The 115343-nt window shown below is 66.6% G+C and carries 98 protein-coding genes and 1 pseudogene (1 of these 99 running past the window's edge); 59 read left to right on the top strand and 40 right to left on the bottom strand.

Annotated features, from left to right (window positions below; all coding sequences use genetic code 11):
- Both C563_RS20920 and C563_RS22070 read right to left on the bottom strand, forming a co-directional pair.
- A pseudogene (locus C563_RS20920) lies at window positions 1-269 on the bottom strand (L-talarate/galactarate dehydratase); the annotation flags it as partial.
- Between the two features lie 184 nt (window positions 270-453).
- Complete coding sequence (locus C563_RS22070; RefSeq protein ID WP_081624117.1) at window positions 454-1518, bottom strand: neutral zinc metallopeptidase; 1065 nt, start codon at window positions 1516-1518, stop codon at window positions 454-456.
- Between the two features lie 460 nt (window positions 1519-1978).
- Between C563_RS22070 and C563_RS20930 the strand changes: the two genes are divergently transcribed.
- Window positions 1979-2563: an NADPH-dependent FMN reductase gene (locus tag C563_RS20930; protein ID WP_018761173.1), complete on the top strand. Its 585-nt coding sequence runs from the start codon at window positions 1979-1981 to the stop codon at window positions 2561-2563.
- Between the two features lie 121 nt (window positions 2564-2684).
- On the opposite strand, the gene C563_RS0106225 is transcribed toward C563_RS20930, so the two are convergent.
- Window positions 2685-2885, bottom strand: coding sequence for a hypothetical protein (locus C563_RS0106225; protein ID WP_018761174.1), 201 nt, complete (start codon window positions 2883-2885; stop codon window positions 2685-2687).
- Window positions 2886-3067: 182 nt separating this feature from the next.
- The gene (locus C563_RS0106230) at window positions 3068-3469 is read right to left on the bottom strand and encodes a VOC family protein (protein WP_018761175.1); all 402 of its coding nucleotides are present in this window, start codon (window positions 3467-3469) and stop codon (window positions 3068-3070) included.
- Between the two features lie 173 nt (window positions 3470-3642).
- On the opposite strand from C563_RS0106230, the gene C563_RS0106235 reads away from it, so the two are divergent.
- The 3 genes from C563_RS0106235 (at window position 3643) to C563_RS0106245 (ending at window position 5252) form a co-directional block, all read left to right on the top strand.
- A complete protein-coding gene (locus C563_RS0106235; protein ID WP_018761176.1) occupies window positions 3643-4365 on the top strand; it encodes an HNH endonuclease family protein in 723 nt (240 codons plus the stop codon).
- 138 nt (window positions 4366-4503) lie between these two features.
- Window positions 4504-4947, top strand: coding sequence for a hypothetical protein (locus tag C563_RS0106240; protein WP_018761177.1), 444 nt, complete (start codon window positions 4504-4506; stop codon window positions 4945-4947).
- Window positions 4944-5252: a winged helix-turn-helix domain-containing protein gene (locus C563_RS0106245; RefSeq protein WP_018761178.1), complete on the top strand. Its 309-nt coding sequence runs from the start codon at window positions 4944-4946 to the stop codon at window positions 5250-5252. The genes C563_RS0106240 and C563_RS0106245 overlap by 4 nt, the downstream gene beginning before the upstream one ends.
- A gap of 168 nt (window positions 5253-5420) precedes the next feature.
- Here the strand turns inward: C563_RS0106245 and C563_RS0106250 are convergent, their stop codons facing one another.
- Window positions 5421-6806 carry an MBL fold metallo-hydrolase RNA specificity domain-containing protein gene (locus C563_RS0106250; protein WP_018761179.1) on the bottom strand — a complete coding sequence of 462 codons (1386 nt, stop codon included), beginning with the start codon at window positions 6804-6806 and terminating at the stop codon, window positions 5421-5423.
- A 177-nt stretch (window positions 6807-6983) separates the two neighbouring features.
- Complete coding sequence (locus C563_RS0106255; RefSeq protein WP_109044676.1) at window positions 6984-7700, bottom strand: FadR/GntR family transcriptional regulator; 717 nt, start codon at window positions 7698-7700, stop codon at window positions 6984-6986.
- Window positions 7701-7857: 157 nt separating this feature from the next.
- Here C563_RS0106255 and C563_RS0106260 point away from each other — a divergent pair, with 157 nt between their 5' ends.
- Window positions 7858-9264: a GntT/GntP/DsdX family permease gene (locus tag C563_RS0106260; RefSeq protein ID WP_018761181.1), complete on the top strand. Its 1407-nt coding sequence runs from the start codon at window positions 7858-7860 to the stop codon at window positions 9262-9264.
- A complete protein-coding gene (locus tag C563_RS20935; protein ID WP_043423874.1) occupies window positions 9261-9875 on the top strand; it encodes a gluconokinase in 615 nt (204 codons plus the stop codon). Before C563_RS0106260 ends, C563_RS20935 begins: the two co-directional genes overlap by 4 nt.
- 177 nt (window positions 9876-10052) lie before the next feature.
- Here the strand turns inward: C563_RS20935 and C563_RS20940 are convergent, their stop codons facing one another.
- Both C563_RS20940 and C563_RS0106275 read right to left on the bottom strand, forming a co-directional pair.
- Window positions 10053-10562 (bottom strand): hypothetical protein, encoded by a 510-nt coding sequence (locus tag C563_RS20940; protein WP_018761183.1) that lies wholly within the window; start codon window positions 10560-10562, stop codon window positions 10053-10055.
- Between the two features lie 189 nt (window positions 10563-10751).
- Window positions 10752-11267 carry a nucleoside kinase gene (locus C563_RS0106275; RefSeq protein ID WP_026264424.1) on the bottom strand — a complete coding sequence of 172 codons (516 nt, stop codon included), beginning with the start codon at window positions 11265-11267 and terminating at the stop codon, window positions 10752-10754.
- A 55-nt stretch (window positions 11268-11322) separates the two neighbouring features.
- On the opposite strand from C563_RS0106275, the gene C563_RS0106280 reads away from it, so the two are divergent.
- Together C563_RS0106280 and C563_RS0106285 are read left to right on the top strand one after the other, a co-directional pair.
- Entirely contained in the window at window positions 11323-12075 is a 753-nt protein-coding gene (locus C563_RS0106280; protein WP_018761185.1) for a lytic transglycosylase domain-containing protein, read from the top strand.
- 73 nt (window positions 12076-12148) lie between these two features.
- Window positions 12149-12685, top strand: a complete 537-nt coding sequence (locus tag C563_RS0106285) for a GNAT family N-acetyltransferase (protein WP_018761186.1) — start codon at window positions 12149-12151, stop codon at window positions 12683-12685.
- 46 nt (window positions 12686-12731) lie between these two features.
- Here the strand turns inward: C563_RS0106285 and C563_RS0106290 are convergent, their stop codons facing one another.
- The 6 genes from C563_RS0106290 to C563_RS0106315 are packed head-to-tail and all read right to left on the bottom strand — an operon-like array spanning window position 12732 to window position 19474.
- On the bottom strand, window positions 12732-14504 hold the full coding sequence (locus C563_RS0106290; RefSeq protein WP_018761187.1) for a glycoside hydrolase family 35 protein: 1773 nt from the start codon (window positions 14502-14504) through the stop codon (window positions 12732-12734).
- Window positions 14505-14514: 10 nt separating this feature from the next.
- Entirely contained in the window at window positions 14515-15249 is a 735-nt protein-coding gene (locus C563_RS0106295; RefSeq protein WP_018761188.1) for a DUF624 domain-containing protein, read from the bottom strand.
- Window positions 15246-16181 (bottom strand): carbohydrate ABC transporter permease, encoded by a 936-nt coding sequence (locus tag C563_RS0106300; RefSeq protein WP_018761189.1) that lies wholly within the window; start codon window positions 16179-16181, stop codon window positions 15246-15248. The genes C563_RS0106295 and C563_RS0106300 overlap by 4 nt, the downstream gene beginning before the upstream one ends.
- On the bottom strand, window positions 16181-17119 hold the full coding sequence (locus tag C563_RS0106305) for a carbohydrate ABC transporter permease (protein WP_018761190.1): 939 nt from the start codon (window positions 17117-17119) through the stop codon (window positions 16181-16183). The genes C563_RS0106300 and C563_RS0106305 overlap by 1 nt, the downstream gene beginning before the upstream one ends.
- Window positions 17120-17128: 9 nt before the next feature.
- The gene (locus C563_RS0106310; protein WP_018761191.1) at window positions 17129-18409 is read right to left on the bottom strand and encodes an ABC transporter substrate-binding protein; all 1281 of its coding nucleotides are present in this window, start codon (window positions 18407-18409) and stop codon (window positions 17129-17131) included.
- A gap of 51 nt (window positions 18410-18460) precedes the next feature.
- Complete coding sequence (locus tag C563_RS0106315) at window positions 18461-19474, bottom strand: hydroxyacid dehydrogenase (RefSeq protein WP_018761192.1); 1014 nt, start codon at window positions 19472-19474, stop codon at window positions 18461-18463.
- A 160-nt stretch (window positions 19475-19634) separates the two neighbouring features.
- On the opposite strand from C563_RS0106315, the gene C563_RS0106320 reads away from it, so the two are divergent.
- From C563_RS0106320 to C563_RS20945, 3 genes are all read left to right on the top strand, one after another.
- Entirely contained in the window at window positions 19635-21644 is a 2010-nt protein-coding gene (locus tag C563_RS0106320) for a heparinase II/III family protein (protein WP_155845117.1), read from the top strand.
- Complete coding sequence (locus C563_RS0106325) at window positions 21641-22786, top strand: LacI family DNA-binding transcriptional regulator (protein ID WP_026264426.1); 1146 nt, start codon at window positions 21641-21643, stop codon at window positions 22784-22786. The genes C563_RS0106320 and C563_RS0106325 overlap by 4 nt, the downstream gene beginning before the upstream one ends.
- A gap of 65 nt (window positions 22787-22851) precedes the next feature.
- Window positions 22852-24765, top strand: a complete 1914-nt coding sequence (locus tag C563_RS20945; RefSeq protein WP_018761195.1) for a DUF2264 domain-containing protein — start codon at window positions 22852-22854, stop codon at window positions 24763-24765.
- 32 nt (window positions 24766-24797) lie between these two features.
- Here the strand turns inward: C563_RS20945 and C563_RS0106335 are convergent, their stop codons facing one another.
- Window positions 24798-26264, bottom strand: a complete 1467-nt coding sequence (locus C563_RS0106335; RefSeq protein ID WP_018761196.1) for an FAD-binding oxidoreductase — start codon at window positions 26262-26264, stop codon at window positions 24798-24800.
- A gap of 236 nt (window positions 26265-26500) precedes the next feature.
- Between C563_RS0106335 and C563_RS0106340 the strand changes: the two genes are divergently transcribed.
- The 3 genes from C563_RS0106340 (at window position 26501) to C563_RS0106350 (ending at window position 29333) form a co-directional block, all read left to right on the top strand.
- The gene (locus C563_RS0106340) at window positions 26501-27280 is read left to right on the top strand and encodes an SDR family oxidoreductase (protein WP_018761197.1); all 780 of its coding nucleotides are present in this window, start codon (window positions 26501-26503) and stop codon (window positions 27278-27280) included.
- 113 nt (window positions 27281-27393) lie between these two features.
- Window positions 27394-28287 carry an SMP-30/gluconolactonase/LRE family protein gene (locus C563_RS0106345; RefSeq protein ID WP_018761198.1) on the top strand — a complete coding sequence of 298 codons (894 nt, stop codon included), beginning with the start codon at window positions 27394-27396 and terminating at the stop codon, window positions 28285-28287.
- 14 nt (window positions 28288-28301) lie between these two features.
- Complete coding sequence (locus C563_RS0106350) at window positions 28302-29333, top strand: aldo/keto reductase (RefSeq protein WP_018761199.1); 1032 nt, start codon at window positions 28302-28304, stop codon at window positions 29331-29333.
- A gap of 23 nt (window positions 29334-29356) precedes the next feature.
- Here C563_RS0106350 and C563_RS0106355 read toward each other — a convergent pair whose 3' ends face one another.
- The 4 genes from C563_RS0106355 to C563_RS20950 all read right to left on the bottom strand — a co-directional run bounded on the left by C563_RS0106355 (window position 29357) and on the right by C563_RS20950 (window position 34119).
- Window positions 29357-29599 (bottom strand): hypothetical protein, encoded by a 243-nt coding sequence (locus tag C563_RS0106355; protein WP_018761200.1) that lies wholly within the window; start codon window positions 29597-29599, stop codon window positions 29357-29359.
- Between the two features lie 9 nt (window positions 29600-29608).
- Window positions 29609-31042 carry a flotillin family protein gene (locus tag C563_RS0106360; protein ID WP_018761201.1) on the bottom strand — a complete coding sequence of 478 codons (1434 nt, stop codon included), beginning with the start codon at window positions 31040-31042 and terminating at the stop codon, window positions 29609-29611.
- Between the two features lie 237 nt (window positions 31043-31279).
- The gene (locus tag C563_RS0106365) at window positions 31280-32563 is read right to left on the bottom strand and encodes a hypothetical protein (protein ID WP_018761202.1); all 1284 of its coding nucleotides are present in this window, start codon (window positions 32561-32563) and stop codon (window positions 31280-31282) included.
- Window positions 32564-32586: 23 nt separating this feature from the next.
- Window positions 32587-34119, bottom strand: a complete 1533-nt coding sequence (locus C563_RS20950; protein ID WP_018761203.1) for a S8 family serine peptidase — start codon at window positions 34117-34119, stop codon at window positions 32587-32589.
- A 90-nt stretch (window positions 34120-34209) separates the two neighbouring features.
- On the opposite strand from C563_RS20950, the gene C563_RS0106375 reads away from it, so the two are divergent.
- Window positions 34210-35382 carry a serine hydrolase domain-containing protein gene (locus tag C563_RS0106375; protein WP_018761204.1) on the top strand — a complete coding sequence of 391 codons (1173 nt, stop codon included), beginning with the start codon at window positions 34210-34212 and terminating at the stop codon, window positions 35380-35382.
- Between the two features lie 154 nt (window positions 35383-35536).
- Window positions 35537-36361, top strand: coding sequence for a DUF1206 domain-containing protein (locus C563_RS0106380; RefSeq protein WP_018761205.1), 825 nt, complete (start codon window positions 35537-35539; stop codon window positions 36359-36361).
- 12 nt (window positions 36362-36373) lie between these two features.
- Here the strand turns inward: C563_RS0106380 and C563_RS0106385 are convergent, their stop codons facing one another.
- On the bottom strand, window positions 36374-36991 hold the full coding sequence (locus C563_RS0106385) for a hypothetical protein (RefSeq protein WP_018761206.1): 618 nt from the start codon (window positions 36989-36991) through the stop codon (window positions 36374-36376).
- Between the two features lie 312 nt (window positions 36992-37303).
- Here C563_RS0106385 and C563_RS0106390 point away from each other — a divergent pair, with 312 nt between their 5' ends.
- The 4 genes from C563_RS0106390 to C563_RS0106405 all read left to right on the top strand — a co-directional run bounded on the left by C563_RS0106390 (window position 37304) and on the right by C563_RS0106405 (window position 42814).
- Window positions 37304-38350, top strand: coding sequence for an NAD(P)-dependent alcohol dehydrogenase (locus tag C563_RS0106390; protein ID WP_026264427.1), 1047 nt, complete (start codon window positions 37304-37306; stop codon window positions 38348-38350).
- A 238-nt stretch (window positions 38351-38588) separates the two neighbouring features.
- Complete coding sequence (locus C563_RS0106395; RefSeq protein ID WP_018761208.1) at window positions 38589-39320, top strand: SGNH/GDSL hydrolase family protein; 732 nt, start codon at window positions 38589-38591, stop codon at window positions 39318-39320.
- 90 nt (window positions 39321-39410) lie between these two features.
- On the top strand, window positions 39411-40799 hold the full coding sequence (locus C563_RS0106400; protein ID WP_018761209.1) for a sigma 54-interacting transcriptional regulator: 1389 nt from the start codon (window positions 39411-39413) through the stop codon (window positions 40797-40799).
- 14 nt (window positions 40800-40813) lie between these two features.
- Entirely contained in the window at window positions 40814-42814 is a 2001-nt protein-coding gene (locus C563_RS0106405; RefSeq protein WP_018761210.1) for a vWA domain-containing protein, read from the top strand.
- 60 nt (window positions 42815-42874) lie between these two features.
- Here the strand turns inward: C563_RS0106405 and nrfD are convergent, their stop codons facing one another.
- From nrfD to fdh, 3 genes are read right to left on the bottom strand one after another with little or no spacing between them, the layout of a single operon-like run.
- Window positions 42875-43819: an NrfD/PsrC family molybdoenzyme membrane anchor subunit gene (gene nrfD / locus C563_RS0106410; protein ID WP_018761211.1), complete on the bottom strand. Its 945-nt coding sequence runs from the start codon at window positions 43817-43819 to the stop codon at window positions 42875-42877.
- Window positions 43816-44643: a 4Fe-4S dicluster domain-containing protein gene (locus C563_RS0106415; protein WP_018761212.1), complete on the bottom strand. Its 828-nt coding sequence runs from the start codon at window positions 44641-44643 to the stop codon at window positions 43816-43818. Before C563_RS0106415 ends, nrfD begins: the two co-directional genes overlap by 4 nt.
- A complete protein-coding gene (gene fdh / locus C563_RS0106420; protein WP_018761213.1) occupies window positions 44640-47882 on the bottom strand; it encodes a formate dehydrogenase in 3243 nt (1080 codons plus the stop codon). Before fdh ends, C563_RS0106415 begins: the two co-directional genes overlap by 4 nt.
- 245 nt (window positions 47883-48127) lie before the next feature.
- Here fdh and C563_RS0106425 point away from each other — a divergent pair, with 245 nt between their 5' ends.
- On the top strand, window positions 48128-48361 hold the full coding sequence (locus C563_RS0106425) for a hypothetical protein (protein WP_018761214.1): 234 nt from the start codon (window positions 48128-48130) through the stop codon (window positions 48359-48361).
- Window positions 48362-48440: 79 nt separating this feature from the next.
- Here the strand turns inward: C563_RS0106425 and C563_RS0106430 are convergent, their stop codons facing one another.
- Together C563_RS0106430 and C563_RS0106435 are read right to left on the bottom strand one after the other, a co-directional pair.
- Complete coding sequence (locus C563_RS0106430) at window positions 48441-49370, bottom strand: sugar phosphate isomerase/epimerase family protein (RefSeq protein ID WP_018761215.1); 930 nt, start codon at window positions 49368-49370, stop codon at window positions 48441-48443.
- A 129-nt stretch (window positions 49371-49499) separates the two neighbouring features.
- Window positions 49500-50792 carry a BNR-4 repeat-containing protein gene (locus C563_RS0106435; RefSeq protein WP_018761216.1) on the bottom strand — a complete coding sequence of 431 codons (1293 nt, stop codon included), beginning with the start codon at window positions 50790-50792 and terminating at the stop codon, window positions 49500-49502.
- Between the two features lie 265 nt (window positions 50793-51057).
- Here C563_RS0106435 and ribA point away from each other — a divergent pair, with 265 nt between their 5' ends.
- The 6 genes from ribA (at window position 51058) to hrpB (ending at window position 58299) form a co-directional block, all read left to right on the top strand.
- Window positions 51058-52914 carry a GTP cyclohydrolase II RibA gene (gene ribA, locus C563_RS0106445; protein WP_018761218.1) on the top strand — a complete coding sequence of 619 codons (1857 nt, stop codon included), beginning with the start codon at window positions 51058-51060 and terminating at the stop codon, window positions 52912-52914.
- Window positions 52915-52974: 60 nt separating this feature from the next.
- Window positions 52975-53913, top strand: coding sequence for a 5'-3' exonuclease (locus C563_RS0106450; protein ID WP_018761219.1), 939 nt, complete (start codon window positions 52975-52977; stop codon window positions 53911-53913).
- A gap of 210 nt (window positions 53914-54123) precedes the next feature.
- The gene (locus C563_RS0106455; RefSeq protein ID WP_026264431.1) at window positions 54124-54639 is read left to right on the top strand and encodes a flavin reductase family protein; all 516 of its coding nucleotides are present in this window, start codon (window positions 54124-54126) and stop codon (window positions 54637-54639) included.
- 130 nt (window positions 54640-54769) lie between these two features.
- Window positions 54770-55072: a hypothetical protein gene (locus tag C563_RS0106460; protein ID WP_018761221.1), complete on the top strand. Its 303-nt coding sequence runs from the start codon at window positions 54770-54772 to the stop codon at window positions 55070-55072.
- A 28-nt stretch (window positions 55073-55100) separates the two neighbouring features.
- Window positions 55101-55652 carry a hypothetical protein gene (locus C563_RS0106465; RefSeq protein ID WP_155845119.1) on the top strand — a complete coding sequence of 184 codons (552 nt, stop codon included), beginning with the start codon at window positions 55101-55103 and terminating at the stop codon, window positions 55650-55652.
- Window positions 55653-55695: 43 nt separating this feature from the next.
- Window positions 55696-58299, top strand: coding sequence for an ATP-dependent helicase HrpB (hrpB, locus tag C563_RS0106470; protein WP_018761223.1), 2604 nt, complete (start codon window positions 55696-55698; stop codon window positions 58297-58299).
- Window positions 58300-58376: 77 nt separating this feature from the next.
- On the opposite strand, the gene C563_RS0106475 is transcribed toward hrpB, so the two are convergent.
- Window positions 58377-59054: an alpha/beta hydrolase family protein gene (locus C563_RS0106475; RefSeq protein ID WP_018761224.1), complete on the bottom strand. Its 678-nt coding sequence runs from the start codon at window positions 59052-59054 to the stop codon at window positions 58377-58379.
- Between the two features lie 68 nt (window positions 59055-59122).
- On the opposite strand from C563_RS0106475, the gene ligD reads away from it, so the two are divergent.
- Window positions 59123-60160 carry a non-homologous end-joining DNA ligase gene (ligD, locus tag C563_RS0106480; protein WP_026264433.1) on the top strand — a complete coding sequence of 346 codons (1038 nt, stop codon included), beginning with the start codon at window positions 59123-59125 and terminating at the stop codon, window positions 60158-60160.
- A 107-nt stretch (window positions 60161-60267) separates the two neighbouring features.
- Here ligD and C563_RS0106485 read toward each other — a convergent pair whose 3' ends face one another.
- Window positions 60268-60888 (bottom strand): L-threonylcarbamoyladenylate synthase, encoded by a 621-nt coding sequence (locus tag C563_RS0106485; RefSeq protein ID WP_018761226.1) that lies wholly within the window; start codon window positions 60886-60888, stop codon window positions 60268-60270.
- A 174-nt stretch (window positions 60889-61062) separates the two neighbouring features.
- Between C563_RS0106485 and C563_RS0106490 the strand changes: the two genes are divergently transcribed.
- The 5 genes from C563_RS0106490 (at window position 61063) to C563_RS0106510 (ending at window position 64670) form a co-directional block, all read left to right on the top strand.
- Complete coding sequence (locus C563_RS0106490; protein WP_018761227.1) at window positions 61063-61494, top strand: VOC family protein; 432 nt, start codon at window positions 61063-61065, stop codon at window positions 61492-61494.
- A 133-nt stretch (window positions 61495-61627) separates the two neighbouring features.
- Window positions 61628-62302, top strand: coding sequence for a hypothetical protein (locus C563_RS20955; RefSeq protein WP_018761228.1), 675 nt, complete (start codon window positions 61628-61630; stop codon window positions 62300-62302).
- 256 nt (window positions 62303-62558) lie between these two features.
- Window positions 62559-63824, top strand: a complete 1266-nt coding sequence (locus tag C563_RS0106500; protein WP_018761229.1) for an inorganic phosphate transporter — start codon at window positions 62559-62561, stop codon at window positions 63822-63824.
- On the top strand, window positions 63821-64042 hold the full coding sequence (locus tag C563_RS0106505) for a hypothetical protein (RefSeq protein ID WP_018761230.1): 222 nt from the start codon (window positions 63821-63823) through the stop codon (window positions 64040-64042). Before C563_RS0106500 ends, C563_RS0106505 begins: the two co-directional genes overlap by 4 nt.
- A 61-nt stretch (window positions 64043-64103) precedes the next feature.
- A complete protein-coding gene (locus tag C563_RS0106510; RefSeq protein ID WP_018761231.1) occupies window positions 64104-64670 on the top strand; it encodes a dihydrofolate reductase family protein in 567 nt (188 codons plus the stop codon).
- 1 nt (window position 64671) lies between these two features.
- Here the strand turns inward: C563_RS0106510 and C563_RS0106515 are convergent, their stop codons facing one another.
- The gene (locus tag C563_RS0106515; protein WP_018761232.1) at window positions 64672-65136 is read right to left on the bottom strand and encodes a hotdog fold thioesterase; all 465 of its coding nucleotides are present in this window, start codon (window positions 65134-65136) and stop codon (window positions 64672-64674) included.
- A gap of 217 nt (window positions 65137-65353) precedes the next feature.
- On the opposite strand from C563_RS0106515, the gene polA reads away from it, so the two are divergent.
- From polA to rpsA, 3 genes are all read left to right on the top strand, one after another.
- Window positions 65354-67996 carry a DNA polymerase I gene (gene polA, locus C563_RS0106520; protein ID WP_043423907.1) on the top strand — a complete coding sequence of 881 codons (2643 nt, stop codon included), beginning with the start codon at window positions 65354-65356 and terminating at the stop codon, window positions 67994-67996.
- A gap of 76 nt (window positions 67997-68072) precedes the next feature.
- Complete coding sequence (locus C563_RS0106525; protein ID WP_018761234.1) at window positions 68073-69371, top strand: GNAT family N-acetyltransferase; 1299 nt, start codon at window positions 68073-68075, stop codon at window positions 69369-69371.
- 232 nt (window positions 69372-69603) lie between these two features.
- Complete coding sequence (rpsA, locus tag C563_RS0106530; protein WP_018761235.1) at window positions 69604-71079, top strand: 30S ribosomal protein S1; 1476 nt, start codon at window positions 69604-69606, stop codon at window positions 71077-71079.
- Window positions 71080-71199: 120 nt separating this feature from the next.
- Here rpsA and C563_RS0106535 read toward each other — a convergent pair whose 3' ends face one another.
- Together C563_RS0106535 and C563_RS0106540 are read right to left on the bottom strand one after the other, a co-directional pair.
- Window positions 71200-71700 (bottom strand): GNAT family N-acetyltransferase, encoded by a 501-nt coding sequence (locus C563_RS0106535; RefSeq protein ID WP_018761236.1) that lies wholly within the window; start codon window positions 71698-71700, stop codon window positions 71200-71202.
- Window positions 71684-72373: an IMPACT family protein gene (locus tag C563_RS0106540; protein ID WP_026264436.1), complete on the bottom strand. Its 690-nt coding sequence runs from the start codon at window positions 72371-72373 to the stop codon at window positions 71684-71686. The genes C563_RS0106535 and C563_RS0106540 overlap by 17 nt, the downstream gene beginning before the upstream one ends.
- A gap of 104 nt (window positions 72374-72477) precedes the next feature.
- On the opposite strand from C563_RS0106540, the gene coaE reads away from it, so the two are divergent.
- Together coaE and uvrB are read left to right on the top strand one after the other, a co-directional pair.
- Window positions 72478-73692: a dephospho-CoA kinase gene (gene coaE, locus C563_RS0106545; RefSeq protein WP_026264437.1), complete on the top strand. Its 1215-nt coding sequence runs from the start codon at window positions 72478-72480 to the stop codon at window positions 73690-73692.
- An 80-nt stretch (window positions 73693-73772) separates the two neighbouring features.
- Window positions 73773-75872, top strand: coding sequence for an excinuclease ABC subunit UvrB (uvrB, locus tag C563_RS0106550; protein WP_018761239.1), 2100 nt, complete (start codon window positions 73773-73775; stop codon window positions 75870-75872).
- A 108-nt stretch (window positions 75873-75980) separates the two neighbouring features.
- Here uvrB and C563_RS0106555 read toward each other — a convergent pair whose 3' ends face one another.
- Entirely contained in the window at window positions 75981-77300 is a 1320-nt protein-coding gene (locus C563_RS0106555; RefSeq protein ID WP_026264438.1) for an ABC transporter substrate-binding protein, read from the bottom strand.
- Window positions 77301-77594: 294 nt separating this feature from the next.
- Here C563_RS0106555 and C563_RS0106560 point away from each other — a divergent pair, with 294 nt between their 5' ends.
- Window positions 77595-78623, top strand: coding sequence for a TerC family protein (locus C563_RS0106560; RefSeq protein WP_018761241.1), 1029 nt, complete (start codon window positions 77595-77597; stop codon window positions 78621-78623).
- A gap of 97 nt (window positions 78624-78720) precedes the next feature.
- On the top strand, window positions 78721-80064 hold the full coding sequence (locus tag C563_RS0106565) for an MFS transporter (RefSeq protein ID WP_018761242.1): 1344 nt from the start codon (window positions 78721-78723) through the stop codon (window positions 80062-80064).
- Here the strand turns inward: C563_RS0106565 and C563_RS0106570 are convergent.
- The 3 genes from C563_RS0106570 to C563_RS0106580 form a co-directional block, all read right to left on the bottom strand.
- Complete coding sequence (locus C563_RS0106570) at window positions 80050-81333, bottom strand: alpha/beta fold hydrolase (RefSeq protein WP_018761243.1); 1284 nt, start codon at window positions 81331-81333, stop codon at window positions 80050-80052. The genes C563_RS0106565 and C563_RS0106570 overlap by 15 nt on opposite strands.
- A 61-nt stretch (window positions 81334-81394) precedes the next feature.
- Window positions 81395-81910, bottom strand: coding sequence for a GNAT family N-acetyltransferase (locus C563_RS0106575; protein WP_018761244.1), 516 nt, complete (start codon window positions 81908-81910; stop codon window positions 81395-81397).
- Window positions 81911-81936: 26 nt separating this feature from the next.
- Window positions 81937-84480 (bottom strand): DEAD/DEAH box helicase, encoded by a 2544-nt coding sequence (locus C563_RS0106580; RefSeq protein ID WP_018761245.1) that lies wholly within the window; start codon window positions 84478-84480, stop codon window positions 81937-81939.
- 96 nt (window positions 84481-84576) lie between these two features.
- Between C563_RS0106580 and C563_RS0106585 the strand changes: the two genes are divergently transcribed.
- From C563_RS0106585 to C563_RS0106665, 17 genes are all read left to right on the top strand, one after another.
- Window positions 84577-85356, top strand: coding sequence for a trans-aconitate 2-methyltransferase (locus C563_RS0106585; protein WP_026264441.1), 780 nt, complete (start codon window positions 84577-84579; stop codon window positions 85354-85356).
- 137 nt (window positions 85357-85493) lie between these two features.
- Window positions 85494-87281, top strand: a complete 1788-nt coding sequence (locus tag C563_RS0106590; protein WP_026264443.1) for an ABC transporter ATP-binding protein — start codon at window positions 85494-85496, stop codon at window positions 87279-87281.
- Window positions 87278-89089 (top strand): ABC transporter ATP-binding protein, encoded by a 1812-nt coding sequence (locus C563_RS0106595; RefSeq protein ID WP_018761248.1) that lies wholly within the window; start codon window positions 87278-87280, stop codon window positions 89087-89089. The genes C563_RS0106590 and C563_RS0106595 overlap by 4 nt, the downstream gene beginning before the upstream one ends.
- Entirely contained in the window at window positions 89086-89466 is a 381-nt protein-coding gene (locus tag C563_RS0106600; protein ID WP_018761249.1) for a GntR family transcriptional regulator, read from the top strand. Before C563_RS0106595 ends, C563_RS0106600 begins: the two co-directional genes overlap by 4 nt.
- Before the next feature lie 47 nt (window positions 89467-89513).
- Window positions 89514-92438, top strand: coding sequence for an excinuclease ABC subunit UvrA (uvrA, locus tag C563_RS0106605; protein ID WP_018761250.1), 2925 nt, complete (start codon window positions 89514-89516; stop codon window positions 92436-92438).
- Window positions 92439-92520: 82 nt separating this feature from the next.
- Window positions 92521-93237, top strand: a complete 717-nt coding sequence (locus C563_RS0106610) for an HAD hydrolase-like protein (RefSeq protein WP_026264444.1) — start codon at window positions 92521-92523, stop codon at window positions 93235-93237.
- Complete coding sequence (locus C563_RS0106615) at window positions 93224-93892, top strand: lysophospholipid acyltransferase family protein (protein ID WP_026264445.1); 669 nt, start codon at window positions 93224-93226, stop codon at window positions 93890-93892. Before C563_RS0106610 ends, C563_RS0106615 begins: the two co-directional genes overlap by 14 nt.
- A 44-nt stretch (window positions 93893-93936) precedes the next feature.
- A complete protein-coding gene (uvrC, locus tag C563_RS0106620; protein ID WP_018761253.1) occupies window positions 93937-95937 on the top strand; it encodes an excinuclease ABC subunit UvrC in 2001 nt (666 codons plus the stop codon).
- Between the two features lie 68 nt (window positions 95938-96005).
- Window positions 96006-96929, top strand: coding sequence for an RNase adapter RapZ (gene rapZ, locus C563_RS0106625; RefSeq protein ID WP_018761254.1), 924 nt, complete (start codon window positions 96006-96008; stop codon window positions 96927-96929).
- Complete coding sequence (locus C563_RS0106630) at window positions 96929-97945, top strand: gluconeogenesis factor YvcK family protein (protein ID WP_018761255.1); 1017 nt, start codon at window positions 96929-96931, stop codon at window positions 97943-97945. Before rapZ ends, C563_RS0106630 begins: the two co-directional genes overlap by 1 nt.
- Window positions 97946-97954: 9 nt before the next feature.
- Window positions 97955-98935 (top strand): DNA-binding protein WhiA, encoded by a 981-nt coding sequence (gene whiA, locus C563_RS0106635; protein WP_015937022.1) that lies wholly within the window; start codon window positions 97955-97957, stop codon window positions 98933-98935.
- A gap of 99 nt (window positions 98936-99034) precedes the next feature.
- Entirely contained in the window at window positions 99035-99661 is a 627-nt protein-coding gene (locus C563_RS0106640; protein WP_026264449.1) for a superoxide dismutase, read from the top strand.
- 259 nt (window positions 99662-99920) lie between these two features.
- Window positions 99921-100931, top strand: a complete 1011-nt coding sequence (gap, locus tag C563_RS0106645) for a type I glyceraldehyde-3-phosphate dehydrogenase (RefSeq protein ID WP_018761257.1) — start codon at window positions 99921-99923, stop codon at window positions 100929-100931.
- A gap of 10 nt (window positions 100932-100941) precedes the next feature.
- The gene (locus C563_RS0106650) at window positions 100942-102168 is read left to right on the top strand and encodes a phosphoglycerate kinase (RefSeq protein ID WP_018761258.1); all 1227 of its coding nucleotides are present in this window, start codon (window positions 100942-100944) and stop codon (window positions 102166-102168) included.
- Window positions 102169-102270: 102 nt separating this feature from the next.
- Window positions 102271-103086, top strand: a complete 816-nt coding sequence (gene tpiA / locus C563_RS0106655; RefSeq protein WP_018761259.1) for a triose-phosphate isomerase — start codon at window positions 102271-102273, stop codon at window positions 103084-103086.
- A gap of 48 nt (window positions 103087-103134) precedes the next feature.
- Window positions 103135-103392 (top strand): preprotein translocase subunit SecG, encoded by a 258-nt coding sequence (secG, locus tag C563_RS0106660; RefSeq protein WP_018761260.1) that lies wholly within the window; start codon window positions 103135-103137, stop codon window positions 103390-103392.
- A gap of 136 nt (window positions 103393-103528) precedes the next feature.
- Complete coding sequence (locus tag C563_RS0106665; RefSeq protein WP_018761261.1) at window positions 103529-103924, top strand: RNA polymerase-binding protein RbpA; 396 nt, start codon at window positions 103529-103531, stop codon at window positions 103922-103924.
- Here the strand turns inward: C563_RS0106665 and pgl are convergent.
- Genes pgl through tkt form a run of 6 tightly spaced genes read right to left on the bottom strand, consistent with a single transcriptional unit; the run spans window position 103877 to window position 112094 of the window.
- Complete coding sequence (gene pgl, locus C563_RS0106670; RefSeq protein WP_043423878.1) at window positions 103877-104695, bottom strand: 6-phosphogluconolactonase; 819 nt, start codon at window positions 104693-104695, stop codon at window positions 103877-103879. The genes C563_RS0106665 and pgl overlap by 48 nt on opposite strands.
- Window positions 104685-105626 carry a glucose-6-phosphate dehydrogenase assembly protein OpcA gene (locus tag C563_RS0106675; RefSeq protein ID WP_018761263.1) on the bottom strand — a complete coding sequence of 314 codons (942 nt, stop codon included), beginning with the start codon at window positions 105624-105626 and terminating at the stop codon, window positions 104685-104687. Before C563_RS0106675 ends, pgl begins: the two co-directional genes overlap by 11 nt.
- On the bottom strand, window positions 105623-107182 hold the full coding sequence (zwf, locus tag C563_RS0106680) for a glucose-6-phosphate dehydrogenase (RefSeq protein ID WP_026264452.1): 1560 nt from the start codon (window positions 107180-107182) through the stop codon (window positions 105623-105625). Before zwf ends, C563_RS0106675 begins: the two co-directional genes overlap by 4 nt.
- A gap of 15 nt (window positions 107183-107197) precedes the next feature.
- On the bottom strand, window positions 107198-108829 hold the full coding sequence (locus C563_RS0106685; protein ID WP_018761265.1) for a glucose-6-phosphate isomerase: 1632 nt from the start codon (window positions 108827-108829) through the stop codon (window positions 107198-107200).
- A 6-nt stretch (window positions 108830-108835) separates the two neighbouring features.
- On the bottom strand, window positions 108836-109951 hold the full coding sequence (gene tal / locus C563_RS0106690) for a transaldolase (RefSeq protein WP_018761266.1): 1116 nt from the start codon (window positions 109949-109951) through the stop codon (window positions 108836-108838).
- Window positions 109952-109976: 25 nt separating this feature from the next.
- Window positions 109977-112094, bottom strand: a complete 2118-nt coding sequence (gene tkt / locus C563_RS0106695; RefSeq protein WP_018761267.1) for a transketolase — start codon at window positions 112092-112094, stop codon at window positions 109977-109979.
- A gap of 513 nt (window positions 112095-112607) precedes the next feature.
- On the opposite strand from tkt, the gene C563_RS0106700 reads away from it, so the two are divergent.
- Together C563_RS0106700 and C563_RS0106705 are read left to right on the top strand one after the other, a co-directional pair.
- The gene (locus C563_RS0106700; RefSeq protein ID WP_018761268.1) at window positions 112608-113567 is read left to right on the top strand and encodes a heme o synthase; all 960 of its coding nucleotides are present in this window, start codon (window positions 112608-112610) and stop codon (window positions 113565-113567) included.
- Window positions 113568-113786: 219 nt separating this feature from the next.
- On the top strand, window positions 113787-115343 hold the 5' portion of the coding sequence (locus C563_RS0106705) for a SulP family inorganic anion transporter (RefSeq protein WP_018761269.1). 711 nt of this gene lie beyond the right edge of the window; 1557 of the gene's 2268 nt are visible here — the first part of the coding sequence; it begins with the start codon at window positions 113787-113789; its stop codon lies off the right edge, out of view.

The raw sequence follows: 115343 nt of genomic DNA on the forward strand, positions 1-115343 counted from the left end.
ATCCTGGCGATGTCGTTGGGGTCCTCGCCGATCAGGCCCTCGGCGACCTCTTTGGCGTGGGCGTACTGTGCCGGTCCGCCGGCCCGTTTGGAGTAGCTGAAGCCGATGCCCGAATGCCCGAGTTCGGTGGTGATCTCGGCGAACAGGAAGACCACCTCGGTCATGGGCTTCTGCCGGCCGGTGAAGACTTTGGCGTCGCTGATGGGGACAGTGAGCGGCAGGCGTGCGGTGGACAGCTTGACGTGCCGGATCAGATCGACAGTACTCATTGATACTCCTGGGAAAGGGGGCAACGTTACCCCGCTCACATATAATACAAGCTGAAAACTTGTATTACAAGATGCGCCGTCACTCCAGTCCCAGGCTCTGACGATCTACTGGGTTCCACTGGGGGACCGGATCCTCCCAGGCCAGGCACCCTCGACGACACGGTGGCGAGCAGCCGAGGGGCCCCTATTTCCAGTAGGTGGAGATGCAGGCGAGGGGATCGCCCGATTTCGTCTCCGCCGTGCCGTTGTAGCCGGTCAAGAGCGCCGCCTTCCGTTCGTCTGCCGAGCCGTGCGGGGCCGTTCCGCCGGGGAGTGTGTCGCCAATGGACTCCAGGCCGGCAATGGCTTCTTCGTAGTCACCTGGCTCCAGCAGCCCTTCGTAATAGGCGGTGGCCATCCAATTGCCTGCGAAGCAGTCGGCTATGAGTTCAATGTTTTTTCCTTGCGGTGCGGCCGATATTGGCGATTCCGGATGCAATTTGTTGTAACCCAGCTGGATCGCATTCTGAACGTGGTGGCCGAACTCGTGGGCCACAAGGATGGCGGCAGCAAAGTCACCCTTGGTCTTGCTGTTGCGTTCGAAGACGTCCCCTGTCCACATCTTCTGGAAGGTCGTGACGGGGAGAATAATTGTCCCGTCATGTTGGCTGTCGCTGTCCTTGGGGCAGTAATAAGAGTTCGGATGATCACTGGTGAGGGGCACGGTGAAGCATTTGCTCGTGGTTGTCGTATTTGGCTCGATGAGGATGAAGTATACGGACGGTTGAGGCAGGCCAACTGAAGGGAACCACTTCGCCCATTGGTTTCCTACATCGTCCATAACGAAATTCAGGTACTGCTCCACGGTGTACGAGTAGTCGCTACCCGGGATGACCTGGCTTTGCGGAGGCGCAGCACCGAGCGGTGCATCACCCAATGGGTCGCTCTCGATGCAATGGCCCGGGTTAAGCCTGTCGGTGCTTGAGCAACTGACAGTTACCGTGGCGGTTGGCGGTTGAGCCGTGGGGGTGACGGTTTGCCTTTGCGCTGTAGGGGTGGCGGCCGGCGTGGGAGTTTCAAATTGCGGTTGGGCCGTGATGGTCGCTGGGATCGTTGCAGAATCCGTTGTGGGAGCGGCAGAGGTTGCTGGGCCGGCGGGTGGCCCTTGGTTGGCAGGTGTGGCGGGCTGCGAACTGCAGCCGGATATGACCAGGGCAAAAAATGCGGTCATCGAGAGAAACTTTGCGATTTTGCGGGGGAGCGAATTCATTGTTGCCTCCTGGCAATTAATGACGAGCTGAATTCGGTGGGGAGCCCCTGCACTCCCTGCAGCGGGTGGGAAAACCTGGATATTGGGGCCATGACAGGCCGCGTTTGGGTCCGCCAATTCTAAGGATCATTTAGCGCGTATAGCTATTGTCCTGCCTCCCTAATCTGTTTTGGGGGAGCTAACTGGAGATCTCCGTACAATTCCGGGTTTGACACGCGGGCGGAGTCCTGACAGGCGCCGATACCTACAACAGCCCTGTCTCGAAGCATCAGCCCATCGGGAATGAACACCGCCTGGCGCTTCTCGGGCACGCCGAAGACGGCCGTCTCTCCAGGGCGCCGTCGGCGGTGGCATCCGAGGGAGGGTTCACCACTTGGCCGGCGCGGTGGTAACCGTGATGAAATAACGGCATCCGCGCCGGCGTTTCTTCAATGAGTGGGAGTACGGCCAGGAGGCGCCAATGACCAGGATCCAGGTCATCATGGGAACAACCAGGACGGGCCGCTTCAGCGAACGTGTCGCCCCTTGGGTGCAGCAGCGGCTGCGGGAGCACGGGTTGGACGTGGAACTGCTGGATCTCCGCGACTATCCGCTGCCGTTCTTCGACCAAAAACCGCCGTCCGTCACCGGGCGTGACTACCCAACCGAGGCAATCGCGGCGCTGGGCCGCAAACTTGATGAAGCGGACGGGTTCGTCATCATGAGTGGTGAATACAACCACGGCTACCCCGCAGTGTTGAAGAACGCCATCGATCACACCTTCATCGAGTGGCAGCGCAAACCTGTTGGCTTCGTCGGCTGGGGCGGCGTAGGGGGAGCCCGGGTGATCGAACAACTCCGACTGGTGGCCGTGGAACTTGACATGGCAGCCATCCGCCAGGCCGTGCACATCCTGCCTGACGTCATACGCCCGGCACTGAAATCCAAAGACCCTGCTGACTTCAGCGTCTTCGAGCCTATCGAGCCCCGGCTCAAAGCTCTCGCCGAAGGGCTCAAGTGGTGGGCCGAAACCCTCGCCAAAGGCCGCGCCATCGACTACGAATGACGGGCTTGCCGCACCCGTGACACGGGTCGTCGTCGGTGACGACGACATGCCTGGGCACCAGAACCGCCGCCTTCGAGACCGCCTGGTTAAAGCGCAAACCCCGCATGTCTACCTACCGGGTTTATTTGCCGCGTTCTGTGAACTCATCATCGAGTTCGTAGTGGCGGAATTCCGTTTCGGGATCCGATTCGCCCGTAGTGACGATTTCATGATCGAGCTGTCGCTGGATCCTGCTGTCCAGTACCTGAACATCGTTATCGGTCATCACTTCCAGATCCTCCGGGAAGTCGTCGTCCGGGGTGAGGCGCAGCTTGTCCGTCATCTCTTGGCCATCCTTCAGGTACTGTCCCGATTAATCGTGTGTGGATCAGTGTACTGGGGCCTGGCCGCAGGGCGCGCGGGTGTCCAGAGCGTCTCGACCCACCGGCCTGCGGTGGAACTCCCGGACCGACATCCGCGGCGTCGATCTGCTGACGACGAGGCGAGGTCACAGGTGTGCGTGCTTCAGGGTGCCGTCTCATAGCCGATGAGCCAGTGGAGCCCGTGGCGGTCGATGACCTGGCCGTCCGCCGCGCCCCATGGCTTCGGGCCAAGGGGATCGACCACCCTGCCGCCCAAGGCGAGCTTGTCGAACCACTGGTGAAGAACGGCAGGTACGGCGGTTCCCAGCAGCGAGAGCATCAGCCCCTCAGATTGGACAGCATTCTCGCCGGTGGCCGCGTCCGCCCCGGCCACGGCGACCGGGCCTGAGAGGACGCCGTGGGCTATGGCATCCGGTGGTCCGTCATTCCGGCTGAACTCCCGGTACGTGAACAAGGAGAGTTCGCCGCCGAAAACGTCCGCGTAGAAACCAAGTGCTTCACGCGCCGTGCCGGGGAACATGACATAGATTTGCGGCGCCGTCATGGCCCACAGCGTACACGGCGTTTCTTGCCCAGGGGAGCGAGAACACGGTGTCTGGGCGGATGTTGCCGGGGGACCGCGGGTCCGACGAGTGTGGCAGGCACCACGGGCGCCGTTGCGCGCGGCAGCGGTGGTTCGAAGCTAGCGTGGAATGACCCCCAGCGATCCAGAGGACCATGAAAACCGCCCTTCTGCCTTCCAAAGCCCTAACGGCCGCCGTTGTCTTGCTGCTGGGTGGGTCATTAGCAGGATGTGACGCCACAGCCCACGCCTTCGACGACGGCCAGCCTGGCCCAGGCATCGCTTCAGGAGCAACTGGGCATGCCGAAGCTTCCGTTGACGCCGCGAGAGCTCTCGCCCAACTGGAAACCATCCAAGTAAAAGGTCGGGCGCCCAAGACCGGCTATACCCGCGATGAGTTCGGGCCGGCGTGGGCGGACGTCGACCACAACGGTTGTGATACCCGCAATGACATTCTTGGGCGTGATCTCCTGGACAAGACTTTCAAGCCCGGCACCAATGGCTGTGTCGTTGCCAGCGGCACCTTGGCCGACAAGTACACCGGCACGAGGATCGGCTTCGTCCGCGGCCAGGACACGAGTTCCAGGGTCCAGATCGACCATATCGTTCCACTCAGTGATGCATGGCAGAAAGGTGCACAGCAGCTCAGTGAAGAGCGGCGCAAGGAATTCGCCAACGACCCGCTTAACCTCATGGCTGCGGACGGACCGACCAACGCCGCCAAGGGTGACAGCGACGCGGCAACGTGGCTGCCGCCGAACAAAGCCTTCCGTTGCGACTACGTCGCCCGCCAGACTACCGTCAAGGCCAAGTACAGCCTCTGGGTCACTCCGGCCGAGCATGATTCCATCGCCCGCACCCTTAAGGGCTGCAATTAGAGGAGGTGCCTGCGTCGCCCGTCCTCTGATTCCTGGTTAGAGCCCGCATATGAGCTGCGAACGCCCAATGGAAAGTAGTTGCCAATTTGGAAACTACTTGTTTAGATGGACAGACATTCAACTGAGCGAGGAGTTTCCGTGACAAACCATCCAACCCCGGAGCAAGCCCGTGAGCAGCTCTCTGCCGTCCAGGCCCGCAGCATCACCTCAGAGCGGGACCGTTCGGTCCACGCCCTGGCAACGGCTGTGTTCGGTGCTACCACGGCCTTTTACATGGCGAGTCAGAATATCCTCGCCGGCGGCATGGCCCATGCCGTGAAGACCGTTGCCTTCATTGCCTTGTGGCTGCTCGTTGCCTGGTGGATCGAACGGGCAGCGAAAACGGTCCCTCGAAGGGCGAGGTTGTGGTCAAGGACAGGCATTGCAGGATCCTTCGTCCTGTCCTTGATCGCCGTTCTGCCCTGGCTCAACCATGCGTCCCAATCCGCCGACAACACGTGGCCCATGGTCGCTCTGGGCGCCGTCCTCGCCGCCGCCCCAGCCTTGGCGGCCGCTGCAGCTATCCGTTGGATCTCCAGGTGAGCAGTGCCGGCCAGCATGCCCGGCACAGGCTGGATGAGCACATTCACGCACCCGTCCGGTTCAGTATCGTTGCCGCCTTGGCGCAGGTCGACGAAGCCGAGTTCGCCCACGTCCGCGACACGATCGAGGTGACGGCCCCGGTGCTCTCCAAGCAGGCTGCCCAACTCGAAGCTGTCGGCTACATCAAAATCCGAAAAGGCTACGTCGGAAAACGCCCGCGGACCTGGCTCTCCCTCACGCCTGCCGGGCGGACTGCCTACCAGCACCACCTCGAAGCGCTCCGGTCCATCGCCGCCGGACTGTAGGGGCCCCTGCCTGGTACGCGACAGTGCGGGACGGTCAAGCAGGCACCGGAGAATCGAACGCCGAGGCCAACCGGCCGCCGGCCCCCCAAACGAATGAGTGTGTGGAGTGGCCGGCTGCGCGCGTCTGCCACGGAGCTAACCAGCACGGCGGACGTGGCAGGCCGGGTGTCAGCGGGGGTTTTCGATCGAAACAGTCTCCTGGTGTTCAGGAACGCGGACTTTCCAGCCAAGTTGACGCTTGATTCGGACACGGAGAGCGTCAGCGGCGTCCGGCTCCCCGTGCGTGATGTAGGTCATGTCTGGTGCCTGCGGGGCTGCCTGCATCCATTGGAGCAATTCATTGGAGTCCGCGTGCGCGGAGAGGCCTTCCATCTGGATGACTTCTGCTTCGATGTGGACATCCTGCCCGTAGATGCGGAGGTGTTTTCCACCTGCGGCGAGTGCTGCGCCGCGCGTGCCTCCGGCCTGGTATCCGCTAAGGATGATGGCATTGCGCTTGTCTGGGCCGTAGGCAGCGAGGTGGTGCAGGATCCGGCCGCCCGTGAGCATGCCGCTGGCGGAGATGATGATCATGGGTCCGCCGCGGAGGTTGAGCAGTTTCGATTCGTCCGCGCTGCGGATGGGCTTCGCGACCCTGTACATGGCTTCAAAGTCGTGCTGTGCCAGCCTGTGTTCCTCGCGGTGGCGCTGATACATACCGGAGGCGTCGATCGCCATCGGGCTGTTGAGGTATATGGGGATGGCGGGAATCGCATGCCGGGCCAGGAGGCGGGAGAGGTACAGCAGGACGGTCTCGGCCCGGCCGACGGCGAACGCGGCGACCATGATGACTCCATGTCGCTTGGCCACGCGGCTGATGATTTCGCCGAGTTCAGCTTCCGGGTTTCCTCCTGGGTGTGTCCGATTGCCGTACGTGGATTCCGTGACAAGGACGTTAGTGGTCCCAAGGTCTCGAGGCGGGTACATCAGGGGGTCGTTCCTGCGTCCCAGATCGCCGGTGAAATGCACGGTGTGGCCTGCGAGTGCGAGGTGTACCTGTGCTGCCCCAAGGATATGCCCGGCCGGAAGGAATGTTGCCTCGATGCCCCCTGGCAGCAGGAAAGGGGAGTCGAAGGTCCGGGTTTGAAAACTGTCCAGCGACCGGACGGCGTCTTCAGCGGTATAGAGGGGCATGGGCGGATGGTGCGTTGACGATTCGGTGCGGTCCGCATACCGGGCCTCCTCCTCCTGGAGATAACCGCTGTCCGGGAGCAGGAGGGAACACAGTTCCGCGGTACCGGGTGTCGAGTAAACAGGACCGCGAAAACCATCGCGTACCAAGGCGGGGATGTACCCGCTGTGATCCAAATGGGCATGGGTGAGGACCACCGCATCGACACTCGCCGGGCTGACCAGCAACGGAGTGCGGTTTCGATCACGGAGGACCTTATAGCCTTGGAAAAGTCCGCACTCAACAAGGATCCGGTGATTTTCCGAACGGACCAAGTATCGGGAACCTGTCACCGTGTCCGTAGCGCCCAGGAACTGCAGCGCTGGTGGATGTTGCCCGCTCATACGTGCTCCTGATCCGCCTGGCTGGGTGACTCAACCCTGCGCTCGACTCGTTGGCCGTAAAGGGCCACGCAGGGCCCGCCGTCCTTTCAGTAGATACCTGACCTGTGGGCGCCGACAGGGCCTAACGCCCCTGCCTCCGGGGAGGGAATCCTGGGTTCATGCCTGTACTCCGGATCCCTATCCCAAAATTGCGTCCATTTCCCGGCCCGCGATGTCCACGATGCGTTGCATGGCCGCATGTGCCGCCGCGGGTTCGCTGGCGACAACGGCCCGTGCGACTTCGAGGTGCAGGCGCAGCGGCTCTGGTTCGGGCCGGTCGGGCATCAGCCCGTGGTGGGTCCGGCCGGTCAGGACCTCTCCGATCGCCGATTCCAGGTTGAGCAGCATCTCGTTGCCGGACGCTTTGAGGATCAACGCGTGGAATTGGATGTCCAGGGGAAGAAAGGCTTCGAGGTCGCCGGCTTCGGCCGTGACTTCAAGTCCTGCCGCGAGTTCAAGCAGCAGGCGGCCGTCCTCCGCCGCTATCCGCGTGGCAGCGAGTTTTGCGGCCAGCGGTTCGACGGCGGAGCGGAGCTCAGTCAGTGACCGAAGCTGGGCTGCCCTGCCTGAACCATTCAGCCGCCACCTGACCACGAGCGGATCGAAAACGTTCCATTCGGATTGGGGGCGGATGGATACGCCCACGCTGCGGCGGGAGGTCACCATTCCCAGCGTTTCCAGGACGCGCAGGCCTTCGCGGAGCACGGATCGCGTGACGTCGTACTGCTGCTCCATGTCTTCGGAGCGGAGCACCAGTCCGGTGGCCAGCTTGCCGGACGTAATGTCACTCCCGAGCCGCTCGACGATCGCAGAATGCCTGCTGACGTGCCGGGCGGTCCCTGGTTGATCAGTCATCGCAGCGTCCCCCTTTGGGCCGGAGGCGCACGTCAATTTGCTGGCAGCGCCGCCGGGTTCCATAAATCGTATTTAGTGTGTACGGTGATCCACAGCATATTTGGCGGTCCGGTCAAAAACAAACAGATCCCGGTTCCGCCCCAACCCAAGGAAACCCATGACACCCCTCCTCCTTCCTGCGGCAGCGCAGCCCTGGAACGGCCACGACACCCAACTCGTGGTGGTCGCCGCGATCGGCATCGCCCTCATCGTGCTGCTGATCGTCAAATTCAAGCTTCATCCCTTCCTGTCACTGGTGCTCGGCTCGGCCTTTGTCGGGCTGGCGTCAGGCGTCGGCTTGGACAAGGTCATCAGCAACTTCGAAGACGGCGTGGGCAACACCCTGAAGGAAGTGGGCCTGCTGATTGCCCTGGGCGCGATGCTGGGCAAACTGCTTGCCGATTCCGGCGGGGCAAACCGCGTGGTGGACACGTTGCTTGGCAAGGTCTCCCCGAAGCTCCTGCCGTGGGCCATGGCCCTGGTGGCGGTGATCATCGGTCTGCCGATGTTCTTCGAGATCGGCCTGGTGCTCCTGTTGCCGGTCATCGTGCTGGTCGCCCAGCGGTCCGGCGGAAAGTTGATGCGCGTCGCCATTCCAGCCCTTGCCGGCCTCTCCGTGCTCCACGGACTGGTCCCGCCGCACCCCGGCCCCCTGGTTGCCATTTCCAGCCTGAACGCCCCGCTCGGCATCACACTTGCCCTCGGCCTCCTGATCGCCATCCCCACCGTCATTATCTGCGGACCGCTTTTCGCGATCTACGCCGCCCGCTGGGTCCCCGTCGACGCACCGAAGCTGGCCGGCGGTATCGACACCGAACACACGCAGGCGGACCCGGACGCCAAACGCCAGCCGACCTTCCTCGTCACCCTGCTGACCATCGTCTTCCCTGTCGTGCTCATGCTCCTCAAGGCCATCGTTGACATCATTTCCCCGGACGCCAAGAACCCCAGCGCGGCACGCGTGTTCTTCGACTTCATCGGTGAACCGCTCGTCGCCATGACCCTCGCCGTGCTCCTGGCCCTGGTGACCTTCGGCTACGCCGTCGGCTTCTCCGGCAACAAGATCGGCGGCAAGATCGGTGCCTCCGTGGGACCGATCGCCGCGGTGATCCTCATCGTCGGCGCCGGCGGCGGGTTCAAGCAGACACTGATCGGCGCCGGCGTCGGAGACGCCGTCGCGAAATGGGCCACCGGCGCGAACATCTCGGTGCTGGTCCTCGGGTTCCTCATCGCCGTGGCCATGCGGCTGGCCACGGGTTCGGCCACGGTGGCAACCGTCACGGCGGCCGGCATCGTCGCCCCATTGGCCACGTCCCTTTCCCCGGCGCACGCAGGCCTGTTGGCACTCGCGGTGGGTGCAGGATCGCTGTTCCTCTCCCACGTCAACGACGCCGGATTCTGGCTGGTCAAGGAACTCTTCGGCCTGACCGTGGGCCAGACCTTCAAGACCTGGTCAGTGATGGAGACGCTGATCTCGCTCGTCGGCTTCGGCCTGGTGATGCTTCTTTCCGTGGTGATTCCATGACGCAGGATCCAGTGCCCGCACCAGGGCAGGACCAACAGCCCGTCCTCGTCATCATGGGTGTCTCAGGTTCCGGCAAGTCCACGGTGGCAGGCATCCTCGCCGGCCAGCTTGGTTGGGACCTTGAGGAGGGCGACGATCTCCATTCACCTGAGAACATCGAAAAGATGGCGTCCGGCATCCCGCTGACCGATGACGACCGTTGGCCGTGGCTGGACACGATCGCCTCATGGATCATCGAACACACCATGGCCGGGATACCAGGCATCATTACCTGCTCAGCGTTGAAGAAGATCTACCGTGACCGCCTCCGTGAGAAGAACGTCGTCTTTGTGCATCTGTCTGGCTCCAAGGAACAGATCGCACGGCGCCTGACGAGCCGCATGGACCACTACATGCCGGCCACCCTGCTGGATTCACAGATCGCCACCCTGGAACCTCCGGGACCGGAGGAAAATACCGTCGTCATCGACGTGGGCCGCACTCCCGCAGAGGAAGCAGCCGAAATCGTCCGCCGTTTGGGCCTTTCCCCTGCCGCAGGCTCCTCGGCCCTCGGCCACCCCAGGCCGGGCACGTCATCCGCCGGCACGTCCGCTGCCGGAAGCGACGGCTAGGGCCACCTCAGGAGTGGCCACAAAATGCAGCGCGCCAATGGCGCGCTGCATTTTTCTTTGCCCGGAATCGATCCGCCGCATTTCGAGTAGTTTCCTATCGCGTTCTCGGGGTACATCTTCACGCCGCATCTCGTGACGGTGCACCTGTTGAAGGCCCGGGTGTTTCAGTGCTCCCGGTCAGCAGTCGTCGACAATCTTGCCGAGGACACCGCCGATGGCGCCGCCGACGGCCGCGCCGCCCGGCCCCCCGAAGTATCCTCCGATGATGGCTCCCGCCCCGGCCAGGGTCCCTTGCCAGTTGCCGCCTGATTTCTTGTAGACGACTGTGGTCTGTCCACCGGAACTGGTTGGCACGTAGGAGCCCATGGCGCCGGATGCATAGGACAGCGCCACGGGGGTGGCGTTGCCGCGGACCAGGAGCTCTTCGTACGCCTTCTTGACCTCGGTGTGGGCCGCGGCAGCGTCGTGTTTGCCGCCCGTGACGGCGTATCCCAGTTCGCAGATGCGCGTCAGCACGGGCAGCTCCGATTCGGTGACGAACTGAAGCTCAAGGAGTTTGTTGAGGACGATCTTGTCGGCCCTGAGACGGTCGCCGCCTGCCTCGGCCATGATCCTCTTGACTTCCCTCCCCGCGGCGCTTTGCATCTCGCTGACGCCGATCCCAAGGAGAGGTTCGAAAGTGGTCATTGGAACGCCTTTCTGCTGGATGGTGTGTACGCGGGCACCCGCGTTCTCGCAGTTTGCTCCCGCCGCGCGCTCGATGGAAGACCGCACTTAAAGTCCCCGGCGCCGGACCAGGGTGACTTCCCGGCGGGCACCGCGGCCCCGGGACCGGCCGCCTCAATGGGCCGCCCTGGACTGGCACCGCGGGGAGGTTCAGGCTCTGCCCGTCGCCTGGACCTGCCGCAGGATCTCGTCCACCACGTCATGGAGCGGCGCGGTGGCGTCGATGGCGATGCCGCCAGGCGGGATGTCCTCCCGTGTCCTGTGCAGCTGCTCAATCAGTGCCCGCTCCGCCGGCCGCCCACCCCATTCCTCATCGGGGCGCCCGTCAAGCCGCCGTTTCAGCGTCTCCAGGTCCACCTCCAAGACGAAGACGCCGTCAAACAGGTGGATGAACTTTCCGAGGTTTCTTGAACCTCCGCAGAAAAAGGTCACCGCCTCACTCCGGTCCGAGGCGAGGGCTTCCACGTCGCCCACCCGCCAGAGGTGGTGATGATGCGCAGCGGCGCCGCTGATGCCCGCCTGTGGTTCGCCGGTTTCCGGATCACCCTGGTAGGCCAGCTCCCGGTCGCCATTGATGGCTTGGAAGCCGCGCCGCCGCAATTCGTTGCATACGGCGGTCTTTCCGGTCCCTGAACCACCTTCCACCAGGTAATTCCCTCTGCCCATGCCTGATGGTACCCAGCCGTCAACCGGCTGCGGCCGGAAATGGTTTGATTGGTCAGTGCTCCGTTTCAAACGCTACCTGGTTCTCTGCCTCTTCCTGGTGGGCGTTATGACCGCGTTCTCGTTCTGGGCCATCGGGCAGCGGGGCGCGGACGCACACGGGGCCTTTTCGCCGCCGCCCCGGGCGGCCGTAAAGATGGATGCGTTGTCCGCCGGCATGACGACGGCGGTGAAGGTGACCAGGGCCCCGGACGGTGGGTGGCTCGCGCAGGCGGCCGCGCAGACCGGGATCCCCGCTACCGTGCTGCGGGTGTATGTTGCCGCAGCTGCTGCTGCCAACGATTCCAATCCTGGCTGCGGGATCGGCTGGAACACGGTGGCGGCCGTGGGCTTCGTCGAATCGGCGCACGGAACTTACGGCGGCGGGAGCCTGGACAAGGACGGTCACGCAACGGGCCCCATTGTGGGCCCAAGCCTCAACGGCGCCGGCTTCGCCGCCATCCCTGACACGGACGGCGGTGCCCTGGATGGTGACGCCCGCTGGGACCATGCCGTTGGACCGATGCAGTTCATCCCTTCCACCTGGAAGATGGCGGGCCTGGACGGAAACGGCGACGGCCTGGCGGATCCGTTCAACCTGGACGACGCCGCCCTCACCGCCGCGACGTACCTGTGCGGCCACGGCCGCGACCTGACCACAGCGCAGGGGTGGACTAATGCCATCTACTCGTACAACCAGTCAGATGCCTACGTCCGGCAGGTGCGCGCCCAGGCCACTGCCTATGCCGCGAAGACGGGCACGGCCGAGTAGCACACAATTAGGGGCGTGGTTAGACACCTGCCAGGGCAATCCGCCACACCCGCACGGCAGGTAGTCTGGGCGCGTGGACTTCTCCTGCGAACTCGCCAACGGCATCGTGCTCCGTCCCGTCCACCTGTCTGACGCCGCGCCGCTGGCCGCCGCGTTCCAGGCCAACCGCGCTTACCTCGCACCGTGGGAACCGGTCAGGCCCGAGGAGTTCTACACGGTCCAGGGCCAGCATGACGTCCTCACCCGGCGGCTGAAGGACCTCGACGACGGCACCGCACTCCCGATGGTCCTCGTGGCGGACAAGGCAGTGGTCGGCCTGCTGACCCTGAGCTCGATCGTCCGCGGCGCCTTCCAAAACGCCCACGTGGGTTACTGGACCGCACAGGACGCCCAAGGGGGAGGGCTCATGACGTCGGCGCTGGCCGCGGCGATGATCATTGCCAAGGCCCAACTCGGCCTGCACCGCCTCGAGGCGGCCACGCTCCTGCACAACACGGCATCGCAACGGGTGCTGGAGAAGAACGGCTTCGAGGCGTACGGCACCGCCCGGGCCTACCTGCGGATCGCCGGCCAGTGGCAGGACCACCGCATGTACCAGCGCATCCTTTAAGAGCGCCGGACCGCGGCAGCCGCTGCCGCTTTGAGACGCGGGGAGCCTACTTTTCGTCCAGCCCAAGGTCCGGGCCGGACACGAACTGCGCTGCGCGGGTGGCGCTGCCTTGCAGTTCGAGAATGGCGAGTTCGTTGCTGCCGGCCCGGATCAGGGGCCCTGGCACGTAGAGAGTGCGCTGCGGCCCGCGGCTCCAGTAACGGCCCAGGTTGAAGCCGTTGATGAAGGCGTTGCCCTTGGTCCATCCGTCCAGCCGCAAATACCGGTCGCCGGGAGCGTCGGCCGTGAAGGTGGCGAAGGAGACGGAAGGTCCGGCCACGCCGCCGGAGCCGTGCGGCGCACCGCCCCCGGAACCGGGCAGCGGCACTGCAGCGGCCCGGAAAGCCGCAAGGGACGAAAGGTCCACACGCCGGATGGTCCAGTCCGCAAGCTCAACGCCATTCAGCCGCGCCGGCCCGATCAGGCCCTTGGCTTCGCCGATCCGTGGCCCGTAGTTGACCCGGCCCTGGTCTCCGACCAGGATCTGCAGTTTCCCACCTGACGGCAGGACGATGGTGCGCTCGCCGAGTTCGCGGGCCAGGACACCCGCCGGGATGCCGTCCAGGAAGAACTGGGCGCGGTCTCGCACGTCGCTGAAGGTGAGGACTCCGGCGTCGGGCATGTGCCGTTCGTAGAGGACGAACCCCCGGTACTGGCCGGTGGCCTCGCCCGGTGGCACGGGGCCGGGGACCGCTGCGGCGGGCAGGGCGCCGGCAACGTCCAGCAGCGCGGCGCTCAACCCCACAACCACCGCCGCCTCGGCAGCGGCCGGGCGCCGCGAAGGGACCTCCGGAGGAACGGGGAAATGTTTGGCTATGACCTCGCGGAACGCAAAGTACTTGTCGGTGGGGTATCCGTCCTCGGACAGCGGGGCGTCATAGTCGTAGGAGGTGATGGTGGGTTCGTAGATGCCTTTGTCGTTCGCGCCGTTGGTGAATCCGAAGTTCGTGCCGCCGTGGAACATGTAGATATTCACCGACGCCCCGGCGGACAGCAAGGTGTCCAGCTCGGCGGCGGACGCGGCGGCGTCCGTGGTGTGGTGGTGCGTTCCCCAGGTGTCGAACCAGCCGTTCCAGAACTCTGCACACATGAGCGGGCCGTCCGCCTGCCGTTCCCGCAGGAACGCAAGCCGCTCGGCGGCGCGGGAACCAAAAGTGCCGGTCTTGTGCAGCCCTGGCAGTGAGCCGTCCTCGATCATGGTCCCGAACGGCTGGTCGCAGGTAAACAGGGGAACGTCCACGCCTGCCCGCCTTGCGACCTCCACCAGGTGTTGCAGGTACGGCTTGTCCGAGCCGTAGGCGCCATACTCGTTCTCGATCTGGAACAGGATGACCGGCCCGCCGCGGGTGGCCTGCCGCTCCACCACGATGGGCAGCAGGTTATCCATGAAACCATCCACCGCCGCCAGGTAACGGGGTTCGCTGCTGCGGATACCGATGGAGGGATCGGTGAAGAGCCACGCCGGCAGTCCGCCGTTGTCCCATTCCGCGCAGACATACGGCCCCGGCCGCACGATGGCCCGCATTCCTTCCGCGTCTACCAGGTCCAGGAACCGGGCAAGGTCCAGGCCGCCGCCGGTCCGGAACACTCCGGGAGTGGGGGAGTGCTCGTTCCACGGCACGTACGTTTCGATGGTGTTCAGGCCCATCAGCCGCGCCTTGCGGATCCGGTCTGCCCAAAGGTCCGGGTGGACGCGGAAGTAGTGGATGCCGCCGGAGAGGATGCGGAACGGCTCCCCGTCCAGCAGGAAGTCGCGTCTGCCGATGGCAAAGGTGTGCACGGAGGGAATCCTAGGAAGTACGCAGGACGGAAGAGTAGGCATAGGCGGCGTTGCTCCAAGCCACAAACAGCAGCGGTGCCGGTGCCAGGGCCACGCCCAGGACCGGTTGCAGCACGGCCGCGGAGGCAATGATCCCCAGCAGCACCAGCATGGCCAGGCTCAGGTACCAGCGCTGGACGGACAGGTAGAGGGACGCCTTGAGCAGGCTTATCAGCCCCTTGCCGGGAAGGAGTACGACGCCGGCAATCGCCATCACGGCCACGCTCACGGTCATCGCGGCGGCCACCACGATCACGGGCACCAGGAGTGCGGCGGCCGGCATGGACTGCACGATCGCCAGGTCCACGCCAAGGAAGAGCAGTACCGCCACGGCCGCGGCTCCGAGCAGGGCCGCCCGACGGAAACCGCGCCGGTAGCCCCGCAGGAAGGAGGCCACCGGCTTGGCCGCGGCGCCGTCGTCGTGCAATGCCTGGAAGGAGGCGAAGAGTCCGGCGAGCGACGGCGGAACGGTGACGCACAGCGCCAGGAAGAAAGGCCATGCCGCGGCCGGATCCGCCACCAGGGCAAGGCACAGCACCAGCGGGGCGTTGGCGAGCGCCACGAGCACATTACCGGCCAGGAAGGTGTAGATGAAGCCGAAGATGCTGCCGAACGCGTCGAACCCGGGGCCGGGGATGCGCCCGGCCAGGCCGCGCCGCGGGGGCCCACCCGGCCGGGACGTGTGGTCCTGCGCCACGGAGGTCATCCCTTCATCCCGCTCGTGGCGATGCCCTGGATGAAGTACCGCTGCCCGATGAGGAAGATGGCCAGGATGGGGATCACCGAGATGACGGACCCGGTCATGATCATGGCGTACTCGGCGTCGAACTGGCCCACGAAGGAACGCAGCCCCAGCTGAACGGTCCAGAGCCGGTTGGAGGTGAGGTAGATGAACGGGCCCATGTAGTCGTTCCACGTGTTCACGAACGTCAGCAGTGCCAGGCTGGCCAGCGCCGGCTTGGACAGCGGCAGGATCACCCGGGCCCAGATCCCGTATTCGCTCAAGCCATCTATCCGGGCGGCTTCGCACAGTTCATCAGGGATGGTCATGTAGTACTGCCGCATCAGGAAAACACCGAATGCGCCGAACGCCTGGAGCAGGATCAGGGCGTTGAAGCTGTTGGTCAGGCCCAGGTTCTGCATCATGATGTACTGCGGCACCATGTAGGCCTGCCAGGGCACGGCGATGGTGCCGATGTAGCAGAGGAACAGGACGTCCCGGCCCGGGAAACGGACCTTGGAGAAGCCGTAAGCTGCCAGCGATCCGGTGAGCACCTGCAGGCAGGTGATGATCACGGCCAGGTACAGCGAGTTCTGCAGGTACCCCATCATGGGGATCCGGGTCCAGATGTCCGTGTAGTTGCTCCACACGAACTCGCTGGGAATCCACTGGATGGGCACCGTGAGGACCTGGTTGTTTTCCTTCAGCGAGGAGGAGACCATCCAGATGAACGGCACCATGAGCGCCACCACCAGCACGGCCAGCACGGCGTAGATGACAAGGTCTGTGGTGCGTTTTTTCTGCTCCCGCGGTGAACGGCGGCGTTCGGTGCGGCGGTCCTCTTCGGCGGTGTTCGGGGGAAGCCCGATTCCCAGGAGCCGGGACTCGGCCTTGAGGTCTTCGGCCATGTTGGTCATCAGCGTTCCCTCCGCTGTTGGATCTTGAACTGCAGGACGGTGACCGTCAGCACGATCAGGAACAGCACGAGCGAGATCGCGGACGAGTAGCCGAACTTCCCCTCGCCGATGCCCTCCTGGTAGATGAGCTGGGACAGGACCGTGGTGGAGCGGCCGGGACCGCCGTTGGTCATCACCACGATGAGGTCGAAGACCTTGAAACTGGAAACCGTCAGCATGACCACCACGAAGAACGTGGTGGGCCGCAGGGACGGAATGGTGACGTTCCAGAACCGCTGCCAGGCGCTGGCGCCGTCAACCTCCGCTGCCTCGTAAAGTTCCGAGGGGATGGCCTGCAGGCCCGCCAGGTACAGCACCATGTAATAGCCCATGTCCCGCCAGACGCTGGTGATGATGACGGCGGGAAGTGCCCAGTCCGAGCTGGAGGTCCAGCCCGGCGCGTTGGCGATGCCGATCGCGTGCAGGAACTGGTTGATGGGTCCGTTGTCCGGGCTGAAGAGCATGTTCCAGACGACGGCGACGGCCACCAGGGAGGTGATGTACGGGAAGAAGATGGCCACCCGGAAGAAGCCGATGCCTTTGAGCTTGCGGTTCAGCAGCATGGCCAGCAGCAGGGCCAGGGCCATGGTCAGCGGCACGTGCCCGATCGCGTAGACCACGGTGTTCCGCAGGGCCACCCAGAAGGAGTCGCTGGCCAGCATCCGCTGGAAGTTCGCCAGTCCCACCCACTTGGGGGCACTGAAGGAGGTCCATTCCATAAAGGAAAGGGCGAATGCGGCCAGCACCGGGATGAGCGTGAAGGCCAGGAATCCCAGGAAGTTCGGCAGGATGAACGTCCAGCCGATCAGGGTGTTGCGCCGCGCCTGTTTCCGGTTGCCCCGGCCGGGAGCCGGGGCTGCAGCGGGCGCGGCGGCCGGGGTGATGGTTTTGGTTGTCATGGCTGCCTGTTACTGGCCCAGGACTTCGCTCTTGACACGCTTGCCCATCTCGGCTATTCCGTCGGCAACCGACTTCTCACCGACCATGATGAGGTCGTGCTCCTGGTTCAGGATCTTGTCCGTGGCCGCGGACTTGTCGCTGACCGGCATCTCCAGGGCGGTGCTGTCCGGCGCGAATGCCTTCTTGGACAGGGTATCGGTGGGCATGCCGTCGAGCTTGAAGTAGGCGTCCGTCACGGCGTCGTCCTGGAGGGCCGGGACCACGCCCACCTTGGAGATGGCCTTGGCTCCTTCTTCGCCGGCGGCCCACTCGATGAACTTCCTGGCCTCGTCGGAGTGGGTGGCGTTCTTGTTCACGGCGAAGGCGGTGGGGGAGCCGAAGGTGGTGGTTTTGCCGTTCGAGTCCTTCTGCGGCATGGGTGCAAGGCCCCAGTTGACGTTGGCCTTGCCGTCCTTCTTGGCCTGCAGCAGGCCGGCGATGTACCAGGTGCCCATGGGCATCATGGCGGCCTGGCCGCTTTCGAACATGGTCCTGTAACTGGTCTTCTGGCTCTTGGCCGTTGCGTAGTCCAGGGAGGCGCCGCTCTTCTGCAGGTCAAGGGCCATGGTGTATTGGTCCTTGAAGTAGCTGTAGTCGCCGCTGTTCTGGTCCTTGCCGTTCTGGGCCGCGGAGATGGCTTCCACCACCGAGCGCCAGATGTGCTGGTAGGTACCGTAGACCTTCTTGCCGTCGGGGGCGGTGCCGCTGAGTTTCTTGGCGATCTCGGCGTACTTGTCCCAGGTCAGGTCCTTGGGGTCGTCGATGCCGGCCGCCTTGAAGAGGTCCTTGTTGTAGTAGAGCAGCCAGAAGTCCTGGCGGTACGGGGCTGCGTAGTACTTGCCGTTGATGTTGAATGCGTCAAGGGTTGCCAGCTTGTCCTTGCCCACGGCGTCCACCACGTTGTTGATTTCCTGGAGCTGGCCGTTGTTCGCGTAGCGGGCATAGTCGATGACGTTCTTCATGGTCAGGACGTCGGTGGTGTCGCCGCCGGCCAGCATGGTGGTGACTTTCTGCGGGTAGTCGTCGGCCAGGATGTCAACGGGTTCGATGTGGACGTTGGGGTGGCTGGCTTCGTAGCCGTCGAAGAGGGCCTTGAATTCCGGTGTCCCTGCGTAGTTCCACACGGATACCGTCAACGTGGTCTTTCCGTCCTGGGCCTGCGGTGCCGTGCCTGCGGCCCCGGCGCATCCGGACAGGCCGAGCCCTGCGGTGACGGCCAGCGCCATGGCGGTGAAAGTCCTGCGCTTCATTGCGTTCTCCTTTGAGGTTTTGGTTGTGTGCCGTGTGCGGCGTGAGGTAGTTCAGGCGCTGAGGGAGAGGTCTGCTGAGACCACTTGCGCCGCGAGTTGCTGCCCGGTCAGGTAGCGTTCAAGGTCGTTCAGTGCTGCATCGGACATCCGCCGGGTTTCCGTTCCCAGGGAGCCTGCGATGTGCGGAGTGATCTCCACGTTGGGAAGGTCGTAGAGAATCGAGTCCGCCGGGAGCGGCTCGGGTTCGGTGACATCCAACAAGGCCTGGATCCGGCCCGTGGCGCACTCGGCTTCGAGGGCCTTGGTGTCCACCAGTGAACCCCGCGCGGTGTTGATCAGTGTTGCGTGGTCCTTCATGGCCTGCAGCTCGGCGGACCCGATCATGTGCCGGGTCTCCGGGAGGGCCGGGGCGTGGACCGTGACGATGTCCGAGGACTCCAGCAGCTCCTGCAGGGACACCAGTTTCCCGCCGGCGGCCGCCACCGCCGCGGAGTCCGCATGGGGGTCGCTGACCAGGCAGGTCACGTCCTGCAGCTGCTGGACCAGCCGGACCACCCGGCGGCCGATGCGGGAGAACCCGATCACGCCGATCACCCGGCCGATGTTGCCCAACTCCCCGCGTGACGTGGCATAGCCCCAGTCCTCGCGGTGGATGCGTGCGTCGTTCGCGAGCACGTGGGCCTTCTTGCCGGCCAGCACGATCGAAGCGAAAGTGAACTCGGCTACCGGGATGGCGTTTGCGTCGGCGCCGTTCGTCACCACGATGCCGCGTTTCCACAGCTCCGGAGTGACGAAGCTGCGAACTGTACCGGCACAATGGAACACCGCACGCAGGTTGGGCATCCGTGCCAGGGCAGGCGCGTCGAGGCGGGGCACCCCCCAGCTGGTCAGCAGGATTTCGACGTCGGCCAGGTGGCCGGTGATCGCCGGGTTGTCCAGGGAATCGGTCCACGGCGCTTCGCCCAGGTCCACCAGGCCCGCCAGCCGGTCGAGCCGCAGGGAATCGAACTGGTCGGCAAATGTTCCCTGGTTCATGACCAGCAGGGCCTTGGGTTTACGCGACATTCGGGCCTCCTTTCTTCATTGGTTGGAGAGCGGATCGGGCCGCTGTTCATGTCTTGCATCACATCTAACAATCAGTACATACTCATGAACAAGACAGAACAACCAAGATGATCTAGATCACCCTTAAACGATCATGATCGAACAACAGAATCGATTTTTGATGCCTGTTACGTTAATTCCCGGCGCGGCAACGCCGCCCGGCACCCCCCTTGCATCGGCGTGGGGGACGCACGCCCGGCCGGATGAGCTGCTGCGCGCCCTCGAGGGCGCGGAGGCCCGTATCACCGTCCGCCCGTCGGGCGATCGAGCCTGGCGCGCTGTGTCCGGAACCAGCCTGGCGGCGCTGCAGCATCAGGCGGTCCTGGAACACGGAACCCCTTGGCCGCAGCCGCTGGTCTCCCACTACGCGCGCTACTTCCGTGACGGCAACCGCACCGCCTACGAGGATCTGGTGGCTGCCAGGCAGCAGAGACTCACCCGAGCCGTGGTGATGGCCCTGACCGCTGCCGACGGTGATGAAGCTGACGGGTGGCTTGACGATGTTGTGGACGGCGCCTACCTCCTCTGCGAGCAAAGCTCCTGGTCCTGGGCGGCACACGACGACGTTTTCCGCTGCTCCGGGGACGTGGTTCCGGACCGGGGGCGGCCGTTCCTCGACCTGGGCGCCGGCGAGGTGGCCGCCCAGCTGGCCTGGCTTGACCACGTCCTCGGTGCCCGCTTGGACAGCCGGGCGCCCGGCCTGCGGAAGCGCCTGCGCGAGGAAGTCCACCAACGCGTGATCCAGCCCTTCCTGGAACGGCTCGACTGGCACTGGCTGGGCCTGGACGGTGACGTCCACAACTGGAATCCGTGGATCCATTCGAACCTCATCGTCGCGGCGCTGTTCCTGGTGGACGATTCCCGCCTGCAGGCCCGGGTCCTGGCCCGCTGCATCGAGGGGATGGACCGTTTCCTGGCCGCCATTCCGGCGGACGGCGCCATCGACGAAGGTTTTGCCTATTGGTGGAATGGGGCGGGCCGCGCCTTGGAGGGCCTGGCGCTGCTGGAGGAGGCCACCGCGGGCGTCCTCGGTGCCGGCTTGCCGGTGATCCGGGAGCTCGTTGCCTTCCCGCACCGGATGCACATCGGCGGCCCCTGGTTCCTGAATGTGGCGGACGGGCCCGCACGCGCCGCCACGGCCCTTCCGTGGGACATGCTCCACCGCTGGGCAGTGCGCCTGGGGGACGATGACGCGGCACGGCACGCGGCCTCGATGCTCGCCGGGGCGCCGGATGCGGCCGCCGGGTTGGGCCGCGTCCTGCATTCGCTGTTCCGGAGTGCGTCGGCGCCCGGGCGTACCCAAGGCGTCAATGGCGCCTTCCCGCTGGTGGCGTTCACCTACCTGCCGTCGGTCCAGATCATGGTTGCCCGGGAAACGGCAGGTTCCACCCGCGGCCTCCTCCTCGCCGCCAAGGGCGGCCACAACGGCGAGCACCACAACCACCGCGACGTCGGATCCGTGGTGGTTGCCGTGGACGGCACCCCCGTGCTGGTGGACGCCGGCCAGCCCACGTACACCGCAAAGACGTTTGGTCCGGACCGCTACGATATCCGCGCCATGCAAAGCAGCTGGCACAACGTCCCTGCCCCGTTCGGCATGGAGCAGGGAACAGGCAGCGGGTTCGCCGCCGAAGTCCTCGGGTTGCCCACGGCGGAGCAGCCACGACTCCGACTCGCCCTGGGGGCAGCCTACGGGCTGCAGCCGCACCAGTGGATCCGCACGTCCACCCTGGACCGGGCCACAGGCCGGGTCACTATTGCCGACCACTGGGACCTCCGGGCCGGCCCGCACAGTGGAGGCCCGCACGCTCCAGCACCGGACGGAGCGGCGTCCGACGTCGACATCACGTTCCTGGCCTCCGGCACCGTCCGCGTCGGTCCGGCGGGCAGCGCGGAAGTCCACCCGGCCGGTATTCCCGGCACGGACTGCGGAGGCGCCGCGGCAACCGGGCGGGGAGCCGCCTTGCGCTGGGAGCGTGGATCCGCCGTCGTCCTCGTGGATGAATGGCACCTGCAAGACCCGCTGCTGTCCGCCGTCTGGGGACCGAAACTCACCCGCCTGCGTTTCCGCGCGCCAACCCCGTCCGGCGCCCCAGGCGCATTCACCCTCACTGTGGAGGCAACACCATGAGTCATGATCCATCCGCCGGCGCGGAAGGGAAATCGTTGTTTTCCCTGCAGCGCCGGGAACGGCTCATGGAGGAGCTGCGCGCCCATGGCGCCATCACCGTCAGGGACATTGCGGCGCGGTTCGGGGTCAGTGAGCTGACCATCCGCCGCGACGTGAACACCCTGGCGGATGAAGGGCTGGTGTCCCGGGTCCACGGCGGCGCCACGCTGCCCAGCCCCCTGGACCGCACCGCGGCGGTCCGACCGGCCAACCACAGCTACTCGATCGGCATGGTGGTCCCGTCGCTGGACTACTACTGGCCGCAGGTGATCAGCGGGGCGCGTGCCGAAGCGGAAGTCCAGAACCTCCGGATCCTGGTCCGCGGCTCCGCCTACGACGCCGCAGACAACCGGCGGCAGGTCCAGGCCCTCCTGGATACCCAAAACATCGACGGACTGATCGTGGCACCGGACATGGGCGGGGAGCACGGGCAGGAGCTGCTGCGGTGGCTTAACGCGCTGCCCATCCCGGTGGTGCTGGCCGAACGCCGCTCGCCGCCCGAGGTTCCGGCGCACCGGCTCGAGTGGGTGGCCACGGACCATGCCTTTGGCGCCGGCATGGCCGTACGGCACCTGTGGCAGGAAGGGCACCGGCGGATCGGCTGCCTGACGGACTCCTCCAGCCCCACCAGCCCGCACGTCGTCCGGGGTTGGCAGCAGGCCCTCACCGCGCTCAAGATTCCAGTCCAGGGAGCCGTCCTCGAAGACTCCGTGAAACAGGTCAACGGTGACCGGGCACAGCACTTCGACCAGGTGCTGGCACTCTGCTCCGCAACCGGTACCACCGCCATCTTGGTGCATTCGGACACCCAGGCGGTCGCATTCGTCCAGCACTGCGTGGACCGTGGACTTGCCGTGCCGGGGGACATCGCTGTGGTGGGATATGACGACGAGGTGGCCTACCTCGGCGAACCCGCCATTTCAGCCGTCCGCCCGCCCAAGCAGTACGTGGGCAAGGTGGCGGTCCAGCTCGTGGCCGCCCGGCTCGCCGAGGGCCGGATGCGGCCTGTGCACCGGGTGGAACTGAATCCCGACCTGATCCTGCGTGATTCATCGGTGGGGGCGCCGCGCGCTGCCGCGGGTGCGCTGCTGGACTCGCCGTAATCACGATGCCGCTCCGCGGGCCGCCCACTGCCCGGCCCGCGGGCAACACACACCCCTAGGAATCCATGCCTGTCCCTGCACGTCCCCTCGCCCTTGTCCTTCCCCCGCTGGACCGGGACTTGTCGCCCTACACCGGCCTCACCCGTGAGCACTGGTGCGCCTACGCGGACCACCTGCTGCGCTCGGCGCACAGATTCGCCACCGACGACCACGCCAACCTGTTCCTGCCGGGCGCCACCAGCGCCTACGGTCGCCGAAGCGACTCGCTCGAAGCCTTCGCCCGCACATTCCTGCTCGCCTCCTTCCGGATCGCCGGAGACCCGGAGGGCACCCGCTGGCTCGCGGACTGGTACGCGAAAGGGCTCGACGCCGGCACCGACCCCGCCAACCCCGACCGCTGGCCCACGCCGGGCGAACTGGACCAGGCCAAGGTGGAAGCCGCATCGCTGGCCGTTGGACTGGCCCTGACCCGCGACGTCCTCTGGGACACGTTGCCCCGCCGGGTGCAGGAACAACTGATCGCCTGGTTAGAGACGGTGATTGGTGAAACCTACCCACCAATCAACTGGGTGTGGTTCCAGATCGTGGTGGAGATCTTCCTCGCCGGCGTTGGCGGCAGGTCTTCGGATGCCGATATCGACGCCGGCCTGGCCGTCCATGACTCCCTCCACCGCGGCCACGGCTGGTTCGCCGACGGGCCGGAGCGCGCGTACGACCACTACGTGGGCTGGGCCTTCCAGGTGTATCCGCAGTTGCTGCAGCTCATGGCGCCCGGGGATCCCCGGGTGCAGGCGCGGGCGGCGCTGGACGGCGGCCGGCTGGCGGACTTCCTCGACGACGCCATCCACCTGGTGGGGGCGGACGGCGCGCCCCTGGTCCAGGGCCGCAGCCTGATCTACCGCTTTGCGGCGGCAGCCCCGTTCTGGAGCGGCCAGCTGCTGGGCCATACCCGGTTGAGCCCCGGTGTTTCGCGGCGGGCAGCGTCCGGTGTCCTGGCCTATTTCATGGGCCGTGGGGCGACGAACGACGACGGCCTGCTCACCATTGGGTTCCACGGCGAGTTCCCGGGCATGAAGCAGTCCTACTCCGGCGCAGGTTCGCCCTACTGGGCGGCCAAGGGGATGCTGGGCCTGGCCCTTCCGGCGGACCATCCGGCGTGGACCGCCGTCGAGGAGCCGTTGCCGGTGGAGACCGCAGACACCCGGCTGTTCATCCCGGCCCCGGGCTGGCAGGTGGATGGCACGGCAGCGGACGGCGTGGTCCGGGTCCGTAACCATGGAACCGACCACGCCAACCCCGGAACCCGGGTGGCTGATTCACCGCTGTACGCACGCCTGGGTTACTCCACGGCCACCTTCCCGGACCTGGCGTCCGAGTCCCTGGACAACGCGGTGGTGTTCGCCGATGCCGGCGGGCGGCTGACGCACCGCACCGGGTTTGATTTCCTGGGCCAATTCGGCGCCGGCGGGGTGCAGGTGGGCGCCTCCCGTGCGGCCACGCACTGGATCGCGATCGATCCCGACGGCGGTCCGGACCACGGCAGCGGAGCTGCCGGGATTGCCACGCCCGGTCCGGAAGTGACGGTTGTTTCGGTGACGCGCGGCGCCGTCGAGCTTCGCCTGGTGCGTGTGCGCGGGGCGTCCGGGGCGGCCGCGCGGCTGCGGATCGGCGGGTGGCCGGTCCCCGCCGGGTCCACGCTCAGTAGTATGGTCCGTCCCGTGGGCTGGGGGCAGGACCTTGACGACGCCGGCACGTGGCAGTCGGAGGCGCCGCACCCGGTGGGGGAGCAGGTGGCCATTCCGTGGGCCGGCACCGCCGGTCCGGCGGCTGACGGAGATTACGCGGCCGTCGTCGGACTCGGCGGGAACGGACTCACCACCGAACTGGACGCCGCCGGCTTCCGCGGGGACGGCCTGTTCGTGTTTGCCGACGGCACTGCCGTGGACCCCGCCGCCGTGTGGGCTCAGCTCCGGCCGTAGGTCCGGCACCTTCCGCACGGGCCCACTGCACCTCAGGACGTTGCGGCGCCCTCGGCCGGATGTGCCGCGGGCGGCGCAGCGGCCTCGTGCGGCGCCGCTTCCGATGGCGCCGTGGCCCCTGCCGCGGCGGGCTTGATGTTCTGGTTCACATGGAAGAAGTTGTCGGGGTCGTACTTGGCCTTCAGGTGGGCAAGCCGCGCATAGTTCGATCCGAGGGTGTCCTCGATCCGGGACTGGTCGTCGGCGTCCTGGAAGTTAAGGTAGCCGCCGGGCTCGGAGAACTCGTGCAGCGCGGACCAATATTCCCGGACCCAGGCAATGTTTCGCTCGTTTTCCGCCGGGTCGGGCCACTGCGCCGCGATGACCGGCGCAAAGTCAACGTCGCGGTACGCGAACGCGGTGGCCTCGGGCGCCACCCTCTGGACCGCCCCGTCGATCGGATAGAAGTGGTTGGCCGAGTGGACGCTGGGAATACCCGGTGCGTACTCGACGGCGGTCCGCAACGCCTCGTCGCTGAGGGTGCGGAGGAAATCAGCCTTCCAGTAACCCTGCAGTCCCGGAACGCCGCTGAGTCCGTCGAACATGACGTTCAGCGCCGGGTACGGCATGGGTGCGAAAAAGCTGCCCAGCACCGTCCCCGCGTCAAGCATCTTCTGCCAGTGTGCCGGTCCCGCGTCAAGATCGCCCGTCCACATGCCGGCAATCACGGCCACCGGCTTCCCGTGCCATTCTTCGGGAAGGAACGGGACTGGCGGTCCCTGGTGGAATCCAAGGAAGGCCCCCATCTCGTCGGGCTCGGCGGCGATCCACTCCCGGTAGGCAGCGCCCACCGCGGCACCGGCCGATGCATCGAAGAACATGATCCCCACATGCACCATGTCCACCGGGTGCAGCCGGAATTCCATCGACGTCACCACGCCGAAGTTGCCGCTTCCGCCCCGCAGCGCCCAAAAAAGGTCCACGTTTTCCGCTTCGCTGGCCGTGACGAAGGTCCCGTCGGCAAGGACCACGTCCGCTGAAGCAAGGTTGTCGCAGCTCAGCCCATACTTCCGCGATAGGTAGCCGATGCCCCCGCCGAGCGTGAGGCCGGCGACCCCGGTTGAACCGATAATCCCGCCGGTACTGGCCAGCCCGAACGCATGCGCAGCGTGGTTGTAGTCCGCCCACGTGGCGCCGGGCTCCACCCGGGCCAGCCGTGCCGCGGGGTCTACGCGGACGCCGCGGCGGGCCGAGAAATCAAGGACCAGGCCGCCGTCGACCGTCCCAAATCCCGGGGCACTGTGTCCGCCGCCACGCACGGCGACCTCGATCCCGAGGCCCCTGGCGAACCGGACGGCCGCCAGGACGTCCGCCACCTGCGAGACCCGCAGGACTGCTGCCGGACGGCGGCTGATCATGCCGTTGTAGACAAGGCGCGCGGCCTCATACTCGGCGTCGTCCTCTTCGATGACCTGCCCGCGGACCTGTTCGCGGAGCACGTTGAAACGTTCGCTACCCATCACAACTCCAGATATTTGTGTCGAAGACCAGGGGCAGCCGGCTCCATACAGGGCCCAGCGGGGGCCAGCATGATGATTCTTTCGGTATACGCCTGGCCTCTGGCGGGGTCAAGGGAGCGCCGGTGCCATCGGCCCGGTCCGGGCAGGACAGGGGCCGTTGGACCCTGTCCTGCCCGCCAACACCCCCTCTACCGTGAAACCGAACACGTCACCGCAGCAACGCTTAAGGGGATCGAATGACCCGGATATCAGTCGTCACCGGCGCCGCCTCCGGCATTGGCAAAGCAACCAAAGAGCTGCTGGAGCAGCGGGGCGGCCGCGTCATTGGCGTGGACATCCACGGCACTGACGTGACCGCCGACCTTTCAACCCCCGCAGGGCGGACAGCCCTGGTGCAGGGAGTCCGGGACCTGGCGGGGCAGGTGGACGCCGTGTACGCGGTGGCCGGCCTGGCCACCCCCACGCCGGCTACCGTGGCGGTGAATTTCTTCGGCACCGTCGCCACCCTTGATGGCCTGCGCCCGCTCCTGGCCGGATCCCCTTCCCCGCGGGCCGTGCTGGTCTCCTCGATGGCCGCCCTGATGCCCAGCGACCCCGACCTCGTTTCCCTGCTCACGGCAGGGGACGAAGCGGCGTCGCTTGCCCGCGCCGAGGTCCTGGCCCGGGAACCGGAAACCACAGGGGGACTCATCTACGCCTCCACCAAGCTGGCGCTCTCACGCTGGGTCCGGCGGCAGGCAGCCACCCCGGAATGGGCCGGCGCAGGCATCCCGCTCAACGCCGTCGCCCCCGGCATCATTGCCACCCCCATGACGGCGGGCCTGATTGACACAGCCGAAGGCCGGGAAGCCCTGCTTGCGATGGTCCCGATGCCGTTGAACGGCATCGCCGAACCGATCGCCGTGGCCCGCCTGCTGGCCTGGCTCGGCGGCGAGGAAAATACCCACCTGTGCGGCCAGGTGGTTTACATCGACGGCGGCAGCGACGCCGTCCTGCGCGGCGACTCCGTCTGGTAACCCCGCAGCCACCCGGGCTGCACGGCCTCCCGGCCTGATCCACGGCGTCGGCGCGGGACAGGCGCCCCGCCCCGGCCGTGGGGCTATGGTGGTGCCTATGCGAAGGTGCGCCGATGGCTGATGGACTGACGACGGGCGCCTTGGAGTGCCTCTACACGGGAACCGTCTGGGCAGAAGGGCCCCTGTGGGTACCCTCGACGCAGACCGTGCGCTGGAGCGACATCCCCAACAACCGCATCCTGGAATTCGACCCCGCCACCGGTGCCGTCCGCGACTACGCGCAGAACGTCGAATTCACCAATGGGCGCACGCTCGACCACGACGGCAGCGTGGTGCAGTGCAGCCACGGCCGACGCCGGGTGGAACGGGACAGGAACGGCACCGTGACCGGCCTGGTTGATTCCTTCCGGGGCCACAGGCTGAACTCGCCCAACGACGTGGTCATTGCCGGCGACGCGTCCATCTGGTTCACCGACCCGCCCTACGGCATCCTTCCCGGCACCACGGAAGGGCACGAGGGCGAGCAGGAATACGGAGGCTGCTACGTGTTCCGTCTCGATCCGGCGTCCGGAAACCTTGACGCCGTGATCACCGACCTCGTGCACCCCAACGGGCTGGCGTTCTCCCCGGACGAGACTGTCCTGTACGTGGCGGACACCGCCGGGCCCAGCCACGGGGTGCCGCTGAGGATCGTGGCCTACGACGTTCGCGATGCCGCCTGCGGGCCCGGCCGCGTCGTGGTGGAACTCCCCGACGGGCGGGCAGCCGACGGCCTCCGGGTCGATGTCGAGGGCAGGATCTGGACCTCCGCAGGCCCCGCCGTCAGGATCTACTCACCATCTTTCGAGCTGCTGGCTTCCATCGACGTCCCGGAGACGGTTTCCAACCTCTGCTTCGGCGGCCCGGACGGCCGGGACCTCTATCTCACCGCGACCACCAGCCTGTACCGGATCCGCACCAGAACCCGCGATGCGGCCGGCCGGAACATTCCATCAACCCACCCCTGAACGTGAGGACATCCATGCAGTACAGAACCCTGGGCCACAGCGGCACTGTCGTGACCAACTACGCGCTCGGAACCATGACGTTCGGCGCGGAAGCCACTGAGGAAGATTCGCACGCCATCCTGGACAGCTACTTCGCCGCGGGCGGAAACTTCATCGACACCGCCGACGTCTACAGTTCGGGCACGTCGGAGGAGACCATTGGCCGCTGGCTGGCCCAGCGTCCCGCGCTCCGGGAAACAGCGGTCATCGCAACCAAGGGACGCTTCCCCATGGGAACGGCACCGAACGACGTCGGAACCTCGCGGCGGCGCCTGACGCGCGCCCTGGACGATTCCCTCCGCAGGCTGGGCGTGGACCAGATCGACCTCTACCAGCTGCACGCGTGGGACCCCATCACGCCGCTGGAAGAGACCCTCCGCTTCCTCGACGACGCCGTGAGCCGGGGCAAGATCGCCTACTACGGTTTCTCCAACTTCCTCGGCTGGCAGCTGACCAAGGCCGTCCACACGGCGCGCAACCAGGGCTGGAGCGCGCCCGTGAGCCTGCAGCCGCAGTACAGCCTGCTGGTCCGGGACATCGAATTCGAGATTGTCCCCGCGGCCCTCGACGCAGGGATTGGCCTGCTGCCGTGGTCCCCGTTGGGCGGCGGCTGGTTGTCCGGCAAGTACAAGCGGGACCAGCGTCCGGCCGGCGCAACCCGCCTCGGTGAAAACCCCGAACGCGGCATGGAGGCGTGGAAGGCACGCAATGACAACCCCCGGACCTGGGCGGTCATTGACGCCGTCGAAAACATCGCCGCCGGCCACGGGGTAAGCCCCGCCCAGGTGGCCCTGGCCTGGCTCGCGGACCGGCCGGCCGTGACCTCGGTGATCCTGGGAGCCCGCACCACCGAACAGCTGGCCGACAACATGGCTGCTGCCGACCTGCGGCTCAGCAGTGAAGAAGTCGGCAGGCTGACCGAGGCCAGCCTGCCGCAGACGGGGGTCTACCCGTATGGGCCGATGGCGCAGGAGCAGCGCAGCCGCAAAATGGAGGGCGGCCGCTAGGAACGGCGGCGGTGCGTGGGCCTTTACGCCGGGTGCTTCAGCACATCGGGCAGTTGGTCCACGTACACCGTCTGCGGCGGGTCGTAGTAGATCACCAGCACTTCCTCGCCCACCGCGAAGCCGCTTATTTTGTCATACGGGTAGGCGTGGAACGCCATGATGCCGCCCAGGTACGGCAGCATGACCTCCCCGATGGTGCCCGGCCCGATGCGGCCGGTCACCCGCCCAATCTTTCCCGTCAGGCTCCGGTCCACCTCTTTGTGCATCGGCGGTCCCTACGCGCCCGGAGCCTTGGGCGCACGCTTATCCTCGCCGCCCTTGCGGAGCGCTGACGAGAGGGCCGGCAGATAGTCACCCACCTGGGCCAGGATCCCGCCCAGCATCTTGTTGACCCCCTCGCCGCCGTTCAGGACCGTCATCTGCCCCACGTGGGAGAAGGGCTCGGCCGCTGCGGCGATGATCGCGGGCATGTTTTCGGCGAGCTGCTGCGAAATCACGGCGTCTTGGTTGGTTCCCAAAGCCTCGGCCCGGGCCTTGATGCCGTCCGCCTCTGCCAGGGCCTTGGCCTTGATTGCCGAGGCTGCCGCGTCGCCCTTGGCCTTGGTGGCTGCGGCCTCGGCCTCACCGGTGACCTTCGTGGCGCCGGCGGCAGCAGCTGCGGCGTTGGCGTTGGCCTGCGCCTGCAGTTCCGTTCGGCGGGCATTGGCCGTGGCCTCAAGCTCGGTGCGCCGGGCCAGGGCCTCTGCGGCGGAGATGTCGGCGGCCTTTTGGCCCTCCGCGTCGGTGCGCTTGGCGTACGCTTTCGCATCGGCAGGCTTCCGGATGGTGGTCTGCAGCTTCTGCTCTTCCCGGTCCGCCTCCAGCTTGGCAACTTCGGTCTCCTGAACCACCACCTGTTGCCGGGCCGTGGCCTCCGCCAGCGGGCCGGCCTGCGCAGCGTTGGCTTTGGCGCGTTCGGCGTTCGCCTGGGCCACTGACTGCCTGATCGCCGAGACGCTCTGCGCGTCGGCAATCAGCGCGGCAGCCTCCGCCTCCTTTTCGGCCGCCTCGCGGTTGCGGGTGGCCTCGGCAATGCGGGCCTCCATCTTCACCTGCGCGATGTGCGGCTTGGCGATGTTCTGGATGTACCCGGTGGGGTCCTGCAGGTCCTTGATCTGCAGCGAATCCACCACGAGGCCCAGCTTCTCCATTTCCACGCCGCTGGCGCTGCGGACCTGCGAACCCAGCTTGTCGCGCTCGCGGATGATTTCCTCCATGGTCATGCTGCCAATAATGGACCGCAGGTGCCCTTCAAAAACGTTATAGACCTGGCTTTCCATTTTTGGTTGCTGGCCCAGGAAACGTCGGGCCGCATTGGCAATAAAAGGCGGGGCATCGCCGATTTTGTAAATGACAACCCCTTCCACGATCACTTGGATGCCTTGGGAAGTAACGCAGGACACTTTGAGCTCAGTCTCATTCAGCGTGAGCGAGAGGGTCCGCACCGTCTGGAGTCCGGGCAGCACCAGGGCGCCCTTGCCGGTGACGATCTTGAAGTCCATTCCGGCCCGGGTTTCGAGGGTTCCGCGGGTCAGCCCGGAAATGATCAGGGCTTCGTTGGGTTCGGCCACCTTCCACATCAGTTTTGTTGCCGTCCAAATGAATCCGATGGCGACGAGCACCGCCAGAATGGTGGCAATAAGCGGGAAGAATGCGGTGAAATCCGGCATGACCAGGTCCTTTCGATGCCGCGGAACAGGCATCACGGTAAAGCCCCAATAAATGCAGCCGTCGGGAATTCCGCCGTAGAAATAAACCTCGCCGTCGGCGCGCCCGGCCAGCTGTTGTAGACAGTCTGGTTGGGCCCCGCCCAAGAGTCCAGAGCTGGGCTGATATTTGCCTGCGGCAACAGAAAACGGGGCGGCCTGCGGGGGAGTCGGCGGCTGTCCAGTCTTGGCCGGCGAGCCTCACCGTCCGGCGGCGGCAGTGAAGGAGTCCACGACCGGCCACAGTACCTCGGGGTGCCGGATATCGCTGTGGGCGCCGGCGAAGGGGTTCTGGTCCTGGGATATCACCGCATTGGCGTCAAGGCAGTAGAACCCGCCCGCGCTGAATCCGTAGGACTCACCCGGCCGGCGCATGGGGACCGTCGTTGCGCCGGCCTGCTGGTAGCCGTCATGGCCCATCCCCTCCCAGCGGTACATGAAGTCGTGTACGTCCTCGTTGTCCTGGCGCTGGAGGAAGCTTGCCGTCGGATACCAGGTCCCCACCGCGCGGTCGGCTTTGCTGAAGGAGGCGATGAACGGCCCGTCCACCCGGCCGGCACAGGATGCCAGGAGGCCCGACCGTGCGGGATCGGTGGGGAGCGGGGACGCAAAACTGAAGTGTGAGAAGGCTCCTTGGATGAGGTAGAGCAGCTTGACGGGGCTGGCAGGGCCGGCAGCGGAGGCCGGCAGCCCGGCGAGCGCGTTGGCCACCAGCCGGGCCCCGAAGCTGTGCCCCATCAGGTAGATGCGCGGTTGGCCGCCGGGTCCTGCGAGGGAACCGAGGTACGGGCCCAGTCCCTTGCTGCCGATGACGCCGGCACGGTTCTTCATTTCGTAGTAACTGAACGCGCGCAGCACCTCACGCGCGCCTTTCCACAGCATGCCGAAGGGGTTCCCGATGTCCTGCGCACTCGACTGCGACGGGGCGGCGAGCGCGGCGGCGTGGGTCAGGAGGGGCGCTGTGGTGGCTGCCAACGCTGCCTGCAGGTTCGAGTCCTCGGATTCCGGCGGCGGCACGGGGGAGCTGACCAGCCGGAGCGCAAGGTGGTGGAAGCGTTCGAGTTCCTGCGGATCTTCCGGTTGCCGGTCCAGCAGGTCTCCGATCGCGCCGAGGTCCTGCTCGTTCCGGGGGAACGCCGGAGCCAGGTGCGCCGCCAGTGCCGCCCCCGTGGACGGGGCCGCCGGCGCGGCGGTTGCCTGGTCCTCGGGAAAGAGCAGGGACGGCCAGATGATTCCGACGGCGGCGCAGCCTTCCGCCTGTTGTCCCAGCTGGCCGGACAGATTGCCGAACATCCACTGGTAGAGGCTGCGCGCGGACTGGACATCGCTGTTCCAGCCGTGGGAGAAGACGAAAAGGTCACGGATGCCGCCGTCCGCAACGGCGGCGGCCAGGGAAGCACCGTCTGCCGGGTTTCCAGGGTCTGGGCTGCCATCGGCGGCGAAGGCCAGCTCGTAGTAGTCGAGGTCACCGATGCGACCGGTCATGGCTGCTCCTGGCTGGTGGGTGGTTAGATCGAGTTCAGGACCCGCATCAGGTCCACCAGGCCGCTGCCTTGGAAGAACGGGTGCCGGCCCAGAGAGCTTGCATTTTGCATGAACAGGTCTTTGACCACCTCAGGCTTGCCGATGAATTCCGGCCGTGCCGAGAGGAACGCGGCGATGGCTCCTGAAACGTGCGGGGCAGCCATCGAGGTTCCGCTGTCCTCGACGTAGCAGGGCATGGGAGCGGTCGCGTCCTTGAAGCCCGGGACCTGGCTGCGGGTCTTTCCGGCTGCTGCTGACGTGATGCGCTCGCCGGGGGCTACAAGATCCGGCTTCAGGCGCCCGTCAAGGGTGGGCCCCTTGGAGGAGGTATAGGACACCCCGAAGACGTGCGGCTGGTCCCGGTGCGTTGAGCCGACCGTGATGGCCTTGGCTGCGTTTCCCGGGTCGGTGATGGTGGAGAGCCGGCCGTAGAAGTCGCCGTTATCGTCCCGGGCGTCGCCACCGTTGCCTGCGCTGACCACCACCACGACGCCGGAGCCCACCAGCAGGTCGATCTCCCGGCACAGGGGGCTTTGGCCGGCTGCGAAGTCACCGGGGTACCAATCGCAGCCGAGCGAGAGGTTGACGCCGTGGATCACCATGTTGCGGCCGTAGGAGTTGACCGCCCTGACGTAGTTCAGTGCGGCGATCACGGCGCTGGACAGCGTGTGCTCCTGGTTGTTGAGGACCTTCAGGCTCACCAGCAGGGCCTCGGAAGCCAGGCCGGCCAGAGACCGGCCGGGGTCCAGTTCCCGCGGTGTCCATTCAGGCAGCCCGTCCGGGGTGGAGCGGCTCATCATGATGACTGCCGCCGGGGGAGCGGAGCCGGCGATGATCCCTGCCACGTGTGTCCCGTGTCCGACGTCGTCCACCAGGGCAGGTGCCGGGTCCTGCGGGACCAGGTCCTTGGCTGAGCGGACGGCTCCTGCGTCCTGGGGAGCCGAGCCGTCGGCATCCGGGCCGGAGACCAGAGCCGTGAAGTCGCGGTGGAGATCCGCCACCCGCGGGTCATGCAGGTTGTCAGCTTTTCCCGCGTGGACAGGAAGGAAATGCGGGTGCGTGCCGTCGATGCCCGAGTCGATGACGGCCCATACACATCCGCGGCCCGAGGCCCCGAATGTGCGCAGGGCGGCATCGGCCTGCACGGTGGCGGCCGACCTGTCGATGTGCGGACGCACAATGTAGTCGGGCCACACACGGTAGATGGTGCGCTCCGCAACCCCGTGTGCCGCATCTGCGGCCAGGAGGTCGGTCAGCTCGTCGGGCCGGAGCCGGCACTGGAGGTACAGGGTTGAGACCTGCAGCGGCGGGGCAGGCGGATCCGCAACCGATGAAAAGGTGTCGTTGAAGAGCGTGGCGAACCGGGCCCCCGCGGATGTGGCCAGCGTCCCGTGCCCCACCTGCAGTTCCACCAGGACGGCCTGCCGCTGGTTGCCGTCGGTGTGGACCAGAAGGTCGTGTCCGCGCTGCTCTGAATTGTTGCGGGGCCTCAGCAGTGAGCTCACCAAACGCGTCATGCCATTCTCCGGTCTCACTGAAGTGCTGCCACCAATTATGGGCAGCGGCCCCGGCATGTCAATACGGCGCGGGCCGCCCTACCATGAGGTGTGGGCTCGAAAAACCGCATCGTGAGGCGGGCGGCGCTCGCGGTGGCACTCTCCGTCTCCGGCTGCACCTACACGGACGACCCCCTTCCGCCCGGTACCTTTCCCCCTGCCTTGGAGCCTATGGTGCAGCAGATCCAGCTGTTCCTGAACCAGGGCGCCGTCTCGGCCGTTGTCCAGGTCCGGTGGCCGGGCGGCGAATGGTCACAGGCCTTTGGCGTGCGCGACCTCGACTCCCTGGACCCGGCGCAGCCCACGGACAGGGTGGAGATAGCAGGCGTCACCCAAGCGATGACCGCCGTCGCGGTGCTTCGGCTCGTCGATGACCATCTCATCGGCCTTGATGACCCTGTTATCGACGCCGTCCCTGAACTCGCGGGCCTGCTGCGGCCGCCCGGACCGCTCACTGTGCGCCAGTTGCTGAGTCACACTTCCGGGATGCCGGACGCCGCCACGGCACTGCCCCATGACGTGGACTTCCGCCCGGCACTGTCGCAGGCCCTGGACCTCGAGCAGCAGGTGCAGGCCGCCGGGACGCTGCCTTGGCGGGCCTCCGACGTCGGACTGTTCACATACTCCACCACCGACTACGTGGTCCTGGGCCTCGTGGTGGAAGCCTTGCGCCATAAGCCATTCGCGCAGGTCATGCTGGAACAGGTGTTCTCCCCGTTGGGGCTGAAGGACAGCACCCTGGACCGGCCGGACGCGCGGGCACCAAACATCCTCCATGGCTACGTCACCCTTCACGGCGAGCGTATCGACACCACCGACGACGCGTCCGTCGCCGGCTCCCCGGCATCCGGTGTGGTGTCAACGGTGGCGGACCTGAACCGTTTTATGGCCGCACTCCTCCAAGGCCGGGCCGTTTCCCCGTCCTCGCTGCGGGAGATGAAGACCAGCCCCGGCTTTGGCCGCTTCGGGCTGGGATTGTGGCGCTTCGCGGATCAGTGTTCACCGGCCATGCGGCAGGAAGGCAAGGGCTCGTTCCGGGACTTCCAGACCGTTGCCGTCAGCAGCGACGACGGGCGCTACCAAGCCGCAATGACGGTCACGGCGCCGCCCATGCCCGGCGAGGTTGAAGACCCCGCCAGCACCGGCCGCCGGGACCTCCTCAACGGCCAGATCGAGTCCACCCTCAACGAGGCGCTGGACAGGCTCTGCCAGCCTGCCCGCTGAGCACAAACGCGCCGGTCAGCCGCGCCTAAGGCCGCACCCGGGGCCTGTCCGGATGGTCCCCGCGGATCTACACTGAAGCATCCCGCGACACGTTGCGGCCGGGGAAAGCTGGCGTGGGAACAGAGGATCAACTACATCGCTGGAAGGGCGGACCATGGGCAACGCGTCGCAGGGAGCTAACCGGGCAGTTTCGGAAGCGGCATCGGCCAGCCGCAGCCCGGCGTTACGCATTCTGGCCCGTGCCGGCTTCGTGTTCATCGGCCTGGTCCACGTGTTGATCGGCGTGATCGCCCTGCAGCTGGACCGGGGCCAGGGCGGGGAAGCGGACCAGTCAGGGGCGATCGGATCCCTTGCCTCAAAACCCGGCGGCGGAATCCTCCTGTGGGTAGGGGCGGTTGCCTGCGCGGCCCTCGCTCTGTGGATGGTCGGCGAAGCCGTGTTTGGTGCGCGTTCCGAAAGTGATTCGAAGAAGAAGCTGAAAGAGGCAGGATCCGCTGCGGGAAAGGCCGTGGTGTTCGGTTTCCTGGCCTTCACGTTCGCCGTGTTCGCGACGGGCGGTTCCAAGAGTTCCAGCCAGTCGGCCAGTGACTTCACGGCCAAGCTCATGGCTGCGCCCGCTGGAGTGGTGCTGCTGGTCGTTGTCGGCTTGGCGATCGTTGCCGCCGGCGTTTACTACGCGTACCGGGGCTTCACCCGAAAGTTCATGGAAGACCTGCAGGATCCCGGAAACGCCCGCACCGCTGTCGAGTGGCTCGGCACCGTGGGCTACATCGCCAAAGGAGTGGTCCTCGCCGTCGTTGGTGTCCTGATTATCGTGGCGGCTGCGACCGCCGATCCGTCCAAGTCTTCGGGACTGGATGGCGGCCTGAAGGCACTGGGTTCACAGCCCTACGGCGTGTTCCTGCTCGCGGCCATCGCCGCCGGCCTCATCTGCTACGGCGTGTACTCCATGGCGCGGGCCCGGTACGGCAAGTTCTAGGGAGCGGTCTTGTCAGCCGATGGGCCACCAGTCCGGAAGCAGTTGCCACAGGTCCGCCAGGAATTCCTCCGCCGGCCGGGGCTGATCCTCCAGGAGGCGTGACTCCAGTGCCCCCACCACGCCGTAGGCAATGAACCGCGCCACCATGGGCGGCGGGACGTCGCGGCCACCCGGTGCCGGAACGGCGATGGCCCGGCGTTCGATCAGCAGGCGGACCGAACCCTCGAAATGGGCGCCGAGCATGCCGTGCAACCCCGCAGTTCCCGGCTCGGCGGCCAGGCCGTGGCGGTAGATCCGGCGGTGGGCATCCACGTGGCGGACCACCCCGGCGGTTACGGCTGCGACGGCGTGGCCAATGTCGCCGCCGGACACGGAGAGGTGCTCGTCCCGCAGGGCATCCAGTTCGGCGGAGAGGACCTGCCGCAGCAAGGCGGCGGGGGATGCCGCGTGCTGGTAGAACGTCGACCTGTTGACCCCCGCGGCAGCGGCGACCTGCGCGGCCCCCAGTGTCCCGGCGTCGTGGACCGCTGCCAGTGCCAGGATGGCGGCGGCGAGCCTGGCATAACTCCTGGCCGCGCGGGGATCGCGGGCAGCCGGTACCTCCGTGCCCTGATCCGGTCCTTTTGTCATGCCGGTCACACTCCCTGGTGATCTTGGCCGCCGGCGGTGGATATACCGCCCCCGCGGGCGTAGCGTTCTAACTATCCAACATTTGTTGGATAGTTCGATCGGGCCACTGTACCTTCGGCTCACGGTTGAAAGCAAGCCCCACCATTCCCATGTCTCGGCTGGGCCGCCCTGAGGATGTGGCGGCGGCATCCTGCCCGCCGCCAGCGACGACGCCGCGTTCATGACCGGGTCCGAACTCGTGCTCGACGGCGGCTACACCGCCCGCTGAAGCAGAAACCCACAACAATGCAACAGAAAGAAGAGGGCAGCAGCATGCGCGCCATAGTGTTCAACGAATGGAAGCAGTTTCCCGAGCTTCAGGAAGTGGCCCGGCCCGTTCCCGGGCCCGGCGAAGTCCTGCTCAAGGTGGCCGGCGCGGGTGCCTGCCACTCGGATGTGAGCATCTTCGAGGATTTCACGGCTGAGGTGCCCGGAAACATGTCAAAAGGTTTCATCCTGGGCCACGAGAACTCCGGGTGGGTTGAAGAGCTCGGCCCCGGCGTCGACGGCATCAACGTCGGCGACGCCTACCTGGTGTACGGGCCCATCGGCTGCGGGCACTGCAAGGCATGCTCCCGCGGCCAGGACACCTACTGCGAGAATGCGGCGACCAACCCCTACCTGGGTATCGGACTTGGACGGGACGGCGGCATGGCCGAATACGTCACCGTCCCGGTGCGCAACCTCATTCCGCTCGGTGCGGCGGATCCGATTGCCGCGGCACCGCTGGCCGACGCCGCCCTGACGCCCTACCACGCCATCAAGACTGCCCTTCCGCACCTGAACGGCGGAGGCCGCTTCGCGCTGGTGGTGGGACTCGGCGGGCTGGGACAGATCGCAGTCCAGATCCTCACGGCACTCACGGGCGCCACCATCATTGCCACCGACATGAAGCCGGAGGCCATGGCCAAGGCTGAAGCGGCAGGGGCCGTCACCGTGCCCGGCGGTCCGGACCAGGTGGCCAAAATCCGTGAGCTTACCGGCGGCCGGGGCGTGGACGCGGCCTTCGACTTCGTGGGCGTCACCCCCACCATCGCCACCGCCACCGGGTCCATGGCCCAGGGCGGACGGCTGACCGTGGTGGGCATCGCCGGCGGAGTCCACGAATGGACGTTCTTCAACACGCCCTACGAATCCACCATCACCAACACGTACTGGGGCACCATCGAGGAGCTCCACGAGGTGGTGGACATGTACCGGGCGGGCCAGATCGTACCGGAGATCGAGACCTTCTCCCTTGACGACAGCCTGGACGCCTACCGCCGGCTGGCGGAGGGGAAGCTGAGCGCCCGGGCGGTGGTTGTCCCGCACCAGGGCTGACCACCCGGGGCCGGTCCCGGGCGGCCACTCCAGGCCTGCCGGACGGGTCCGGCCGCCCGGCAGGCAACCGATGCAGAAGGTGTGAATTGGCCGTGGAGTTGCTGTGCGATCTGTCGCATTGGCCCCGCCGGCACTACAGTATCCTCACTGAATGCCTACGATGGGACACGGACAAACGACAATAACGTGGCGGCCGGCGACTTAGCCGCCGCCGGATTCCAGGCAGGAGGCGGCACCCATGCAACACACCGTGCCGCTGCGCGGGCACCCCGCCAGGCTCGTTGCTGCCGGCACGTTCGGCGTCCTGCTGGCCGTTACGTCAGGCAGCGCGGCGCAAACCCAGCCGCCGGCCACGGGGGAGGCCCCGGTCCGGGTGGTAGTGGTGGGGGACTCGCTCAGCACCGGCCACGGCACCTCGCCGCAGGAAGCCTGGCCGGCCCTGATGCGCAACGACCCCGTAGGCGCCGGCCTGGAAGTGGTCAACGCAGCAGAAGACGGCAGTGGATACGTCAGCCCCGGCGATTTTGACGGAACGTTTGGCACCCAGGTTGAGGAGCTCGTCAACGCCAAAACGGGGATTGTGGTGTTCTTCGGCTCGGAAAACGACCTCGGCTACGCGTCCGATGAAATTGGCGACGCCGCGCTGGCGGCGATGGACCGGGCCGAGACGCTCGCCCCGGAAGCGAAAATCATTGTGGTGGGACCGCCGTCGTACTCCCCGGACCCGGACCCCGGGCTCCTGGAGATCAGCAGCCAGCTCAAGGCCGCCACGGCCCGGGCCGGAGGCGAATTCGTGGACCCCATCGCCGAGGGCTGGATCAGCGGCGACTTCGATGACTTGATCGGCCCCGACGGCGACCACCCCACCGTGGCCGGACAGCACTACCTCCTGGAACACATCGGCGCCTACCTTGAGCAGGCGGCGCCGGCTGCCGCGGCGGCCGTGCAAGGACGCCCCGAACTCCAGTGATACGCCGGCTCCTGCCGGCGGCCGGCATGTCGGTCCAGGAATCTGGAGGAATCTATCGATTACCTTCAGGGCGGGGATTACGGTAGAGGAGTGACTGACCGCCCCGAAATCTACACCGTTGGTGAACTCCGAGCAGCGGGCCATGTCCTCAAGGACCTGAGGCACGAAATCCGCGACAATCTCCTCGCCGCCCTGGCAGCAGGTCGTGACCCGTGGCCTGGCCTCTATGGGTTCAGCCGGACCGTCCTGCCCCAGCTTGAGCGAGCCCTGATCGCCGGCCATGACCTCGTGCTGCTGGGAGAACGCGGACAGGGCAAAACCCGCCTGCTCCGCACCTTGGCCGGGTTGCTGGACGAATGGTCTCCGGTGATTGAGGACTCGGAACTGAACGAACACCCCTATCAGCCGATCACCGAACAGTCCCTGGCCCGCGTCCGGGCCGAGGGGGACCGGTTGAGGATCGGCTGGCGGCACCGTTCCGAACGGTACGTCGAGAAGCTCGCAACGCCGGACACGTCCGTGGCGGACCTCGTCGGCGACGTCGACCCCATGCGCGTGGCCGAGGGCCGAAGGCTCGGGGATCCGGAGACCATCCACTACGGGCTTATTCCGCGCTCCAACCGCGGCATCATCGCCATCAACGAGCTCCCGGACCTGGCCGAACGCATCCAGGTGTCCATGCTGAACGTGATGGAGGAACGTGACATCCAGATCCGCGGATACGTACTGCGGCTACCCCTCGACGTGCTTGTTGTGGCCTCCGCCAACCCGGAGGACTACACCAACCGCGGCCGGATCATCACCCCGCTGAAGGACCGCTTCGGTGCCGAGATCAGGACCCACTACCCGATCGAACTCGGGGACGAGGTCTCCGTCATCCGGCAGGAGGGCCGGCTGGTGGCTGACGTCCCGCCCTTCATCCTGGAGATCCTTGCCCGCTACACCCGGGCGCTGCGCGAGTCCCCGGCCATCAACCAGACCTCCGGAGTTTCGGCCAGGTTCGCGATCGCCGGTGCCGAAACCGTGGCCGCGGCGGCGCTCCGCCGGGCCCGGCTCCGCGGGGAGGACCACGCCGTGGCCCGGATCATCGACCTCGAACCTGCCGTGGAAGTCCTGACCGGCAAGATCGAGTTCGAATCGGGTGAGGAAGGCCGCGAACAAGGCATCCTCGACCACCTCCTCCGCACCGCCACCGCAGAGGCCGTCAGGGCCCACTTCCAAGGCCTCGATATGGGACCGCTCGTATCGGCCTTGGACGGCCACCGAACCGTCACCACCGGGGAGCAAGTCACGGCACAGGAGTTCCTCGCTAACCTCCCGTCCCTCAACGGCTCCGGCCTCTACGACGAAATCGGTCGCCGCCTGGGTGCGACGAACGACGGACAGCGGGCTGCCGCCGTCGAACTGGCCTTGGAAGGGCTCTACCTGGGCCGGCGGATCTCCAAGGAGTCCGACGACGAGGAAACCACCTACGGCTAGGCGCAGGAGGCAGCATGGCCATCCACAAAAGGTCCGCCAGGTACGGCCGGTACACCGGCGGCCCGGACCCCCTGGCTCCGCCGGTGGACCTGGCGGAAGTGCTCGACGCCGTCGCCGACGACGTGATGGCAGGCTATTCGCCGCGGCATGCCCTGCAGGAGTTCCTGCGGCGCGGTGGACGGAACCGCGAAGGCCTGGACGACCTTGCCCGCCGCGTGCAGGAGCGGCGGCGGGACCTGCTCAGCAGGCACCGGCTGGACGGCACCCTGGAGGAAGTTAAAAGGCTGCTGGATACCGCCGTGCTGGAGGAACGCAAGCAGTTGGCCCGGGACGCCATGATGGACAACACCGAACGCGACTTCCGCGAGATGCAGCTCGAGAACCTGCCGGCCTCCACCGCCGCAGCAGTCAACGAGCTCGCCTCCTACGACTGGCAGTCCGGAACCGCCAAGGAAGCGTACGACCGGATCAAGGACCTGCTGGGCCGGGAGGTCCTGGAACAGCGGTTTGCCGGAATGAAACAGGCGCTGGAGAGCGCCACCGATGAGGACCGCGAGGCCGTCAATGCCATGCTCCGGGACCTCAACGGGCTGCTGGCGAAGCACCGCCGCGGCGAAGACACCGAGGCCGATTTCCAGGAGTTCATGGCCAAGCACGGCCAGTTCTTCCCGGAAGACCCGCAATCAGTGGAAGAGCTCGTGGATGCCCTGGCGCAACGTGCCGCCGCCGCCCAGCGGCTCCTGCAGTCCATGTCCGCCGAACAGCGCGCGGAATTGATGCAGTTGTCCGCCCAGGCATTCGGCTCGCCGGAACTGATGGCCCAGCTCAGCGAGCTCGACGCCTCCTTGCAGGCACTGCGCCCAGGGGAGGACTGGAGCGGCTTGGAACGGTTCGAGGGGCAGGAAGGACTCGGCCTGGGCGACGGAACCGGCGTCCTGCAGGACATCGCGGAACTTGATGAGCTCTCCGAACAGCTGTCCCAGTCCTACAACGGATCCCGGCTCGATGACCTTGACCTTGACGCGCTGGCCCGTCAACTTGGTGAGGGTGCGGCCGTCAGCGCCCGCACTCTTGCCGAAATCGAGCGGGCCATGCAGGAGGGCGGCTACCTGCGCCGCGGCGCCGACGGCGACCTCCGGCTCTCGCCGCAGGCCATGCGCCGGCTCGGCAAGTCGCTGCTGCGCGACACCGCCAAACAGCTGTCCGGGCGGCAGGGAAACAGGGATACCCGGACGGCAGGGGCGGCCGGTGAACAGTCCGGCTCCAGCCGCCAGTGGGAGTTCGGCGACGCCGAGCCGTGGGACGTGACGCGCACCTTGACCAACGCCATCCGCCGCACCATGGCCGACGGCGGCGATCCGGCGCGCGGACTGCGCCTCGCCGTTGGGGACATCGAGGTAACCGAAACCGAGGCCCGGACCCAGGCCGCCGTCGCGTTGCTGGTGGACGTCTCCTTTTCCATGGCCGCGGAGGGGCGGTGGGTCCCGATGAAGCGCACGGCGCTGGCCCTGCACCACTTGGTGTCCACCCGGTTCCGCGGTGACCGGCTGCAGCTGGTGACCTTCGGCCGTTACGCCCAGTCCATGGACATCGCGGAACTGACGGCCCTGCCGGCCCTGCGGGAACAGGGCACCAACCTCCACCACGGGCTGCTGCTGGCCGGCCGCTTCTTCCGCCGGCACCCCTCCATGCAGCCGGTGCTCCTGGTGGTGACGGACGGGGAACCGACCGCCCACCTGCTGCCGGACGGAGACTCCTGGTTCAACTGGCCGCCGGACGCGGAAACCATCCGGGCCACCGTTGCCGAGCTGGACCGGTTGGGAAGGGCGGGGACGCAGACCACGTTTTTCCGGCTTGGGAACGATCCCGGGCTGGAGCGCTTCATCCAGCGCCTGGCACGCCGGGTGGACGGCCGCGTGGTGGCCCCTGACGTCGGCGACCTGGGCGCAGCCGTGGTGGGGGAATACCTCCGGGCGCACGTCCGCAGCGCCTACGCCGACGGCGACTGGTTCTGACCGGGCCGGGCGCTCCGCAGCGTCCCGGCCCGGGCTGCGGCTTCCGTTCAGGCGGCCGGCTCAGGCTGCCGCGTCGATGCCGGCGGCTTCCCTCCTGACGGCTTCGGCAGCGTTGAGGCGCTCCCGCTGGGGGACCACCACATACTTGGGGTCGCGCGTCGACGCTTTTCCGGCCTCGAAGACACCGAACCGCAGCAGGGCCGACCCCGCAGCCACGGCGAGGCCACCCACGACGCTGACGGTGCGCGACCGGTGACCGCCGAGGGCCAGCCCCACGGCGCCGCCGATGCTGAAGGCCTTGGACAGGCGCATCAACGTACCGCCCCGGCCCTCCCGCAGTGTCTCCGTGCTCAGGTGGCCGCTGCGTTCCATCCGCAGGCTCGCCACCGTTTCCAGCAGCGCACCCGCCACTGCCATGCGCCGCGCAGGACCGGCCTCCGGGACGGGCGCCAGGGCGGCTGCGATGCCGCCGCCGGCAGCGGCGGCCGAACCGGCAAACACGAACGGCAGGATTTCGTGGGCGTCATGCCAGGTGGGAACCGCGGTGTCGGCCAGCAGCACCGCCGTGTACGTGGCCACCGCGGAACCGCTGACAGCTGCGCCGAGGCCGCAGGCCCGCCCGGCCGCCGGGAACAGTCCCGTGATGTTGGCGGCCGCACTCGCGCCGGCGAGCGGGCCGTACACGGAAAGGATCCACGAACCCATGCTCATGGGCGAGGTGGGTTTGGCCACCCGCAGCATGTTGAGGAACCGTTCCGGCCGGCCCAGGTCATGCACCAGCGCCGCTGCGGACACCGAGATCGCGGTCAGCGCCGTGAGCTTGGCCCGGCGTTCCAGTGCGGGCCGCCCCGTGTACTGCGCGCCGGCCGCCAGCATGGAGGAGGCCGCAGCCACGCCGCCGGCAAAAATGTACCCCGCGATGTCCGCCGCCTCCCAGGTGGGTTCCTTGAGAATGGGCCGGCCATAGTATGAGGTGAATTCCTCACGCTCCCGGCGGCGGCTCACTTCCTGGCTCCCCAGAAGACGACGGCGGCCCCCGCCAGGAGCCCGGCAGCAGCACCCGCGGCCCGCCGCCACATGGCAGGCAGGTCCCTGGTGGTCACTACCGGGTCCGGCGGCAGCCCGTAGGTTTCGGGTTCATCCAGCAGCAGGAAGAAGGCCCCGTCACCGCCCACCCCGCCGTCGGGATCCCTGCCGTAGAGCCTGGCCTCATCCACACCCCGCTCGTGGAGCTCCGCGACCCGGGCGTCGGCCCGTTCCCGGAGCTCATCAAGCTCACCGTACTGGATGGACTGGGTGGGGCATGCCTTGGCGCAGGCCGGCTCTTCGCCGACACCCAGGCGGTCGTAGCACATGGTGCACTTGAAGGCGCGGCCGTCGTCGGGCCGCTGGTCGATCACGCCGTACGGACACGCCGAAACGCAGTACCCGCAGCCATTGCAAATGTCCTGCTGGACCACCACCGTGCCATGCTCGGTACGGAACAACGCCCCGGTGGGGCACACATCCAGGCAGGCGGCGTTGGTGCAATGCTTGCAGACATCCGAGGACATCAGCCACTTGATGCCCTCGGTTCCGCCAGCCGCCGGAGCCGGAACCTTCTTCTCGATGAAGGCCACGTGCCGCCAGGTGTCCGCGCTGAGCCGGGAAGTGTTGTCAAAGGACTCACCGGTGAGTTGTAACGGCCTCTCCGCCGGCAGCGAGTTCCACTCCTTACAGGCCACCTCACAGGCCTTGCAGCCGATACAGAGGCTGGTGTCCGTGAAGAAGCCCTTGCGTGCTTCACCGGGTGCTCCGATGGCGGGCATTCCCAACTGGGTGACGCTCATGCCTTGATTCCTTCCTGGCCGGTGTGCTCATCGATGCCTGCCCGCTGACGGTATTCCGCCACCAGGGATGGCAAGGCCGGCCCTTGCGGCCTCCGCCCGGGACGGATGTCCACTGTCAATGCCTTGACCTCCTGGATGTGGACGTTCGGGTCCATGGCGATGGAGGAGAGCTCGTTCATCGCATCGCCGCGGCTGAGCCCGTTGGGGCCCCAGTGGTAGGGCATCCCGATCTGGTGCACGGTGCGGCCCTGCACGGTGAGCGGTTTCATCCGGCCGGTCACCAGGACCCTGGCCTCGATGGCTCCGCGGGCCGAGACCAGGGTGGCCCAGCCGTTGTTGGTGAGTCCCCGCTCGGCCGCCAGTTCCGGTGACACTTCGCAGAACGACTCCGGCTGCAGCTCGGCAAGGTAGGGCAGCCAACGGGTCATGGCCCCCGCGGTGAAGTGTTCCGTGAGCCGGTAGGTGGTCAGCACGAACGGGTAAACCTCCGCCCCCGGTTCCCGGCCACTGGGTTGGTACCGGTTGCCGTCATGTTTGAGGAGCTTCCGGACCGGGTTCCGGTTCTGCCCGTAGAGTGCATTGTCGAAGGGGGATTCCTGCGGCTCATAGTGTGTGGGGAGCGGCCCGTCGGTCAGGCCGGCGGGAGTGAAGAGCCAGCCTTTTCCGTCGGACTGCATGATGAACGGGTCGATGCCGGAGAGGGCGTCGGTGCCCGTGGCGTCCTCGGCGGGACGGTAGGACGGTGGTTTGGCGGGCTCGCAGTCGGGGACGTCGTCGCCGGTCCATGTCCCGGCGTCCGCGTCCCACCAGATGAGCTTTTTCCGCTCGCTCCACGGCCGTCCCTCCGGATCGGCGGAGGCCCGGTTGTACAGTTCCCTCCGGTTGGCCGGCCATGCCCAGCCCCACTCGCGGCTGGAAATATCCTGCTCGGTGTGGGGTTTCCGCCGGGCCGCCTGGTTGACGCCGTCGGCGCGGCAGCCGCAGTAGATCCAGCAGCCGCATGAGGTGGAGCCGTCGTCCTTGAGCTGGGTGTAGGCGGAGAGCGGGTTGCCGTCGGGGCCGCGGCCGTTGATCTCGGCGAAAACGGCGTCTGCGTCCGGTTCATCCTGGGTGCCGATGGTGGGGTAGTCCCACGTCAGGTCCAGGATGGGACGGTCGACGTCGTCGCGCGAGTCCGCGAGCAGCTTCCGGATGCGGTTGCCAAGGTGCCAGATGAACCAGAGGTCGCTGCGGCGCTCGGCGCCAGGCTCCACGGCCTGCTCGCGCCACTGGACAAGGCGGTTGGTGTTGGTGAAGCTGCCGGCCTTTTCCGTGTGGGCTGCGGCCGGAAAGAAGAAGACTTCCGTGCCGATGTCCTCCGTGCGCATCTGGCCGGTGGCGATTTCCGGGCCGTCCTTCCACCAGGTGGCGCTTTCGATCAGGGAGAAATCGCGGACCACGAGCCAGTCGAGGTTGGCCATCCCGGCACGTTGCAGGTGGGTGTTGGCGGATCCGACGGCGGGGTTCTCGCCCATGAGGAAGTAGCCCTTGCAGATTCCTTCCAGCTGCGCCATGACGGTGTCATAGGTGCTGTGGCTGCCGGTGATCCGGGGAAGGTAGTCGAAGCAGTAGTCGTTGCTTGCCGTGGCGGCGTCCCCCCACCAGGCCTTGAGCAGGCTCACGGTGTAGGCGGACATGTTGGCCCAGAAGCCCTGCTTGGCGGAGTCCGCCCCGACGTAGCCGGCCAAGTCCAGGTGCTGCTTGGCGTGCGGCATGGGCAGGTAGCCGGGCAGCAGGTCGAAGAGGGTGGGGATGTCGCTGGAGCCCTGGATGCTGGCATGTCCGCGGAGGGCCATTATCCCGCCACCGGGCCGGCCGATGTTGCCCAGCAGGAGCTGCAAAACCGATGCGGCCCGGATGTACTGCGTCCCTGTGGTGTGCTGCGTCCAGCCCACGGCGTAGGCGAAGGCCGTGGTCCGGTCCCGGCCCGAGTTGCTGGTGAGCGCTTCGGCCACCTCCTCAAACAAGGCCTGCGGTACCCCGCACACCTCTTCCACCATCTCCGGGGTGTACCGCGAGTAGTGCCGGCGCAGGACCTGGAACACGCAGCGCGGATCCTGCAAGGTCTCGTCGCGGTGCCACTTCCCGGCCACGCCGGGCCCGCCGGAACCATGGGACTGGGCGTGCGAGGATTCACCCAGCCTGCTGCCTTCCTGCTCGTCCGCGTCCCGTTCACCGGAGGACGCAGCCGCGAAGCCTCCCTCGTACTGCCAGCTTTCGGTTTCATAGGAGGAATCGTCCCGGTTGAATCCGGAGAAGAGGCCGTCGAGGTCTTCGGTATCGCGAAAATCCTTGCCGAGGATGGTAGCGGCGTTGGTGTAGTTGACGACGTAGTCGTGGAAGTACGCATCGTGGCCAATGACCCAGTTGACCAGGCCGCCCAGGAAGGCGATGTCCGTCCCGGCGCGGATTGGAACAAACGTATCGGCCATGGCGCTGGTGCGGGAGAACCGGGGATCCACGTGGATGATTTTTGCCCCGCGTTCCTTCGCTTCCAGGACCCATTGGAATCCGACGGGGTGTGCTTCGGCGAAGTTTGATCCCTGGATCAGGATGCAGTCGGCGCGTTGGAGGTCCTGGAGATAGGTGGTGGAGCCGCCCCGGCCGAAGCTCGTGCCAAGGCCGGCCACCGTGGAGCTGTGGCAGACCCGCGCCTGGTTCTCCACCTGGACGATCCCCAGGGAGGTGAACAGCTTCTTGATCAGGTAGTTTTCTTCGTTGTCCAGGGTGGCGCCGCCCAAGCTGGCGATTCCCATGCTGCGGCGGGTGCGGAGGCCCCCGGATTCCCATTCCCAGGTCTTCCGGCGGGTGTCCACCACGCGTTGGGCCACCATGTCCATGGCTGTTTCAAGGTCGAGCCGCTCCCAGTCAGTACCGTGGGGCCGGCGGTAGAGAACGTACTTTTCGCGGGAGTCACCGGTGGTCAGCTGCAGCGAGGCCGAGCCTTTGGGGCACAACCGTCCCCGGCTGATCGGGGAGTCCGGGTCGCCCTCGATCTGGATGACCGTCCCGTCTTTGACGTAGACCCGTTGGGCGCATCCCACAGCGCAGTAGGGGCACACCGAAGGGACCACGTGGTCTGCGGTGGCGGTCCGGGGCGTGAGGTTTTCGGTGGCGGGTGACTTCACGGCATGATGCCTGCCCGTGGGATCGTTCTCGAGCAGTTGGCGCAGCACTGGCCATTGCAGCGGATTCACCATGGGGCACCCCTTTGGTCGTCGAATCGACATGCCTGTGGCACGGGTCACATGCATGTGGGGAAAATGCTAACAGGGGCTTAGCATTTCTGCACCGGCTTGTGGAAGCGGACTCAACCGGTGGGTGGTGACCACATGTCCGAGGACTGCCCTCCGAAAAGTTGCGACATCGGATTGCCGCGGGTGCCCGGACATTGCGCCCGCGAATGAGTGTAGGCACGCACCATCGTCGGTGCGATACTGCGTTCATGAAGATATCCGCCTGGTGGCCGCTGGTAGGCGACGAAACACGCACGTGGCTCATTGAGCACAACGGCGAGCCCTTGCCGGCCCTTGTCATCACGGACATCATGGCCGTCACCGGCGGCTCGACCGATCCTGAATGGTGGGCTGGAGAATCAGCTGACGGTCCCCAACTTACTGATGGGGCCGTGGATTGGATCGAAGCTGTCGCCAACGGCGAAGAGCCCACGACAGGCTGAATCCAGAGTTGGGCAGCCGCCGCGCGGTGAAGGCGTTGGCGGTGCTGTTGTCCCCGGAAGTTCCAGGGGTGAGTTCAGGTCACGGCTCCATCATGATGTCTCCAGGGAAGGGCTGGGGCTGAAAAGGTGCGGCGGTGTCGGCTCCTGGCCGCGCAGGCCAGTGGCGCCGGAACCACCGCACCGCCGATCCGAGTGCCTCGTCCAGTGGCGGTGCGTCGGGGTGCCACGACTTCTCCCACTCCAGGCAGACGGGACCGGCGTAGCCGGCGTCCCGGAGCAGCCCGGCAAAGGCATCGACCGGGAGGGTGCCTGTGCCGACAAAGGCCGGGGTCCGGCTGGCGGGCAACCGGGCGTCCTTGACCTGGACGCTGCCCGCTCCGCCGGTGAGCCAGGGCTGCAGGGCCCGCCACGTTTCGCCGAGGGTCTCGCCCACCCGCCACGGATGCATGAGGTCCCAGACGGCGCCTGCGGGCCCATCCACCATGTCCAGGATGGCGGCGATGTCGCTGCCGCGGGGGTGTGAATCGTGCGTTTCAAGCGCCGGGTACGTTCCCAGATCCCGGGCCAAGCGTGCGACGGCTGTGAGCCGTCCGGCTGCCAGGGCGTTGGCTTCCTGACTGGCTTGGATGGTTTCGGGAACCCTGTCGTATCCGCAGGGGTGGACGGGGGCTCCCGGGAATACCCTGACGGCCGGCGCGCCGAGATCATGGGCCAGGATCAGCGCCGCTTCGAGCGCCCCCACCACCAGTTCATCGGCAACCGGTTCCGCGACCCTGATGTAGCTGGCCACCCCGGTGACGGCCAGGCCTGAATCTTCGATCCGGGACCGGAGTTCGGAGCGTTCGCGCCGGGTCATGGCCGGGGCGGCGATCTGGCCGGGGCCAAGCCGCAGCTCCACTCCCCGTGCACCGTGCGCCACCAACCAGGACAGGACCGTGTCCAGGCTTTCGCCAGGCGCCCCCAGTGTTGACACCGTCAGTGTTGGTTCGAGCTCCGCTCGGTGGTGCATTCGTCGTCCTGGCCGTTCGCAGTCGGTAATAACGTTTCAACACTGGCGCACGGGGTGCGGCGGGGTCAACGGCCGGCGCCGGTTCGATCACACTCGGTCACCGGGCCCGGGTGGTCGGGGCGCCCGGCATCAATGCAGGACCACCACGTCTGTCGCATAGTCCTGGGACGAGGTCATGCTGCCGCGGAACCAGCAGACAGCGTGGGTGGAGGGATCCCCGGGCGGCACCATGGGCCGGAGATTATCCACTGCGGAGCCTTCTGTGACCGCTTCCCAGCCAAAGGTGGCACCGCCGTCCCGCGTCCTGCCCCGGTAGATCTCGTAGTGGCCGGTGGCCTGCCTGGTCCGCGGGTCGATGGGAGTGGAGATGTACACCTGGTTGAGGTCATGCGGGTCCACCGCGCCCAGGCCCGTATAGTCCTGCTCGTGCGGCAGCAGGGCCGGTCCGGCGGCCGCCAGCGGGTGCAGGTTCCACTGCCTCCCGTCGAACCGGGCGTACAGCAGCCGGTGATCATCGACGTCGAGCGGCTGCTCCCGCTGCAGCGGGCCGTTGACGTCGTTGGCGCGGCAGCTGACGATGGCGGCCAGGTCCTGCCCCTGGCGGCGCAGGTCCACGGTCCAGCCGTGGGTAAGGATGTCGCCGTCAATGTCCGTTCCCGCCGCGAACACTGTGGTCAGTGCAGCCTGGTTGATCCCCGGCGAGCCGATCAGCGGCTTGCTGACCACCTGGCCCCGGGCGTCGTGCAGGGCGTCGTCGCGGATGTAGCCGTGGTAGATGCTGTTGTTGAAGTCCCGCGGGTGGTGGTCGGTGGTGATGAGGTCAATGCGGTCCGTCCCGTTTCCGCAGTATCGGGTGTAGCCGTTGACGTAGCCGATCTTGGGGCGGGTGAAGAGTTTTCCGCCGAATCGCCATGTGGTGCCGTCATCTCCTGACACCAGAAGGCTGGGGTCGTCGTTGATGGCACGGACAAAGTTGTACACCCGGGACTCGGCAGCGAGCCGGTGCAGGTTCGAGTAGGTCGCGCCGCGGCCGCCGGCCAGCTCCGTCCAGTCGAAGTGTTCCTCCGGGCCCCATTCGGAGGCGTCATGTGGCCGGGTGGAGATCCGCCAGCGGGAGTAGTTGTCCGTTTTGTGTTTGGCATACATCGCCAGGTAGCGGCCATCGGGCCTGATCAGGAGCGCCGGGGCGTTGTGGTCGTCCGGCTCCAGCCTTGTGTGGACAACGTGGACCTGGCTGTCACCGGTAGCAAGGTCAAGTACGGCAACCTCGATGTTTCCGCCCCGCCTGTCGCCCCCGGCGCCCCCGGGGGCTGCCACGGAGCCCACCAGCAGCGTGTTGTTGGCCGGGTCCACCAGGGCGCGCTCGTCCTGGAACCAGCACCATGCGCCGTTGTCATTGATGGTGGTCTGCATGCCGGGCATCGGAATCCTGCTCTCGTTGTGGGGTGGGTTCCACCCGTGGGTGCGCCGCCTGGCGTCGGCCACGGAGCCGTCATGGGCTGTGTGGTTGGACCATATGGAAGTATCGGCGCGCCCGGATGCGGTGGTCAAGGGTGTGGCCAAAACCGGTCGGATTCGAACGTTCAGGCAGCCCCGACTTATCCGGACACAATGCTTGAAGCTTGAACTAATGCGGGATACCCTTACTTTAATCTTCAACCATTTATGATGATCGCCGAGGCCCGCAATGACAGCAATTGCCCATTCCGCACCGCATTCGTCCGCCCTGCCCGCGGCCACCGTCCGCAGCCAGGTCAGCGTCCCGCTCCGGTTCGTCGACGGCTACGCCACCACCGCCGTCGTCATGACGTTCCATGGCTTGGTGGACGGCCGCGAACACCTGCTGCTGGCCCTGGGTAACTGGGAGCAGGCCCTCCTCGGCGGCGCAACGGCGCCCCTGGTCCGGCTGCACAGCGAATGCATGACAGGGGACGTCTTTGGCAGCGAGCGCTGCGACTGCGGACCGCAGCTCCGGGAAGCCGTGGAACGCATTGCTGCCGCCGGAGGCTTCCTGCTCTACCTCCGCCAGGAAGGCCGCGGCATTGGCCTTTACCCCAAACTCGACGCGTACGCCCTGCAGGACCAGGGCCTTGACACCTATGACGCCAACCTTGCCCTCGGCCATAGCGAGGATGAACGCGACTATACGGCGGCAGCCCAGATGCTCCATGCCCTGGGCGCCACGTCGGTGAGGCTGTTGAGCAACAATCCCGACAAAGCTTCGCAGCTGGCCGCACTCGGCATCGCCACCGCCGAAAAGATCCCCACCGGTGTCCACCTCTCCGAGGCCAACTCCCGCTACCTCGCCGCCAAGCGGGACCGGACCGGACATACGCTGGAGCTCGGCCAGGCCGCCGTCGTCCGCGCCGCCCCGGAAGGCTCGGGCCGCGCCCCCGGTCACGCGGACATGCTGGGCCGCGTGGAAGCCCTGATCCCCGCCCTGCGCGCCAGGGCGGAGGAGGCCGAGCAGCTGCGCCGGCTCCCGGAGGGGACGATGCGGGACCTGGGGGCCGCCGGCATCTTCCGTCTCCTGGCGCCCGCGGGTGTCGGCGGGTATGGCCTGGGCGCACAGACGTACGGGGAAGCCATCAGGGGCCTCGCACGGGGTTGCGCCTCCACGGCCTGGACCGCCGGGCACCTGGCGGAGCACGCCTGGATGCTGGCACGCTGGCCCCGGAAGGTGCAGGACGACGTTTTTTCCGGCGGCGTGATGCCGCTCGCCGCCGCAACCAGTGCCCCGGTTGGTTCGGCGCGGAAGGTGCCGGGCGGATATGCGGTTTCGGGCCACTGGAGCTTCGCCTCGGGCATCATGCACTCGCAATGGGCCCTGTTGGCGGTGCAGCACGACGGCATCCGGTTGCAGGCGCTGGTTCCGCTCACCGACCTGGAACTGGTGGACGCGTGGCATACGGACGGGCTCAGGGGAACCGGCAGCAACGACCTCCGCGCGGACTCGCTCTTCGTTCCGGCGGACCGGGTCATGGACTGGGCCGTGCTCAGCGGCCCCGACAATCCCGGCGCAGAGCTCCACTCCGAACCACTGATCTCTGCGCCGATGTCCACCTTGCTCAACCTGGTGGCCCCGGCGGCGGCACTTGGCTCCGCAGAGTATGCCCTGGAGCTGTTCCGGGACCAGCTGCTGCGCCGGAACGAAAAGAACGGCACCATCACCCGGCAGGCAGACTATGTCCCGGCGCAAACCCGCTACGCCAAGGCGTCCGGGCTGGTGGCCACCGCCCAACTGCACTGGCAGGCGGCACTGTCCCTGCTGCCGGGGGACGGGCCGGCGGCCAGTGGGCCTGCCGCGCGGGAGCGGGCCTCGTTCCGGCTGTCGCTGGCCCTAAGCGCGGAAGCCGCCCAGAAGGCGGTCCGGCTAGCCGTCGCCGGATCGGGCGCCAGTGCCCACCGCCTGTCCCATCCGCTGCAGCGGATCCAGCGCGACGTCGGCGTGCTCCTGAGCCACCCCACCCTGGGCCTCGACCCCATCCTGGAGCAGGCGGGCCGCGGCCTGCTGGGCATGGAATTCACCATGCCGTCCTTCTAGGCAGCGCGGCGTCGGTTGCCCGGTGCAGCCGCAGGCGGGAAATCCGTGTCAGGATCAGGTATGCCCCAGCGCCTGATGCTGCTTGACACTGCTTCCCTGTACTTTCGTGCCTTCTACGGCCTTCCGGACAGCATCCGGCGGCCGGACGGTACGCCGGTAAACGCTGTCCGCGGCCTGCTGGACATGATCGCGCGGCTCACCACCGACTACCAAGCCACCCATCTGGTGGCGTGCTGGGACAACGACTGGCGGCCCCAGTGGCGGGTTAGCCTGATCCCCACGTACAAGGCACACCGGGTGGCGAAGGCGGTACCGGGCGGGACCGACATCGAGGTGGTCCCCGAGGGCCTTGAGGCCCAATTGCCCATGATCCGCCGGACCCTTGAGCTCGCCGGCATTGCCATCGTGGGGGCCGCAGACCATGAGGCCGACGACGTCGTGGGCACCTATGCCAGCCACGCCGCCTTCCCGGTGGACGTAGTCACAGGAGATCGGGACTTGTTCCAGGTTTGCGACGACGAACGCGGCGTCCGGGTGATCTACACCGCGCGCGGCATGAAGAACCTCGAGGTGGTCACGGAGGAAACCGTGGTGGCCAAATACAAGGTCCTGCCGCAGCAGTATGCCGATTACGCCACCCTGCGCGGGGACGCCTCAGACGGACTGCCGGGCGTTGCCGGGATCGGTGAGAAGACGGCGTCGTCACTGCTCCTGAAGTACGGCACCCTGGAACGATTGCTGGCAGCAGCCGATGAGCCCGGCGGCGGGGTATCCGGCCCGGTCCGGGCCAGGCTGGACGCCGCCGCCGAATACCTGGAAGCCGCCCCCGCCGTCGTGCGCCTGGTCCGCAACCTGGAGCTGCCCACCCTGGACGAGGCGGGGGCCCGGCTCCGGCCCGTGACCGGCAGTCGGCGCGCCGGGCTTGAGCAGGCGGCCGGGGACTGGAACCTCGGAGGCTCGGTCCGCCGGCTGCTCGCCGCACTGGACCAGCAAGCCTGACGGACGACGCCGGTGCTGCCAGCCGGGTCCGGGATGACTGTTTATTGCGTAAAACCGGGACATGCTGGACGTCCCGGAGCCAGGTTTGGATGACGCCGGGTGTACGGCCGTGACGTTTCGTTGCGGCGGGCGTCGGCTCATTTCAGGCGGTTTGAACGTGCAATCCGCTGATGGTTTGGTGAGGTAACGATCCAAACGAGAGGCCACATTATGACCGCCACATCAGATCTCGCTCCACGCCGGCTTCGGGATATCTTTGGAACTTTTGCCAGCGGATTGACGGTAATCACAAGCTCCACGCCACAAGGGCCGGCAGGCTTTACGTGCCAGTCGTTCGCGTCCCTGTCCCTGGACCCGGCGCTCGTCACGTTCAGCCCGGCGCGTACGTCCACCACCTGGCCTGTGCTCCGCAGTGCGGGCACCTTCGCCATCAACATCCTCCCGGCTGAACACCAGCACCTCGCAGGTCAGTTCGCCCGCTCCGGGGCGGACAAGTTCGCCGGAGTCAGCCACACGTCGTCGCCCTTGGGCAATCCCGTCCTGGATGACGCCCTGGCTTGGCTCGACTGCGAACTGCACGCGGAATACGACGGCGGTGACCACACCATCGTGGTGGCCGCGGTACGGCACCTGGATGCCCGGGTGGACGCTGAGCCGCTGTTGTTTTTCAAGGGACGCTATGCAGGGATCTCGCCGGTCGAACGCCTGCTCGAAGCTGCAGGCTGACCGGGGCCGGTTTGTCGGCCGGCCCACCGTCCCGGCGTCAACCCCCGGCTCTTGAATCAGCCCCGCCAAGTAGTAAGCTTGCTGAGCAATACCAGTAAGCGTGCTGACTAAATGGGATGGAGCAGGAGCCATGGGCGTTATCTCAGGAACGGCCCTGTCAGTGATGTTGACCGCCGGCGGCGTGGCGATGGCAGCCGAAGGGGGCCCGGGAGCCGGGCAACATTACGTTGCCGGACACGTGCTCCTCGGGATGGGGATCGGCTTGTTCCTCACCACCTGGATCCGCACCGCGGTCCGCCACTTCCTGGCGCGGTCGACTTTCGGCTCGCGGAGGACGCCGGCAGCCCAGGAGCACGCGGACCCCGCCACCGTTACCGCCCTGCCCCAGCGCGCACCCTCCGTCGTCCCGCTCCGTGGCCGGCATGCGGCCTGAAGCCGGACGCGACACGGACAATGACCGCGTGACAGAGCCCGGCAGCCGGCGGCGCCGCGGAACGCGTGCCCTGATCCTCGTGTGCGTTGCCGTCGCGGCCATACTGGTTGCCGGCGCTGCGGGCATCGGTCCCGGGCGCACCGACCAGGGCGTGCTGCGGGGCTTCCAGGTCCGGGTGCTGGGCATCAGCCAGGCGGCGGCCGAAAACAGGATGGACGGCGCTTTGTCAGCCCTTGAGGCACTGGAGAAAGACCTCGGCGAGGCGGCGGCGGACGGGCGGCTTTCACCCGAGCGGTACAACGGCATCCACAGCGCACTGGCCTCCGTCCGGGCCGACATCGCAGCAAAGGTCGCGGCAGTTGCGCCCCCCGAGGCACCACAGGCTGCTCCGGCCGGCGGCGAGCTGTCCGCAGCACCGGGTGAGGCTGGAAGCGTTCCGGCCGAACCGGCCGAACCGGCCGAACCGGCCGTGGCGGCCGTGGCGCCTGAACCGGCGCCCGCCGCCGATCCGCCGGGCGCGGGGCGTTCGAATGCGGCGAAGGAAGCCAAGGGCAAGGCCAAAGGCCAAGGCAAGCCCTGACCGGGCGCCAAAGAACTCGTCCCGGTCAGGGGAGAATAGATGGATGATTCCTGCTGCAGGCCAAGCCGACGACGGCTTTGACCTCCGTGCCATTGGCGCCGGCCTTGCCTTCGCAGCCTCCGTTCCCCGGCTGCGGCAGGCACTGGAAACCGGCCCCGGGGCCGCCGCCGTGGTGCAGGCCCCGCCGGGAACCGGAAAGACCACCCTCGTCCCGCCCCTGCTGGCCAACCTTGTGGGCACCTCGGGCCGCGTCGTCGTCACCCAGCCGCGGCGCGTCGCAGCCCGCGCAGCAGCCCGGCGGCTCTCGGAACTTGTTGGCAGCCCGGCTGCCGGGCGGGTGGGCTACACGGTCCGCGGCGAACGCCGGGCAGGCCCGGACACCCGGATTGAGTTCGTCACCCCCGGCATCCTCCTGCGCCGGCTCCTGGCGGACCCGGGCCTGGACGGGACGTCCGCCGTCGTCCTGGACGAGGTGCACGAACGCGGCCTCGAAACCGACCTCCTGGTCGGGATGCTCGCCGAGGTCCGCGAGCTGCGCGGTGACCTTGCCGTCGTCGCCATGTCAGCGACCCTCGACGCACCCAGGTTTGCTGCGCTGCTGGGCACATCCGGCCGCCCGGTCCCCGTGGTGGACTGCCCGGCGGTGCATTACCCGCTCGAGGTGCAGTGGCTCCCGGCACAAAGCCCGCGCCTTGACGCCGGGGGAGTGACGCGCGCTTTCCTTGACGAAGTGGCCGCCACGGCTGCGGAGGCCCACGCTGCGGCAGACAGCTCCGTGGACGCCCTGGTCTTCGTTCCGGGAGCCCGGGAGGTCTCGCACGTGGCCGCGGCCCTGCGCGGCAGGCTGGGCAGCAGCGTGGATGTCCTGGAACTGCACGGCCGGATTGGTGCGGCCGAACAGGACAGGGCCGTGTCCGGCCGGCACCCCGGGGACGGCCCACGGATCGTCGTCTCCACGGACCTTGCCGAGTCGTCCCTGACCGTGCCCGGCGTGCGGTTGGTCATCGATTCCGGCCTGGCCCGGGAGCCCAGGCGCGATGCGGGCCGCGGAATGAGCGGGCTTGTCACCGTTTCCTGTTCCCGGGCATCCGCTGAGCAACGCGCAGGACGCGCGGCCCGGCAAGGCCCGGGCACCGTGGTCCGCTGTTACAGCCAGCAGGCCTACGGTGCCGCGCCGGCGCACGTCACGCCGGAGATCAACGTGGCGGACCTGACCAGCGCGGCGTTGACCCTGGCCTGCTGGGGCTCGCCCGGCGGGAAGGGCTTGCCCCTGCCGGACGCGCCGCCCCGCCAGGCCATGGCTGACGCCGTCGAGGTCCTGCGGGAGCTCGGCGCCGTAACCGACGACGGCCACGTGACGGCCGAAGGCCGGCTGCTCGCGGCCGTACCCGCCGACCCCCGGCTCGCCCGGGCGTTGCTTGAAGGTGCCGCATCCGCCGGGACCCGGCTGGCCGCTGAGGTGGTGGCTGCGCTCTCCGGGGACCACCGCACGCCCGGGGCGGACCTGCCCCGGCTCCTGGCCCAGCTGCGGGCAGATCCCGGGCCTGCCGGCCGGCGTTGGGCCGAGGAAGCCAAACGCCTGGCGTCCCTGGCCCGCCGGCAGCCGGACCGCCATGCCCCGGTTCCCGCGGCGTTGCCCCCTGGCCGGGGCGAAGCTGTGGGCGCCGTCGTCGCCCTCGCCTATCCCGACCGCGTGGCACGCCGCGTCCCCGGCAGCGAGGGGTCGGGGCAGTACTTGTTCACGTCGGGCACCCGGGCGGGCCTCCCCGGCGGCAGTACCCTCTCAGGCCACGAATGGCTGGCCGTGGCCGACGTTTCGCGGGCCGGTGGCCGGGACGCGGCCGGAACCGGTGCCGTGATCCGCGCCGCGGCACCCTTGTCCGCCACCATGGCCGAAACTGCGGCCGCGCACCTGCTGGCTGAAACCGTGGACACGCGCTTCAGCGGAGGGCGGCTGACGGCCCGCAGGACCAAGCGGCTGGGGGCGGTCGTACTTGCCTCGACACCGGTGCGTCCCACGGCCGCCCAAGGCAGGGCCGCGGTGGCAGCCGCTTTCCAGGCGGGCGGGCTGGCAGCCCTTTCCTGGCCGACGGCGGCGGCCTCCTTCCGGAGCCGGCTCGCTTTCCTGCACCGCCAGGCAGGGGAGCCGTGGCCCGATGTCTCGGATACGGCCCTGCTGGCCCGGCTGGAAGAGTGGCTGGGAACCGGGTTGGAAGCCCTCGCCGCGGGGGCGCCGCTGGATTCCCTCGACCTGGCCGGGGCGCTGCGCGGGCTGCTCCCGTGGCCCGAGGCCGCCAGGCTCGACGAGCTCGCTCCGGAATGGCTTGAAGTGCCCAGCGGTTCGCGGGTCCGGATCGAGTACCCGGAGCCTGGCGACGACGGCGCGGCGCCCGTGGTGGCGGTGAAACTCCAGGAATGCTTCGGGCTGGCTGAATCACCCCGGCTTGCCGGCGGACGGGTTCCGGTGCTCTTCCACCTGCTGTCCCCGGCACGCCGCCCCCTGGCCGTCACGGACGACCTGACCTCTTTCTGGTCCGGCCCATATGCCCAGGTGCGTACCGAAATGCGCGGCCGCTACCCCAAGCACCCCTGGCCGGAGGATCCGTGGTCAGCCCCGGCGAGCGCACGCGCCAAGCCACGCACATAGGGCCGTTAGGGGGCGGCGGGCAGCACCCGCGGCCTGCCCGTGAGGTATCAGATGAACGGGCGACGCTGCCAGGCGCCCTAAGCGTGCGCGGCGATGAACCGGGCCACTGGAAGCGCCAGCGACGCACCCACCTCGTCGGTGGGGCGCTTGTTTCCCGCCACGGCAAAGGAGTGGTCACCGCCCTCCACCCACTCCAGGACCGCATTGGAGCCGATCCGGGCCACGACGTCCGTCAAAATGTGGGGGGTGGCAAACGTGTCGCGCGTTCCCTGCAGGAACAGCATCGGCACCGTGATCCCGTACAGGTGCCCGTCCCGGAGTTTCTCCGGTTTGCCGGGGGCATGCAGCGGGTAGCCCAGGTACACCAGGCCCTGGGCGGCCATGCCGTCGGCAACGGCCATGGATGCCATCCTGCCGCCGAATGACTTGCCCGCCGCCCAGACGGGGCCGCTGTCGCCGTTGGCCTTCGCCTGGGCGCGGGCTGTGTCCATAGCGGCCCGCCAGGCGGCGATGGCAGCCGGAGGGCGGTCGGGGAACTTCCGCCCTGCCTCCCGGTACGGAAAATTGAAGCGCAGGGTGGCCAGGCCCAGGCCGTTAAGGGCGTCCGTGAATCCGCGCAGGAACGGGTGGTCCATCCCGGCTCCTGCGCCGTGCGCCACCACCACTGTTGCGGTGGGTTGGTGCGGGCGCGCGTAGATGGCCGAAAACGTGGCGTCACCTGCAGCGATGACGAGCTGATGGTCGGGGTGGGGCATGGATCCATCATGCCCGAGGGCGGCCGCATATGCCGGTGTCTGCCGGCGGCCGGGTGTACGTTGTCCCCATGGCGAGCGAACAGACCACCATCACCGTCCAAGGTCCCAACGGCGAGCGCGAAATGCGCATCTCCAGCCCCAGCCGCGTCCTCTGGCCGGACTTGGGCCTGACCAAGTTGGACCTCGCCAGGTATATCTGCGACGTGGGGGAGGCCTTCATTGCCGCCAACGGGGACCGGCCCGTGTCCCTCCAGCGGTACTCGGACAACATCGAAGGCGAGATGTTCTTCTCAAAGAACCCGCCAAAGGGCACGCCGGACTTCGTCAGGTCCGTCAAGGTGGTGTACCCCAGCGCCAGGTCCCATCCCCAACTGGTCCTTGACGAACCGGCAGCTGCCGTCTGGGCCGTCCAGATGAACACCGTGGTCTTCCACCCCTGGCCGTCCCGGGCGGAAAACACCGACAATCCGGACCAACTCCGCATCGACCTCGACCCGCAGCCCGGGACAGATTTCGGCGACGCCGTCCCCGCTGCCCTGGTGCTCAAGGACGTCCTTGCGGAGGCAGGGCTCACCGGCTTCGTCAAGACCTCCGGAAACCGCGGCCTGCACGTCTACGCTCCCATCGAGCCAAACCGCGAGTTCCTTGATGTCCGGCACGCCGTCATCGCCGCCGCCCGGGAGGTGGAGCGCCGGATCCCGGACAAGGTGACCACGGCCTGGTGGAAGGAAGAACGCGGCCGCCGGGTGTTCCTCGACTACAACCAGGCCAACCGGGACCGTACCATCGCCGGCGCCTACAGCCCGCGGGCCCTCCCGCACGCCCCCGTGTCCTGCCCCCTCACCTGGGCGGAACTGGAAAAAGCGGATCCAAAGAACTTCACCATCCTGACGGTGCCGGAACGCTTGAAGACGGTGGGAGATCCCTGGGCTGACTTCAGCGCCAAGCCCGGCACCATCGACACGCTCCTGGAATGGTGGGACCGGGACTGCAAGGACGGACTCGGGGAGATGCCCTTCCCGCCGGACTACCCCAAGATGCCGGGCGAACCGCCCAGGGTGCAGCCCAGCCGGGCAAGAAAGCCGGCCGACGCCAACAACGACTGACCCGGGCCCGACACGACGGGCACGTTGGCCCTGTGGCGGCGCCGTCGTCGTCGGACAGTACGACGGCGGCGCCGCCACAGGGCCACGCCACCGCAGGTGCGGCGAGGCTATTCGAAGCGGGACGGGTCGCCCATGCCGCGCCGGACCACCTCGGCCACCCCGCTGGAGAAGTCGACCACAGTGGTGGGCTCGGCGCCGCAGTCTCCGGCGTCGATCACCGCATCCACCTGGTGGTCCAGCCGCTCCTTGATTTCCCAGCCGACGGTCAGCGGTTCGTCCTCATCCGGCAGCAGGAGCGTGCTCGAGAGCAGGGGCTCACCAAGTTCGGCGAGCAATGCCTGAACCACCCGGTTGTCCGGAATGCGCACCCCCACCGTTTTCTTCTTCGGGTGGAGCAGCCGCTTCGGAACCTCCTTGGTGGCAGGAAGGATGAACGTGTAGCTGCCCGGAGTGACGGCCTTGATGCTGCGGAAGACATCGTTCCCAATGTTCACGAACTGGCCCAGCTGGGCGAAATCCCGGCACACGAGGGTGAAATGGTGCTTGTCATCCAGGTGGCGGATGCTTCGGATCCGGTCCAAGGCATCCTTGTTGCCCATCTGGGCTCCCAAGGCATAGCAGGAGTCCGTGGGGTAGGCGATCAGTCCGCCGTCGCGAATCATTTTGACTGCCTGCGCAATGGCGCGCGGCTGGGGGTCGTGCGGATGAACATCAAAGAATCTGGCCATCACCCGAGCCTACGTTCCCTGGGCCGCACCGCACCATCACCCGGGGCACGTTGAGGCTGCCCTTTCGATCGCTCAAACACGGGATGAACAGGGGAGGCATCCCCTACCGGGCCGGCGCCGGATCGGGCAGGATGGTTTCTGCACCCGTTCCGGCCATGTTAAGGAGACCCCGCTATGCCCACCATCCTCAACCCCTACCTGAGCTTCCGGGACAACGCCCGGGAGGCAATGAACTTCTACCAGTCTGTCTTTGGCGGCGAACTGACACTGAGCACGTTCGCCGACTTCCAGGCCAGCGACGATCCTGCCGAAGCCGAGAAGATCATGCACGGCATGCTCACCACCACCCAAGGCCTGGTGCTCATGGGTGCCGACACCCCGAACAGTATGGAATACCACCCGGGTTCATCGATCTCGGTGTCCCTGAGCGGGGACGACGAAGGGGAGCTCCGGGGCTACTTCGAGAAGCTCAGCGGTGAGGGCGGTGCGGTCACGGTCCCCATGGAAAAAGCGCCGTGGGGCGACGTTTTCGGCATGTGCGTGGACCGTTTCGGAGTGTCCTGGCTGGTCAACGTCAACGGCGCGCAAGCCACGCAGGCTCCCTGACCGCAACCTGCCCGGGCCTACGTGGCGGGGACGGCCGGCCACTGCAGTTCCTGCCGCGACCCGGACGAATCCACCCTGCCCACTCCTTGAGGCGGGCCCGCCGTGCTGCGAGGATGGAGGGGTGAGTCCCCTCATGGAATTTCTTTCCGACAAATGGTGGCTGGTTTTCCCGCTGATGGCTTTCGCCGGCCGCTGGGCCGGCGGCTGGCGGCGTGCCGCCGAACGGCGCCACCGGCGCCGGGTTGAACTGTACAACCTGAAGAACCAGGCACGTGAAGTCGAGAGCGCCTCCCTGGCAGAGGTGCAGGCGCTGATGGATGCCCATGACACCACCAACAAACGGTGGCTCGAGTACGAACTCGATGTCGGCAAGCTCATCGACTTTCCGCTGATGACCGACGTCCGTGAGCCGCTCACGGTCGCCTTCCTGCGAGCCAAACGGGAAGCAGACGGCAAGCGGCCGGCATCTGCCGCGGACCTGACTTCCGTGACTGGACTTGAGTCGTACCGGCAGGCAGTCAACAACTTTGCGGTGGCGCTCGACGTCGCGGAACGAGAAGCAAAGCGGATCAGGGACAGCAGGTTCAGCGGTCCCGAGCGCGAACGGCTTGCCACGGCACGGAAACTTCTGATGATCGCGGAAAACCAGGCCGCCACGCCCGCTGAACGCCAGGCCGCTTACAAACGGGCCCGCCGCGAACTGGACGGCCTGATTGTCCTGCCCGATGTAACCGTCGCCGCGATCGAAGAGAAGATCGCGCCGGAACTGGATGCGCCGCCCCGTTCCGCGCAGTTCCACCAGGGCTGAAGCCGCGCGACAGGAGACAGCCCCGGTCCCCGCCGCGATGGCGTGGAAACGAGGCGGACCAACGCCGGCGGACACCCGTTGGCGGCGCCCGCCACTGTTTTGTCCTCATGCCGGGGACGCGTACGATCGATAAGGTTTCCCGCCGGTCCCGGCCCCCACCGCAAGTCATTCCACGCAAACAGCTGGTGAACTATGCTGTGCAAGGCAGCCTGGTAGGAGAAACTGCTGAACGTCGACTCTGCAGATTGGGCAACAGGTGGATATCACCTTCATGGTGGCGCTGGTCATCGCACTGGCACTATTTTTCGACTTCACGAACGGGTTCCACGACACCGCGAACGCCATGGCCACACCCATCGCAACGGGCGCCATCAAGCCGCGGACAGCGGTGGCCCTGGCGGCCGTCCTGAACCTTGTGGGCGCTTTCCTGTCCACCGAAGTGGCCAAGACGGTGTCGGGTGGAATCATCCGCGAAGGATCCGGTGGCGTGCAGATTACCCCGGAGATTATCTTCGCCGGCCTGATGGGGGCCGTCCTGTGGAACATGGTCACCTGGCTCAAGGGGCTGCCATCCAGCTCATCGCACGCACTCTTCGGCGGCCTGATTGGTGCCGCCGTTGTCGGTGCAGGGTTCAGTTCCGTCAACTTCGAGAGCCTGCTCCAGAAGGTCATCCTTCCCGCTGTCTTCGCCCCGGTTATCGCCGGGCTCGCGGCCTACGTCTGCACCCGGCTTGCTTATGCGCTCACCGCCCGCCACGATCCCGAGACCGGCAGCAAGCTCACCCAGAAGCGCGGCGGTTTCCGCACCGGCCAGATTTTCACCTCCAGCCTGGTAGCCCTCGCCCACGGCACCAATGATGCCCAGAAAACCATGGGCATCATCACCCTGGTGTTGATCGCCGCGGGCAGCCAGGCTCCCGGTTCGGGCCCGCAACTCTGGGTGATCACAGCTTGCGCCCTGGCCATTGCGATCGGTACCTACGCCGGCGGCTGGCGCATTATCCGCACCATGGGCTCCGGCCTGACGGAGGTCAAGCCCGCGCAGGGCTTCGCGGCCGAGACCAGCACCGCCTCCGCGATCCTCGCCTCCTCCCATCTTGGCTTCGCCCTCTCCACCACCCAGGTGGCGTCCGGCTCGGTCATCGGCTCCGGAATGGGACGCCGCGGTACCACCGTCCGCTGGAACATGGTGGGCAAGATCGCACTCGGCTGGCTCTTCACCTTGCCGGCAGCGGGAATTGTCGGTGCCCTGACTGCCCTGCTGGTCAAGACCGGCGCGGTGGGCGTGCTGATTGCTGCCGTGGCCGGCAGCGGCGCGGTGCTGTTCATGTTCTTCTACTCGCGCAAGTCTTCCGTGGGCCACCAAAATGCGGTCGAGGTCGAGGAGGCCGGCCAGGCGGTCCGCTTCGCCAAGAAAAAGGCCATGGCCCGCGCCCGGGCCAAAGCGAAGGAACAGGCCAAGGAACAGGCCAAGGCTGACAATGGCGCTGCCGCCAACACCCCGAAGGAGAATCAGCGATGAAGTGGTTGGAACTCCTGACCGTCGCGGGCACCACGCTCATTTCCGCCGCACTGGTGGTTACGCTCTACTCGCTCGGCGTCAGGTTTACGGCAATCGCCGCCGACGCCCAGCAACCCTCCCCGGGGATCAAGCGCTCGGTGGCCTACCTGTGCTTCTCCCTGTGTGGCGTGGCCGTGCTCTTCGGGCTGTACCTGATCATCCCCTACTTCACCAAGTAGCGGGTTCCTCCGGCTGGACCCGACCATGGGCAGCACGGCCGGGGTTGGCTAGGCTGGGCCCATGCCGCGCATCCAGTACTTCGTAGCCGCCTCCCTGGACGGATTCATCGCCACCTCAACGGACGACCTCGGCTGGCTCCTGCAGTTCGACGGATTCGAGGGCGGGGCGGAAAGCTACGACGCGTTCATGGCCGGGGTGGGGTGCATCGTCATGGGCGGGGAGACGTACGCCTGGCTGCAGGAGCACGACGCCGGCACCTGGCCCTACGCGGGCACTCCGACGTACGTCTTCACGCACCATGAGTACGCGGTCGCCGAAGGGGCCGACGTCACCTTCGTCCGCGGCGACGTAGCCGAATTCATAACTGACTTCCGGAAATCCGCGCAAGGCCGGAACATCTGGGTGGTGGGCGGCGGCAACCTGGCCGCCCAGTTTGCCGACGCCGGGCTGCTGGATGAGATCATCCTCTCCCTGATTCCCGTGGTGCTGGGGGAGGGAAAGCGGCTGCTGCCGCTGAAGGGGCCGACGGCCCCGCTCGAACTGGCCGCCTCCCGCACCCTCGGCAGGGGGATCGTTGAATTGCGCTACCTGCTGGCCGCGCAAACAACACCGCCCGGCGCTGCCTGATTCAGCCGGCGTTGTCCCGGAGCATGTTCGTGATCCGGGCAGATGACAGCCGCCGCCCCCGGGCGTCGGTCATGACCACCTCATGGGTGGTGAGCGTCCGGCCCAAATGGATCGCGGTGCACGTACCCGTAACCAGCCCCTGCGCAATCGAACGGTGATGGGTGGCGTTGACCTCGATGCCGACGGCGTGCCTTCCCGGACCCGCGTGCATTCCGGCGGCGAACGAACCGAGGGTTTCCGCCAGCACCACGTGGGCGCCGCCGTGGAGGATTCCCGCGACCTGCGTGTTGCCCTCCACCGGCATGGTGGCGACTGTCCGTTCCGGGCTCATCTCCAGGAAATGGATCCCCATTTTGACCACCAGTGCGCCGACGCCAAACGCGCCCAGCCAGCCGTGCATATGGTCGGGGATTCCGGCCGCTGCCAGCTCTTCGGCGAAGGGGCCCGGCGTGAAATTGTCTGTCATGGCAACTAGGCTGGCACCTGTGAGTGAAACAACCAAACCGGCCCCTTTCCCGTCCCAAGTCCTGGAGGAAGAGCCCTCGGCGCAGCCTGCTTCCACCCTCCAGGACCCGGGAGCCAGTGACGCTTCCCCTGCTGCCGGCGGGTCGGTTTCCGCTACCGTTGCCCCCGTTGTCCCCATCACCGGCCAGCCGCGCCTCCTGGTGCTTGACGGGCACTCCATGGCTTTCCGGGCGTTCTTCGCCCTTCCGGCGGACAAGTTCTCCACCGCCAACGGCCAGCACACCAACGCCATCCACGGGTTTACGTCCATGCTGATCAACCTGATCAAGGAACAGCAGCCCACGCACATCGCCGTCGCTTTCGACGTCTCGGACGAATCCACGCACCGCAAGGCCGAGTACAGCGAGTACAAGGGCGGCCGCAACGAGACGCCCCGCGAGATGAGCGGGCAGATCGACCTCATCGGGCAGGTGATGGAAGCCTGGGGGATCAAGACCATCAAGATGCCCGGTTACGAGGCCGACGACATCCTCGCGACCCTTGCCGCCATGGGCGAAAAGGCCGGCTTCGAGGTCCTCCTCGTTTCCGGCGACCGGGACGCCTTCCAGCTGATCACGGACAACGTCTTCGTCCTCTATCCCAAGAAGGGCGTCAGCGACATTCCCCGGATGGACGCCGCGGCCATCGAGGCCAAGTACTTCGTGAGCCCGTCCCGGTACTCCGACCTCGCCGCCCTGGTGGGCGAGACGGCGGATAACCTGCCCGGCGTGCCCGGTGTCGGGCCCAAGACGGCAGCCAAGTGGATCAACCTCTACGGCGGCCTCGAAGGGGTGCTGGAAAACATCGACTCCATCGGCGGCAAGGTAGGTGACGCCCTGCGCGGGAATGTGGACGCCGTCAAGCGCAACCGCAGGCTGAACCAGCTCCACACCGACCTCGACCTGCCGGTCACGCTCGACGACCTCTACCAGCCGCGGCCCGACCAGGCCGTCCTTGAGGACCTTTTCGACCAGCTCGAATTCAAGGCCATCCGCGGCCGCCTCTTCGCCCTCTACGGCGACGCCGACACCCCGGCAGCGGAACGGGACAGTATCGACACCCCGGAGTACAGCACTCCCGCGGATGCCTCTGAACTTGCCGCCTTCCTGGCTGCGGGAGCGGGCCACCGCTCGGCCCTCGCCGTCGACCTCGTGCCCGGACGGATCGGCGAGGACGCCGCGGCGCTGGCGATCGTCCGTGGTGACGCCGCCGTCTACATCGACCTCGCCGGCCAGGACGCGGAGACAGAGAATGTCCTGGCCGGGTGGCTCCGGGACCCGGAGGCGGCCAAGGTGATACACGGCTTCAAAGCCGCGCTGAAGGCACTCTCCGCCCGTGGCCTCAAGCTGGAGGGCGTGGTGGACGACACCTCCATTTCCGGCTACCTGATCGAGCCGGACCGGCGCACCTACGAGCTCGCCGAACTGGCCCAGCACCACCTCAACGTGGGAATCCCCGCTGCCACGGCCAAGGCCGGGCAATTGGAGCTGTCGTTCGACGGCGAGGACACCGCCGCCGCCGATGCCCTGGTCCAGGCCGGCGCCGTCGTCCTCGCCCTCAGCCGCTTCTTCGAGGATGAACTCAAGGAGCGCAAGGCCGAAGACCTGCTGTCCACCCTTGAGCTGCCGGTGGGCCGCGTCCTCGCGGACATGGAACTCGCCGGCATCGCGATCGACATGGACAAAATGGACGAACAGCTCGCCGATTTGGCGCGGGTGATCGACCAGGCCCAGGAACAGGCGTTTGCCGCCATCGGGCACGAGGTCAACCTGGGCTCGCCCAAGCAACTCCAGACGGTACTGTTCGACGAACTGCAGCTGCCCAAAACCAAGAAGATCAAGTCCGGTTACACCACGGACGCGGCATCGCTGAAGAACCTCCTGGAAAAAACCGGGCACGAGTTCCTGGTCCAGCTCATGGCCCACCGCGAGGCCGCCAAGCTGCGCCAAATGCTCGAGTCGCTGAAGAAATCGGTGGCAGAGGACGGCCGCATCCACACCACCTACGCCCAGAACGTCGCGGCAACCGGCCGCATCTCCTCGAACAACCCCAACCTGCAGAACATCCCCATCCGCAGCGAGGAAGGCCGCCGCGTGCGCGGCATCTTCGTGGTCAGCGACGGCTACGAATGCCTGCTGTCCGCGGACTACTCGCAGATCGAAATGCGCATCATGGCGCACCTGTCCGGCGACGAAGGGCTGATCCAGGCTTACAAAGACGGCGAGGACCTGCACCGGTTCGTCGGCTCGAACATCTTCCACGTCCCCACGGACCAGGTCACCAGCGCCATGCGGTCCAAGGTGAAGGCCATGTCCTATGGACTGGCCTACGGCCTGACCTCCTTCGGCCTGTCCAAGCAGCTGGAGATCTCCGTCGACGAGGCCCGGACCCTCATGAAGGACTACTTCGACCGCTTCGGCGCCGTCCGCGACTACCTGCGGGGCGTGGTGGACCAGGCCCGGGTGGATGGTTACACGGCCACCATCGAAGGCCGCCGCCGCTACCTCCCCGATCTCACCAGCACGGATCGCCAGCTGCGCGAAAACGCCGAACGCATTGCCCTGAACAGCCCCATCCAAGGCTCCGCTGCGGACATCATCAAGCGCGCCATGCTGGGTGTGCATGACGAGCTCAGGGCCCAGGGGCTGAAGTCCAGGATGCTGCTCCAAGTCCATGACGAACTCGTCCTCGAGGTGGCGGCGGGGGAGCGGGCCGCCGTGGAAAAGCTGGTCACCGAGCAGATGGCAGCCGCCGCCGACCTCAGCGTGCCCCTGGAAGTGCAGATCGGCGTCGGCCCCAGCTGGTACGACGCCGGCCACTAGGCTTCCTGCCGGTCCAGCAGACGGCCGGCGTGTTTGTGCTGGTCAAGCGCCGGATTCATTGGCTAGGCTCGGGTAAATGGGTGATCTGAGCGGAAACTATGAAATCCGGCGCTTTCCCGCCGTGTCCAAAGGCAACGAAGGGTACGCGGAGGCCGAAACCTGGGCCAAGGCCGTCGGGTTCGGTTTCCACGACTCCACCCGCACCCCCGAGCACCGGGAGCGGTCCCTTGCCACCTATGAGGTCGACGGCCGGATCTTCACCGGGGTTTACCAGACCGGTCCCGTGGCCCCCTCCTCGCTGCCTGCCGAGGTACCCGTTGCCACCTTCGGGACCTTCCGCAAAACCCTGAACATTGGCTTCGGCCGCATGCTGGAAACGCAGATGGTTACGGCCGTGACCGTCCGTACATCGCACCGCCGGCGCGGCCTCCTGCGCCGCATGATGACCGAAGACCTCCAGGCCGCCAAGGACGACGGCATCGCCATGGCAGCGCTGACGGCCTCGGAGGGCAGTATCTACGGCAGGTTCGGCTACGGCGTGGCAAGCCTTGAGCGCACCGTGAAAGTGGACACCACGGCCCGGTTTGCCCTGCGGCACACGGCCACGGGCGCCGTGGAAGTGGCGGACCCCAAAACCCTGTTGGACGTGGCCCCCGCCGTGTTCGAACGCGTCCACCGGCACACGCCAGGGTCCCTCGGCCGGCAGGAATGGTACCGGCACCTGGCCTCCGGGTCGCTGGGACGCGACGGCAAGGAAGATCCCGCCATCAAGGTGGCGCTGCACTACGGCCCGGACGCAACCATCGACGGCTATGTCTCCTACAAGTTCCTTGGCTGGGACACCACCCCCTACACGGTGGAAGTGGTGGACCTTGTCGCCGCCACCGACCATGCCTACCTCGAACTCTGGCAGTACCTGGCCGCGATCGACCTCGTGGAGCGGGTCACCTGGAACGAGGCGCCCGTGGATGATCCCCTTGCCTGGGCCCTGGCTGACCCGCGCTGCATCGACGCCTCGGACAGCCGCGACATGCTCTGGCTCAGGATCCTCGACGTTCCACAAGCCCTCGCTGCGCGCCACTACCCGGCCGATGGCCGGCTGGTCCTCAAAGTCGATGATCCGCTCGGCCTCACGCCGGGAATTTTTGCGCTGACCGTGGAGGGCGGCCAGGCCGGCGTCGAACGCCTGCCCGAAGGCACCGCCGCCGACCTCGAACTGGGCGTCTCCGCGCTGTCCTCGATCTTCCTCGGTGCTGTGTGCCCGGTGACCCTGAAGGCTGCCGGCGCCATCGGCGAGCCACGGCCGGGCGCCGCCCTCGAGGCCCGGCAGATGTTTGCGGTAGAACGGGCGACCCACTGCCTGACCCACTTCTGAGTCCCCGTCCCCGGTCCCGGCCGCTTTGACCCGCGTTGCCGGCACCGACTAGAATAAACGGGCGTGTACCACGTGCACGTCCTTACGGTCCCAGGCCGCATTGAAAGTAATCCACAGAATCAGGATGACCCGGAGGATCCGTCGGATTCACCGTGAATCGCGCCTGCGTTCCATAACGCGGGCGCGCCGGTTTGCCTGACCGACTAACTATCCACAACGGAGCCCCTACTACATGACCATCACCTCCACCGAGAAGCCCGGTACCCCCGTAGTCGCAATTAACGACATCGGTACCGCTGAGGACTTCCTCGCAGCAGTCGACGCCACCATCAAGTACTTCAACGACGGAGACCTCGTCGAAGGTACCGTCGTCAAGGTCGACCGCGATGAAGTCCTGCTCGACATCGGTTACAAGACCGAAGGTGTCATCCCCTCCCGCGAGCTGTCCATCAAGCACGACGTTGATCCCGGAGACGTCGTCTCCGTCGGCGATCAGGTCGAAGCCCTGGTGCTCACCAAGGAAGACAAAGAAGGCCGCCTGATCCTCTCCAAGAAGCGCGCTCAGTACGAGCGTGCCTGGGGCGACATCGAGAAGGTCAAGGAAGAAGACGGCGTCGTCACCGGTACCGTCATCGAGGTCGTCAAGGGTGGTCTTATCCTCGACATCGGCCTGCGCGGCTTCCTGCCCGCATCCCTGGTCGAAATGCGCCGCGTGCGCGACCTGGCTCCGTACATCGGTCAGCAGATCGAAGCCAAGATCATCGAGCTGGACAAGAACCGCAACAACGTTGTGCTGTCCCGCCGTGCATGGCTCGAGCAGACCCAGTCCGAGGTCCGCTCCACCTTCCTCAACAAGCTCGAAAAGGGCCAGGTCCGTCCCGGCGTCGTGTCCTCCATCGTCAACTTCGGTGCCTTCGTGGACCTGGGCGGCGTCGACGGCCTGGTTCACGTTTCCGAGCTGTCCTGGAAGCACATCGACCACCCGTCCGAGGTTGTCGAGGTTGGCCAGGAAGTCACCGTCGAGGTCCTCGAGGTGGACCTGGACCGCGAGCGTGTCTCCCTGTCGCTCAAGGCTACGCAGGAAGATCCGTGGCAGACCTTCGCCCGTACCCACGCCCTGGGCCAGGTTGTCCCGGGTAAGGTCACCAAGCTGGTTCCGTTCGGTGCGTTCGTCCGCGTCGAAGACGGCATCGAAGGCCTGGTCCACATCTCCGAGCTCGCCGTGCGCCACGTTGAGCTGGCCGAGCAGGTTGTCTCCGTTGGCGACGAACTGTTCGTCAAGGTCATCGACATCGACCTCGAGCGCCGCCGCATCTCGCTGTCCCTCAAGCAGGCCAATGAGGGCGTCGACGCCGACAGCACCGAATTCGATCCCGCCCTGTACGGCATGGCCGCAGAGTACGACGAAGAGGGCAACTACAAGTACCCCGAGGGCTTCGACCCCGAGTCCAACGAATGGCTCGAGGGCTACGAGAACCAGCGCGCCGCCTGGGAACAGCAGTACGCTGACGCCCAGACCCGCTGGGAAGCACACAAGAAGCAGGTTGCCCAGCACGCTGCCGACGACGCTGCAGCTGCAACGTCCGGTGACAGCGATTCCGGCGCTACCAGCTACTCCTCCGAGCCTGCTGCCACCGACACCGGTGCCGGCACCCTGGCCTCGGACGAGGCACTTGCTGCTCTCCGCGAGAAGCTGACCGGCAACTAGTTGCCACCGGTGCCGGGTTCATCCCGGCACCAACGCGAACAGGCCCCCTGCCTCTGGCAGGGGGCCTGTTCTCGTTGCTGCGGGTCCCGGGCGCTGCTGCGGCGACAGCGCCTCCCGCCCTCACAGGTGGACGACGGCGTGGACCGTTCCATCGTCGTCGGGCGTCAGAACGGCGCCGGCCGCCTCGAGGAGCCGCTGGGCTTTGAGGTTACCGGCCAAAGTGCGGGCAGTGACGCGGTGCAGGCCCGCCATGCGGGCCTCCTCAAGGACCAGCCCCAGGGCGGCGCGGGCGACCCCGCGGGAGCGAAAGCTCCGTCCCAGCCAGATGCCGGTTTCGGCCGAAAGCACATCGGTGTGGGCTTCCCGTTTGAGCCGGACGGAACCGGCTATGTCACCGCCACTGAACACGGCCCAGGATTTCTCCGCCGCGGGGCCGTCAAGGCCGGCGGCTGCCGCGTGGTGGTAGCTGAAGAACCAGGCGGTGCGCTCAAGGTTCCAGCCGGGGCCGCCGAGCGGGGGAGCCACTTCGTCAGGGGAGGCATCACGTTTGGCCAGTTCGAGCAGCTGGTCCGCGACAGCCCGGTCCACATCCACGATGGTGACCTCAGGCAAGGCGTTCATCAACCCACTCCGTTCCTTCGGGAGTCAGCGCAGCGGAGCCTGCGGTGAGCTGCTGGATCCGTTCAGTTGCTGCCGCAATGGCATCGGCATGGTCGGGTACGGCGATGCGCAGGACCGTGAGGCGGTCCTGGTAGGACGTTTCCGCCATTACCAGGCCGGCGGCGCGCAGGTCGTTCTCCAGCCGGCCGGCCCCGGCGTGCGGCACCGCCGTCCAGCAGATCCGCAGCCTGCTGCGCCGGATCAGGGGTGCCTGTTCCAGTGCCGCGGAGACAGATTCCGAGTAGGCGCGGACCAGGCCGCCCGCGCCCAGCAGCACTCCGCCGAAATAGCGCACGACGACGGCACTGACGTCGCTGAGGTCGGCCACCCCGGGTGCCGTTTCCCTTTTCACCAGCGCTTCGAGCATGGGGATCCCTGCGGTGCCCGCGGGCTCGCCGTCGTCGCTGGAGCGCTGGATGCTGCGGTCCGGGCCGATGACGAACGCGGAGCAGTGGTGCCGGGCATCGTGGAACTCGCGGCGAAGCCCGGCAGCCAGTTCCCGGGCGTCCTCCTCCGTTCCGGCCCTGCGGAGGACGGTGATGAACCTGGACCGCTTGATCTCCAGCTCGTGCCGGACGTCATGGCCGGCCGCCAACGTGGTGTAAGTAGTGGTCCTGCTGTCTTGCGCTTGCACCCGGCCCAGTCTAGCGGCGGCGGGAACCGGCGCTTTCGGGGTTCGGTGGACATTCCGTGACGCCACGGACGCCGGCTTCACACGCGGTTCAGTAGGGTGGGAGGGTGTTGAAAATCGGCTTGACGGGCGGAATCGCCTCAGGAAAATCGGTGGCGGCGGCCCGGCTGAAGGAGCACGGCGCGATCCTGGTGGATGCGGATGCACTGGCCCGGGAAGTGGTGGAGCCCGGGACCCAAGGCCTGGAACAGATCGCTGCCGAGTTCGGCGCGGACATGCTCGACGGCGACGGACGGCTTGACCGCGCGCGCCTCGGCGAAGCGGTGTTCGGCCAGCCGGAGCGCCTGGCGGCCCTGAACGCCATCGTCCACCCCCTGGTGCGGGCCCGCGCGGCCGAGCTGACGGCAGCGGCACCGGATGACGCCGTCGTGGTCCAGGACATTCCCCTGCTGGTCGAGACCGGGCAGGGGAGCAGCTTCCACCTTGTCGTGGTGGTGGACGCTCCCGATGACGTCCGGCTGCAGCGCATGCAGGCGCTGCGGGGGATGACCCCGGAAGCGGCGCGTTCACGGATGGCCGCCCAGGCCACCCGCGAGCAACGCCTGGCAGCCGCCGACGTCGTCCTGGACAACTCCGGCACCGTGGAGCAGCTCCTGGACCAGGTGGACCGGCTCTGGGAACAGCGGTTGCAGCCTTACGCCCGCAACCTCGCTGCCGGGACCCGGGCCCCGCGTACCGGCGGGCCGGTCCTTGCCCCGCACAGCCGGGACTGGTCCCGGCAGGCCACGCTGATCGCGGCGCGGCTGAGGGCGGCCGCCCCTGACGCCATCCTGGCGGTGGACCACATAGGCTCCACCGCCGTCCCCGGCCTGGCTGCCAAGGACGTCATCGACCTCCAGGTGGCCGTGCCTGACATGGCGGCCGCAGCTGCGATCGCGCCGCTCCTGGCCGCTGCCGGATACCCGGCGGTGCGGGGGATCGAATCGGACACGCCGAAACCCGGTACGCCGGATCCCGCGTCATGGCTCAAACGATTCCACGCCAACGCGGATCCAGGCCGGGCGGTGAACGTGCATGTGCGGCCGGCCGGCTCGGCCGGATGGCGATATGCGCTGATGTTCCGGGACTGGCTGCGGAACGATCCTTCCGCGCTTGCGCTCTACCAGGCGCACAAGGCGGACCTCGCCCGCCGCTTTTCCGACTCCGCCGGAACCGGATCCTACGCTGAGGCGAAGGAACCGTGGTTCACCGACGTTGCCTGGCCGGCGATGTCCGCATGGGCCCGGATAACCGGGTGGGCGCCGCCGTCGTACGCGTCGTGAACTGCCGCCCCGTCCCGGCGCTTGTTCGCCCGTAACGGATTGGACGCTTCACTGTCGGTGCCCGGCTGTAAATTAGATCCATGAGCCTTGCGCAGGAGATCAACCGTGTTGTAGCGCCCTTTGAAGTCATCAGCGAATTCAAGCCCGCGGGTGACCAGCCGGCCGCCATCGCGGAGCTGACCGAACGCATCAACAACGGGGAGAAGGACGTGGTGCTCCTCGGCGCCACCGGTACCGGCAAAAGCGCCACCACCGCGTGGCTCATTGAGCAGGTCCAGCGGCCAACCCTGGTGATGGTCCAGAACAAGACCCTTGCCGCCCAGCTCGCCAACGAATTCCGCGAACTGCTGCCCAACAACGCCGTGGAGTACTTCGTCTCCTACTACGACTACTACCAGCCCGAAGCCTACGTGGCGCAGACGGACACCTTCATCGAGAAGGATTCCTCCATTAACGAGGAAGTGGAACGGCTCCGGCACTCCGCCACCAACGCGCTGCTGACCCGCCGGGACGTGATCGTGGTGGCCACCGTGTCCTGCATCTACGGCCTGGGAACCCCGGAGGAATACATCTCCGGCATGGTCACCCTGCGCAAGGGTGCAGAAATGAACCGGGACGACCTCCTGCGCAAGTTTGTTTCCATGCAGTACGCGCGCAACGACGTCGACTTCCACCGCGGCACCTTCCGGGTCCGCGGGGACACCGTGGAAATCATTCCGATGTATGAGGAACTGGCCATCCGGATCGAGTTCTTCGGCGACGAAATCGAGAACATCCACACCCTCCACCCGCTGACCGGTGAGGTCATCCGCGACGAGGAAGAGATGTACGTCTTCCCGGCATCGCACTATGTGGCTGGACCGGAGCGGATGGCGCGGGCCATCAAGCGGATCGAGGATGAACTCGCGGACCGGCTGAAGGTGCTGGAAAGCCAAAACAAGCTCGTCGAAGCCCAGCGGCTGCGGATGCGGACCACGTACGACCTCGAAATGATGCAGCAGATGGGCTTCTGCAACGGCATCGAAAACTACTCCGCCCATATCGACGGCCGGGAACCGGGGACCGCCCCGCACTGCCTCCTGGACTACTTCCCGGACGACTTCCTGCTGGTGGTGGACGAGTCCCATGTAACCATTCCGCAGATCGGCGCCATGTACGAGGGCGACATGTCCCGTAAGCGGAACCTCGTGGACTTTGGCTTCCGCCTTCCGTCCGCCATGGACAACCGGCCGCTGAAATGGGACGAGTTCCTCCAGCGGGTGGGCCAGACCGTCTACCTTTCGGCCACCCCGGGCAAGTACGAACTTGGCAAGGCGGACGGATTCGTCCAGCAGATCATCCGTCCCACCGGGCTGGTGGATCCCGAAGTGGTGGTCAAGCCCACCAAGGGACAGATCGATGACCTCCTCGGTGAGATCAAGACCCGGGTAGAGAAGGACGAACGCGTCCTGGTGACCACGCTGACCAAACGTATGGCGGAGGACCTCACAGACTACCTGCTGGGTCACGGCGTGAAAGTGGAGTACCTGCACTCGGATGTCGATACCCTGCGCCGAGTGGAACTCCTGCGCGAGCTGCGGATGGGCTCCTTCGATGTCCTGGTGGGCATCAACCTCCTCCGTGAGGGCCTTGACCTGCCAGAGGTGTCCCTGGTCAGCATCCTGGATGCGGACAAGGAAGGGTTCCTGCGTTCGTCCACGTCGCTGATCCAGACCATCGGCCGTGCAGCCCGCAACGTCTCGGGCCAGGTGCACATGTACGCGGACCGGATCACCGACTCCATGGCCCTCGCCATCGACGAAACCAACCGCCGCCGCGCCATCCAGGTCGCCTACAACAAAGACCATGGCGTCGATCCCCAGCCGTTGCGCAAGAAGATCGCCGACATCACGGACCAGTTGGCCAAGGAAGATGCCGACACCGAGGAACTGCTCAAGAACAACCGGCTCGCCAAGGGCGCCAAGCGGGCCAAGTCCGGAGCCAAGGGTGCGGCCCAGGTCCGTGCGGATGGTTTGGCGGCAGCTCCGGCCGAGGACCTGGTGGGACTGATCGAGCAGCTTACCGAACAGATGCACGGAGCCGCCGCCGAACTGCAGTTCGAAGTGGCGGCGCGGATCCGCGACGAGGTCAGCGAACTGAAGAAAGAACTGCGCCAGATGCAGGCCGCCGGCCACGCCTAGGCGGTCTCGTTCCAGGCCTGCCCGGAGGACGGGATGGGCTGCCCATGGAACGGCGGGCACCTCCGTGGGGAGGTGCCCGCCGTCGTTAACGCATGTGGTGCCGGGGTTTCACTTCCTGGCCGAGTCGATCATTCCCTTTGCTTCGTCCATCAGGCCCTTGGCTGCGTCAGCGGGGGACTTCCGGTCGAACAAGACGTCCGTGCAGTACCGCTGGATCAGCGCCTGAACCCCGGAGGAGCCGGTTGGGGGCACCGGCGGGCCGCTCTGCAGGTCAGGCTTGATGTCCTTCAGGAATGCCGCCGCGGACTTGTCCGCCGGGGTCAGCAGCGGGTCGATTGCCGCCTGGACTTCTGAGTTCGTGGGGAAGCCGCGCTCGGTCAGGATGGTCTTGGCTGAGTCCAGGTTGTTGAGCATGTAGTTGACCACCTCAGCAGCTTCCTTGGGATGCTTGCTGCGCGAAGACACGGACCAGAACATGGATGGTTTGTAGGACATTCCGTTGTCCTTCGCGCTGCCTGTGGAACTGGGCGCGCGCAGGATCTTGACGTCGGTCTTGAGCGCCGACTGAAGCGCATTGACCTGGTTGGTCCACCACCATGACATCGCAGTCTTGCCGGTGGCGAAGAGGGTCTGTTCCACCGGGGCGCTGATGTCCTCGGTGGCAATGTTGGCCGGCGGGGCAGCCCCGGCGTTGCGCAGGTCCACGAGGTTCTGGAAGAAGGACGTGGCGGTGCTTTCCTTGAAGCCGAGGCCGCCGTCCGCCGAGTAGAGCGATTCGCCGTGCTGCATCGCCCACGTGTTCAGGTCGGAGTCCGTCAGCGAGTAGGAGCTGCCGTAGTTGGTTTGGCCCGCCTTGGCAGCGGCCTTTGCGATCTGGGCGGCGGTCTTGGTGTAGTCAGCCCACGTCCAGGTCTTGTCGTCCGGGATGGGCACAGCGTAGTCCTGGAACATCTTGGCGTTGATCATGACGGCCTTGGCGTTCTGCCCGGTGCTGAGGCCAAACTGCTTACCGCTGACCTGGCCTGAGTCAAGGGCGTCCTGGTCGATCTTGGAGGTGTCGATATTGCTTTGCTTGGACAGGTCCAGGAGGGCGCCCCGGCCGCCATACTCAGCGATATAGGCCTGGTCCATCTGGATCACGTCGGGGGAATCATTGGCGGCGGTGGTTGTGGCCAGTTTGTCCCAGTAGCTGCTCCACACTCCGGGCTCGGCCTGGATCTTGATGTTGGGGTGGGAGGCCTGGAACGCGTCGATCACCTGTTGGGTTTCTTTGTTGCGGAGGTCGTTGCCCCACCACGTGAAGCGGACCGTGACGTTCCCGCCGCTGTCGCCGGCTGAGGAGGGAGAACAGCCGGTGGCAAGCAAGGCGAGGGTGGCCGCAGCTGCGAGCGACTTGACCATCGTGCTGGTGCGAAGCGAAGTCTTCATTGACCGTGACTTTCTGGAGGGGTCTAACAGATGGGGCGAGAAACCGCTTTCTCACTGGATGTGATTATGACAGCAGCGTCTGCCGGGGGTCAATGGTTCCGGGAAACCGTTATCCAACGGCGTTGCTGGAGTAGAGTTGAAGGCACGTAGGGGAGTATCCCAAAGCGCTACGATCGTCAACACGCAGGGCATGGTTGCCCCGCCGGGCGTAGCGGGCCGCCGCTTCAGCACCAAGTGCACTGGCAGGCCGGAGAGACTTACACCATTTTGTGTACCCTGCGAAAGGCTGTCCCTGTGCTCGACTTGCCCGTATGGTTCGAGGTTGGCTCATTTGCCATCCTTGGCCTGATCCTCCTGACCGACCTCCTCCTGGTGGTCCGCCGGCCCCATGAACCCTCCATGAAGGAAGCCGGCCTCTGGGTTGCCTTCTATGTCGCACTGGCCATGGCCTTCGCCGGAGCGATGTTCGCCTTTACCGGCCCCGAGTTCGGCAGCCAGTTCGTCGCGGGCTGGGTCACGGAATACAGCCTGAGCATCGACAACCTGTTCGTCTTCATCATCATCATGGCCAGGTTCTCAGTACCGCGGAAATACCAGCAGGAAGTGCTGATGGTGGGGATCATCATCGCGCTCATCCTGCGCGGCATCTTCATCCTGCTCGGCGCCATTGTCATTGAACAGTTCAGCTGGGTGTTCTACATCTTCGGCGCATTCCTGCTGTGGACGGCCTGGAAGCAGGCCCAGGACGAAGGCGAAGAGGAAGAAGACCGCGAGAACCCCCTGATCGCCAGGATCCGCAAAGTCATCCCCATGTCGGAGAAGTTCGACGGCGGCAAGCTGCGGACCACGGTGAACGGCAAGAAGGTGTTCACCCCCATGGTGATCGTCTTCATCACCATCGGCCTCACGGACCTCCTGTTCGCCGTGGACTCCATTCCGGCGATCTTCGGCCTCACCCAAAGCCCCTTCATTGTCTTCACCGCCAACCTGTTCGCCCTGATGGGGTTGCGTCAGCTGTACTTCCTCCTCGGCGGCCTGATGAACCGGCTGATCTACCTCAAGCACGCACTCTCCTTCATCCTGGCGTTCATCGGCGTCAAGCTCGTCCTGCACGCCATGCACGTCAACGAACTGCCCTTCATCAACGGCGGACGCCACATCGAGTGGGCACCCGAGATTCCGACCTTCGTGTCGTTGGCAGTCATCGTGGGCACCATCATCGTTGCCGTGGTGGCCAGCCTGCTGAGCTCCAAGGCCAAGGCGGCGGCGATCGATCCGCGGCTCGAGGAAGACGCCCGGAAGAGCCACAGCGACGTCGACTAGGCGTCCGCTGCACCTCTGCAACAGGTAATCCCGGCCCCGCCGGGATTACCTGTTTAAGCCCCTGCATCAGGCGGCAGCGCAGGACTATGCTCGGATCATGGCCAGCACAGCAGCGGACCAGCGCGTGCGCCAGGTGCAGCGGCGCACCGTTGTGCTCCTGGGGACAGCCCAGGTCTTCGGCGGCATCGGCACCGGGGCAACCGTGTCGATCGGTTCCATCCTGGCCGTGGAATTGTCCGGTTCCAGCGCGTGGGCGGGGGCCGTGGCAACGGTCATGACGCTGGGGGCCGCGGCAGCCGCACTTCCGCTGGCGACGTTGGCCGACCACCGAGGGCGCAGGGCGGGCCAGGTGGCGGGTCTTTCAGCGGCCTTGGCAGGTGCGCTTCTTATGGTCCTGGCCGTCGTGTCCGGGCTCTTTATCCTCCTGGTTCTGGGTGCCGCAGGCATCGGCGTCGGCACTGCGGCCACCCTGCAGGCACGGTTCGCGGCCGTGGACCTTGCAGCCCCCGAACACCGGGGGAGGGCGCTGTCGACGGTGGTCTGGGCCGTGACCGTCGGCGCCGTGACGGGGCCAAACCTCATCCAGCCCGGCACGGTGGTGGGCACGGCACTGGGCCTGCCGCCGGTGGCCGGACCATTCGTCATCGCCGCGGCGGGATTGCTGATTGCCTCCGTGCTGATGTTCGCCGGGCTTCGCCCCGACCCGCTGTTGCTGGCACGCCAGCTCGCGGCTGCGGGAGCCAACACCGCCCAAGACCATGACCCGGCACGCCCGGACGCTGTGGCGGCCGGGCGTTCCGGCGGTTCGCTCATCCGCGGGCTCCATGCCATCAGGGACTCCCGGACGGCGGTCCTGGCGGTGACAGCCGTCGTCGCCGCCCACGCAGTGATGGTGGGCGTGATGTCCATGACGCCGCTGCATCTGCAGCACCTGGTGGAAGGGCCTGCGTTCCACCCAGGGCACGTCGCCGAGGGGGACGTGCTGGTGATCATTGGCTTCACCATCTCGCTGCACATCGCCGGGATGTTCGCCCTGTCGCCGGTCATGGGCTGGCTGACGGACAGGGCCGGCCGGATCGAGACCATCGTGATCGGTTTCGCAGTGTTGGTCGCGGCGGTGGTGGTCGCAGGCCTTGGACAGTCTTCCACCCCCGCTGTTGCGGCAGGCCTTGTCCTGTTGGGCGTTGGCTGGTCGGCTGCGACCATTTCCGGGTCCACGCTGCTGGCCGAAAGCGTGGGACGCGACGCCCGGGTGGCGGTGCAGGGCGTCTCGGACATGCTGATGGGCGCTGCCGGAGCGGCAGCCGGTGCGGTGTCGGGGCTCGTCCTGGGCGCCGCCGGCTACCTCGGCCTGAACCTCATCGGTGCCGCCATCGGTGCCGCGGTGCTGGCGGCGGCCATTCTCGCCCGCGCCTCACGCCGCCGGTCAGCGGCCGCCTGAACGCGCTATCCCCAGCAGGCGGGCAAAGATCCGCTCGCCGTCGTCGGCGATTCCATCGTGATGGAAATCGGCGGTCTCCCACACCTGCAGTCCGCGGACCGCTGCCGCCGTCCGAAGGGAGAGGTCCCGGTCAACGTAGATGTCGTCGGTGTAGACGGCCGCTGCCACGGGAACGGTATTGGCAGCCAGCGCCCGCGAATCGTACAGCGGCTTCCAGTCCCGCTTGGCTGCCAGCAGTTCGGCCACGTCCCGGAGCGGCTGCAAGGCGGGATCCTGCTCGAAGTACCACGGGTACACCATCTCGCCGGTCAGGAGCAGCGGCTCGGCGTCGGGCCTGAACCAGGGGTTTTCACCCAGCATCCGCCACGCGGACCAGTTGGTCGCCTGCCCCTGGCCATAGATGGATTCGTGCATGAGCGCATACAGCGGGTTGGAGCGGCGGGAGACGACGGCCTGGAGCTGTTCCAGGAAGGCATCGGACAGGCGGGGTCCACCGGGAGCGGCGACGAAGGCATCTTCCAGGAGATAGTGGAGGCTGTCCACCCGCGTGTTGCCGCCCAGGAATGCCCCGGCCATCTGGAACCGCTCCACGGTGAGGGGCGCGCCGTCGGGCATGATCTCGGTAGTGGACCGCAGGTGCCGGGCGATCCGTTCCACCGTCTCCCGGTCCTCGGGGTACCAGCCGAAGTATTCCCCGTTCCGGGCGGCGACGCGCTGGAACGTGGCACGGTAGACCTCGTCGGCGCTGCCGGCGAGCGGCGCCAGGCCGCCGGTGATGAGTGCTTCGCGGAGTCCTTCCGGCGCGAAGGAGAGATAGGTCAGGGCGCAAAAGCCGCCGTAGCTTTGGCCGTAGATGGTCCAGGGCGCTGATTCGAGGGCGGCACGGATCAGTTCCGCGTCCGCCACGATCGAATCGGCCCGGAAGTGCTCCAGGTAGGCAGCCTGTGCGGCTGCATCCCCCCGCGCCGGCAGCGTATGCCTGTCGATGGGGGTGGACAGGCCCGTGCCCCGCTGGTCCAGCATCAGGATGCGGAACTCTGCCGCCGCAGCCTTTCCCCAGCCGCCCAGGGAAGCCCACCTGTTGCCGCGGCCGCCAGGACCGCCCTGAAGGAAGAGGAGCCAGGGCAGCGCGGCCGCCGCCTCCTCGCTGTGCGCGGCGGAGACGTATTCGCGGGCGAAAACGGTGATGGTCTCAGCCGCCGGGGCGGAAGGATCATCTGGAGCGAAGTGGTCCAGGGGGACGGTGAACCAGTGTTCGACGGTCCGCATACCCCGGAAGGCGTGGCTGGCGCCAACGCGATGCCTGGCGGCAAGTGCCGCGCTGTGCCGCTCAGCCACGCGCGGCTGCGGGGACGGAGGTGCCGGACTGCGCCCGGCCGAACCGGTCCAGTGCCTGGCCGGTGAGCCGGAAGGTTGACCATCCGTCCATGGGGACGGCGCCGACGCGGCGGTAGAAGTTGATGGACGGCTCGTTCCAGTCCAGCACGCTCCATTCCACCCGCGCGTAGCCGTTCTCGACGGCAATCCCGGCCAAGTGCTGCAGCAGCGCCTTGCCGTGTCCTTCGCCCCGCGCTCCGGGGCTGACGTAGAGGTCCTCCAGGTAGATCCCGTGCACGCCCTCCCAGGTGGAATAGTTCAGGAACCAAAGGGCGAAACCCTGCACTTCACCGGCCGTGTTCTCAGCCATGGCCGCGAACACGCTTGGGTTGTCGCCGAACAAGGCCCGCTCCAGCAGTTCGGGAGTGTTCCGGACGGCGTCCGGTTCCTTCTCGTAATCGGCCAGTTCGTGGATCATCCGGAGAATGGCGGGAACGTCGTGCGGGGTGGCGGGGCGGATAACACTCATTGCTCGAGCTTACCGCCGGTCCCGCGTCAGAGCCGGTTCACGTCCGTCACCCTGACCACGGCGGTCCCGGTGTCGTCCGACTCGGCCAGGTCCACCTCGGCCGAGATCCCCCAGTCGTGGTTGCCTGCCGGGTCGTCGAAGATCTGGCGGACTTTCCACGTGCCGCGCTCCTCGGTGATGATGAGCAGGCCCGGCCCGCGGGCGTCCGGGCCCGTACCGATGTCGTCGTGTTCGTCGAAGTAGTCGTCCAGCGCGTCTTCCCAGCGCTCGGCACCCCACCCGGATCCGGCGTCGAGTTCACCCAGCGCGGCGGCGTCCTCGTCGGCGAACAGTTCCACGCGGCGGAACATCTCGTTGCGCACCATCACCCGGAACGCGCGGATGTTGGAGGTCAACGACGGCGGGGGAGGCGGTGGCGCGTCGTGCGGCGTGGGCGCCGCGCCGGAGGCCAGTTCCTCCCACTCGTCCAGGAGGCTGGAATCCACCTGCCGCACCAGCTCGCCGAGCCAGGCGGTCAGATCCTCAAGGTCTTCCCGCAGCATGTCCTGGGGCACGGTCTGGCGGAGCGCTTTGAAGGCATCGGCCAGGTAGCGCAGCACGATCCCTTCGGAACGGGCCAGGCCGTAGAACTGCACGAATTCGCCGAAATTCATGGCGCGCTCATACATATCGCGGACCACCGACTTCGGCGCGAGCTCAAAGTCGCCCACCCACGGTGCAGCCTTCCGGTACACCTCGAAGGCCTCGCCCAGGATCTCCGCAAGAGGTTGCGGGTAGGTGACCTCGTCCAGCATGGCCATCCGCTGGTCATAGTCGATACCGTCCGCCTTCATGGCGGCCACCGCTTCGCCGCGGGCCTTCTTCTGCTGCGCGGAGAGGATCTGCCGCGGTTTCTCCAAGGTCGCCTCCATCACGGACACAGCGTCCAGGGCGTACGACGGCGACTCCGGGTCGAGGAGGTCCAGCGCCGCGAGGGCGAACGGGGAGAGCGGCTGGTTCAAGGCGAAGTTCGGCTGCAGGTGGACGGTCAGCCGCACGGTGCGGCCGTCAGGTCCCTGTTCTTCCGGCGGGATGCGTTCCACCACCTCGGCGGCCAGGAGTTCCCGGTAAATCCCCAGCGCCTTCTTCATCAGCCGCAGCTGGGACGACCGTGGCTCGTGGTTTTCGGTCAGCAGCCGCCTGGCCGCGGCAAACGGGTCCCCGGGCCGCTCCATCAGGTTCATCAGCATGGCGTGCGTGACGGTGAAACTCGACGTCAGCGGGTCCGGCACGGATTCCACCAACCGTTTGAACGTCGGCTCGCCCCACGAGACGAAACCTTCAGGCGGCTTCTTCTTCACCACCTGGCGCAGCTTCTTCTGGTCATCGCCGAACTTGGCGGTGGCCTTCGCCATCGCCTTCACGTTCTCGATGACGTGCTCGGGTGCCTGCACCACCACGGTCCCGGCGGTGTCGTACCCTGCCCGTCCGGCGCGGCCGGCAATCTGGTGGAACTCGCGTGAGTTGAGCAGCCGGGTCCGGACGCCGTCGTACTTGCTAAGGGCGGTGAGGAGCACTGTCCTGATGGGGACGTTGATGCCGACGCCCAGGGTGTCCGTGCCGCAGATTACCTTCAGCAGACCGGCTTGAGCCAGTTGCTCCACCAGCCGGCGGTACTTGGGCAGCATGCCGGCGTGGTGCACGCCGATTCCGTGGCGCACCAGCCTGTTCAGTGTCTTCCCGAACCCGGCGGCGAACCGGAAGTTGGCAATCAGCTCGGCGATCTTGTCCTTTTCCTCCCGGGTGCACACGTTGATGCTCATCAGGTTCTGGGCGCGGTCGATCGCTTCGAGCTGGCTGAAGTGCACCACATAGACCGGCGCCTGTTTGGTGGAAAGCAACTCTTCCAGCGTTTCGTGGACCGGGCTCTGGTGGTAGTAGTAGTGCAGCGGGATGGGCCGCTCCGCAGAGCTCACGGTGGTGGTGGGCCGGCCCGTCAAGGACGTCAGGCCTTCCTCGAAGCGGGTCACGTCCCCCAGCGTTGCTGACATCAGCAGGAACTGTGCCTGCGGAAGCTCCAGCAGCGGCACCTGCCAGGCCCAGCCGCGCTGCGGGTCCGAGTAGAAGTGGAATTCATCCATGATCACGGCGCCCAGTTCTGCCGCGGAGCCCTCGCGCAGGGCGATGTTGGCGAGGATCTCGGCCGTGCAGCAAATGATGGGGGCGTCCTGGTTCACGCCGGAGTCGCCGGTAATCATCCCCACGTTCTCCGCGCCGAAGATGTCGCAGAGCGCAAAGAACTTTTCCGATACGAGGGCCTTGATGGGCGCCGTGTAATAGCTGCGCCTGCCCTGGGCCATCGCCTGGAAGTGCGCTGCGATGGCTACCAGGGACTTGCCGGATCCGGTGGGCGTGGCCAGGATGACGTTCGCCCCGGTGGCCAGCTCCATGATTGCCTCATCCTGCGCCGGGTAGAGCGCGAGCCCCCGGCTTTCCGTCCACTCCACGAACAGGGTGTAGAGGGCGTCCGGGTCGACGGCGGAGGCCTGGTTGGGGACGGACAGATCGGTCAGCTGGTCAAGGAGTTTCATTGACTTCCACCTTAGTGCCACGTCATGTCCGTGCTCCCGCCCATGGCCGGGTTAGGCTCGGCCTGGCCGTGTGCGCAGCAGAACCTGGAGAACCTCATGAAATGGGACCCCGTCAAGTACGTCCAATTCGGCGATTACCGGAACCGGCCCTTCTTCGACCTCACCGCCCGGATCCTTGCCGGACACCCTGCCAAGGTGGTTGACCTGGGCTGCGGGCCGGGCAACCTGACGGCGACGCTCAGCGACCGCTGGCCCGGGGCCGACGTGGTGGGCGTGGACTCCTCCGCGGAAATGCTGGCCAAGGCTGCACGCCTCGCGCAGGAGCACCCGTCGTTGCGGTTCGAACAGGCCGACATCGCCGAGTGGACGCCCTCGCCGGACACGGACGTCGTGGTCAGCAACGCCGCCCTGCAGTGGGTCCCCGGCCATCAGGACATGCTGCGGGGATGGCTCGCGGCGCTCGGCCCGGGTGCGTGGTTCGCCCTGCAGGTTCCCGGAAATTTCGACGCTCCCTCGCACGCACTGATGCGGGAACTGGCGTCCTCAGCCCCGTGGGCCGACAAGCTTGGCGGGGTGTTGCGTGGCGGGGAGTCCGTGGGGGAGCCGGGGGACTACCTTGGGATCATGCTCGACGCCGGGTACGCCGCGGACGTGTGGGAAACCAGCTACCAGCAGGTCCTTCCCGGGCCGGACCCGGTCCTTGAGTGGGTTCGGGGCACGGGGCTGCGTCCCGTCCTGGCCGCGTTGGCGGAGGATGACGCCAAGCGCTTCGAAGCCGAATACGCCGCAGCACTGCGTGACGCCTATCCGCGGGGACCCCACGGCACCGTCTTCCCGTTCCGCAGGATCTTCGCCGTCGGGCGCAGGGACGGCTGAAACGGGCGACGACTCTTGTTTGATGCATTGGTCACAAGGCGTGACAGCGGCGAAAAGTGATCTGGCTTACAATGTGGTCTGTGGTTTAGGGTCGAGTCGCCGGCCCGCTTCGACCGGGTGCATCTACGGGGGGTATTTTGCTGGTCGGTCTCATCAGGCGGCAACTCGCTGGACAGCAAGCCCAGGTGTGGGCCATCGTGCTGCTCCAGTTGGTCCAGGCAGCGGCCAACCTGCTTCTGCCAACAGTGAACGCGGCGATCATTGACGATGGCATTGTGGCCGGGGATACGGCCGCCATATCCAGGCTGGGCGCGGCGATGGCCGTCATCGCCGTGGTACAGGCGGCGTCCGCCATCGGGGCAGGCTACCTGGGAGCAGTGGTGGCCATGCGGATCGGGCGCCGGCTGCGGGCGGAAGTCTTTGCCCGGATCCAGTCGTTGTCGTCACAGGACGTGGCTCTGTTCGGAACCCAAAGCCTGACCACGCGTGCCACCAACGACACCCAGCAAATCCAGGCATTCGCCGTCCTGGTTTTCACCATGCTCTTTGCCGGACCCGCCATGGGCGTCGGGGGAATCGTCCTGGCCGTGCAGCAGGACGTGGCGCTGTCCGTGGTGGTGATCGTCATCGTTCCGCTGCTCCTGCTGATCATGTACCTGATCGTGCGCCGCCTGATTCCGCTCTACCGGGAGGGCCAGGACCTGCTGGACCGCTCGGGCGGAATCCTGCGCGAACAAATCATCGGCGTGGATGTTATCCGCGCCTTCGTCCGCCAGGATTACGAAGCACGGCGGTTTGCCCGGGCCAACGCCGGACTGACCGCGAACAACCTGCAGTCTGCGCTGCTGGTGGCGGGGATGCTGCCGATGATCATGCTGGTGGTCAACATCAGTTCGGTCGCCGTGGTCTGGTTCGGCGGGCACCGCATCCAGGACGGCCTGATGAACCTCGGCGCCCTCACCGCCTTCATCGCCTACATCATGCAGATCCTGCTGGCCATCATGATGGCCATGTACGTCCTCATGACGGCGCCGCGCGCGGCTGCCTGCGCCGAACGCATCCAGGCTGTCCTGGACACCGAGCCGTCGGTCCGCGACGCGGCGGCCCGGATTCCCGGCGCCGGTAATGGACCAGCCAGGCCGGGCGGCCGGAGTACGGACGCGGGCGCACCGGCACCCGGGCCGGGCCTCCTCCAGTTCCATGGGGTTGGCTTCTGCTACCCGGGAGCTGAAGCGCCGGTGCTCGCAGACATCAGCTTTACCGCAGCACCGGGTACCACCTTGGCGATCGTCGGCTCAACGGGAAGCGGGAAGTCGACGCTGCTGAACCTGATTCCGCGGTTCCTCGACCCCACGGAAGGCCACATCACCGTGGGCGGCCGCGACGTCCGGGAGATGCCCCTGGACCTTTTGCGCGGAGCCATGGGGATCGTGCCGCAGAACTCCCACCTCTTCACCGGAACCATTGCGGATAACCTGCGGCTGGGTGCGCCGGAGGCCACCGACGAGGAACTGTGGGCGGCCCTGGAGACGGCGCAGACCATGCGGTTCATGCGCGACCTCCCGTTGGGTCTTGCCACGCCGGTGGGGCAGGGCGGCGCAAGCCTGTCGGGCGGGCAGCGCCAGAGGCTGTGCATTGCCCGGGCACTGTTGCGCCAGGCGCCCCTCTACCTTTTCGACGACAGCTTCTCCGCCCTCGACTACCGCACCGACACCAGGCTGAGGCTGGCGCTGGACCAGGTTTTGGCGGCCGCCACGGTGGTCGTGGTTGCTGAACGCCTGTCCGCCGTCGAGGACGCAGACCTCATCCTGGTGCTCGACGACGGCCGGCTCGCCGCCCAGGGAACGCACACGGAGCTGTTGCAGGACTCGGCCACCTACCGGGAAATCGCCGAGTCCCAGCTCGCGCTGGACGGCCCCCTGTGACGGCGGCCGGCGAAGCCGTGGCTGCTGCCCACTCCTTCCGGCCCACCGCGGCGAGGCTCCTTGGCCTCCTCCGCCCTTTCCGGCTGCGGGTCCTGGGCGCCGTCGGCGCCACGTGCGCCTTCGCCGGCCTCAACGTTGCCGCTCCCAAGTATCTTGGTGACGCCACGGACCTGGTGGTGGACGGCGTCGCCCAAGGCAGCCTGGACCAGCGCCTCGGCACCCTGCTCGCGGTTGTAGCCGGCATGTACGTGCTCGCCTCACTGTTCAACTGGATCCAGGGGGCGCTGACGGCCCGTGCCGTCCAGGGCCTCATGTTCAGGCTCCGCGCCTCGGTGGAGGACAAGCTGCACCGCCTGCCGTCCACCTACTTCCGGGAGCGGTCCCGGGGCGACGTCCTCAGCCGCGCCACGAACGACATCGACAACATTGCCCAGGCCCTGAACCAGGTCTTGACCCAACTGATCGTCTCCGTCCTCATGCTGTGCGGCTCGCTGGCCATGATGCTGTGGATCTCGCCGCTGCTCGCCGCCATTGCCGTTGCCACCGTCCCGGTCTCGACGTGGATCACCGTGCTGGTGGCTCGCCGCTCGCAGGAGCATTTCGCCAGCCAATGGAAGGAGACCGGCGAGCTCAACGCGCACGTGGAGGAATTCATCAGCGGCCACGAGGTGGTCAAGGCCTTTGGCTGGCAGGAGCAGGCTGCGGGAGTGTTCGGCCAGAGCAACGCACGGCTGGCCCGGGCCGGCCGCAAGGCCCAGTTTTCCGCGGGCGTGGTCCAGCCGCTGATGGTCCTGATGTCCAACCTCAACTACATTGCGGTGGCGGTCGTGGGAGCCCTGCAGATCCTGTCCGGGTCCATGACCATTGGCGGGGTCCAGGCGTTCATCCAGTTCAGCCGGCTGTTCACCCAGCCCGTGGGGCAGATTGGCGGCCTGCTCAGCGTCATGCAGTCCTGTGCGGCGTCGGCTGGAAGAGTCTTCGCACTCCTGGACGCGGTGGAGGACCCCCCGGAACCGGCCGGCACGGCACCGGCCGGGCCGGTTGCCGGCCGCATCGTTTTCGATGGTGTCACGTACCGCTACCCGGGTTCGGTCCCCGCGGTCCGCGACCTCACCTTCACGGTTGATCCGGGGCAGGCGGTGGCCATCGTGGGACACACCGGCGCCGGCAAGAGCACCGTGGTGAACCTGCTGATGCGTTTCCTCGAGCCTTCCTCGGGCCGGATCTCCATTGGCGGGCAGGACATCTCCTCCGTTCCCCGCGACCAGCTGCGCTCCCGGTTCGGCGTGGTTCCGCAGGATGCCTGGCTGTTCGCCGGGACCATCCGGGAAAATATCGCCTATGGCCTTCCGGAGGCTTCGGACCATGCCGTCGTCGCCGCCGCGGAGGCCACCCATGCCGACCGTTTCATCCGGTCCCTGCCCCACGGCTACGGTACCGTACTGGAAAACGGCGGCGAGCCCCTCAGCCAAGGACAGCGGCAGCTCATCACGATAGCCAGGGCGCAGCTGGCCGGACGCTCGGTGCTGGTCCTGGACGAGGCCACCAGCTCGGTGGATTCCAGGACCGAGCTCCTGATCCGCCAGGCGATGCAACGGCTCCGGAACGGCCGGACCAGTTTCATCATCGCCCACCGTTTGTCCACGGTCCGGAACGCTGATCTAATTCTGGTCATGGACCATGGACGCATCGTTGAGCAGGGAACGCACGAGAGCCTCCTGGCCGCCAACAGCTACTACGCCGCGCTCTACAACGCACAGTTCGCCGCCCGTGACGGCCGCGCCGGTGTCCTGGAGGGTGGCCTGTGAGCGCCCCGGCGGACTTCCCCGGCGCCTGGCGGCCGAATCCCGCCAGCACCGTGGCGCTGTTCGAGCAACTGCGGCTGCAGGTCATCCACCTTGCTGACAACGGCGCGCTTGCCCCGGGCACCAGGCTCCCGGCCGTGCGTGCCCTGGCGGAAAAGCTCGACGTCGCCCCGCACACCGTGGCCAGGGCTTACAAGGAGCTCGAAGCCGCGGGGATTGTAGCCACCCGCGGGCGGAATGGCACGGTGGTTTCGGCGCGGGATGAGAGGCTCGGCGGCTTGGCCGCCGCCGCGGCGGCGTACGCGGACGTGGCCAAGGCGCAGGGGGCCAGCTTCGCGGAGGCCGTCAAGCTGCTGGCGGCCGCCTACGATGTTCCCTGAGGGCGGAACCGCGCATGTTCGAAGAAGTTTTCGATTAGCATTATGGGGTGCCTAAAGCCGTAGCTGAAGAAACCTCTGCCCCCGCCTCCTCCTTCACCGCCGCCCCCGCTGCCGTCCCGCAGCGCCCGGACCTCTCCAGGCTCGTCGTGAAGGGCGCGCGGGAGCACAACCTGCGCAACGTGGACCTGGACCTGCCCCGTGACGCCATGATTGTCTTCACAGGCCTCTCCGGATCCGGAAAGTCGTCCCTGGCGTTCGACACCATCTTTGCCGAAGGCCAGCGCCGCTACGTCGAATCGCTCTCCGCCTACGCGCGCCAGTTCCTGGGCCAGGTGGACAAACCCGATGTCGACTTCATCGAAGGGCTGTCTCCGGCGGTCTCCATCGACCAGAAGTCCACCAGCAAGAACCCGCGGTCCACCGTGGGCACCATCACCGAAATCTACGACTACATGCGCCTGTTGTGGGCACGTGTCGGCAGGCCGCACTGCCCCGTGTGCGGTGAGCCGGTATCCAAGCAGACGCCGCAGCAGATTGTGGACCAGCTCCTGGAACTCGCAGACGGAACCCGATTCCAGGTCCTGGCGCCGGTGGTGCGCGGCCGCAAGGGCGAGTTCGTTGACCTTTTCAAAGAGCTCAGCGCCAAGGGCTACTCCCGTGCGCGGGTGGACGGCAACCTGGTCCAGTTGAGCGATCCGCCCAAGCTGGGCAAGCAATTCAAGCACACCATAGAGGTAGTGGTGGACCGCCTCGTGGTCAAGGAAGGCATCAGCCAGCGGCTCACCGACTCCATCGAGACGGCCCTGGGGCTGGCGGAAGGCCGCGTCCTGGCCGAGTTCGTGGATCTTGACGCCGACGATCCCGGACGGATCCGGGCTTTCTCCGAGAACCTCGCCTGCCCCAACGAGCACCCGCTGGCCATCGACGAGATCGAGCCCCGCTCGTTCTCCTTCAACAACCCCTTCGGTGCCTGCGCGGCCTGCAGCGGCATCGGTACCCGGCTGGAGGTGGACGAGGAACTGATCGTTCCCAACCCGGAACTCTCGCTCTCCGAAGGCGCCATCGCGCCATGGTCCCTGGGAACCGCCACCACCGAATACTGGAACCGTCTCCTGGAAGGCCTCGCCAAGGAAGTGGGCTTCTCCATGGCCACGCCGTGGGAGAAGCTCGGCAAGGACGTCCGCCAGACCATCCTGCACGGCAAGGACCACAAGGTGGTGGTGCAGTACCGGAACCGGTTCGGCCGGGAACGCAAATACAGCACCGGCTTCGAGGGTGCCATCCAGTACGTCCACCGCAAGCATGGCGAGACCGATTCCGACTGGGCCCGCGACCGCTACGAAGAATACATGCGCCAGGTCCCATGCCCTTCCTGCAACGGTGCCCGGCTCAACCCGGCCTCGCTCTCGGTCCTCATCAACGGCAAGTCCATCGCCGAAGTAGCGGCACTGCCCATGCGGGACTGTGCGGAGTTCCTGAACACCCTGGTCCTCACCGGACGTGAAGCGCAGATCGCGCACCAGGTCCTCAAGGAGATCCAGGCGCGGCTTACCTTCCTGCTGGATGTGGGCCTCGAATACCTTAACCTCGAGCGCCCCTCAGCCACCCTCTCCGGCGGCGAAGCACAGCGCATCAGGCTCGCCACCCAGATCGGGTCCGGCCTGGTGGGCGTGCTGTACGTCCTGGACGAGCCCTCCATCGGCCTGCACCAGCGCGACAACCGCCGGCTCATCGAAACCCTCACCCGGCTCCGCGACATGGGCAACACCCTCATCGTGGTTGAGCATGACGAGGACACCATCCACGTGGCTGACTGGATCGTGGACATCGGACCGGGCGCAGGAGAACACGGTGGCCAGGTGGTGCACTCCGGAACCTACAAGGAGCTGCTGGAAAACAAGCAATCCCTGACCGGCGACTACCTGTCCGGCCGCAAGGCCATCGCCGTGCCCAAAAAGCGCCGGAAGTACGACAAAAAGCGCGAAATCAAAGTGGTGGGCGCCCGGGAGAACAATCTCGTCAACGTCGACGCAGCCTTCCCGCTGGGACTCTTTACTGCGGTGACCGGCGTGAGCGGTTCCGGTAAGTCCACGCTCGTCAACGAAATCCTCTACAAGGTGCTCGCCAACAAGATCAACGGCGCCAAGCAGGTGGCTGGCCGGCACAAGACCGTCCAGGGCCTCGAGCACCTGGACAAGGTGGTCCACGTGGACCAGAGCCCCATCGGCCGCACCCCCCGATCCAACCCGGCCACGTACACGGGAGTGTTCGACAACATCCGCAAGCTCTTCGCGGAGACCACCGAAGCCAAGGTTCGCGGCTACCTGCCGGGCCGGTTCTCCTTCAACGTCAAGGGCGGCCGCTGCGAAGCATGCTCCGGTGACGGCACGCTGAAAATCGAAATGAACTTCCTGCCTGACGTGTACGTCCCCTGCGAGGTCTGCCACGGTGCCCGTTACAACCGGGAAACGCTGGAAGTCCACTACAAGGGCAAGACCATCGCCGACGTCCTCAACATGCCCATCGAGGAGGGCGCCGAGTTCTTCGCGGCATTCTCGCCCATCGCCCGCCACCTGAACACCCTGGTGGATGTCGGACTGGGCTATGTGCGGCTGGGCCAGCCCGCCACCACGTTGTCCGGCGGTGAAGCGCAGCGCGTCAAACTCGCGGCCGAGCTGCAGAAGCGGTCCAACGGGCGCAGCATCTACGTCCTGGACGAGCCCACCACGGGGCTGCACTTTGAGGACATCCGCAAGCTCCTCATGGTCCTCCAAGGGCTGGTGGACAAGGGCAACACGGTGATCACCATCGAGCACAACCTGGACGTCATCAAGAGTGCGGACTGGCTCGTGGACCTCGGGCCCGACGGCGGTTCGGGTGGCGGCCAGATCGTCGCGGCGGGAACGCCGGAGCAGGTCGCCAAGTCCAGCACCAGCCATACGGGGAAGTTCCTGGCAGAAATACTGGGCTGACCAGCAGCGGAATCTGTCCGGAAATATTCCTGTACGGGAATGCGAGTTTCAGGCACTCGCGCTGTCGTGAGAAACTAACCCGGTGACTTCAACAACAGTGCCCGTGATCTTTGACCTGGACGGCACTCTTGTCGACCCGGCCGGTGGAATAACAGAAGGCATTGCATCGGCCCTCCGCGGGCTGGGGCTGCCGGTGCCCGCCCAGGACCTGCTGGATGCGATGATCGGCCCCAAATTGAGCGACTCACTGCTCAACGTAGCGAAGGTGCCGGCGGACCGCCTTGAAGAGGTGGTCCGCCGCTACCGGGAACACTACGTCTCCACCGGAATCGCCCAGAGCAGGCTGTACCCCGGAATCCAGGAAATCCTCGAATCCTTCGCAGCGGCCGGACGGCCCGTTGCCGTGGCCACCCAGAAGCCGCAGCGCCTTGCGCACACCGTACTGGCACACCACGGCATCGACGGCTTCTTCCACGGCATCCACGGGTCCGCCGACGACGAAGCTGCCGTGGACGGCGTTCCGCTGGGCAAGACCCAGATCATTGCCGCAGCCCTGCGGGACCTGGATACCGAACACGCCATCATGGTGGGGGACCGGGCACAGGACGTTTCGGGAGCGATTGCCAACGGCCTGGACTGTATTGGCGTGGCCTGGGGATTCGCGCCAGACGGCGAACTTGAAGAGGCCGGGTCGGTCGCCGTCGTCAGCACTGGTGAGGAACTGGTCACAGTCATCGAACGGCTGCAAGCCGTCCACACCGCGGCCATGAGCGGGGTGAGCAACAATGGAAATGTTTGATGCCGTCCGCTGGACGACGCGGAACCTCATCTCCGGCACCTGCCGCCCCACCGTCGTCGGCCTGGACAATGTCCCCTCCGACGGCCCTTTCATCGTGGCCCCCAACCACCTGTCGTTCTTTGACAGTGTGATCGTCCAGGCGCTGATGCCCCGCCCGGTCGCGTTCTTCGCCAAGGCCGAGTACTTCACCACCGGAGGCGTCAAAGGCAAGGTCATGAAGGCGTTCTTCGAATCCGTGGGTTCCATCCCCGTGGAGCGCGGCGAACAGGCAGCCAGCGTCCAGGCGCTCAAGACACTCCTGGACATCCTTGAGTCCGGCCGCGGCATCGGCATCTACCCTGAGGGCACCCGGTCCCGCGACGGCATCCTGTACCGCGGACGCACCGGCGTCGGCTGGCTCGCGCTGACCACCGGGGCACCGGTCATTCCGGTGGGCCTGATCGGGACCGAAAAACTCCAGCGGGCCGGCGAAAAGGGTGTCAGGCCACAGCATTTCACCATGAAGGTGGGGGAGCCGCTGTACTTCGATAAGACCGGCCCGGACCACTCGCTGCCCGCGCGCCGTGAGGTCACGGACCGGATCATGGACGCGATCGCTGCCCTGACCGGCCAGGAGCGCTCCACCAGCTACAACCAGAGCAAGTCCGCCGAGTAGCCGTGCTGGCGCAGATGCCCGGCGCGCCTTAGTAGACTTGATAGGTGGCAAATCCAGCAAGTTACCGGCCCAAAACCGGTGAAATCCCCACCAACCCGGGCGTCTACCGGTTCCGTGACCCGCATGGGCGGGTGATTTACGTGGGAAAGGCGAAGAGCCTCCGGTCCCGCCTGAACTCATACTTTGCCAACCCGGCGGGCCTGTTGCCGAAAACCTACGCCATGGTCCACGCGGCCAGCAGCGTCGAGTGGACCGTGGTGGGCAGCGAACTGGAATCGCTGCAGCTTGAGTACACCTGGATCAAGGAATTCAAGCCCCGGTTCAATGTCGTGTTCCGGGACGACAAGACCTACCCCTACCTCGCCGTCACCATGGGCGAAAAATACCCCAGGGTCCAGGTCATGCGCGGGGACAAGCGGAAGGGTACCCGCTACTTCGGGCCCTACACCGCCGGTGCCATCCGCGAAACCATGGACACCCTGCTGCGCGTCTTCCCTGTGCGCAGCTGCAGTGCCGGCGTCTTCAAACGGGCCGAAGCCAGCGGCCGCCCGTGCCTGCTGGGCTACATCGACAAATGTTCCGCACCTTGCGTGGGCCGGATCTCGCCGGACGACCACAGGGCGCTGGCCGACGACTTCTGCGCCTTCATGGGCGGCGAGGCCAAACGGTTCATCAACAAGTTGGAAAAGCAGATGGCCGACGCCGTGGCGAAACTGGACTACGAACACGCCGCGCGGCTGCGCGACGACATCGCCGCCCTGCGCAAAGTCTTCGAACGCAACGCCGTGGTGCTGTCCGAAGACACCGACGCCGACGTCTTCGCCCTGCACGAGGACGAGCTCGAAGCCGCAGTCCAGGTGTTCCACGTCCGGGGCGGCCGGATCCGCGGGCAACGCGGCTGGGTGGTGGAAAAGGTGGAGGACTTCACCACCCCGGACCTCGTGGAGCACCTGCTCCAGCAGGTCTACGGCGAAGACGGCGAGACCCACGGCAGGCTGCCGCGCGAGGTCCTGGTCCCTGTCGCACCCAGCAACGCGGAGGACCTCGCCACCTGGCTTGGCGGCATCCGCGGGGCCAAAGTGGACATCCGCGTCCCGCAGCGCGGAGACAAGGCGGCGCTGATGTCCACCGTGCGAGAAAATGCCGAGCACGCGCTCAAGCTCCACAAAACCCGGCGTGCCGGTGACATCACCGTCAGGTCGCAGGCACTCCAGGAACTGCAGGAAGCCCTTGACCTGCCCGTTCCGCTGCTCCGGATCGAATGCTTCGACGTTTCGCACGTCCAGGGGACCAACGTGGTGGCCTCCATGGTGGTGGTGGAGGACGGCCTGCCCAAGAAGTCCGATTACCGCAAGTTCTCCATCACCGGGCCTGCCGCCTCCGACGACACGGCGGCCATGCATGACGTCCTGACCCGGCGTTTCCGCCATTACCTGCAGGACAAGTCCGCACAGGTGGATGAATCCCTCCTTGCCGCGGATGGGAAAGACCCCGTGGCCGGGGACGCAGTGCTGGACACCACCACGCCGGCGCCCAAGGCCAAATTCGCCTACCCGCCGAACCTTGTGGTGGTGGACGGCGGCCAGCCGCAGGTGAACGCGGCAGCGCGCGCCCTGGCCGAGCTGGGCATCGATGACGTCTACGTGGTGGGCCTGGCCAAACGGCTGGAGGAAGTATGGCTGCCGGACAGCGATTTTCCGGTGATCCTGCCCCGAACTTCCCAAGGCCTGTACCTGCTGCAGCGGATCCGTGACGAGGCCCACCGCTTTGCCATCACCTTTCACCGGCAAAAGCGCGGCAAGGCCATGACCGTCTCCGCGCTTGACGCCGTCCCGGGCCTGGGCGCGTCCAAACGGAAGGCCCTGCTGGCGCATTTCGGTTCGGTCAAGGGCGTCAAGGCCGCCACCGTGGAAGAGCTCTCCGAAGCCAAGGGGATCGGACCCGCCTTGGCCGGCGCCATCGTGAACCACTTCGCCACCGGCACGGACGACGCCGTGTCCGTCCCGGCAATTAACATGGCCACCGGCGAAATCATTGAAACTTAGCTAGGGTAAGTGACGGGGCGGCGCCACTGCGGCGGCCCCTGGCACAACAACGAAACGGGGCGGACTTCATGGCAGACACGACGGCGGGATCCGAGGACGGGCAGGACGGGCTGGAGACAGTCAAGCCGCTCGAAGCGGAGCTGCTGGTGGTCACCGGAATGTCCGGCGCCGGGCGGAGCACCGCCGCCGACGCGTTGGAGGACCACGGCTGGTATGTCGTGGAGAACCTGCCGCCGCAGATGCTCGGCACCCTGGCCGAACTCGTCTCGCACGCTCCCCAGTCCATTCCCCGGCTCGCGGTGGTCATCGATGTCCGCAGCAAGGGACTCTTCGCCGACATCCGGTCCGCTCTGGGCGCACTCGCCGCCAGCGGGGTCACCTTCCGGGTGCTGTTCCTGGACGCCAGCGACAACGTCCTGGTCCGGCGCTTCGAACAGGGCCGCCGCCCCCACCCGCTCCAGGGCGGGGGCCGCATCCTTGACGGCATCGCCGCGGAACGCGAGCTGCTGCAGGAGCTGCGCGACAGCTCGGACGTCGTGCTCGATACCTCCAATTACAACGTCCACGGACTCGCCACGGCCATTACGGAGCTGTTCAGCGAAACCGGTCCCGTGGCCCTGCGCCTGAACGTCATGAGCTTCGGCTTCAAGTACGGCCTCCCGGTGGACGCCAACTACGTGGCCGACGTGCGGTTCATTCCCAACCCGCACTGGGTGCCCCAGCTGCGCCCCCTGACCGGCCTGGACAAGGACGTCAGTGACTACGTGCTTGAGGCAGAAGGGGTCAAGAACTTCGTGGACCGCTACGTCCTCGCGCTGGAGCCCGTGTTGGAGGGATATCGGCGGGAAAACAAGCACTACGCCACGATCGCCGTTGGCTGCACCGGCGGCAAGCACCGCTCCGTCGCGGTCGCCGTCGAGCTTTCCAAGAAGCTCGCCCAGTACCCGCGCGTCACCGTGACCACCGCGCACCGGGATCTGGGCCGCGAATAATGGCCCTTTTCACCGGCGCCCTGCCCCTGGTGCCACCGGCCGGCGGTACGTCGCCCGGCCAGGACAAGGGCCCCAACGTTGTAGCACTGGGCGGCGGACACGGCCTCGCGGCCTCCTTGTCGGCCCTGCGCCTGCTCACCTCCGAGCTCACCGCAATTGTCACCGTGGCGGACGACGGCGGCTCGTCCGGGCGCCTGCGCGAGGAGTACGGCGTGCTCCCGCCCGGCGACCTCCGCATGGCCCTGTCCGCCCTGTGCGACGATACCGACTGGGGCCGCACCTGGCGCGACGTCATGCAACACCGGTTCCGCGCCGGCAAAGGCCCGGGCGGTTCCCTCGATGAACACGCCATGGGCAACCTGCTGATCGTCACCCTGTGGGAACTGCTGGGCGACGCCGTCGCCGGACTCAAGTGGGCCGGTGCGCTGCTGGGCGCCCGTGGCCAGGTGCTGCCCATGTCCACCGTCCCGCTCACGATCGAAGGCGACGTCCGCGTCACCACCCCCGGCGGCGGAACGGGGCTGGAGACCATCCACGGGCAGGCGCGCTGCGCCGTCGCCGGGTCGCTCGAAGAAGTCCGGCTCCTGCCGAAATCGGCGCCCGCCTGCACGGAGGCCCTGACGGCGATCGAGCTGGCGGACTGGGTGGTCCTGGGCCCGGGGTCCTGGTACACCTCGGTCCTGCCGCACCTGCTGCTGCCCGAGATGCGCCAGGCACTGTGCAGCACGCCGGCCAAGCGCTGCCTGACCATGAACCTTGCCACCGATACCAAAGAAACGTCGGGCATGAGCGCCGCCGACCATCTCCACGTCCTCCGGCGCTACGCTCCGGAGTTCAGCGTGGACGTGGTCCTCGCCGATCCCGCTTCAGTACCCGACCGGCAGGAGTTCGAGAAGGCCGCCGCCATGATTGGAGCGGAGGTGGTCTTGGGTAAAGTAGGGGCGTCGGGACGCCGCCCAGTCCACGAGCCACTGCGGCTGGCCACGGCGTACCAGGACATTTTTGGGAACAGTTAGGAAGGTGCCATGGCACTGACAGCATCAGTCAAAGAAGAACTGTCCCGTCTGGACATCAAGAAGTCATCAGTGCGCAAGGCGGAAGTCTCCGCCATGCTCCGGTTCGCCGGGGGACTGCACATCATCTCCGGCCGGATCGTCATCGAAGCGGAAGTGGACCTGGCGTCCACGGCCCGCCGGCTCCGCGCCGCCATCGCCGAAGTCTACGGACACCAGAGCGAAATCATCGTGGTCTCGGCCGGTGGACTGCGCCGCGCCAGCCGCTACGTGGTCCGTGTGGTCCGCGACGGCGAAGCACTGGCCCGGCAGACCGGCCTGCTGGACGGCCGGGGCCGCCCGGTGCGGGGGCTGCCGTCCGCCGTCGTCAACGGCTCGGCGGCCGATGCCGAAGCCGTATGGCGCGGGGCGTTCCTGGCCCACGGCTCACTGACGGAACCGGGACGGTCGTCCTCGCTGGAGGTCACCTGCCCGGGGCCCGAATCGGCCCTCGCCCTGGTCGGGGCGGCCCGCCGCCTGGACATCCAGGCCAAGGCGCGTGAGGTCAGGGGAGTGGACCGCGTGGTCATCCGCGACGGCGACACCATCGCGGCGCTGCTGACCCGGATGGGCGCCCACGACGCGTTGATGGTCTGGGAAGAACGCCGCATGCGCAAGGAAGTCCGTGCAACGGCCAACCGACTCGCCAACTTCGACGACGCCAACCTGCGCCGTTCCGCGCAGGCCGCGGTGGCCGCAGGCGCCCGGGTGGACCGGGCCCTGGAGATCCTCGGCGACGACGTTCCGGACCACCTGAAATACGCCGGGGAACTGCGCGTGGCGCACAAACAGGCCAGCCTGGACGAACTGGGCCGGCTGGCCGACCCCGTGATGACCAAGGACGCGATTGCCGGCCGGATCCGCCGGCTCCTGGCCATGGCGGACAAACGCGCCCTTGACCTGGGCATTCCCGGAACCGACGCCAATGTGACGCCGGAAATGCTGGACGAGTAAGCGCCCCATAGAATCAAAAAGATTCCGGGCGCCAGACGCCCGGATGCACAATCCGAGAGTCACCAACCGGACCGCGTGTCCACGATATTGGAGGATTTTGTGACTGAGTACGTATTGCCCGAACTCAAGTACGACTACGCCGCCCTTGAGCCGCACATCTCTGCGCGGATCATGGAGCTGCACCACAGCAAGCACCACGCAGCCTATGTCACCGGCGCCAACAACGCACTGGCTCAGCTTGCCGAAGCACGGGAAAAGGGCGACTTCGCCAACATCAACCGTCTCTCCAAGGACCTCGCGTTCCACACCGGCGGCCACATCAACCACTCGGTCTTCTGGAACAACCTGTCCCCGGACGGCGGCGACAAGCCCGAAGGCGAGCTGGCAGCTGCCATCGACGACGCGTTCGGTTCCTTCGATGCGTTCCGCGCCCAGTTCAGCGCCGCGGCACTGGGCCTGCAGGGCTCGGGCTGGGGCTTCCTGGCCTACGAACCCATCGGTGGAAACCTGGTCATCGAGCAGCTGTACGACCAGCAGGGGAACGTTGCCTTGGGCACCACGCCGCTGCTGATGCTGGACATGTGGGAGCACGCCTTCTACCTGGACTACGTCAACGTCAAGGCCGACTACGTCAAGGCATTCTGGAACATCGTCAACTGGGCCGACGTCGCCCAGCGCTTCGAGGCTGCACGCGCCAACGCCACGGGACTCATCACCCTCCCGTAGTGAGCTGCGTTATACATCGATGTAACAAACTTCACATTCTGACTTAAACCGGCCGGGATGTGGATGGTCCGCCCCCGCACTTGCGGGGGCGGACCCAGTTAAACGTAAGATGGGTCACGGAAGGCGGTTAGCCTTCAGCAATGAGGCTGGTCGCCCTCCGTGTTAATCATCTCTGCCCAATGGCGTGCGGGATCTGTTAGTTGGCTTGAACGCCCGCTCAACTAGTAGTGCTTCTCAAAGCACCAAGGAGACTGTAAAAGTGACGACCCGTATTGGTATCAACGGCTTCGGCCGCATTGGCCGCAACTACTTCCGCGCAGCACTTGCACAAGGCGCGGACCTGGAGATCGTTGCCGTCAACGACCTCACCAGCCCCGAAGCCCTGGCCCACCTGTTCAAGTACGACTCCGTCGGCGGACGCCTGAAGGAGACCATCGAGGTCAAGGACGGCAACATCGTCGTCAACGGCAACGTCGTCAAGGTCCTGGCCGAACGCGATCCCGCCAAGCTCCCCTGGGGCGAACTGGGCGTGGACATCGTGATCGAATCCACCGGGTTCTTCACCAAGGCAGCAGACGCCCAGAAGCACATCGATGCAGGCGCCAAGAAGGTCCTGATCTCAGCTCCGGCCTCGGACGAAGACATCACCATTGTGATGGGCGTCAACGACAAGCTCTACGACAACGCCACGCACAACATCATCTCCAACGCCTCCTGCACCACCAACTGCCTCGGCCCGCTGGCCAAGGTGGTCAACGACGAATTCGGCATTGAGCGTGGACTCATGACCACCGTGCACGCCTACACCGCGGACCAGAACCTGCAGGACGGCCCGCACAAGGACCTGCGCCGTGCGCGTGCTGCGGCCATCAACATGGTCCCCACCTCCACCGGCGCCGCCAAGGCAATCGGCCTTGTCCTCCCCGAGCTCAAGGGCAAACTGGACGGTTACGCCATCCGCGTCCCCGTGCCCACCGGCTCCGCCACCGACCTCACCGTCACCGTCTCCCGCGAGACCACCGTGGAGGAAGTCAACGCCGCCCTCAAGCGCGCCTCGGAGTCCGAGGAACTGCAGGGCTTCCTGACCTACACGGACGAGCCCATCGTCTCCTCCGACATCGTTGGCGACCCCGCGTCCTCGATCTTCGACGCCGGCCTGACCAAGGTCATCGGCAACCAGGTCAAGGTTGTTTCCTGGTACGACAACGAATGGGGCTACTCCAACCGCCTCGTCGACCTCACGGAGCTCGTGGCATCCAAGCTGGGCTAGGGTTAGACACATGACATCTCACACCCTCAACGAACTGATCGCTGAAGGTGTCCGCGGGCGGTACATTCTGGTTCGAAGTGACCTGAATGTGCCGCTCGACGGCTCTACAGTCACTGACGACGGCCGCATCAAGGCCTCACTTCCAGTGCTGTCAAAGCTCACGGACGCCGGTGCCCGCGTGCTGGTAACAGCCCACCTCGGACGCCCCAAGGGCGCCCCGGAGGACAAGTATTCCCTTCGCCCCGCCGTGGACCGCCTCGCCGAGCTGGCGGACTTCAAGGTCACCCTGGCAGCTGACACCGTGGGTGGTGCCGCCAAGGAGGCTGCTGCCGCCCTGCAGGACGGCGAAGTGCTGGTCCTGGAGAACGTCCGCTTCGACTCCCGGGAGACCAGCAAGGACGACGCCGAACGCGGCGCCTTCGCCGACGAACTCGTGGCACTCACCGGAGACAACGGCGCTTACGTGGACGATGCCTTCGGCGCCGTCCACCGCAAGCACGCCAGCGTCTATGACGTCGCCACCCGGTTGCCGTCATACCAGGGCGACCTGGTCCGTACGGAGGTGGAAGTCCTTCGGAAGCTGACCACCGACACCCAGCGTCCCTACGTCGTGGTGCTCGGCGGTTCCAAGGTCTCCGACAAGCTTGCGGTCATTGACAACCTGCTTGGCAAAGCCGACACCATCCTGGTGGGCGGCGGCATGCTGTTCACCTTCCTGGCAGCGTCCGGTCACAAGGTGGGCTCCAGCCTCCTGGAGGAAGACCAGATCCCCGTGGTCCAGGACTACCTCAAGCGGGCCGCGGATGCGGGTACCGAGTTTGTCGTGCCCACGGACGTCGTGGTGGCAGAGAAGTTTGCTGCCGACGCCGCGCACGAAACGGTGCCGGCGGAGGCCATCGAAGGCAGCAGCTTCGGTGCCAGCGGCATCGGCCTGGATATCGGCCCCAACACCGCTGCCGCGTTCGCGGAGCGCATCAAGGGAGCCCGCACGGTCTTCTGGAACGGTCCCATGGGCGTCTTCGAATTCGAGGCGTTCTCCGCCGGCACCCGCGCCATCGCGCAGGCGCTGACGGAAACCGGGGGTTTCACCGTCGTGGGCGGCGGCGACTCCGCGGCTGCGGTGCGTACGCTGGGATTCGCAGACGACCAGTTCGGCCATATTTCCACTGGCGGCGGTGCAAGCCTGGAATACCTTGAAGGCAAGGAGCTTCCCGGCCTCAGCGTCCTGGACCGGTAGCACAACTGCCACAGCAGTATCGGACTGAACAGTCCTCCGGCCGGCAGGTTGCCCGCGGCAGCCTGCCGGCCGCACACATATCAAGACTTTTATGGAGATCACGTGACTACGTCAACGAACGGCGCCTTCGACCGCAAGCCCTTCATCGCGGGCAACTGGAAAATGAACATGGACCACGTGCAGGGCATCACCCTCCTGCAGAAGCTGGCCTGGACCCTCTCCGATGCCAAGCACGACTACAGCCGGGTCGAGGTCGCCGTTTTCCCGCCATTCACGGACCTCCGCGGCGTCCAGACTCTGGTCCAGGGCGATGACCTGCAGGTGGCCTACGGCGGCCAGGACCTTTCCCAGTTCGACTCCGGAGCCTACACCGGCGACATCTCCGGCCAATTCCTCGCCAAGCTTGGCTGCACCTACGTCCTGGTGGGCCACAGCGAACGCCGTACCATCCACAACGAGTCCGACGACGTCCTGAACGCCAAGGTCAAGGCGGCTTTCAAGCATGGGGTCACTCCGGTCCTGTGCGTCGGGGAGGGCCTGGAAATCCGCCAGGCGGGAACCCATGTGGAACACACGCTCCAGCAGCTCCGCGCCGGAGTTGCAGGGCTCACCAACGACCAGGCCGCCGAACTGGTGGTCGCCTACGAGCCCGTCTGGGCGATTGGCACCGGCGAGGTCGCGGGCCCCGAGGATGCGCAGGAAATGTGCGCTGCGATCCGGGCGGAGCTCGGCAGCCTCTTCGGTGCGGACGTTGCCGCCAAGACCCGCCTGCTGTACGGCGGTTCGGTCAAGGCCAACAATGCCGCCGCCATCCTGCAGGAGCGCGACGTGGACGGGGTCCTGGTGGGCGGTGCCAGCCTTGATCCTGCCGAGTTTGCTAATATTGTCAGGTTCGAGAGCCACCTGGTCACGGACTAGTCCGGCGCCAGTACAAACTCCCGCCATCCCAACTTCCGAAAGGCCGTCGTGGACGTTCTTCATGTCATCCTGCAGATCCTCCTGGGCATCACCAGCCTCCTGCTGACGCTGCTGATCCTCTTGCACAAGGGTCGCGGCGGCGGGCTTTCCGACATGTTCGGCGGCGGCATGAGCTCGGGCCTGAGCTCCTCCGGGGTAGCCGAACGAAACCTCAACCGTTTCACCATCGTCTTGGGCGTTACGTGGGGCGTGGTAATCATTGCCCTCGGCCTGATTATGCGGTTCAGCGGCGGTGGCGACTCCTAAGGGTCCCGCTGACTAGGGTCCTGAGGCCCTCCCGCTGCCCGGATCGGGCATCTAAACTGTGGCTGTCGGTTTACCGGCGGCCACAGTTGCGTTAAAGCTGCCGAAACCGGCCATCCGCTTCGAGGCAGGAGATGTCATGGTCCATCCAGCATCGGGCTTTCGGGGGACCCGCGCCGGGGTGACGGCAGGGTCCGGATCGAGCCTGCAGTCCACCGATTCTTCCGCCCAGCCCCTCCCTCGCATCCGGGTGTCCTACTGGTGCGCGAAGGGACACGAGACCCAGCCAGTCTTCCTTAAGCTCCCCGAGGACCAGATTCCCGTGACCTGGGACTGCCGCCGCTGCGGGGGTCCCGCCTCCCGTGACGGCCAGGCGGCCGCCTTGGCTGATCCGTTCGACGACGGATACAAAAGCCACCTGGAATACGTTAAAGAGCGGCGCTCCGACCGGGACGCGGAAGACGTCCTGGCCGGAGCGCTGGAAAAGCTACGCGCCCGCGGCGTCTTTTCGGACGAGTTGCTGCGGGACACGTGAGGCGGCGTTCTCGTCAATCAGCCACAGGGTGCGGGACGTACCGCGCGGTCCGGCGGCAGGTACCTGGACCGGGTTGGCGCCGGCAAGGGCAAGCCCTACCGCCCCGGCCTTGTCCTCTCCGGCCACCACCATCCAGACTTCTGACGCCGTATTAATGGCTGGCAGGGTCAGTGAAATGCGCAGCGGCGGCGGCTTGGGCGAGTTGCGGACGCCCACCACTGTGAGGTTCTTTTCCCTGATGCCGGCTTGCTCAGGAAACAAGGACGCGATGTGGGCGTCGGGGCCGACGCCCAGGAGCACTACGTCGAGGCGTGGCAGCGTTGACGGCTCCTCCGGGCGGTCATCGGACATGTCGGCTGCATGTTCGGCCGCTGCAGCGTCCCTGAGTTGCCGCGCATAGTCTTCGGCCGCCTCCTCGGCGGTGCCGAACTCGTCCGCGGAACCCGGGGAGTGGACCCGTTCCGGGTCCACCGGAATGTGCGAGAGCAGGGCATCGTACGCCTGCTTGGTGTTCCGGTCCGGGTCCGCGGTACCAACGAAGCGTTCGTCACCCCACCAGAAGTTGACCTTGGACCAGTCGACGGCGGGCGCCGCCGGGGAATCGGCCACTGCCTTCAGCGTACCGATCCCCACGGTCCCCCCGGTGAGCACCACTGTGGCTTCGCCGTACTTGTCCTGCACATCAACGAGCTTGGTGATCAGGCGGGCCGCGATGGCGGCCATGAGGACAGACGAATCAGGATGGATGCTTACTCTGGGGTCAACGCTCACTGGGTCGGACGCTCCTTAGATTGGTACGTGGCAGTCCAATAGTAATCACTTCGCCAAACACTTCGTCCGGGTCCAGCCGGCGCAGCTCCTCGGCGAGGCAGTCGCGGAGGCTGCGTCGGGGGAGGGTGATCCGTTGGGCCGGCTGGCCGGGCTGGGTGAGTTCGGCGACCGAGAGTCCGGGGCGGAAGAGCTGCACGTCGCCGCCGGGCCGGCTGAGGCGGACGCGGCGGATCCCGGTCCCGGCCGGGTCCGCGACGATGGTCACGGGCGCGTCCAGGGTGAGCGTGAGCCATGCCGCGAGCAGGATGGTGGACGGTGAGTCCGAAGCGCCTTCGACCGCGACCGCGGTGACGGGGGAGGAATCGACTTCGTCCAGTGCCGCGGCCAGCTGGATCCGCCAGTTGGTCAGCCGGGTCCAGGCGAGATCGGTGTCACCGGCTTTGTAGGTGTGGTGGATCCGTTCCAGTGCTGCCTGCGGGTCCGGTTCGTTGGCAGAGTCCGTGATCCTGCGGTGCGCGATCGCGCCGATGGAGGTCTCGCACGCGTTTTCCGGTGCCCCATGCGGCCACCAGGCCACTATCGGGGCATCCGGGAGCAGCAGGGCGGCCACCAGGGATTCGGACTCGTGCGCGAGCTGGCCGTAGCCGCGGAGCACGATGACCTCGGATGCGCCGGCATCCCCGCCCACGCGGATCTGCGCGTCGAGCCGGTCCTCGGCGTCCTTTCCGGCGTCGGCCAGGACGATGATCCGGCAGGGGTGTTCCCGGCTGGCGTCATTTGCGGCCTCAATGGCTTCTTCCTCAAGCCCGGACTTGGTCACCACCACGAGGGTGAGGACCCGGCCCAGGGCGATCACCCCGCCCTGCTCGCGCAGGGACATGAGCTTCTTGGATACCTTCGAGGTGGTGGTATCGGGCAGGTTTACGATCATGGCCTTCTCCAGGTTCGTCCGTCGCGGGCCAGCAGCTCATCGGCGCTGGCCGGGCCCCAGGAGCCGGGGGCATAGGGTTCGGGCTGTTCGGCCAGGGTGGCCCAGTATTCCTCGAACGGGTCCAGGATCTTCCAGGACAGCTCCACTTCCTGATGGCGCGGGAACAACGGCGGCTCACCAAGCAGAACGTCCAGGATCAGCCGCTCGTACGCTTCGGGGCTCGACTCGGTGAACGAGTGCCCGTAGCCGAAGTCCATGGTCACGTCACGGACTTCCATCTGGGTGCCGGGGACCTTGGAACCGAACCGGATGGTTACGCCCTCGTCGGGCTGGACCCGGATCACCACGGCGTTCTGCCCGAAGTCGTCCTCGCCATGGTCGCGGAAGAGCAGGTTCGGGGCTCTTTTGAAGACCACGGCAATCTCGGTGACGCGGCGGCCCAGGCGCTTGCCCGCACGCAGGTAAAACGGAACCCCGGACCAGCGGCGGGTGTGAATGTCCACCCGGATCGCCGCATAGGTCTCCGTGGTGGAGTCGGCGGGGATGCCTTCCTCTTCCAGATAGCCCTGGACCTGCTCGCCGCCCTGCCATCCACCGGTGAACTGGCCGCGCGCGGAGTGCGTGGAGAGATCGTCCGGGAGCTTGACCGCGGCGAGGACCTTTTCCTTCTCCGCCCGCAGGTCATCGGCATTGAAGGAGATCGGTTCTTCCATAGCCGTCAGTGCCAGCAACTGGAGGAGGTGGTTCTGGATGACGTCGCGGGCCGCACCCACACCGTCGTAATACCCGGCCCGGCCACCGGTGCCGATGTCCTCGGCCATGGTGATCTGGACATGGTCCACGTAGTTGGCGTTCCACAGCGGTTCGAACAGCTGGTTCGCGAAACGCAGTGCCAGGATGTTCTGGACCGTCTCCTTGCCCAGGTAGTGATCGATCCGGAACACGGCGTCCGGCGGGAAGACGGACTCGACAATGTCGTTAAGCTGCCGCGCCGATTCCAGGTCATGGCCGAACGGTTTCTCGATCACCACCCGCCGCCACTTGTCCCCGTCAGCCTGCGCCAGGCCGTGCTTGGAGAGCTGCCGGCACACCTGCTCGAACGCCTTGGGCGGGATCGACAGATAGAACGCGTGGTTCCCGCGGGTGCCGCGGACGTCGTCGAGCTCCTTGATCGTCTCGCCGAGGCGCTCGAACGCGGCGTCGTCGTCGAACTCGCCCTGGACAAACCGGATGCCCTCGGACAGCTGGTTCCAGACCGCCTCATCGAACGGTGTGCGCGCGTGCTCCTGCACGGAGGCCTTCACCTCGGCGGCGAAGTCCTCCTTGTCCCACTCACGGCGGGCGAATCCCACCAGCGCAAAGCTGGGAGGCAACAACCCGCGGTTGGCGAGGTCATACACCGCCGGCATGAGCTTCTTCCGGGCAAGGTCGCCTGTCACCCCGAAGAGGACAAGCGACGAAGGACCGGCAATCCGGTTCAAACGGCGGTCACGCGGGTCGCGCAACGGATTACGCCCGCGGCCCGCGCCCTTCCTGCCGTATTCAGTTTCTGGCATGGTTGCTTCTGCGCCTTAGCTCTCGGTTGCGGATGCGCGGGTGGACAGCGCTGCGACAAGGTCCTGCAGCTGCGCCACACCGGCGGCACGGTCGGTGAGGTGGAGGCGCAGCACGGGCCGGCCGTGCTGGCCCAGGACCTGGGCGTCGCCTGCAGCCTGGGCGGCAATGAGCTCGCCGAAGCTGAACGGCCGGTCCGGGATCGCGAGGTCCTCGGCCGCCGCAGCGGTGACCTGCAGGAAGACGCCGATCGCGGGGCCGCCCTTGTGGAACTGCCCGGTGGAGTGCAGGAAGCGCGGGCCCCAGCCGAACGTCACCGGCCGGCCGGAAGCCGCGGCGAGCTCGTCACGGATTCCTTCAAGGCCTGAAAAGGCCAGGCGGTCGAAGTACGCCTGGACGCTCAGGTAGCTGTCGGCAGCGAGCGTGCCAAGGAGTGCTTTGACGGCTTCGGCGGCGGTGGTGGCGCCGCCGAGCCAGTCGCCGCCCCGGACCTCGATGGCACCGTCCACGAAAGCGGCAGGGGTCGGCTCCGGCTGGGCATCCAGCAGCCCCCGGGCAGCCACCTTGGCGGCTTCCACGTCAGGCTGGTCGAAGGGGTTGATGCCCAGCAGCCGGCCCGCAACGGCGGTGGCGAACTCCCACACCATCATCTGGGTGGCGAGGCCTCCTGCGATGGCCACCTGGTTGTCTCCGAGTTCGACGTCGGCATCCGCGGCTACCAGCCGCACCACCAGGACGTCCGGCGCGCCGGAGGTCACCTCGGGCGCGTTGGGACCCGCCACGACAGGCAGGATGCCCGTCCCCAGCTTGCCCGTCGATTCAGCGATGAGCTGCTCGGCCCAGTCGGCGAAGCCAACGATGCCGGAGCCGTCCTCGGCAATGACGATCTTGTTCCGCAGCGGGCTGGTACCGCCGAGGGCGGCGCCCAGGGCGAGGCCGATGTTTTCGGGGGCGTCGTCATTGAGGACCTCGGCGGCTTCCTCGGCCTCATCCAGGAAGGCCTGGATATCAACCCCGGCCAGGCCTGAGGGCACCAGTCCGAACGCCGTCAGCGCCGAGTAGCGTCCGCCGACGTTCGGATCGGCGTTGAACACCGCGCGGTAGCCGGTTTCGCGGGACGACTTGTCCAGCGGGGAACCGGGATCGGTCACGATGATGATCCGGCTCTTGGCGTCCAGGCCGGCCTCGGTGAAGGCCTGCTCGAAGATGCGGCGCTGTGAGTCGGTTTCCAGGGTGGAACCGGACTTGGACGAGACCACGATTGCGGTCTCGGCCAGCCGGTCTTCAAGGGCAGCACGGACCTGGTCGGGGTCCGTGCTGTCCAGCACCGTCAGCTCGACGCCGGCCGTGCCTGCGATAACCTCGGGGGCCAGCGAGGATCCGCCCATGCCGCAAAGCACGATCCGGGTGACGCCTTCGGCGCGCAGGGCGTCGCGGAGTTCCAGGATGTCCTTGACCAAGGATTGTGAAACGGTGGCCGCCTCCACCCAGCCGAGGCGGATGGCCGACTCCGACTCCGCATCAGGACCCCACAGGGTGTGGTCCTTCGCGAAGATCCGGGTGGCGATCCGGTCATTTACCAGGGCGGGAAGGTGCTGGTCCAGGGCTTGCTGGGCAGCGCCGGTGGCGTCGAAGCTGAGTGTGCTCATTGTGTGTTAGGAGGCCTTCCGTGCTGAGGCGAGGGCACCTTCGACGTCGGCCAGCAGTTCTTTCCAGCTGGCCACGAACTTGTCCAGGCCTTCGGTTTCGAGCAGGGCGACGACATCGTTGTAGGAGATGCCGAGCTTTTCCAGGGCGTCGAGGGTGGCGTTCGCCTCGGCGTACGTGCCGGTGACCGTATCACCGGTGACCACGCCGTGGTCGAAGGTGGCGTCCAGGGTCTTCTCCGGCATGGTGTTGACGACGCCGGGAGCGACAAGTTCGGTGACGTAGAGGGTGTCGGGGTACGCCGGGTCCTTCACGCCGGTGGAGGCCCACAGCGGACGCTGGGGGAGTGCCCCGGCCCCGGCGAGCAGTGCCCACCGCTCAGTCGAGAAGAGTTCCTCGTAGACCTGGTAGGCAAGGCGGGCGTTGGCAACGCCGGCCTTGCCCTTCAGTGCCTTGGCTTCGTCGGTGCCGATCTTGTCCAGGCGCTTGTCGATCTCGGTGTCCACCCGGGAGACAAAGAACGAGGCCACGGAGTGGATCTTCGCGAGGTCGTGGCCATTCTCCTTGGCCTGCTCCAGGCCGGACTGGAAGGCGTTGATGACCGCGCGGTAACGCTCCAGCGAGAAGATCAGCGTTACGTTGACGCTGATGCCCTCGGCCAGGGTGGCGGTTATGGCCTCGAGGCCTTCCAGGGTTGCCGGGATCTTGATGTGGACGTTGTCCTTGTTGACCCGCTGGTAGAGGTGCTTGGCCTCGGCGATGGTGCCTGCGGTGTCCCAGGCCAGGCGGGGGTCGACTTCGATGGACACGCGGCCGTCGACGCCCTTGGTGGCTGCGGCCACCGGGGCGAAGAGGTCGCAGGCGTCGGCGACGTCGGTGGTGGTGATCTCGAAGATCGTGTCTTCCACGCTGGCGCCCTCTGCGGCCTTGCCGGCAATGATGGCGTCGTAGTCCGTGCCGGAGGTGATGGCTGCGTGGAAGATGGATGGGTTGGTGGTCACGCCAACCACGTTCTTCTCTTCAATGAGCTTGCGGAGGGTGCCGGTTTCCAGGCGTCCGCGGGAGAGGTCGTCGAGCCAGATGGAGACTCCGGCGTCGGAGAGCTGCTGGGTGGGAGTAGTCATTTCTGTATCTCCTAAAAGATGAGGTTTAGCCCTGGAGGCTGGAGAGGGAATCCTTGGCGGCGGCAGCAACTGCTTCTGCCGTGATGCCGAATTCCTGGAAAAGGCGCTTGTAGTCGGCGGAAGCGCCGTAGTGCTCGAGGCTGATGGAACGGCCGGCGTCGCCGACGAATTCCCGCCAGCCCAAGGCCAGTCCGGCTTCAACCGAGACGCGTGCCTTGACGGCGGCCGGCAGGACGGATTCGCGGTAGGCGGCATCCTGCTTCTTGAACCACTCGACGCACGGCATGGAGACGACGCGGGCGGCGATACCGCCGGCCTGCAGCGCTTCGCGTGCCTGGACGGCCAGCTGGACCTCGGAACCGGTGGCAATGAGGATCACGTCGGCAGGTACCGTGGCGCCGTCTTTCGAAGCCTCGGCCAGGACGTAGCCGCCCTTCGCAACCCCGGCCGTGGAACCGAAGGTGTCGCCGTCGGCGTCGCCCGCACCGCGTTCCCACGTGGGGATGTTCTGGCGGGTCAGGACGATGCCTGCGGGGTTGGCGTGGTTTTCCAGCATGGTCTTCCAGGCGGCAGCAACCTCGTTGGCGTCGCCGGGGCGGACCACGTCCAGTCCCACGATGGCGCGCAGTGAGGCCAGCTGTTCCACCGGCTGGTGGGTGGGGCCGTCCTCGCCCAGGCCGATGGAGTCGTGCGTCCAGACGTACAGGGACGGCACACCCATCAGGGCGCCGAGGCGGATGGCGGGCCGCTGGTAGTCGCTGAAGATCAGGAAGGTGCCCGAGAACGCCCGGGTGTTTCCTGCCAGGCTGATGCCGTTGACGATCGACGCGGCAGCGTGCTCGCGGATGCCGAAGTGCAGCACCCGGCCGTACGGGTTGCCGGACCACGCGTCGGTCTGCTTGGAGGCCGGCACGAAGGACGGCGAGCCCTCGATGGTGGTGTTGTTGGACTCGGCGAGGTCGGCGGAGCCGCCCCAGAGTTCGGGCATGACCGGGCCCAGCGCATTGAGGACCTTGCCGGACGCCGCGCGGGTGGAAACGTCCTTGCCTGCGGGGAACACCGGCAGGGCGTCGTCGATGCCCTCGGGAAGTTCGCGGGCTTCGATGCGCTGCAGCAGTGCTGCCCCTTCCGGGTTGGCTGCCTGCCAGGCGTTGAACGACTCTTCCCACTCTTTGTGTTCGGCAGCGCCGCGTTCAACCACCGCACGGGCGTGTTCGAGCACTTCCTGGTCCACGTCGAAGGACTTGGCGGGGTCGAAGCCCAGGACTTCCTTCAGCGCGGCGACTTCCTCGGCGCCCAGGGCCGAGCCGTGAATCTTGCCGGTGTTCTGCTTCTTGGGTGCCGGGTAGCCGATGACGGTGCGCAGCGAGATGATTGACGGCTTGGAGGTTTCGGCCTTCGCGGCGAGCAGGGCCGAGTAGAGCTCCTGGACGTCTTCCTTGTATTCGCCCGTACGGGTCCAGTCCACGCGCTGGGTGTGCCAGCCGTAGGCCTCGTAGCGCTTCAGGACATCCTCGGTGAACGCGATGTCGGTGTCGTCCTCGATGGAAATGTGGTTCTCGTCGTAGATCACCACGAGGTTGCCAAGCTCCTGGTGGCCGGCAAGCGAGGATGCCTCGGAGGTCACGCCTTCCTGGAGGTCGCCGTCGGAGGCGATAACCCAGATGGTGTGGTCGAACGGCGATTCGCCCGCGGGAGCGTCGGCGTCAAAAAGACCGCGCTGGCGGCGCTGCGAGTAGGCAAAGCCCACGGAGGACGCCAAGCCCTGGCCCAGCGGGCCGGTAGTGATTTCCACGCCGGCCGTGTGCTTGTACTCAGGGTGGCCCGGGGTGAGTGAACCCCAGGTGCGGAGCGCTTCCAGGTCCTTCAGTTCCAGCCCATAGCCGGAAAGGAACAGCTGGATGTAGAGCGTGAGGGAGGTGTGGCCGGGGGACAGGATGAAGCGGTCGCGGCCCAGCCAGTGCGGATCACGCGGATCGTGGCGCATCAGCTTCTGGAAAAGAAGGTACGCGGCCGGGGCCAGGCTCATCGCCGTACCCGGGTGGCCGTTGCCCACCTTTTCTACGGCATCCGCTGCCAGCACGCGGATGGTATCCACGGCGCGCTGGTCCAGGCTGGTCCATGACAGTTCTTGCTCTTCCAAATGTGGCACGAAAACCGGGCCCCTCTCTGTGCTGGTGGCAGTGGTACACCGGATCCGGCTAAGGGCGCGCTCTGTGGCGCCGCTTTGGTGTGTACCAGCCGTTCACCATCGAAACGTTGATCTTTGCATTCAGTCACGAACAGCAAGTGGGAATGCGTTTTCCACCGCTTACTTGCTGCGTGCTGATCTGGTGACAGCTTAGCTCTTATCCATAGTCCGGGCGGCCCGAATCTCACGTTTTGGACGCAATTTCCCCTTTTGTGAAAGGCTCCGGCGGAAGGCTGAGTTAATCTGCTCGAATGGGCCTGCGAGCGATCAACTGCGCATAGGGCAGGCCCCGGACGGGGGTGCCGGCACGGTATGATATTCGGAGGCCAACACCGGTGGGCACCACTGCAGCCGGAGTCTCCCGGCAGATGCAGGCACATGGCAATTTCTTTTCGTCGTGCCATGCCCGGGGCGGGGCCGCACGACCGGAGCTGCACAGCCAGCCTCAACTGCCACACAGAACGGGTGACTGCCACCGTGAGCACAACAGATACGCCGCTAAACGCATCCCGGGCCTCCGGCGCCGGGTATGCCCGCAAGGCAAAGGCGTATCTCGCCCTCACCAAGCCCCGCGTGATCGAACTGCTCCTGGTGAGCACCCTGCCCACCATGATCTACGCCGAGCGGGGCTTCCCGCCCATCGGCCTGATCCTTGCCACCCTGGTGGGGGGCGCCTTCGCCGCCGGAAGTGCCGGGGCATTCAACTGCTACATCGACCGGGATATCGACAAGCTGATGCACCGCACCGAAAACCGGCCGCTGGTGACGGGCGAAGTCACGCCCCGCGAAGCGCTGGTCTTCTCGTGGCTGCTGGGTGCGGCGGCGATCGTGATCCTCTGGTTTGGTGCCAACCCGCTGTCAGCCTGGCTCGGCCTGGGCGCCATCTTCTTCTACGTGGTGGTCTACACCATGATCCTGAAGCGCCGTACCGCACAGAACATTGTGTGGGGCGGCGCGGCAGGGTGCTTCCCGGTCCTGATTGCCTGGGCTGCGGTGACCAATTCGGTGGAGTGGCCGGCGGTCATCCTCTTCATGGTGATCTTCCTGTGGACACCGCCGCACTACTGGCCGCTGTCCATGCGCTACGGCGAGGACTACCGCAACGCCAATGTCCCGATGCTCGGCGCCATCGCCGGCGCCAAGGTGGTTTCCGTCCAGGTTGTCCTCTATGCCTGGGCCATGGTCGCCTGCTCGCTGCTGATGATTCCCGCAGGCGGTGCCGGTTGGGTCTACACGGCCACCGCCGTCCTGGCGGGCGCATGGTTCCTTTATGAATCCCATGCCCTGTATGCGCGTGCGCAGCGGGAGGACATCCCCGACAAGCGGGCCATGAAAGTGTTCCACGGCTCCATCAGCTACCTGACCCTGCTCTTTATCGCCCTCGCCGTCGATCCCTTCATCGGCCGGGCGGTGGCAGGCGGCTAGCTGAAACGCCGCTCCAACCTGCCGGCGGCCCCCACCTCACGGTGGGGGCCGCTTTTTGTTGTTGAGCCTTGTTGGGCGGCAAGCGTGGGGTAAGCCACTGATTCGTTGCCTTGGCGAACAATATGACATCTTTGTCATATCTGTCACGTTGACTGTCATTGAACATGACCAGCTGCTTACGGTGGACCGGACCCTTCCCGCAAGCAAAGGAAAGAGCCCATGGAAGCCCGTCCCACAGCCGTCCCCGCTCCCAGCCACAGCCCACCGGGTGGAAACTGGAATCCGCTCCGGAAAAAACCCGGCATCCCCGGGTTTGCCTCCCATCTCGGTGCCGACATTCCCGCTTCACTGGTGGTGTTCCTCGTCGCGCTCCCGCTCTCGCTTGGCATTGCGGCCGCATCCGGTGCCCCGATCATGGCGGGATTGATCGCCGCCGCCATCGGCGGCATCGTGGCCGGCAGCCTTGGCGGCTCGCCGCTTCAGGTGAGTGGTCCCGCCGCCGGGCTGACCGTCGTCGTGGCCGGCCTGGTGCAGGAGTTCGGCTGGCAGGTGACGTGCGCCATCACCGTGGCCGCCGGCGTCGTGCAGCTGCTGCTGGGCATCAGCCGTGTCGGCCGGGCAGCCCTGGCCGTTTCCCCCGTGGTGGTCAAAGCCATGCTCGCCGGCATCGGCGTCACCATCATCCTGCAGCAGCTGCACGTGCTGCTGGGATCGCGGCCCGCAGGCTCTGCGCTTGAGAACCTCGCAGGACTGCCCGCCGCCATTATCAACCTGGAACTGCATGCCGCCCTGCTGGGCCTGGCGGTCATCGTGATCCTGCTGTGTTGGCGGTTCCTTCCCGCCATTGTCCGCCGGGTGCCCGGCCCGCTGGCAGCAGTTGCCGCCGGTACCGCGTTGGCGGTCGCCTTTGCCCCGGGGGTGGAACGCATCTCCCTCGACGGTTCGATCTTCGATGCGATCGCCCTGCCGCAGCTTCCCGACGGAAACTGGCGGGCGTTCGCTTTCGCAGTCCTGACCATGGCCCTGATCGCGAGCATCGAATCGCTCCTTTCCGCGGTTGCAGTGGACAAAATGCACACCGGACCGCGAACCAACCTCAACAAGGAACTCGTCGGCCAAGGCGCCGCAAACATCGTCTCCGGATCACTGGGCGGCCTTCCCGTCACGGGTGTGATCGTCCGCAGCGCCACCAACGTGGAAGCCGGCGCGGCCACCCGCACGTCCGCCGTGCTGCATGGCATCTGGGTCCTCGCCTTCTCGGCGCTCTTCGCCGGACTGATCCAGCTCATCCCCCTGGCCGTCCTCGCCGGCCTGCTGGTGGTCATCGGTGCACGCCTGATCAAGGTGGCCGATATCCGCACCAGCCTGCGGACCGGTGACCTCCTGATCTACGCCGTGACCCTTGGCTGCGTCGTCTTCCTGAACCTGTTGGAGGGCGTCATGATCGGGCTCGCCCTGGCCGCCGCGTGCGTGCTGTGGCGGGTCCTGCGCGCCCCGATCCAGGCCCACCCGCCCGCCGCCGCGTCGTCGCCCTGGCGGGTGACCGTTGCCGGATCCTGCAGCTTCTTCGCCCTGCCGCGGCTGAACGGGACGCTGCAGTCAATCCCCGCCGCCGTGGACGTCGTGGTGGAGCTGAATGCGGACTACGTAGACCATTCGTTCCGCGAAGCCCTGCTGGCCTGGCAGGTCCAGCACCAGGCCACAGGCGGCACCGTGAACCTCGAAGAGCACGGGAACACCCTGTTCCGGGACGCGGCCCACCAATCGCCCCGCCGC

Source organism: Arthrobacter sp. 135MFCol5.1, from assembly GCF_000374865.1.
Lineage (GTDB): Bacteria > Actinomycetota > Actinomycetes > Actinomycetales > Micrococcaceae > Arthrobacter.

What these genes read in the sequence shown, in the direction of transcription:
- C563_RS22070 (WP_081624117.1), bottom strand. Translation starts at nt 1,518, where the DNA reads ATGAATTCGCTCCCCCGCAAAATCGCAAAGTTTCTCTCGATGACCGCA.
- C563_RS20930 (WP_018761173.1), top strand. Translation starts at nt 1,979, where the DNA reads ATGACCAGGATCCAGGTCATCATGGGAACAACCAGGACGGGCCGCTTC.
- C563_RS0106225 (WP_018761174.1), bottom strand. Translation starts at nt 2,885, where the DNA reads ATGACGGACAAGCTGCGCCTCACCCCGGACGACGACTTCCCGGAGGAT.
- C563_RS0106230 (WP_018761175.1), bottom strand. Translation starts at nt 3,469, where the DNA reads ATGACGGCGCCGCAAATCTATGTCATGTTCCCCGGCACGGCGCGTGAA.
- C563_RS0106235 (WP_018761176.1), top strand. Translation starts at nt 3,643, where the DNA reads ATGAAAACCGCCCTTCTGCCTTCCAAAGCCCTAACGGCCGCCGTTGTC.
- C563_RS0106250 (WP_018761179.1), bottom strand. Translation starts at nt 6,806, where the DNA reads ATGAGCGGGCAACATCCACCAGCGCTGCAGTTCCTGGGCGCTACGGAC.
- C563_RS0106255 (WP_109044676.1), bottom strand. Translation starts at nt 7,700, where the DNA reads ATGACTGATCAACCAGGGACCGCCCGGCACGTCAGCAGGCATTCTGCG.
- C563_RS0106260 (WP_018761181.1), top strand. Translation starts at nt 7,858, where the DNA reads ATGACACCCCTCCTCCTTCCTGCGGCAGCGCAGCCCTGGAACGGCCAC.
- C563_RS20935 (WP_043423874.1), top strand. Translation starts at nt 9,261, where the DNA reads ATGACGCAGGATCCAGTGCCCGCACCAGGGCAGGACCAACAGCCCGTC.
- C563_RS20940 (WP_018761183.1), bottom strand. Translation starts at nt 10,562, where the DNA reads ATGACCACTTTCGAACCTCTCCTTGGGATCGGCGTCAGCGAGATGCAA.
- C563_RS0106275 (WP_026264424.1), bottom strand. Translation starts at nt 11,267, where the DNA reads ATGGGCAGAGGGAATTACCTGGTGGAAGGTGGTTCAGGGACCGGAAAG.
- C563_RS0106295 (WP_018761188.1), bottom strand. Translation starts at nt 15,249, where the DNA reads ATGACCTCCGTGGCGCAGGACCACACGTCCCGGCCGGGTGGGCCCCCG.
- C563_RS0106300 (WP_018761189.1), bottom strand. Translation starts at nt 16,181, where the DNA reads ATGACCAACATGGCCGAAGACCTCAAGGCCGAGTCCCGGCTCCTGGGA.
- C563_RS0106305 (WP_018761190.1), bottom strand. Translation starts at nt 17,119, where the DNA reads ATGACAACCAAAACCATCACCCCGGCCGCCGCGCCCGCTGCAGCCCCG.
- C563_RS0106310 (WP_018761191.1), bottom strand. Translation starts at nt 18,409, where the DNA reads ATGAAGCGCAGGACTTTCACCGCCATGGCGCTGGCCGTCACCGCAGGG.
- C563_RS0106315 (WP_018761192.1), bottom strand. Translation starts at nt 19,474, where the DNA reads ATGTCGCGTAAACCCAAGGCCCTGCTGGTCATGAACCAGGGAACATTT.
- C563_RS0106320 (WP_155845117.1), top strand. Translation starts at nt 19,635, where the DNA reads ATGCCTGTTACGTTAATTCCCGGCGCGGCAACGCCGCCCGGCACCCCC.
- C563_RS0106325 (WP_026264426.1), top strand. Translation starts at nt 21,641, where the DNA reads ATGAGTCATGATCCATCCGCCGGCGCGGAAGGGAAATCGTTGTTTTCC.
- C563_RS20945 (WP_018761195.1), top strand. Translation starts at nt 22,852, where the DNA reads ATGCCTGTCCCTGCACGTCCCCTCGCCCTTGTCCTTCCCCCGCTGGAC.
- C563_RS0106335 (WP_018761196.1), bottom strand. Translation starts at nt 26,264, where the DNA reads ATGGGTAGCGAACGTTTCAACGTGCTCCGCGAACAGGTCCGCGGGCAG.
- C563_RS0106340 (WP_018761197.1), top strand. Translation starts at nt 26,501, where the DNA reads ATGACCCGGATATCAGTCGTCACCGGCGCCGCCTCCGGCATTGGCAAA.
- C563_RS0106345 (WP_018761198.1), top strand. Translation starts at nt 27,394, where the DNA reads ATGGCTGATGGACTGACGACGGGCGCCTTGGAGTGCCTCTACACGGGA.
- C563_RS0106350 (WP_018761199.1), top strand. Translation starts at nt 28,302, where the DNA reads ATGCAGTACAGAACCCTGGGCCACAGCGGCACTGTCGTGACCAACTAC.
- C563_RS0106355 (WP_018761200.1), bottom strand. Translation starts at nt 29,599, where the DNA reads ATGCACAAAGAGGTGGACCGGAGCCTGACGGGAAAGATTGGGCGGGTG.
- C563_RS0106360 (WP_018761201.1), bottom strand. Translation starts at nt 31,042, where the DNA reads ATGCCGGATTTCACCGCATTCTTCCCGCTTATTGCCACCATTCTGGCG.
- C563_RS0106365 (WP_018761202.1), bottom strand. Translation starts at nt 32,563, where the DNA reads ATGACCGGTCGCATCGGTGACCTCGACTACTACGAGCTGGCCTTCGCC.
- C563_RS20950 (WP_018761203.1), bottom strand. Translation starts at nt 34,119, where the DNA reads ATGACGCGTTTGGTGAGCTCACTGCTGAGGCCCCGCAACAATTCAGAG.
- C563_RS0106380 (WP_018761205.1), top strand. Translation starts at nt 35,537, where the DNA reads ATGGGCAACGCGTCGCAGGGAGCTAACCGGGCAGTTTCGGAAGCGGCA.
- C563_RS0106385 (WP_018761206.1), bottom strand. Translation starts at nt 36,991, where the DNA reads ATGACAAAAGGACCGGATCAGGGCACGGAGGTACCGGCTGCCCGCGAT.
- C563_RS0106390 (WP_026264427.1), top strand. Translation starts at nt 37,304, where the DNA reads ATGCGCGCCATAGTGTTCAACGAATGGAAGCAGTTTCCCGAGCTTCAG.
- C563_RS0106395 (WP_018761208.1), top strand. Translation starts at nt 38,589, where the DNA reads ATGCAACACACCGTGCCGCTGCGCGGGCACCCCGCCAGGCTCGTTGCT.
- C563_RS0106405 (WP_018761210.1), top strand. Translation starts at nt 40,814, where the DNA reads ATGGCCATCCACAAAAGGTCCGCCAGGTACGGCCGGTACACCGGCGGC.
- C563_RS0106415 (WP_018761212.1), bottom strand. Translation starts at nt 44,643, where the DNA reads ATGAGCGTCACCCAGTTGGGAATGCCCGCCATCGGAGCACCCGGTGAA.
- fdh (WP_018761213.1), bottom strand. Translation starts at nt 47,882, where the DNA reads ATGGTGAATCCGCTGCAATGGCCAGTGCTGCGCCAACTGCTCGAGAAC.
- C563_RS0106425 (WP_018761214.1), top strand. Translation starts at nt 48,128, where the DNA reads ATGAAGATATCCGCCTGGTGGCCGCTGGTAGGCGACGAAACACGCACG.
- C563_RS0106430 (WP_018761215.1), bottom strand. Translation starts at nt 49,370, where the DNA reads ATGCACCACCGAGCGGAGCTCGAACCAACACTGACGGTGTCAACACTG.
- C563_RS0106435 (WP_018761216.1), bottom strand. Translation starts at nt 50,792, where the DNA reads ATGCCCGGCATGCAGACCACCATCAATGACAACGGCGCATGGTGCTGG.
- ribA (WP_018761218.1), top strand. Translation starts at nt 51,058, where the DNA reads ATGACAGCAATTGCCCATTCCGCACCGCATTCGTCCGCCCTGCCCGCG.
- C563_RS0106450 (WP_018761219.1), top strand. Translation starts at nt 52,975, where the DNA reads ATGCCCCAGCGCCTGATGCTGCTTGACACTGCTTCCCTGTACTTTCGT.
- C563_RS0106455 (WP_026264431.1), top strand. Translation starts at nt 54,124, where the DNA reads ATGACCGCCACATCAGATCTCGCTCCACGCCGGCTTCGGGATATCTTT.
- C563_RS0106460 (WP_018761221.1), top strand. Translation starts at nt 54,770, where the DNA reads ATGGGCGTTATCTCAGGAACGGCCCTGTCAGTGATGTTGACCGCCGGC.
- hrpB (WP_018761223.1), top strand. Translation starts at nt 55,696, where the DNA reads ATGATTCCTGCTGCAGGCCAAGCCGACGACGGCTTTGACCTCCGTGCC.
- C563_RS0106475 (WP_018761224.1), bottom strand. Translation starts at nt 59,054, where the DNA reads ATGCCCCACCCCGACCATCAGCTCGTCATCGCTGCAGGTGACGCCACG.
- ligD (WP_026264433.1), top strand. Translation starts at nt 59,123, where the DNA reads ATGGCGAGCGAACAGACCACCATCACCGTCCAAGGTCCCAACGGCGAG.
- C563_RS0106485 (WP_018761226.1), bottom strand. Translation starts at nt 60,888, where the DNA reads ATGGCCAGATTCTTTGATGTTCATCCGCACGACCCCCAGCCGCGCGCC.
- C563_RS0106490 (WP_018761227.1), top strand. Translation starts at nt 61,063, where the DNA reads ATGCCCACCATCCTCAACCCCTACCTGAGCTTCCGGGACAACGCCCGG.
- C563_RS20955 (WP_018761228.1), top strand. Translation starts at nt 61,628, where the DNA reads ATGGAATTTCTTTCCGACAAATGGTGGCTGGTTTTCCCGCTGATGGCT.
- C563_RS0106505 (WP_018761230.1), top strand. Translation starts at nt 63,821, where the DNA reads ATGAAGTGGTTGGAACTCCTGACCGTCGCGGGCACCACGCTCATTTCC.
- C563_RS0106510 (WP_018761231.1), top strand. Translation starts at nt 64,104, where the DNA reads ATGCCGCGCATCCAGTACTTCGTAGCCGCCTCCCTGGACGGATTCATC.
- C563_RS0106515 (WP_018761232.1), bottom strand. Translation starts at nt 65,136, where the DNA reads ATGACAGACAATTTCACGCCGGGCCCCTTCGCCGAAGAGCTGGCAGCG.
- polA (WP_043423907.1), top strand. Translation starts at nt 65,354, where the DNA reads ATGGCTTTCCGGGCGTTCTTCGCCCTTCCGGCGGACAAGTTCTCCACC.
- C563_RS0106525 (WP_018761234.1), top strand. Translation starts at nt 68,073, where the DNA reads ATGGGTGATCTGAGCGGAAACTATGAAATCCGGCGCTTTCCCGCCGTG.
- rpsA (WP_018761235.1), top strand. Translation starts at nt 69,604, where the DNA reads ATGACCATCACCTCCACCGAGAAGCCCGGTACCCCCGTAGTCGCAATT.
- C563_RS0106535 (WP_018761236.1), bottom strand. Translation starts at nt 71,700, where the DNA reads ATGAACGCCTTGCCTGAGGTCACCATCGTGGATGTGGACCGGGCTGTC.
- uvrB (WP_018761239.1), top strand. Translation starts at nt 73,773, where the DNA reads ATGAGCCTTGCGCAGGAGATCAACCGTGTTGTAGCGCCCTTTGAAGTC.
- C563_RS0106555 (WP_026264438.1), bottom strand. Translation starts at nt 77,300, where the DNA reads ATGAAGACTTCGCTTCGCACCAGCACGATGGTCAAGTCGCTCGCAGCT.
- C563_RS0106565 (WP_018761242.1), top strand. Translation starts at nt 78,721, where the DNA reads ATGGCCAGCACAGCAGCGGACCAGCGCGTGCGCCAGGTGCAGCGGCGC.
- C563_RS0106570 (WP_018761243.1), bottom strand. Translation starts at nt 81,333, where the DNA reads ATGCGGACCGTCGAACACTGGTTCACCGTCCCCCTGGACCACTTCGCT.
- C563_RS0106575 (WP_018761244.1), bottom strand. Translation starts at nt 81,910, where the DNA reads ATGAGTGTTATCCGCCCCGCCACCCCGCACGACGTTCCCGCCATTCTC.
- C563_RS0106580 (WP_018761245.1), bottom strand. Translation starts at nt 84,480, where the DNA reads ATGAAACTCCTTGACCAGCTGACCGATCTGTCCGTCCCCAACCAGGCC.
- C563_RS0106585 (WP_026264441.1), top strand. Translation starts at nt 84,577, where the DNA reads ATGAAATGGGACCCCGTCAAGTACGTCCAATTCGGCGATTACCGGAAC.
- C563_RS0106615 (WP_026264445.1), top strand. Translation starts at nt 93,224, where the DNA reads ATGGAAATGTTTGATGCCGTCCGCTGGACGACGCGGAACCTCATCTCC.
- rapZ (WP_018761254.1), top strand. Translation starts at nt 96,006, where the DNA reads ATGGCAGACACGACGGCGGGATCCGAGGACGGGCAGGACGGGCTGGAG.
- C563_RS0106630 (WP_018761255.1), top strand. Translation starts at nt 96,929, where the DNA reads ATGGCCCTTTTCACCGGCGCCCTGCCCCTGGTGCCACCGGCCGGCGGT.
- whiA (WP_015937022.1), top strand. Translation starts at nt 97,955, where the DNA reads ATGGCACTGACAGCATCAGTCAAAGAAGAACTGTCCCGTCTGGACATC.
- C563_RS0106650 (WP_018761258.1), top strand. Translation starts at nt 100,942, where the DNA reads ATGACATCTCACACCCTCAACGAACTGATCGCTGAAGGTGTCCGCGGG.
- C563_RS0106665 (WP_018761261.1), top strand. Translation starts at nt 103,529, where the DNA reads ATGGTCCATCCAGCATCGGGCTTTCGGGGGACCCGCGCCGGGGTGACG.
- C563_RS0106675 (WP_018761263.1), bottom strand. Translation starts at nt 105,626, where the DNA reads ATGATCGTAAACCTGCCCGATACCACCACCTCGAAGGTATCCAAGAAG.
- zwf (WP_026264452.1), bottom strand. Translation starts at nt 107,182, where the DNA reads ATGCCAGAAACTGAATACGGCAGGAAGGGCGCGGGCCGCGGGCGTAAT.
- C563_RS0106685 (WP_018761265.1), bottom strand. Translation starts at nt 108,829, where the DNA reads ATGAGCACACTCAGCTTCGACGCCACCGGCGCTGCCCAGCAAGCCCTG.
- tal (WP_018761266.1), bottom strand. Translation starts at nt 109,951, where the DNA reads ATGACTACTCCCACCCAGCAGCTCTCCGACGCCGGAGTCTCCATCTGG.